This is a genomic window from Halomonas sp. OfavH-34-E (genome assembly GCF_024124525.1).
In the GTDB taxonomy this organism is placed as follows: domain Bacteria; phylum Pseudomonadota; class Gammaproteobacteria; order Pseudomonadales; family Halomonadaceae; genus Halomonas; species Halomonas litopenaei.
This window is the reverse complement of record NZ_JAMXRY010000004.1, coordinates 54,833-154,790: the sequence shown is the minus strand read 5'-3', so window position 1 is coordinate 154,790 and position 99,958 is coordinate 54,833. Positions and strand designations below refer to the sequence as shown.

Annotated in this window: 82 protein-coding genes, 2 tRNA genes and 2 rRNA genes (1 of these 86 only partly in view); 43 read left to right on the top strand and 43 right to left on the bottom strand. The window is 64.2% G+C overall.

Annotated elements, in window-relative coordinates:
- From NH448_RS03370 to rlmM, 5 genes are all read left to right on the top strand, one after another.
- Nucleotides 1-76: ribosomal RNA gene (locus NH448_RS03370) — 23S ribosomal RNA — on the top strand; the annotation flags it as partial.
- A gap of 95 nt (nt 77-171) precedes the next feature.
- Nucleotides 172-287, top strand: a 5S ribosomal RNA gene (gene rrf / locus NH448_RS03365).
- Between the two features lie 743 nt (nt 288-1,030).
- Complete coding sequence (locus NH448_RS03360) at nt 1,031-2,590, top strand: BCCT family transporter (RefSeq protein WP_045992980.1); 1,560 nt, start codon at nt 1,031-1,033, stop codon at nt 2,588-2,590.
- A gap of 310 nt (nt 2,591-2,900) precedes the next feature.
- Nucleotides 2,901-3,338 carry a DUF2721 domain-containing protein gene (locus tag NH448_RS03355; protein WP_045992979.1) on the top strand — a complete coding sequence of 146 codons (438 nt, stop codon included), beginning with the start codon at nt 2,901-2,903 and terminating at the stop codon, nt 3,336-3,338.
- On the top strand, nt 3,328-4,401 hold the full coding sequence (gene rlmM, locus NH448_RS03350; RefSeq protein WP_045992978.1) for a 23S rRNA (cytidine(2498)-2'-O)-methyltransferase RlmM: 1,074 nt from the start codon (nt 3,328-3,330) through the stop codon (nt 4,399-4,401). The genes NH448_RS03355 and rlmM overlap by 11 nt, the downstream gene beginning before the upstream one ends.
- A gap of 31 nt (nt 4,402-4,432) precedes the next feature.
- Here the strand turns inward: rlmM and NH448_RS03345 are convergent, their stop codons facing one another.
- Nucleotides 4,433-4,720 (bottom strand): antibiotic biosynthesis monooxygenase family protein, encoded by a 288-nt coding sequence (locus NH448_RS03345; RefSeq protein ID WP_045992977.1) that lies wholly within the window; start codon nt 4,718-4,720, stop codon nt 4,433-4,435.
- Nucleotides 4,721-4,746: 26 nt separating this feature from the next.
- Here NH448_RS03345 and tusA point away from each other — a divergent pair, with 26 nt between their 5' ends.
- Nucleotides 4,747-5,001, top strand: coding sequence for a sulfurtransferase TusA (gene tusA, locus NH448_RS03340; protein WP_045992976.1), 255 nt, complete (start codon nt 4,747-4,749; stop codon nt 4,999-5,001).
- Between the two features lie 87 nt (nt 5,002-5,088).
- Here the strand turns inward: tusA and NH448_RS03335 are convergent, their stop codons facing one another.
- The 3 genes from NH448_RS03335 to NH448_RS03325 all read right to left on the bottom strand — a co-directional run bounded on the left by NH448_RS03335 (nt 5,089) and on the right by NH448_RS03325 (nt 8,414).
- Nucleotides 5,089-5,802 (bottom strand): hypothetical protein, encoded by a 714-nt coding sequence (locus NH448_RS03335; RefSeq protein ID WP_045992975.1) that lies wholly within the window; start codon nt 5,800-5,802, stop codon nt 5,089-5,091.
- Between the two features lie 102 nt (nt 5,803-5,904).
- Nucleotides 5,905-6,972 carry a DUF3080 family protein gene (locus NH448_RS03330; RefSeq protein WP_045992974.1) on the bottom strand — a complete coding sequence of 356 codons (1,068 nt, stop codon included), beginning with the start codon at nt 6,970-6,972 and terminating at the stop codon, nt 5,905-5,907.
- A 2-nt stretch (nt 6,973-6,974) separates the two neighbouring features.
- Complete coding sequence (locus tag NH448_RS03325) at nt 6,975-8,414, bottom strand: MATE family efflux transporter (RefSeq protein ID WP_253028416.1); 1,440 nt, start codon at nt 8,412-8,414, stop codon at nt 6,975-6,977.
- Between the two features lie 449 nt (nt 8,415-8,863).
- Here NH448_RS03325 and NH448_RS03320 point away from each other — a divergent pair, with 449 nt between their 5' ends.
- The gene (locus tag NH448_RS03320) at nt 8,864-9,418 is read left to right on the top strand and encodes an elongation factor P hydroxylase (RefSeq protein ID WP_045992972.1); all 555 of its coding nucleotides are present in this window, start codon (nt 8,864-8,866) and stop codon (nt 9,416-9,418) included.
- Between the two features lie 9 nt (nt 9,419-9,427).
- Here the strand turns inward: NH448_RS03320 and NH448_RS03315 are convergent, their stop codons facing one another.
- The 3 genes from NH448_RS03315 to NH448_RS03305 form a co-directional block, all read right to left on the bottom strand.
- On the bottom strand, nt 9,428-10,438 hold the full coding sequence (locus NH448_RS03315; protein WP_253028415.1) for an MBL fold metallo-hydrolase: 1,011 nt from the start codon (nt 10,436-10,438) through the stop codon (nt 9,428-9,430).
- A 339-nt stretch (nt 10,439-10,777) separates the two neighbouring features.
- Entirely contained in the window at nt 10,778-11,257 is a 480-nt protein-coding gene (locus NH448_RS03310; RefSeq protein WP_045992971.1) for a hypothetical protein, read from the bottom strand.
- A 1-nt stretch (nt 11,258) separates the two neighbouring features.
- Entirely contained in the window at nt 11,259-12,128 is an 870-nt protein-coding gene (locus tag NH448_RS03305; protein ID WP_045992970.1) for a TatD family hydrolase, read from the bottom strand.
- A 200-nt stretch (nt 12,129-12,328) separates the two neighbouring features.
- On the opposite strand from NH448_RS03305, the gene NH448_RS03300 reads away from it, so the two are divergent.
- The gene (locus NH448_RS03300) at nt 12,329-14,272 is read left to right on the top strand and encodes an ATP-binding cassette domain-containing protein (RefSeq protein ID WP_045992969.1); all 1,944 of its coding nucleotides are present in this window, start codon (nt 12,329-12,331) and stop codon (nt 14,270-14,272) included.
- Nucleotides 14,273-14,477: 205 nt separating this feature from the next.
- Here the strand turns inward: NH448_RS03300 and NH448_RS03295 are convergent, their stop codons facing one another.
- The gene (locus NH448_RS03295) at nt 14,478-14,924 is read right to left on the bottom strand and encodes a universal stress protein (RefSeq protein ID WP_045992968.1); all 447 of its coding nucleotides are present in this window, start codon (nt 14,922-14,924) and stop codon (nt 14,478-14,480) included.
- Between the two features lie 111 nt (nt 14,925-15,035).
- On the opposite strand from NH448_RS03295, the gene NH448_RS03290 reads away from it, so the two are divergent.
- A complete protein-coding gene (locus NH448_RS03290; RefSeq protein ID WP_045992967.1) occupies nt 15,036-15,566 on the top strand; it encodes a hypothetical protein in 531 nt (176 codons plus the stop codon).
- Nucleotides 15,567-15,711: 145 nt separating this feature from the next.
- Here NH448_RS03290 and slyA read toward each other — a convergent pair whose 3' ends face one another.
- Together slyA and NH448_RS03280 are read right to left on the bottom strand one after the other, a co-directional pair.
- The gene (gene slyA, locus NH448_RS03285; RefSeq protein ID WP_045992966.1) at nt 15,712-16,158 is read right to left on the bottom strand and encodes a transcriptional regulator SlyA; all 447 of its coding nucleotides are present in this window, start codon (nt 16,156-16,158) and stop codon (nt 15,712-15,714) included.
- Nucleotides 16,159-16,306: 148 nt separating this feature from the next.
- Entirely contained in the window at nt 16,307-17,701 is a 1,395-nt protein-coding gene (locus NH448_RS03280; protein ID WP_083970420.1) for a DUF5924 family protein, read from the bottom strand.
- 232 nt (nt 17,702-17,933) lie between these two features.
- On the opposite strand from NH448_RS03280, the gene fadB reads away from it, so the two are divergent.
- Nucleotides 17,934-20,093 (top strand): fatty acid oxidation complex subunit alpha FadB, encoded by a 2,160-nt coding sequence (fadB, locus tag NH448_RS03275; RefSeq protein WP_045992965.1) that lies wholly within the window; start codon nt 17,934-17,936, stop codon nt 20,091-20,093.
- 23 nt (nt 20,094-20,116) lie between these two features.
- On the top strand, nt 20,117-21,295 hold the full coding sequence (fadA, locus tag NH448_RS03270; RefSeq protein ID WP_045992964.1) for an acetyl-CoA C-acyltransferase FadA: 1,179 nt from the start codon (nt 20,117-20,119) through the stop codon (nt 21,293-21,295).
- 97 nt (nt 21,296-21,392) lie between these two features.
- Here fadA and NH448_RS03265 read toward each other — a convergent pair whose 3' ends face one another.
- Both NH448_RS03265 and NH448_RS03260 read right to left on the bottom strand, forming a co-directional pair.
- On the bottom strand, nt 21,393-21,923 hold the full coding sequence (locus NH448_RS03265) for a hypothetical protein (RefSeq protein ID WP_045992963.1): 531 nt from the start codon (nt 21,921-21,923) through the stop codon (nt 21,393-21,395).
- A 474-nt stretch (nt 21,924-22,397) separates the two neighbouring features.
- On the bottom strand, nt 22,398-22,859 hold the full coding sequence (locus NH448_RS03260) for a flavodoxin (RefSeq protein ID WP_045992962.1): 462 nt from the start codon (nt 22,857-22,859) through the stop codon (nt 22,398-22,400).
- 257 nt (nt 22,860-23,116) lie between these two features.
- Here NH448_RS03260 and NH448_RS03255 point away from each other — a divergent pair, with 257 nt between their 5' ends.
- The 3 genes from NH448_RS03255 (at nt 23,117) to NH448_RS03245 (ending at nt 24,804) form a co-directional block, all read left to right on the top strand.
- Nucleotides 23,117-23,596, top strand: a complete 480-nt coding sequence (locus NH448_RS03255) for a YbhB/YbcL family Raf kinase inhibitor-like protein (protein ID WP_045992961.1) — start codon at nt 23,117-23,119, stop codon at nt 23,594-23,596.
- Nucleotides 23,597-23,671: 75 nt separating this feature from the next.
- Nucleotides 23,672-24,361, top strand: a complete 690-nt coding sequence (locus NH448_RS03250; RefSeq protein ID WP_045992960.1) for a hypothetical protein — start codon at nt 23,672-23,674, stop codon at nt 24,359-24,361.
- A 107-nt stretch (nt 24,362-24,468) separates the two neighbouring features.
- Nucleotides 24,469-24,804 carry a zinc ribbon domain-containing protein YjdM gene (locus NH448_RS03245; RefSeq protein ID WP_045992959.1) on the top strand — a complete coding sequence of 112 codons (336 nt, stop codon included), beginning with the start codon at nt 24,469-24,471 and terminating at the stop codon, nt 24,802-24,804.
- Nucleotides 24,805-24,907: 103 nt separating this feature from the next.
- Here the strand turns inward: NH448_RS03245 and NH448_RS03240 are convergent, their stop codons facing one another.
- The 3 genes from NH448_RS03240 to NH448_RS03230 all read right to left on the bottom strand — a co-directional run bounded on the left by NH448_RS03240 (nt 24,908) and on the right by NH448_RS03230 (nt 31,080).
- On the bottom strand, nt 24,908-26,392 hold the full coding sequence (locus tag NH448_RS03240) for a YfcC family protein (RefSeq protein ID WP_045992958.1): 1,485 nt from the start codon (nt 26,390-26,392) through the stop codon (nt 24,908-24,910).
- A gap of 485 nt (nt 26,393-26,877) precedes the next feature.
- A complete protein-coding gene (locus tag NH448_RS03235; RefSeq protein ID WP_253028414.1) occupies nt 26,878-28,638 on the bottom strand; it encodes a POTRA domain-containing protein in 1,761 nt (586 codons plus the stop codon).
- A gap of 153 nt (nt 28,639-28,791) precedes the next feature.
- The gene (locus NH448_RS03230) at nt 28,792-31,080 is read right to left on the bottom strand and encodes a collagen-like triple helix repeat-containing protein (protein ID WP_157033056.1); all 2,289 of its coding nucleotides are present in this window, start codon (nt 31,078-31,080) and stop codon (nt 28,792-28,794) included.
- A gap of 378 nt (nt 31,081-31,458) precedes the next feature.
- On the opposite strand from NH448_RS03230, the gene NH448_RS03225 reads away from it, so the two are divergent.
- Nucleotides 31,459-31,989 (top strand): hypothetical protein, encoded by a 531-nt coding sequence (locus NH448_RS03225; protein ID WP_157033055.1) that lies wholly within the window; start codon nt 31,459-31,461, stop codon nt 31,987-31,989.
- 703 nt (nt 31,990-32,692) lie between these two features.
- On the opposite strand, the gene NH448_RS03220 is transcribed toward NH448_RS03225, so the two are convergent.
- Nucleotides 32,693-33,283 (bottom strand): helix-turn-helix transcriptional regulator, encoded by a 591-nt coding sequence (locus NH448_RS03220; protein ID WP_052704361.1) that lies wholly within the window; start codon nt 33,281-33,283, stop codon nt 32,693-32,695.
- 103 nt (nt 33,284-33,386) lie between these two features.
- On the bottom strand, nt 33,387-34,139 hold the full coding sequence (locus NH448_RS03215; RefSeq protein WP_045992956.1) for an SDR family NAD(P)-dependent oxidoreductase: 753 nt from the start codon (nt 34,137-34,139) through the stop codon (nt 33,387-33,389).
- A 166-nt stretch (nt 34,140-34,305) separates the two neighbouring features.
- Between NH448_RS03215 and gltX the strand changes: the two genes are divergently transcribed.
- The 3 genes from gltX (at nt 34,306) to NH448_RS03200 (ending at nt 36,490) form a co-directional block, all read left to right on the top strand.
- On the top strand, nt 34,306-35,793 hold the full coding sequence (gltX, locus tag NH448_RS03210; RefSeq protein WP_045992955.1) for a glutamate--tRNA ligase: 1,488 nt from the start codon (nt 34,306-34,308) through the stop codon (nt 35,791-35,793).
- A 528-nt stretch (nt 35,794-36,321) separates the two neighbouring features.
- Nucleotides 36,322-36,397 (top strand) — tRNA-Ala (locus NH448_RS03205).
- 17 nt (nt 36,398-36,414) lie between these two features.
- Nucleotides 36,415-36,490 (top strand) — tRNA-Glu (locus NH448_RS03200).
- A 511-nt stretch (nt 36,491-37,001) separates the two neighbouring features.
- Here NH448_RS03200 and NH448_RS03195 read toward each other — a convergent pair.
- Nucleotides 37,002-37,898 (bottom strand): NAD(P)-dependent oxidoreductase, encoded by an 897-nt coding sequence (locus tag NH448_RS03195; protein WP_045992954.1) that lies wholly within the window; start codon nt 37,896-37,898, stop codon nt 37,002-37,004.
- A 215-nt stretch (nt 37,899-38,113) separates the two neighbouring features.
- Nucleotides 38,114-39,400 (bottom strand): citrate synthase, encoded by a 1,287-nt coding sequence (gene gltA, locus NH448_RS03190; RefSeq protein ID WP_045992953.1) that lies wholly within the window; start codon nt 39,398-39,400, stop codon nt 38,114-38,116.
- A 477-nt stretch (nt 39,401-39,877) separates the two neighbouring features.
- Between gltA and sdhC the strand changes: the two genes are divergently transcribed.
- From sdhC to sucD, 9 genes are all read left to right on the top strand, one after another.
- Entirely contained in the window at nt 39,878-40,255 is a 378-nt protein-coding gene (sdhC, locus tag NH448_RS03185) for a succinate dehydrogenase, cytochrome b556 subunit (RefSeq protein ID WP_045992952.1), read from the top strand.
- Nucleotides 40,249-40,596: a succinate dehydrogenase, hydrophobic membrane anchor protein gene (gene sdhD / locus NH448_RS03180; RefSeq protein ID WP_045992951.1), complete on the top strand. Its 348-nt coding sequence runs from the start codon at nt 40,249-40,251 to the stop codon at nt 40,594-40,596. The genes sdhC and sdhD overlap by 7 nt, the downstream gene beginning before the upstream one ends.
- Nucleotides 40,597-40,599: 3 nt before the next feature.
- Nucleotides 40,600-42,372, top strand: coding sequence for a succinate dehydrogenase flavoprotein subunit (gene sdhA / locus NH448_RS03175; RefSeq protein WP_045992950.1), 1,773 nt, complete (start codon nt 40,600-40,602; stop codon nt 42,370-42,372).
- 12 nt (nt 42,373-42,384) lie between these two features.
- Nucleotides 42,385-43,095 carry a succinate dehydrogenase iron-sulfur subunit gene (locus tag NH448_RS03170; RefSeq protein WP_045992949.1) on the top strand — a complete coding sequence of 237 codons (711 nt, stop codon included), beginning with the start codon at nt 42,385-42,387 and terminating at the stop codon, nt 43,093-43,095.
- 300 nt (nt 43,096-43,395) lie between these two features.
- On the top strand, nt 43,396-46,233 hold the full coding sequence (locus tag NH448_RS03165; RefSeq protein ID WP_045992948.1) for a 2-oxoglutarate dehydrogenase E1 component: 2,838 nt from the start codon (nt 43,396-43,398) through the stop codon (nt 46,231-46,233).
- 39 nt (nt 46,234-46,272) lie between these two features.
- Entirely contained in the window at nt 46,273-47,859 is a 1,587-nt protein-coding gene (gene odhB / locus NH448_RS03160) for a 2-oxoglutarate dehydrogenase complex dihydrolipoyllysine-residue succinyltransferase (RefSeq protein WP_045992947.1), read from the top strand.
- Between the two features lie 66 nt (nt 47,860-47,925).
- Nucleotides 47,926-49,362, top strand: a complete 1,437-nt coding sequence (lpdA, locus tag NH448_RS03155) for a dihydrolipoyl dehydrogenase (protein WP_045992946.1) — start codon at nt 47,926-47,928, stop codon at nt 49,360-49,362.
- A 185-nt stretch (nt 49,363-49,547) separates the two neighbouring features.
- Complete coding sequence (gene sucC / locus NH448_RS03150; RefSeq protein WP_045992945.1) at nt 49,548-50,714, top strand: ADP-forming succinate--CoA ligase subunit beta; 1,167 nt, start codon at nt 49,548-49,550, stop codon at nt 50,712-50,714.
- On the top strand, nt 50,714-51,586 hold the full coding sequence (gene sucD / locus NH448_RS03145; protein WP_045992944.1) for a succinate--CoA ligase subunit alpha: 873 nt from the start codon (nt 50,714-50,716) through the stop codon (nt 51,584-51,586). Before sucC ends, sucD begins: the two co-directional genes overlap by 1 nt.
- Before the next feature lie 121 nt (nt 51,587-51,707).
- Here sucD and NH448_RS03140 read toward each other — a convergent pair whose 3' ends face one another.
- From NH448_RS03140 to NH448_RS03130, 3 genes are all read right to left on the bottom strand, one after another.
- The gene (locus tag NH448_RS03140) at nt 51,708-52,730 is read right to left on the bottom strand and encodes a lysylphosphatidylglycerol synthase transmembrane domain-containing protein (protein ID WP_239452551.1); all 1,023 of its coding nucleotides are present in this window, start codon (nt 52,728-52,730) and stop codon (nt 51,708-51,710) included.
- Nucleotides 52,731-52,761: 31 nt separating this feature from the next.
- The gene (locus tag NH448_RS03135) at nt 52,762-53,877 is read right to left on the bottom strand and encodes a glycosyltransferase (RefSeq protein ID WP_045992943.1); all 1,116 of its coding nucleotides are present in this window, start codon (nt 53,875-53,877) and stop codon (nt 52,762-52,764) included.
- Between the two features lie 189 nt (nt 53,878-54,066).
- The gene (locus NH448_RS03130) at nt 54,067-56,007 is read right to left on the bottom strand and encodes an exoribonuclease II (RefSeq protein ID WP_045992942.1); all 1,941 of its coding nucleotides are present in this window, start codon (nt 56,005-56,007) and stop codon (nt 54,067-54,069) included.
- A 317-nt stretch (nt 56,008-56,324) separates the two neighbouring features.
- On the opposite strand from NH448_RS03130, the gene NH448_RS23500 reads away from it, so the two are divergent.
- The 7 genes from NH448_RS23500 to NH448_RS03090 all read left to right on the top strand — a co-directional run bounded on the left by NH448_RS23500 (nt 56,325) and on the right by NH448_RS03090 (nt 65,787).
- The gene (locus tag NH448_RS23500) at nt 56,325-57,059 is read left to right on the top strand and encodes a GntR family transcriptional regulator (RefSeq protein WP_045992941.1); all 735 of its coding nucleotides are present in this window, start codon (nt 56,325-56,327) and stop codon (nt 57,057-57,059) included.
- Between the two features lie 9 nt (nt 57,060-57,068).
- Entirely contained in the window at nt 57,069-58,205 is a 1,137-nt protein-coding gene (gene nagA, locus NH448_RS03115; protein ID WP_045992940.1) for an N-acetylglucosamine-6-phosphate deacetylase, read from the top strand.
- Complete coding sequence (locus NH448_RS03110) at nt 58,189-59,208, top strand: SIS domain-containing protein (protein WP_157033054.1); 1,020 nt, start codon at nt 58,189-58,191, stop codon at nt 59,206-59,208. The genes nagA and NH448_RS03110 overlap by 17 nt, the downstream gene beginning before the upstream one ends.
- Nucleotides 59,209-59,236: 28 nt before the next feature.
- Nucleotides 59,237-61,810: a phosphoenolpyruvate--protein phosphotransferase gene (ptsP, locus tag NH448_RS03105; RefSeq protein ID WP_253028413.1), complete on the top strand. Its 2,574-nt coding sequence runs from the start codon at nt 59,237-59,239 to the stop codon at nt 61,808-61,810.
- On the top strand, nt 61,807-63,519 hold the full coding sequence (gene nagE / locus NH448_RS03100; protein ID WP_045992938.1) for an N-acetylglucosamine-specific PTS transporter subunit IIBC: 1,713 nt from the start codon (nt 61,807-61,809) through the stop codon (nt 63,517-63,519). Before ptsP ends, nagE begins: the two co-directional genes overlap by 4 nt.
- Before the next feature lie 166 nt (nt 63,520-63,685).
- Entirely contained in the window at nt 63,686-64,489 is an 804-nt protein-coding gene (locus NH448_RS03095; protein ID WP_045992937.1) for a Cof-type HAD-IIB family hydrolase, read from the top strand.
- Between the two features lie 116 nt (nt 64,490-64,605).
- The gene (locus NH448_RS03090) at nt 64,606-65,787 is read left to right on the top strand and encodes an AGE family epimerase/isomerase (RefSeq protein ID WP_045992936.1); all 1,182 of its coding nucleotides are present in this window, start codon (nt 64,606-64,608) and stop codon (nt 65,785-65,787) included.
- Nucleotides 65,788-65,850: 63 nt separating this feature from the next.
- Here the strand turns inward: NH448_RS03090 and NH448_RS03085 are convergent, their stop codons facing one another.
- From NH448_RS03085 to NH448_RS03060, 6 genes are all read right to left on the bottom strand, one after another.
- A complete protein-coding gene (locus NH448_RS03085) occupies nt 65,851-66,921 on the bottom strand; it encodes a TIGR01620 family protein (RefSeq protein ID WP_052704360.1) in 1,071 nt (356 codons plus the stop codon).
- On the bottom strand, nt 66,918-68,309 hold the full coding sequence (locus tag NH448_RS03080; protein WP_045992935.1) for a YcjX family protein: 1,392 nt from the start codon (nt 68,307-68,309) through the stop codon (nt 66,918-66,920). Before NH448_RS03080 ends, NH448_RS03085 begins: the two co-directional genes overlap by 4 nt.
- 20 nt (nt 68,310-68,329) lie before the next feature.
- Nucleotides 68,330-69,532, bottom strand: a complete 1,203-nt coding sequence (locus NH448_RS03075; RefSeq protein WP_045992934.1) for an MFS transporter — start codon at nt 69,530-69,532, stop codon at nt 68,330-68,332.
- A gap of 52 nt (nt 69,533-69,584) precedes the next feature.
- Nucleotides 69,585-70,604 (bottom strand): helix-turn-helix domain-containing protein, encoded by a 1,020-nt coding sequence (locus tag NH448_RS03070; RefSeq protein ID WP_239452550.1) that lies wholly within the window; start codon nt 70,602-70,604, stop codon nt 69,585-69,587.
- 218 nt (nt 70,605-70,822) lie between these two features.
- Nucleotides 70,823-72,418, bottom strand: a complete 1,596-nt coding sequence (locus tag NH448_RS03065) for a solute:sodium symporter family transporter (protein ID WP_045992933.1) — start codon at nt 72,416-72,418, stop codon at nt 70,823-70,825.
- A 379-nt stretch (nt 72,419-72,797) separates the two neighbouring features.
- Nucleotides 72,798-73,016, bottom strand: coding sequence for a hypothetical protein (locus tag NH448_RS03060; RefSeq protein ID WP_045992932.1), 219 nt, complete (start codon nt 73,014-73,016; stop codon nt 72,798-72,800).
- Between the two features lie 102 nt (nt 73,017-73,118).
- On the opposite strand from NH448_RS03060, the gene NH448_RS03055 reads away from it, so the two are divergent.
- Nucleotides 73,119-73,673, top strand: a complete 555-nt coding sequence (locus NH448_RS03055; RefSeq protein ID WP_045992931.1) for a DUF924 family protein — start codon at nt 73,119-73,121, stop codon at nt 73,671-73,673.
- 244 nt (nt 73,674-73,917) lie between these two features.
- The gene (locus NH448_RS03050) at nt 73,918-74,157 is read left to right on the top strand and encodes a GlsB/YeaQ/YmgE family stress response membrane protein (RefSeq protein WP_045992930.1); all 240 of its coding nucleotides are present in this window, start codon (nt 73,918-73,920) and stop codon (nt 74,155-74,157) included.
- A gap of 112 nt (nt 74,158-74,269) precedes the next feature.
- Here the strand turns inward: NH448_RS03050 and NH448_RS03045 are convergent, their stop codons facing one another.
- From NH448_RS03045 to NH448_RS03035, 3 genes are all read right to left on the bottom strand, one after another.
- Complete coding sequence (locus NH448_RS03045; protein WP_253028412.1) at nt 74,270-75,688, bottom strand: amidase; 1,419 nt, start codon at nt 75,686-75,688, stop codon at nt 74,270-74,272.
- Nucleotides 75,689-75,828: 140 nt separating this feature from the next.
- Nucleotides 75,829-77,121 (bottom strand): 4-aminobutyrate--2-oxoglutarate transaminase, encoded by a 1,293-nt coding sequence (gabT, locus tag NH448_RS03040; RefSeq protein WP_045992928.1) that lies wholly within the window; start codon nt 77,119-77,121, stop codon nt 75,829-75,831.
- Nucleotides 77,122-77,210: 89 nt separating this feature from the next.
- Nucleotides 77,211-78,650, bottom strand: coding sequence for an NAD-dependent succinate-semialdehyde dehydrogenase (locus NH448_RS03035; RefSeq protein ID WP_045992927.1), 1,440 nt, complete (start codon nt 78,648-78,650; stop codon nt 77,211-77,213).
- A gap of 310 nt (nt 78,651-78,960) precedes the next feature.
- On the opposite strand from NH448_RS03035, the gene NH448_RS03030 reads away from it, so the two are divergent.
- Nucleotides 78,961-81,417: a DUF1266 domain-containing protein gene (locus NH448_RS03030; RefSeq protein WP_045992926.1), complete on the top strand. Its 2,457-nt coding sequence runs from the start codon at nt 78,961-78,963 to the stop codon at nt 81,415-81,417.
- A 240-nt stretch (nt 81,418-81,657) separates the two neighbouring features.
- Nucleotides 81,658-82,284 (top strand): NlpC/P60 family protein, encoded by a 627-nt coding sequence (locus NH448_RS03025; RefSeq protein ID WP_231498679.1) that lies wholly within the window; start codon nt 81,658-81,660, stop codon nt 82,282-82,284.
- A gap of 138 nt (nt 82,285-82,422) precedes the next feature.
- Here NH448_RS03025 and NH448_RS03020 read toward each other — a convergent pair whose 3' ends face one another.
- The gene (locus NH448_RS03020; RefSeq protein ID WP_045992925.1) at nt 82,423-83,310 is read right to left on the bottom strand and encodes a LysR substrate-binding domain-containing protein; all 888 of its coding nucleotides are present in this window, start codon (nt 83,308-83,310) and stop codon (nt 82,423-82,425) included.
- A gap of 88 nt (nt 83,311-83,398) precedes the next feature.
- Here NH448_RS03020 and NH448_RS03015 point away from each other — a divergent pair, with 88 nt between their 5' ends.
- Complete coding sequence (locus NH448_RS03015; RefSeq protein ID WP_045992994.1) at nt 83,399-84,619, top strand: MFS transporter; 1,221 nt, start codon at nt 83,399-83,401, stop codon at nt 84,617-84,619.
- Nucleotides 84,620-84,734: 115 nt separating this feature from the next.
- On the opposite strand, the gene msrA is transcribed toward NH448_RS03015, so the two are convergent.
- On the bottom strand, nt 84,735-85,376 hold the full coding sequence (gene msrA, locus NH448_RS03010) for a peptide-methionine (S)-S-oxide reductase MsrA (RefSeq protein WP_045992924.1): 642 nt from the start codon (nt 85,374-85,376) through the stop codon (nt 84,735-84,737).
- 330 nt (nt 85,377-85,706) lie between these two features.
- On the opposite strand from msrA, the gene NH448_RS03005 reads away from it, so the two are divergent.
- Nucleotides 85,707-87,965 carry a bifunctional TVP38/TMEM64 family protein/FAD-dependent oxidoreductase gene (locus NH448_RS03005; RefSeq protein ID WP_045992923.1) on the top strand — a complete coding sequence of 753 codons (2,259 nt, stop codon included), beginning with the start codon at nt 85,707-85,709 and terminating at the stop codon, nt 87,963-87,965.
- Nucleotides 87,966-88,075: 110 nt separating this feature from the next.
- Entirely contained in the window at nt 88,076-88,720 is a 645-nt protein-coding gene (locus NH448_RS03000) for a CDP-alcohol phosphatidyltransferase family protein (protein ID WP_045992922.1), read from the top strand.
- 195 nt (nt 88,721-88,915) lie between these two features.
- Here the strand turns inward: NH448_RS03000 and NH448_RS02995 are convergent, their stop codons facing one another.
- A complete protein-coding gene (locus NH448_RS02995) occupies nt 88,916-89,398 on the bottom strand; it encodes a peptidylprolyl isomerase (RefSeq protein WP_045992921.1) in 483 nt (160 codons plus the stop codon).
- A 220-nt stretch (nt 89,399-89,618) separates the two neighbouring features.
- On the opposite strand from NH448_RS02995, the gene NH448_RS02990 reads away from it, so the two are divergent.
- A complete protein-coding gene (locus NH448_RS02990) occupies nt 89,619-89,894 on the top strand; it encodes a hypothetical protein (RefSeq protein WP_045992920.1) in 276 nt (91 codons plus the stop codon).
- 170 nt (nt 89,895-90,064) lie between these two features.
- Here NH448_RS02990 and NH448_RS02985 read toward each other — a convergent pair whose 3' ends face one another.
- The 9 genes from NH448_RS02985 to NH448_RS02945 all read right to left on the bottom strand — a co-directional run bounded on the left by NH448_RS02985 (nt 90,065) and on the right by NH448_RS02945 (nt 99,141).
- On the bottom strand, nt 90,065-90,535 hold the full coding sequence (locus NH448_RS02985; protein WP_045992919.1) for a glycine zipper 2TM domain-containing protein: 471 nt from the start codon (nt 90,533-90,535) through the stop codon (nt 90,065-90,067).
- Nucleotides 90,536-91,083: 548 nt separating this feature from the next.
- The gene (locus tag NH448_RS02980; protein WP_045992918.1) at nt 91,084-92,679 is read right to left on the bottom strand and encodes an isocitrate lyase; all 1,596 of its coding nucleotides are present in this window, start codon (nt 92,677-92,679) and stop codon (nt 91,084-91,086) included.
- A gap of 460 nt (nt 92,680-93,139) precedes the next feature.
- On the bottom strand, nt 93,140-93,568 hold the full coding sequence (locus tag NH448_RS02975; protein ID WP_045992917.1) for a GNAT family N-acetyltransferase: 429 nt from the start codon (nt 93,566-93,568) through the stop codon (nt 93,140-93,142).
- Nucleotides 93,561-94,748 (bottom strand): cupin domain-containing protein, encoded by a 1,188-nt coding sequence (locus NH448_RS02970; RefSeq protein WP_253028411.1) that lies wholly within the window; start codon nt 94,746-94,748, stop codon nt 93,561-93,563. The genes NH448_RS02975 and NH448_RS02970 overlap by 8 nt, the downstream gene beginning before the upstream one ends.
- Nucleotides 94,749-94,874: 126 nt before the next feature.
- The gene (gene purB / locus NH448_RS02965; protein WP_045992915.1) at nt 94,875-96,248 is read right to left on the bottom strand and encodes an adenylosuccinate lyase; all 1,374 of its coding nucleotides are present in this window, start codon (nt 96,246-96,248) and stop codon (nt 94,875-94,877) included.
- Between the two features lie 40 nt (nt 96,249-96,288).
- A complete protein-coding gene (gene hflD, locus NH448_RS02960) occupies nt 96,289-96,927 on the bottom strand; it encodes a high frequency lysogenization protein HflD (RefSeq protein ID WP_045992914.1) in 639 nt (212 codons plus the stop codon).
- Complete coding sequence (gene mnmA, locus NH448_RS02955; protein ID WP_045992913.1) at nt 96,924-98,036, bottom strand: tRNA 2-thiouridine(34) synthase MnmA; 1,113 nt, start codon at nt 98,034-98,036, stop codon at nt 96,924-96,926. Before mnmA ends, hflD begins: the two co-directional genes overlap by 4 nt.
- Before the next feature lie 68 nt (nt 98,037-98,104).
- Complete coding sequence (locus NH448_RS02950; RefSeq protein WP_045992993.1) at nt 98,105-98,554, bottom strand: NUDIX hydrolase; 450 nt, start codon at nt 98,552-98,554, stop codon at nt 98,105-98,107.
- Nucleotides 98,551-99,141, bottom strand: coding sequence for a pseudouridine synthase (locus tag NH448_RS02945; protein WP_045992912.1), 591 nt, complete (start codon nt 99,139-99,141; stop codon nt 98,551-98,553). Before NH448_RS02945 ends, NH448_RS02950 begins: the two co-directional genes overlap by 4 nt.
- Before the next feature lie 145 nt (nt 99,142-99,286).
- Between NH448_RS02945 and icd the strand changes: the two genes are divergently transcribed.
- A protein-coding gene (gene icd, locus NH448_RS02940; protein WP_045992911.1) for an NADP-dependent isocitrate dehydrogenase crosses the window boundary here: on the top strand, nt 99,287-99,958 show its 5' portion. The gene runs 585 nt beyond the window's last position; only the first 672 of its 1,257 coding nucleotides appear in the window; its start codon is at nt 99,287-99,289; the stop codon falls past the right edge of the window.

Sequence of the window (99,958 nt, the reverse complement as noted above, 5' to 3'; positions counted from 1 at the left end):
TGGTTGATAGGCCGGGTGTGGAAGCGCTGCAAGGCGTTGAGCTAACCGGTACTAATGGTCCGTGAGGCTTGACCATATAACACCCAAAGGGTTTTGGTCGATGATGTCTCGAATCAATTGACGGATACGATGAAGCGTATCGTCAGCATGGTGTACGTTGTCTTTTTTCCGCCTGACGACCATAGCGAGTGGGAACCACCTGATCCCTTGCCGAACTCAGAAGTGAAACCGCTCAGCGCCGATGGTAGTGTGGGGTCTCCCCATGCGAGAGTAGGTCATCGTCAGGCATTTATTCAGAAGAAGCCCAATTCCGAGAGGAGTTGGGCTTTTTCGTACGCATGGGGAAGACCCCCCTCTTTATATGTGGGGCCGCGCCGATAACCCCCTCGGCGCGGTCCGGCCGCTCGCAAGCTCGCGTCGTTCGTCACCCCTTGCAGCTTCGCTGCAAAAGCTCGGGGTGACTCACCCCCATGCGAGAGATAAGCTGCCTTGTTTCTAGTACAACTCCGGATACCGGAATTTTCCACAAGGTTAAGCTCGCTTTCTATAAGCGGGCGCGGGACGATAACCCCCTCGACGCGGTCCGGCCTGGTTCTTCTCAGGGGAAGGCTCGCGTCGTTCGTCCCCCCTTGCAGCTTCGCTGCAGTTCTTTTGAAGAGCGTCGGGGTGACTCACCCTGATGCGAGGGCGCTGTTGTTTGTGTGACGCCCGGAGGTCGTATACCCCTCCAGTGGCATGCTGGCATGACCGGAAAAAGACTCAAGCGTTGAACCATCGCGCTGTTCAGGGGGTGGTCATGCGGCGTCGACATTGTCATGCTTTTTTTTACGACACGCCTGGAACGGGTTCCAGGCGCGTCGCCGGGTTCGATTCGCGCATGAGGCGCGGTGAACCCTTTCCCTTCAGCCACAGAGCTGTCATGAAATCGCGGAATCCTCCGTGCTTCCTTCATGCCCATCAGGGCGCCATTCATCTTTCCCAAAAGGAGAGTCCGACAGCCTGACCCTAGTCTGCTGTCGCTACCCACCACATGAGTCATACCACCGCTTCCTCCGACTCGCGGGCTTCTTCGGCCGGTTCTCGACTGGGTGATCCCATCGTGCTCATCTTGAGCATCGGCTTCATCATGGGCTTCGTCGCCCTGTCTGTGTACGACATCGAGATGGTTGCCAACGGCATCTCTGCAGGCTTCGCCTGGACCGCCAAGACCCTGGGCAGCTATTTCCAGCTGTTGTTGCTGGCGACCTTCTTCATCGCCATGGGCATCGCCGTGTCTCCCAGCGCCAAGGCGCGTATCGGCAATCTCGAGACGCCAGAGATCAGTACCTTCAAGTGGCTGTCGATGATCATGTGCACGCTGCTCGCGGGCGGCGGTGTGTTCTTCGCCGCCGGTGAGCCGGTCTATCACTTCGTGGTGACGCCGCCGGCCTTCGACAGCGAAGCCGGGACGGCCGAGGCCATTTCAGGGGCTCTGGCCCAGTCGTTCATGCACTGGGGGCTGCTGGCCTGGGCCGTGCTGGGTACGCTGGCGTCGGTGGTGCTGGCTCATGCCCACTACGTCAAGGGACAGCCGCTGCAGCCGCGGACCCTGCTGTATCCGGTGCTGGGCGAAAAGGTCATGAAGGGGCCCTTCGGTGGCCTGGTCGACGCTCTGTGCGTGATCGCCGTGGTGGCGGGTACTGTCGGCCCCATCGGTTTCCTGGCGACTCAGGTCAGCTTCGGTTTTCATGAGCTGTTCGGTGTCAGTGAAGGCTACAGCACCCAATTGATGGTGCTTGCTGCTCTGGGGGTGGTGTACGTGACCTCGGCGGTCACCGGAATCCACAAGGGGATCCAGATCCTCAGCCGCTTCAACGTGTTTCTGGCTCTAGCGATCGCTGCGACGATCTTTATCCTGGGACCGACGCTGTTTCTGACCGATGCCTTTACCCAGGGGGCGGGCGCCTATCTGAGCTCGTTCTTCGAGATGGCGACCATGACCACCCAGACCGCACCGGACTGGTGGATGCAGTGGTGGACAGTGTTCTTCTTTGCCTGGTTTATCGGTTACGGCCCGCTGATGGCGATCTTCGTCGCTCGGATTTCTCGTGGACGCTCCATCCGGCAGATGATTCTGGCGGTGGCGGTGATGGCGCCTGTGGCTACCATGATCTGGTTCACCCTGCTGGGGGGTTCCGGCATCTACTATCAACTGAGCGGTGCCATCGATCTGACCGAGGCGTTGAACAACTTCCAGTTTGATGTCGCGACCCTGACCGTGGCCCAGGCGCTGCCCGGCGGAAGCCTGATGGCCATGGCCATCCTGCTGTTGACCACCATCTTCGTGGCGACGACCGGTGACTCCATGAGCTACGCCATTTCCGTGGTCGGTGCCGGTCACGACGAGCCCAACGCACTGGTTCGTGCCTTCTGGGGCATCGCCATGGCGCTGATGGCTGCCATTCTGCTGAGAATGGGTGCAGGCCAGATCAGTGCCCTGCAGCAGTTTATCGTGATCACCGCTATCCCGGTGTCGCTGGTGCTGCTGCCGACATTGTGGACGGCCCCTCGGGCGGCTCGTCAGATGGCCAAGGAGCAGGGCATCCTGTAATCGGGACATCGCCTCTGTTTGCCGCGGCCTGATGGCTCTGAAGGTTGAGTCCTGATGGCGGCCTCCGCTCCATTGTCTGCCCCCGACGCTTGCGTCGGGGGCAGTTTCGTATATGGCACAGCCGTCCGGCAGTGGCTACCGGATCGGCAAGTTGTGCGTCTTTCCACGCGAGCTTGTCTCAGCGTACCGGGTGTGTCGCACCTGGTGCGTCAAGCTGACCTTCGAGGCAGGGGGAAGGGCCGCGCGACTCGTCGCCAGGCGCCGTGACTGCTACCATGATCGACTTTCGTCGATCCTCTGGAGTGCCCCCGTGAATCTAACCACGCCGGCCCTGCTGTTTCCCGCCATTTCATTGCTGTTGCTGGCCTATACCAACCGCTTCCTGACCCTGGCCGGACTGATCCGCAAGCTGGCGGAGCAGGTAAAGGAGGGGGAAGAGGATCACGTCACCCAGATCCGACTACTGCGCCGGCGCATCTCGCTGACCAAGCGAATGCAGATCGCCGGGGTCTTCAGCTTCCTGCTGTGTACCCTGTCGATGTTTGCGCTGTTCCTGTCATGGACGCCGCTGGGTATGCTGCTTTTCGGCATCAGCCTGGCATCGCTGTCGATATCCCTGGTGTTTTCGTTGTGGGAGGTGGTGATCTCCACCAACGCCCTGAATGTTCAGTTGAAGGATATCGAACTGACCGCCGAGGGACGCGCCGGACTCGACTGGAGAAAGAGAACCTTTACCCATGACGCCTGATCAAATCCTTCTATTCTGTCGCCCGGGGTTCGAGCCGGACCTGGCCGCCGAGCTTACCGACCGCCTGCACGCTGAGTTCCTGGCCGAAGGCGAGGGCGCCAGCGTCGAGCCCCTGATGGAGGAGGGGCTGGTCAGGGTCAGCATGGACGGCGAGCACCCGGCCAATGACTTGCATCGTCGCCTGCGTCTCGACGAGCTGGTATTTGCCCGTCAGTCGTTGCTGGCCCTGCCGGAGCTCTCGCTGTCCCGGGACGATCGACTCTCGCCCATCTTCGAGCAGCTCAAGGCCTGTGGCTGGAGCTTCGAGTCGATCTGGCAGGAGACCCCGGATACCAACGAGGCCAAGGCGCTGAGTAGCCTGTTGAAGGCGTTGGAACGCCCGCTCAACTCCCAGCTCAAGAAGCGTGGTGCCTTGCGGCGCAAGGCGGGAGGACGACGGCTGCACCTGGTCTGGCGTGACGGTGACCGGGTCCAGCTGGCGATGAGCTTTCCCGGCAATCGCAGTGAATTCCCCGGCGGCATTCGACGTCTGCGCTTCCCCCACGCTGCGCCAAGCCGATCGACCTTGAAGCTCGAGGAGGCCTGGCATGAATTCGTGCCGCGTGACGAGTGGGACGAGCGGCTCGGGGAGGGCATGCAGGCGGCGGATCTTGGTGCTGCCCCGGGGGGCTGGACCTGGCAGCTGGTGCAGCGGGGGATGCAGGTCTACGCCATCGACAATGGCCCCATGGACAAGGCCCTGATGGCCAGCGGCATGGTCGAGCATCTGCGTGAGGATGGCTTCGTGTGGGAGCCGCCGATGCGCCTGGACTGGCTGGTCTGCGACATCGTCGACAAGCCCTCGCGCGTCATCACCATGATGGAGCGTTGGCTGTTGCAGCGCTGGTGTCGCGAGGCGGTGTTCAACTTGAAGCTGCCGATGAAGAAGCGCTGGGAGGAGGTATCGCTGTGTCTTTCCGGCCTCGCGTCACGCTTGCAGGAGGCCGGGGTTCGGGCCGAAATACGCTGTCGTCACCTCTATCACGACAGGGAAGAGGTCACCGTGCACGTTCGCCTCGATTGAGGCGGCGACACGGGCAGCAGATGGGCGTGGGTCAGTAGGCCGGTTCGAAGATCCGGACGTTCTCTGCCTCGGTCAGCAGCGGCTGGACGTGCTGCATCACTCTTTCTCGGGCCTCGCTGTTGTACCATGCCTTCCAGGCGCGCAGATCGCGCCACTTGGTGATCATCAGACGGCGGTCGGAGCGTCCTTGTTCGACCAGGCTCTCGCCGCCGAAGAAGCCATCGGCGCCCAGCGACTGGCGCATGGCCTCTCGTGCGGCCTGCTCGTATTCTTCTTCCAGGCCCGGCATGATGCGGCGCTCGATGATGATCTTGATCATGCTTTCACTCCAACTCCGAGGTATTGATGGTGGATTCTTCCGATGCGCTGCCCGCAAGCGACAAGGAACTGGATACCAGCGGTCTGTTCTGCCCTGAACCGATCATGATGATGCACAACGCGGTGCGGGACATGAGTCCTGGCCAGGTGCTCAAGGTCACGGCGACAGATCCGGCGACCACCCGAGATGTGCCCAAGTTCTGCCAGTTTCTCGGGCACGAGCTGGTGGAGCATCGCAGTCTTGAAGATGGCTCGCACTTCTACTTTATCCGGCTGGGATAAGATTGCCGAGGGAGGGGACTCAACGCTTGAGCCCCCTCCCTGGTGATGACGCTGATCCTGACGCTCCTTCCGACGCTCCTTCTTACGTTATGGCGCGGCTTCCTCATCGTCGTCAGGCATGACCATCATGGCCAGAGCTTCCAGCGTCGCCGGGTCTTCCTGGCGAATACGATTGGCGATCTGGCGCTGGAAGAAGTACACCACCCGGTGTCGGCTGTGGCCCGGGTAGAGGCAGGCGTCGCCGGGCAGTACCGGGACGGTTTCGATCAGGTTCTCGTCGGCCAGCAGGGACTCGATGGTGCCATCGCTGTACAGGCGCCAGCCGAAGACCTGCTTGAGCTGCCAGGGCGCGCCTTCCTCGTCCATGCACAGGGCGTGGGTACCCTGATGATCCGGCAGGCTCTGGATCAGGGTGGTTTCGCGGGTATCCTCGTATTCGAAGTAGGCCGCCGCGTGGGCCAGTTCCATTTCCTTGTGTTCCGGGGGCTGGTCGAACAGCTCCTCGGTTTCCGGATCACGGTAGCCGACGAAGTGACCGTGGTCCGGATCGTCGAGCTGCTCGCATGGCGTCAGCGACTCCATCCACGGGACCAGCCCGACAATATCGCCGTTCTCACGCATCCCCCAGGCCAGTATCGGCATGCCGTACAGGGTATCCGGGTGCGCGTCGAGTCGGTACACCATCTCCAGTCCATCGAGCTCCGGGGCCAGGCGAACCAGGCGTCTGCGGGCCAGTTGGCGTTGGCGCATGCTCTCCAGGTCGATGACCCGAGCGGGGCGGGGTGACAGTGGAATGCCCATGATCTCCCTCCAGCGGCTGCTTGCTTACGGCATCGCATCTCGGCCCGGGGCCGGACGCTGCGCTCTACGTCCCTGTTCTCATCAATAGCACAGACTCATCAACTAGCGTAAGTCCTCGTGGGTATCACAGCGTTGACGCCATTGCTGACGCAACCACAGGTGATCGTCTCGTACGCGCACGAAACTTGCCAGTGGCGTGGTTTCGGCTTCGAGCTCGAGCCATTGCCGGCGGTAGTCCTGAAAGGCCTGGCTGCCCGCCACATGGGCGTCCAGCAGTCGGTCCATGCCTGCGAACCAGCGTAGCGCCTGCGTCTCGAGGCGCTCAAGTGACGCTAGGGTGTCGCCTTCCTCGGGCAGCGTCGTCGTCTGTGAACATGCCGCATCAGCGCCGGTCCGGTCGTTGTCTGAGCCATGGCGGGAGGCGAGGGCGCGCTCTAGCAGTCGACTGGCTTCCTCGAGGCGTTGGCTTGCCAGCATCAGGGCGCGCATCAGCTCGGCACTCAGTGGACGATCCCGCAGGGTGGCAAGCGCCTGTTCCAGTGGCCCGGACTCTGGCGTCCACTGGCGGTCGAACTGGTGGATGACCGCTTCGTTCAGATAGCCAAGCGCCGCAAGCTGCTCGTCGACCGCCGAGAGTTCGTCGAGAGGCAGGGGAGAGCTTGCCCGCGAGAAGCTGCCGGTCCACTCCTCGGAGGAGACCAGGGCGTTGTAGCTGGCCAGCGGTAGCTGGCGTGTCTTGATGTCGGTCAGGCGAGCCAGGCGCTGGCGGTCACCCTCGGCCAGGGCGTCGGCGGCCTCGGCGTTCCAGCAGGCGCTGAGGCGGCGCCACAGACGCAGCTCGTAGAGCCAGCGCTGGCTGGGGGCGGCGGTCTTGCCAAGCTGGTTGTTGCGCTCGGCGACCAGGTTGGCGATATGGCAGCCGCGCAGGGCAAAGACGTCGAGCATGCCTTCCCTGATCGGCGGGATCTCCAGCGTCAACTGACGGCGTTCGGGGAAGTCGCCGATGTTTGCCACCGGCGCGGGCTCCGGTGGTGGCTGGTCGAGTGCCTTGGCTAGCCGCTGTTGATAGGCCAGCAGATCACGTTCCAGCGCCGAGTCGCCACAGCCCACCAGCAGCGACAGGCAGGAGGTGAGCAGCAGCCGCCACCGGCCAGGACGAAAGCCGTTCATGCTCAGCCGTCCTCCGCGCGCCTGGCAACGCTTCGGGCCTTGCGCCGGAAGCGCTCACCGAGCAGCAGCGCGGCGACGGTCAGCCCCGCGATCAGCCCGATCCAGTAGCCGTGTACCCCCATCGGTTCGATCCAGTCGCCAACCCCGTAGCGTCCCAGCAGGTGGCCGCCGCCGAGGCCGACCAGCCAGTACGCCAGCAGGGTGATGAACATGATCACCCGGGTATCCTTGTAGCCGCGCAGGGCGCCGGCGAGGGCCACCTGCAGGGAATCCGATACCTGATAGAGCATCGCCAGCCCCACCAGCGACAGGGTCAGTGCCTGGACCTCGACGTTATGGGTGTAGAGCCCGACGATGGTCTCCGCCGTCAGCCACAGCAGCAGGCTGTTGAACAGCGCCACCAACAGCGCGATCAGGATGCCGTTCCAGGCCACCAGTCGCGCCAGCCGAGGGTCGCCACCGCCGAGGGTGTTGCCGACCCGCACCGTCAAGGCCATACCCAGTGACAGCGGCAGCATGAACAGTACCGAGGTGTAGTTGAGCGCCACCTGGTGAGCGGCCACCACGATCTCGCCGAGGCTTGCGATAAACAGCGCGATCAGGGTGAACAGGGTGACCTCGGCAAAGATCGCCACACCGATGGGAACGCCCACGTAGAGCAGTTCGGCGATCATCCGGGGATTCGGACGGGTGGGCGAGTGCCACAGTTCGATACTGCCATAGGCGCGGCTCTTCTGGGTGTAACGGACCATCGCCAGGGTCATCACCCACATGGCGATGGCGGTGGCGATGCCGCAGCCATAGGCGCCCAGTGCCGGCAGGTCGGCCAACCAGCCGGGGGTGGCGTCGCCCAGTAGGCGAGTAAAACCGTCGCCACCGTAGATCAGCACATAGTTGCTGGGAATATTCACGGCCAGCCCGATCAGGCTGATCCACAACGCCGGCCGGGTATGATTGACCCCGTCGGAGAACGCTCGCAGTGCCAGAAAGATAGCGACGCCGGGCATTCCGAAGGCCACTGCGCCAACATAGTCACGCGCGCGTTCTGCCACTTCCGGCGGCACTTCCATCCAGGCGAATACCGGCGCCACCGCCAGGCGCAGCAACAGCGCCGAGACCAGCCCCAGTACCAGGCCCACCCACAGCGCCTGGTGCACGTTGGGGCGAATGCCCGCCTGGCGCCCGCCCCCCAGCAGCTGGGCGACGATCGGCGTCAGCCCCATCAGGGTTCCGGTCATGAACAGCATCAAGGGCATCCACAGACTTGCACCGACGGAGACCGCGGCGAGGTCGGTGGCGCTCTGGCGGCCAGTCATCATGATATCGACGACGCTCATGCCGGCCTGGGCCAGTTGGGCACCACAGATGGGCAATGCCAGACGGATCAAGGGCCAGCTCTCGCGGCGGCTGGTGGCGCCGAGGCCGGTGGGGAAAGGACGCACGTTGGTGGGCTCCATGCAAAGAATACGGGCTTCTTGCCCTGGTGCCTTGAGTCAGCGGGCCGCTGTCGGGACAGACGGCCAAGAGGTGATCGCCGGGCAAGCGCCGACTCGGGACACGGGGTACCGTGAGAGTGTACCAGCGATGCACCATCTTGGCGCCGCAGGCCCTGGTGCCAGAGTGCGAAGGCCGAGCGCCGTCATCGGTGTCTGGTCAATCAAACCAGCGATGTCGCCAGAATCGAATGCTTCGAGAGTTTGGCTGTGCGCCAAGCCTTGGTATCCTTGCCGGCTCGCGCCAATCGGCATCGGCCACTGTTCTCGCCAGGCGGGTTCGGCAATCGTTGTCGGCAGGCGCCCTTGGCAAGCGCCCTCGCCAACATCGCTCGGTAGTGGCGCGCGGGAACAGCCTGCCGCCGCTTTTGACAAACGCCCGAACTGAAGGAGCCCTTGTGGAGCACCGCCTGGAAGACGTGATCGAACTGTTCGATGGGCTGTTTCTGGGCCCCTGCAATACCCGTCTGGTGCGTGGCGGTGATGAGCCCCTGTATCTGCCCGCCGACGAACAGGTGCCCTGGCATCGGGTGATCTTTGCGCGGGGCTTTTTTGCCAGCGTACTGCACGAGGTCAGCCACTGGTGTATCGCCGGGCCGCGTCGGCGACTACTGGAAGACTACGGCTACTGGTACGAGCCTGACGGTCGCAGCGAGATGCAGCAGCAGGCCTTCGAGAAGGTCGAGGTGGCGCCCCAGGCGCTGGAGCGCATCTTCAGCGAGGCGGCCGGGCTGACCTTTCACGTCAGCGTCGACAACCTCGGCGAGGTGGAGGTCGATCGTGAAGGCTTCGCCCGACGGGTGGCCGAGCGTGCCCGCCGTTACCGTGACGAAGGACTGCCGCGCCGTGCGGCAGCCTTCGAAGCGGCGCTGCGCGGCTTCTATCGGCAAGGGCTGGCGTTGAGCGAGGCGATCGAGCTTGGACGAGAGCAGCTCGAGCCTGCCATCGCCTGATGGCGTCGGTCACTCGATGACGTCAAGATCATCGGGTAGCAGCACCCTGCCATCATAGTCGGCTCGAACCTCGTCAAGCACGCTCTCCCGCGGGGCCGAGTAGTGCAGAACATGGGTCAGCACCAGGGTGCCGGGACGCGCTTCCCGGGCCAACTCTGCCAGTTCATCGCTCAGCGTGTGGGCGTATTGATGGTAGGCCTGCCACTGCGGTGACAGTTGTTCCCACCCCTGACGGCTGATCACCTCGTGGATCAGTACGTCTGCGCCGCTTGCCTGGCGACGCACTTCCTCGGAAAGCGACGTGTCACCCGAGATCACCAGGGTCAGGTCATCGGTGACGACCTTGTAGCCGTAGGCCTGCTCCCAGTCTCCATGAGTTACCCCGAAGGCGTGGATGCTGATGCCGGGTGACTCGTGGACCAGCCCCTCCTTCTCGATTTCGGTCACCAGGGCCCTGGCCGCCGCAGGATTGGTGACAGGACTCTTGTCGGCCAGGCGCGTATTGGTGTCCTCGGCCAGCATGGTGTAGACCCCTTGGCTCATGGCCTCGGTACCCACCGGGCCGACCACCGAGATGGGCTGCTCGCGGCGCCACCAGTAGGTGCCGAGCAGTTCCGGGTAATCCAGTACATGGTCGCTGTGGAGGTGGGTCAGAAACAGCCGCTCGATGTTCACCGGGGCGAGCGCTTCGATGCCCATTCGCTCCTGGGCCTGGCTGGCGCGCTCGACGACGCCGGGGCCAACATCGAAGAGATAGGCCTCGCCATCATGGATGACCGCGACCCCGGAACCGGCCCGCTCCCCGTCGGGTACCGGGGTGCCGGTGCCCAGCATCACGATACTGGTGTCGGCCTGGGCGGAGGTGGACAGGGTTGCGCTGAAAAGGGCTGCGCTGGCCAGCGCCAGAAAGGTGGCGATGGCGCGGGGGGCAGGTCGGGGTCCGGCAAGACGACGGGGCTGGGCAAAAGACGTGGCAATGGTCGTGGCAATGTTCGTGGCAATGTTCGTGGCAATGGGCATGGGCTCACTCTCTCGAAGCTTGTTGTTCGTATAGCGCACTTAAGTTCGATTTGTTGGGAAGAACAAGCCTGGCTCGAGAGGAGGGAGGAGACCAGTCGACCAAGGTATACCGTGACCACCAAGCGGGGGTGACGCCAGCCGCTGCTTTGCTTCGCGCCGGGAGGGGCGGTACTGCTTCGTGACCAAGCGATAGTTCGCGAGAACGCCTGAAGCCCTGGTAACAGGGTATGGAGCTATGGGAGGGCCGGTGGGAGGGCTGGCGGGAAGACTGACGGGAGGACTGGCGGGAGGGCTGACGGTCCGAGTCGCACCGTCAGCGGTCGCATTTCGTTTGCGGACTCAGTCGCTGTCGCTGAGTCGCTTGTGCAGATGCAACATTACCTCTACCTCCTGCTCCGGACGCATGGGCTCGAGGCCCAGTTCGGCAAACAGCTCGTTGCGGGCGCGCGCCCACTCGCCAGGATCCAGGTCGGGATAGAGGGATTCTGCCGGGGCCAGCTCGACGAACGGATCCAGGCCGTAGGTGTCGAACAGCCGTGAGATGGCCGCCTCGTCGTCGAATACGCCGGCGGTCAGCAGGGTGGCGTTGAAGTGATCGGTTTCCAGTTCACGGATCACGTCCAGCGGACTCACGCCGATGCTGGCCAGCTCCTCGCGGCTGTAGTCGCCGAGGGACACCGTCTCGGCATCGAGCCAGTCCTCGTCGGGCTGGATCAGGGTGTGCTTGATGCGGCCATCGTCGAGGCTCCAGGCGATGGCCAGGGGCAGATCGCCGTCGCCGCCGGTCTCCACGGCGATAAAGGCAGGCATGTCGTCCATGTCAGGACTCCTTGATATCGAAGAAGGCGCGGGCCGTCGCGGTGCTGCTGACGGCAAGCTCAGCTTCGCTTTCGCCGCGCCAGTGGGCGATCTCTCGCACGATCCAGGGCAGCAGCGCCGGCTCGTGGCGGCGCCCCTTGAGCTTGGCCGGCAGATTACGCGGCAACAGATAGGGACAGTCGGTCTCTACCATCAGTCGATTGGCGGCGATGTCGCCCACCAGATCACGTAGATGATGGCCCCTGCGCTCGTCGCAGATCCAGCCGGTCAGGCCGATGTGCAGGTCAAGATCCAGGTAGCCGTGGAGCGTCTCGCGATCCGCGGTGAAGCAATGTATCACCGCCCGTGAAATATCATCTCGCCAGGCGCCGAGGATGTCACGCATTCGGGCACCGGCGTCGCGCTCGTGCAGGAACAATGGCAGCCCCGACTCGGCAGCCAGGGCGAGTTGCGCCTCGAAGGCGCGTTCCTGTTCGGCCGGGGTCGAGAAGTTGCGATTGAAGTCGAGGCCACATTCTCCCACCGCGACCACTTGGGGCTTTTGGTGTAGCTCGGCCATGGCGGCTTCGAGCTCCGTACCCCATTCGCTGGCCTGGTGCGGGTGGATGCCGGCGGTGGCGTAAAGGCCTTCGTGGGCCTGGCACAGGGCCACCGCCTGTTCGGCATGCTCACGATCGGTACCGGTGAGAATCAGCGTCTCGACGCCGGCCGCGCGGGCACGGGCGAGGGTGGCATCGATATCGTGGGTAAAGCTCTCGTGGGTCAGGTTTGCGCCGATGTCGACCAGAGGGGCAGGCGAGTGAAAGCGCAGCGGCTCCGGCAGCGGGTTCGGCAGCGTCTCGTCTGGGGCTGGCTTGTCTGGGACGGACAACGCGGTCTCCTTGGGGCGGCTATATCGATGGAGGCGCATTGTACCTGTGTGTCGGCGGCACAACCACGTGGTGCGGTGCTCGAGGTGGCCATGTCGCTGATCGCGTGGTCTCTGATTTTGACTCTCAGGTGGGATCGGTCATGCCAGCAGGAGGGGGGCATGAGGTACACTGTCGCGATGATCAAGCGAAGAGGTGAAGCGTGACCCTGCTACGATTGGAGCAGTTGCAACTGGCCTATGGCCACCATGTGTTGCTCGACGGTGCCGACCTGGTGCTCGAGCGGGGAGAGCGGCTGGCGCTGGTGGGCCGCAATGGCACCGGCAAGTCCACGCTGCTGAGACTGGTGGCGGGCGAGAATCAGGCCGACAGCGGCACCATCTGGCGCGCCCCGGGGCTCAAGATCGGGGTGCTCGAGCAGGACCTGCCCGAGGCCAGCGGCGAGACCATCTTTGATGTGGTGGCCCAGGGCCTGCCCGAGGCCGGCGATCTGCTGTCCGAGTATCACCATCTGGTGCAGTCCGAGGATCCGGACATGAACCGCATGGCGACGCTGCAGACGCGGCTGGAGGCCATCGACGGCTGGTCGTTCCACCAGCGGATCGATGTGGTGCTGACCCGCCTGGGGCTGCCCGAAGACGCCGAGATGTCCTCGCTGTCGGGCGGCTGGCGCCGGCGGGTGGCGCTGGCTCGGGCGCTGGTCGCCGAACCTGATCTGCTGCTGCTCGATGAGCCGACCAACCACCTGGACCTGGACACCATCGCCTGGCTCGAGGAACAGCTTGCCGCCTTTGCCGGCGCGGTGCTGTTCATCACCCACGACCGCGCCTTTCTGTCGCGTCTGGCCACCGGGATCCTCGAGCTGGATCGTGGCAAGCTCGGGCGCTATCCCGGTGACTACGCCACCTACCAGGCTCAGAAGCAGCACGAGCTCGAGGTCGAGGCCCGGGAGAATGCCGAGTTCGACAAGAAACTGGCCCAGGAAGAAGCCTGGATTCGTCAGGGGATCAAGGCCCGGCGTACGCGCAACGAAGGACGGGTGAGGGCGCTCGAGCAGTTGCGCCGCGAACGTAGCCAGCGGCGCGAGCGCCAGGGCAATGCTTCGCTGACGGTAGATACCGGCGAACGCAGCGGCAAGCGGGTGGTGGAGCTGTCTCACGTCACCCAGCACTTCGAGGACGCGACGGTCATCCGTGACCTGAATATCGAGATTCAGCGTGGGGATCGTATCGGCCTGATCGGGCGCAATGGCGCCGGCAAGACCACCCTGTTGAAGATCCTGCTGGGCGAACTCGAGCCGAGCGAAGGCACGGTGCGACTGGGGACCAAGCTACAGGTCGCCTACTTCGACCAGCTCCGGGCCGGGCTCGAGCCTGAGCGCACCGTCTACGACAACGTGGCCCAGGGCAGTGATCGGGTCACGGTGGGTGGCAAGGACCGCCACGTGATGAGCTACCTGCAGGACTTTCTGTTCTCGCCGGAGCGTGCGCGTCAGCCGGTCAAGGCACTGTCCGGGGGCGAGTCCAACCGCCTGCTGCTGGCCAAGCTGTTCACCCAGCCGGCCAACGTGCTGGTGCTCGATGAGCCGACCAATGACCTGGACGTCGAGACCCTGGAGCTGCTCGAGGAATTGTTGCTCAACTTCGACGGCACCCTGTTGCTGGTATCACACGACCGCGCCTTCATGGACAACGTGGTGACCAGCGTGCTGGCCTTCGAAGGCAGGGGGCAGGTACGCGAGTACGTCGGTGGCTACAGCGACTGGGTCCGCCAGGGCGGCAAGTTGCCGCCGGCGCCCTGGGAGGGGGCAGCGCGCCAGCGGGTGGAGCCGACCGCGGATGACGCGGCACCGGCACCGGCATCCAGCAAGACGGATACGGTGGACACGGCCGCAGCGCCAGCCAAGGCCAAGCCGGTCAAGCTATCCTACAAGCTGCAGCGGGAGCTCGATGGCCTTCCGGCGGAGATCGAACGGCTGGAGTCTGAGGTTGCCGAGCTCGAGGCGGAGGCGGGCAAGCCCGACTTCTACCAGCAGCCATCCGGTGTGGTCACCGAGCGTCTGGCGTTGCTGCAGGAGACCCAGGAACGCCTCGACGCGGTCATGGAGCGCTGGATGGAACTCGAGGCCATGGCCGCCGGCGAGTAGACCCGGACGCGCTCTGGCCCCTTTGCGTGGTACCGAGGAGTCGCTCGAAAGGCGCCTCGCAAAAGGTGTCTTGCGAATGGTGTCTTGCGAAAAAAGCTCGCCCGTCCACCGCTTGGGTGGACGGGCGAGGGCAAGCTCCCGGGAATGAACGGGGCAGTGGGTGCGATCCGGTTGCCGCGAGGTGCGATCCGGTCAACCGCTGGGGTTACTCTTCGCTTTCCTTGCCGACGCGCACGGCCAGTACGTCGCACTGAGCACCATGGAGCACGCCGGTGGAGGTGGAGCCGAGCAGCAGCGCAAAGCCATGACGGCCGTGGGAGCCGACCACAATCAGGTCGACGTCGTGTTCATCGGCGAAGCGATGGATCTCGGTATCGGGCATGCCGACGACCACGTGCTGGTCGTCGCGCGCCACGTGGGCATCGGCGATCTCGGCCAGGCGCTGCTTGGCATGGTCGTCCAACTGGTCCTGGATGCTGGTCAGGTCCATGGGGATGTCGCCCCCGTAGGCAAAGCCGAGGGGCTCCAGCGTATGCATGATCGACAGCTTCGCGTGGTTGCGATCGGCGATCTGCAGGGCGCGTTCGAGGATCTTGTGGGAGTCCTTGGTGAGGTCCACGGCCACCAGCACATGACGATATTCATTGCTCACGGGACTACGCCTCCAGCGGCGGTCGGTTGAGAAAAGGTCTGTGCTTCCACTCTAGGCCGCCAGTCCCGTCAAAACAATGCTGATGATCAACGATTTTTCTGAGGAAACCGTATGTTGTGGCTGCTGATCCTGGGGGTGGTAGGAATGGTCTTTGCCCCGGCCATGTGGCTGCGGCCCACCGCCCGAGAGCGTCGTCAGGGGTCGCTGCGCCAGGTGGCGATCGAGGCGGGGGCCAGCGTCAAGCTGGAGACGCCACCGCTGCACGGCGAGACCGACAAGATGGCGGCCTATCGCTGGGTCTATCCGAGTCAGCGGCCTGGCCCACGTTTTGTGCTGGTACGCACAGAACGTGCCAGCGAGGCGCTCAAGTCGTTCGACTACGATAATGGCTGGCGCTGGCGGATTCAGCCGCTGGAGCCGTTGCCATCGGTGATCAATGCGCGACTGTCGCGTCTGCTGACCCAGCTGCCCGAGGACGCCTGCGTGGTCGAATCCAGCGACAAGGCCTTGACGCTGTGGTGGGAAGAGTCGCTGGAGGCCGACGCCTTCGGCAGCCTGGCGGCGCCTGCGACGGCGCTACGCGACGCCCTGCAGGGACGTCCGGATCGTCCCGCCGCCAATTTGCCGAACTCGCCGCCCTGATATTGGCGGCTCTAACTTGGACGATGGCGATCGACCACCCAGGATCGAACAGGGCTGCGTCAGGCTGGGTATCCGGCCCAGGTGTCAGGGTGGGCCCTGAAGGCGATCTCGGCGAGGCTCTTGCTGGGCTCGTCGTGCTCAGGTGTCAGCGCTGGCAATCGTCCGGCGTCAGCAAGGCCTGACCGTTGGCCTCGATGCGGCTGAGCATGTCGCTGAGTCTTTCCTGTTCCTGCTCGTCCAGCCCCTTGAGCATCTCTTCCCTGGCCTGTTGCACGATGGCATCGATCTTCTCGAGCAGAGGCGTCGCCTGCTTGGTCAGGTGCACGCGTTTGGTGCGGCGATCCTGGTCACAGGGACAGCGCTCGACCAGGCCCTGCTCGCAAAGCTGATCCAGCGTCCTGACCAGCGACGGCGCCTCGACGCCGATGGCCCGCGCCAGGTCGCACTGGGGCTGCCCGTCCGGCATGCGCCACAGGTGATAGAGCGTCACCCACCGCGTCTGGGTCAGTCCCAACGGTGCGAGGCGCTGATCGAGCACCGCACGCCAGATGCGTGGTGCCCGAGACAGTTGAAATCCGATGTTCTCGTTCATAGTGATCAAGATCGCAAGGCTGCAAATGATTTGATTGTCCGAACGCAGCGGCGGTAATGCAAGCCAACTCCCTCCTTTGCTTCGAAACTGCGCCTATTCTTCACTCTTCGGGGGTACAGCCGCTCCCTGGCTGTCGCTCGTTCGCGACTCACGACTCACGCCCTGTCTCACCGTTGTCGTGTTCCCCTTCATCGTCTGCTTGCGGCGCTTGCTCCTCCTTGCCCTCGCGATCACCTTTCTGTTCGGCCGGCTGCTCGCCTGCCGAATTGCTCTCCCTCGTCTCGCCGCTTTGTCCCGAGTCATCTTTCGGCTCACCCTCCGCATCCTCTTCAGCAGGGGCTGGCTCCTCGTGATTCGGCGGCTCTTGCTGGCGTGCCTTGTCGGATGCCATGTCCGGTGTCTCCTGCTGTCCCTCGGGGCGGGCGGTCAACCAGCGTAGCCTGAGGCCGGGAATGCCCGCCTGGGTATCGATGCTGGCGTCGGCGGTGGTCGCCGCCCCAGGGTCTTCGGCAACCTCGAAGCGCAGTACGCCGATACGTTGGCCGCCGGCGGTCATCACATCGATGCGCCAGCTGCCGCTGCTGGCCTTGGGGAAGTTCTGCTTGCGGGTCCAGGCGCGATAGCCCTCGGCACGTCCGCCGTAGATATTCAGCGCGATGCGGTCGACGAGTTCTCCCTCGTGGCGCCACTCGTGTACCACCTCTTCCTTCAAGCCGCGTGGTGCATGGATTGCGGTGTAGGCATAGAGCCCTCGGGACGACAGCGCCTCCGGTGTCAGCGCCATGGAGCCCTGCGGCGTGCGTGCGGCCTCGTCGAAGGCCGGCGACAGGGCGCTGCCGGACAACCACAGGGTCGCCGGCGGCACCCACACCCGGCCCAGCCAGGCGACCCCGGCCAATAGCGGCAGCAGCGCGAACATCGCCAGCCAGCGGGCAGGACTCATGGGGCGCAGCAGATGCAACAGACTCGGCAGGCTGAATACCACCATGGCCACGGCGGCCGCCAGCATGCTCTGACCGGTACTCAGGTGCAGGACCAACGGCAGGGTCACCAGCACCACCAGGAACACGCACTGGGCGTGGAACACGAAGTAGAGCCAGCGCTTGCGTTCGGCCAGTCGGTAGTAGAGCGGATCAACGATGGACAGCACCGCCATGCCAAGCATGAACAGGGTGAACAGCGCCTGACCGCTGCTCCACACCGTGGTGGCGACCAGAAAGGGCAGGGCGAAGAACAGCGTCTCCTGGTGGATCATCTGGGCGATGAAGGTGGTGACGCCACGGGGCAGGGCAGGATAGCCGCGCCGCACCATCAGGCGTCCGATCAGACTCTCCGACAGCAGCAGGGTCCAGGCCAGCAACATGCCCCCGGCCAGCAGTACGCCGAGCCATTGCTGGCGCTCGACCAGAAAGAAGCTGGCGACACCGGCAGCGAAGGCCAGCGGTGGCCACAGCCAGTGCCAGGGCCGCAGACGCGCTACCCAGGTCTCGATGAATCGCTGCGTCGCGTTGAGGGTGGTGCGCTGAGGGGGCGAGGAGGGCATGGCGTGGTCCGCGGCGGCTGGGAGGGGCATGCTATCAGTATGCTTAAACGCTGGTGAAGCGCCGCTGCATGCTTCAACGCCTCGCAAGCCCTCTAAGGTATTGGTAGGGGTTGACGGAAGTGAATCTTTGCACCAAGCTGGCGAAATCAAACGGGCGTATGAATGTCGCCTGGCCCATCGCTTGTCGGGCCCTTTCCGGATGACACGGCATGACTTCAGTGGAGATGCGTGGATGATCTATCAAGGCAATGCCATTTCGGTGGCTCGCAATGGCGACGATATCGCCACTCTGACCTTCGACTTGAAGGATGAATCGGTCAACAAGCTCTCTGGCGCGGTGATCAAGGAGCTGGGCGAAGCGCTGGACGCGGTACGCGGCGAGAGCGGCGTCAAGGGCCTGATGCTGAAAAGTGCCAAGGACGCCTTTATCGTCGGTGCCGACATCACCGAGTTTCACGCCATGTTCGGCAAGGACGAGGCGGAGATCCAGGGCATGCTCGAGCAGGTCCACGGTATCTTCAATGGCCTCGAGGACCTGCCCTTCCCGACGGTCAGCGCGATCAACGGCCTGGCCCTCGGTGGCGGCTGTGAGGTGGTGCTGTCCACCGACTTCCGCGTGATGACGCCTGACGCCAAGATCGGCCTGCCCGAGACCAAGCTCGGTATCGTCCCCGGCTGGGGCGGCTGCGTACGTCTGCCCAGGGTGATCGGCGCCGACAACGCTATCGAGTGGATCGCCGGCGGCACCGAGAACCGTGCCGACGCCTGCCTCAAGGTCGGCGCCGTGGATGCGGTGGTGTCCGCCGATGACCTCGAGGCAGCGGCGCTCGACATGCTGGCGCGAGCCAACGCCGGCGAACTCGACTTCAAGGCCCGGCGCGAGGAAAAGAACAGCGCGCTGAACCTCAATCCGGTCGAGCAGATGATGGTGTTCGAGACCTCCAAGGGATATGTCGCCGGCAAGGCCGGGCCGCACTATCCGGCGCCGGTGGAAGCGATCAAGGTGATCCAGAAGGGCGCCGGTGAAGGTCGTGCGCGGGCCCAGGCGATCGAGGCCAAGGCCTTCTGCAAGATGGCCAAGACCGACGTCTGCTACAACCTGGTCGGGCTGTTCCTCAACGACCAGGTGGTCAAGAAGAAGGGCGGCAAGTACGCCAGCAAGGCGCAACCGGTGCGCCAGGCGGCGGTGCTCGGTGCCGGCATCATGGGCGGCGGAATCGCCTACCAGAGCGCCTCCAAGGGCACCCCGATCCTGATGAAGGATATCAAGGAAGACGCCATCGAGCTGGGCCTCAAGGAGGCGCGCAAGCTGTTCGGCAAGCAGGCCTCCCGCGGCAAGCTGTCCGTCGAAGGTGTGGCCGAGAAGCTCGCCAACATTCGTCCGACGCTGTCCTACGGTGATTTCGACAATGTCGACCTGGTGGTCGAGGCGGTGGTCGAGAACCCCAAGGTCAAGGGTGCGGTGCTCAGCGAGGTCGAGCAGCAGGTGAGCGACAACACCATCCTGGCGTCCAACACCTCGACCATCTCGATCACCCGACTGGCCGAGAACCTGAAGCGTCCCGAGAACTTCTGCGGCATGCACTTCTTCAACCCGGTGCACCGCATGCCGCTGGTCGAGGTCATCCGTGGCGAGAAGACCAGCGACGCAGCCGTGGCCGCCACCGTGGCCTACGCCAAGGCCATGGGCAAGACGCCGATCGTGGTCAACGACTGCCCGGGCTTCCTGGTCAATCGCGTGCTGTTCCCCTATTTCGGTGGTTTCAGCCTGCTGGTCGAAAAGGGTGCCGACTACCAGCGCGTCGACAAGGTGATGGAGAAGTTCGGCTGGCCGATGGGCCCGGCCTATCTGCTCGACGTGGTCGGCATGGATACCGCGGTGCACGCCAACGAGGTGATGGCCGAAGGCTTCCCCGACCGCATGGCGCGTGACGCCAAGACCGCCATTCAGGTGATGTTCGACAACGATCGCCTGGGGCAGAAGAACGCCAAGGGCTTCTACGCCTACGAAGAGGATCGCAAGGGCAAGCCCAGAAAGGTCAGCGACGAGGCCGCCATCGAGCTGGTCAAGCAGGTGGTCAGCGAGAACCGCGAGTTCTCCGACGAAGAGATCATCGCGCGGATGATGGTGCCGCTGTGCATGGAGACCGTGCGCTGTCTCGAAGATGACATCGTCGGCACCCCGGCCGAGGCCGACATGGCGCTGATCTACGGCATTGGCTTCCCTCCCTTCCGAGGTGGTGCACTGCGCTATATCGATGCCATGGGTGTGGCCGAATTCGTCGCCCTGGCCGACAGCCTGGCCGAGGAGCTCGGGCCGCTTTATGCGCCCACCGATGGCCTGCGTGAGATGGCCAACAGTGGCAAGACCTTCTACGCCGACGCCAAGTGACCCCACCAGACAGGAGAAGACAGATGAGCTTGAACCCGAGAGATGTGGTGGTGGTCGATGGTGCCCGTACCGCCATGGCCAAGGCCAAGAACGGTGGCTTCCGCCACGTGCGTGCCGAGAACCTGTCGGCGGCGGTGATGAATGCGCTGCTCGAGCGCAACGCCGCCGTTGATCCCGGCGAGGTGGATGACGTTATCTGGGGCTGCGTCAACCAGACCCTGGAGCAGGGCTTCAACGTCGCACGCAACGCCCAGATCATGACCGCCATGCCGCGCAGCGTGCCGGCCCAGACGGTCAACCGCCTGTGCGGCTCGTCGATGAGCGCACTGCACATCGCCACCGCCAACATCAAGGCCGGCATGGGTGACGTCTATCTGGTCGGTGGCGTCGAGCATATGGAGCACATCCCGCTGACCCACGGCATCGACGTCAACCCCAGCGCCAGCAAGCACGCCGCCAAGGCGGCGATGATGATGGGCATGACCGCCGAATTGCTGGGCAAGCTGCACAGCATCTCCCGCGAGCAGCAGGACAGCTTCGGCGTACGCTCCCACCAGCGTGCCTACGAGGCCCAGCAGAGCGGCGCCTTTGACCGCGAGATCATCGGTGTGGAAGGCCATGACGCCGACGGTCGCCGGATTCTGGTCAAGCGTGACGAGGTGATTCGTCCCGAGGCCAGCCTGGACAGCATGGCGGGCCTCAAGCCGGTGTTCGATCCGCGTGGCGGCACCGTTACCGCCGGCACCTCCTCGGCACTGTCGGTGGGCGCCAGTGGGATGCTGGTGATGAGCTACGAACGCGCCCAGGCCCTTGGTCTTTCGCCGATTGCCCGGGTGCTGTCCACCGGAGTGTCCGGCTGCGACGCCTCGATCATGGGCTATGGCCCGGTACCGGCGTCCCAGAAGGCGCTCAAGGCGGCGGGACTGAGCATCGATGACATCGACACGGTGGAGCTCAACGAAGCCTTTGCCGCCCAGGCGCTGCCGGTGCTCAAGGACCTGGGGCTGCTCGACGTGATGGACGAGAAGGTCAACCTGCACGGCGGCGCCATCGCCCTGGGTCACCCGCTGGGCTGCTCCGGCACCCGTATCAGCAACAGCCTGCTGAACGTGATGCGGCGCCAGGACACCCGCCTGGGTCTCGCCACCATGTGTATCGGCATGGGGCAGGGCGTGGCGACCGTGTTCGAACGCCTCGACTGAACTCTTGCCGCCTTCGGGCGGAGCAGAGCGGAAAACGCCGGCACTGTCTGACAGTGCCGGCGTTGTTGCGAGAGTGCAGTGTACACGCGCAAGTCATTCAACCGCTGGATACTGCCGTGGGTATCATCTGATCCTGGCAGAGGCGCACCATGGCGCCTCCTCGTCCCAGTGGCACGATCTGACCGACGTTGTCCGGCGGGTTCTGCTGGTCCGATGGTTCGACCACTTCCTCGAGTTCCACCCTGTAGCGATGTCCGGTGAGGTGGGTCAACACGAACCGATGACCCTCGGGCATCTCGGCGGAGGCCGGGAGGAGCCGGCGTACACGATCCAAGACCTCCTCTGACAATACCTCATCCTGCTTTTTGACCAACATCCAGCCAAGCTGCGTCACGATCCCCGCGACGGTAGCGATGGGGCCCGGGTAGAGCTGCCAGAACTGGGTGAAGGTGGGGCCGCGGGCGATCGATACGCTGACGTACTCGGGGCCGAAAATGATGATGAGAACGGCGATGATCAAGACAATCAGCGACACCGCAATGACCAGATAGCCAAAGACAGTATCACCGGTGTAGGAGGGACCTTCGAATTCGATCGGTAGGGCCTCCAGCGTCTGCTGTGCATCCATGCGCATCTCCTGTGGCTCCGTTGGCCGGAGCCGTTGTACTTCCCTGTAGACCCCGACCTCGCCGTGATTTACGGCATCCCTTGAACGGACGAGTATCGAGCGAGTGACGCACAGTCCGGGCGACATCAGGCATCTTGCCAAAGGCCCATCTGTACGTTGGTGAGAGTGTCTCCACAGGGATCTTGGCCTGGCAATGCCGAGGCTTTATGCGACCTATCTAATACGCCATTGGCGATGTGATGGTGCATAGTTACGAGGTCTTGGCGACATTTCCGTTCGCCGCGGCAAGCAAGGGGACGGCGAGTCGATCGCGACGTCAGGTCTATTCGAACGTCTTCTCCGGCAGAGCATGGCGCCAAGGCGCTGACCAGACGGCGGCTCGGTAGCGGGGCTTCTCGGCTCTGGAGGGTGATACACGCTACCTGAACTAGCGCTGCTTCTGGAGATGGAAGCTTCATGCTTCCCGCCCCCGGATTACACGATCCCCGCATCAAGCCCCGCCGCCAGGGTCATGGCGAGTTCCTCCACTTGGTCGGTGAAGTCGTCCTGCCATTCACCCCTTAATACCAGTGGCGCCTGGACCCATTTCCAGCGCAGACCGGTGACGATGCCTTCCACCGCCCGCTGCGTGCCGGTGCCGTCGTGACCCGCGCGGATGTACAGCACGCAGGGCAACCCCTGGGTGTGTTCCAGCCCGGGGTAGTAGCTACGATCGAAGAAGTCCTTGAGGGCACCGCTCATGTAGCCGAGGTTCTCGGTGGTGCCAAGCAGGATGGCGTCGGCTTTCCTGACATCCTCGGGGCCAGCATCGAGCGGCGCCAGTACCTGAACGTCCACGCTGTCAATGTCCGGATGGCGGGCGCCACGCTCGGCCGCTTCCCTTAGTGCCAGGGTGTTGGGCGAGGGTGCATGGGCGACGATCAGCAGACGTTTCATGCAGGGCTCCGGCAAGGCTGGTGCGAGGATGGTGGCTAGAGCGGCGAGCGACGGTTCGGTGAGTCGATCTTCGGGCTGCCCCCTTGAAGCCATGGGGGATCATCATCATGTCAAAGACATGCGGGTTTGACAGCCCGGGGCGACTCGTCAAGGCTGGACATGGCTGCCGCGGTGAAATATTGCCTAGCGGTTGCATGAAAATCACGCAGACGCCCTTTGCAGATTGTGAACCATTTCGATCCAGGGAGGATATCACCATGCCCTTTGCGCTTTCTTCGCTAAGAGTGACCAGCACCGCCTTCGACAATGATGGCGCCATCCCCGCACGGCACTCCCAGGAGGCAGAAGACCTGTCTCCGGCGCTGGCCTGGGACGGCCTGCCCGAGGGTACCAAGTCGGTGGCGGTCATCTGTCATGACCCCGACGCGCCGCTGGTCCAGAAGGGATGCTACGGCTTTGTTCACTGGGTGCTCTACAACCTGCCGGCGTCTCTCTCCTCGCTGGAGGAGGCCACCGAGGAAGGCACCCGAGGAACCAACGACGCCGGCAACCTCGGTTTCAATGGTCCGATGCCGCCGGAAGGGCATGGCGTGCACCGCTACTACTTCTGGGTACTGGCGCTGGACACCGAGACGAACCTGCCGGAGGGCCTCGGCATGAATGAACTGCTGTCCGAGGTCGAGCCGCACCTGCTCGGCATGAATCGGCTGGTGGGGAGCTATCAGCGCGACGCCTGAGGCGCCTCGGCCTCCATCAGAACATGACGTACTGAAGCCCGTTTTTAACGGGCTTCTCGTTCAAGGATGACGCCCATGTACGAATGGATTTCTGCCCACAAGGACGTATTGCAGACGCTGGCCAGCGTCGGCTCGTTCATGATCTGGCTGATCTACGCGCAGCTTCTGTACTTTGGCTTTCGCCGCCAGCGTCGACCCCGTTTGATCATCAATCGCGGCAAGCGAAAGAATCTGGATGCGCTGTGCGTGATCAGCAACATGAGCGCCGAACCCATCTACTTGCAACATATCATGATGACGCTGGAGACCTCGGAAGGGGACTGGACGCTGGATGTCAGTGACCACGAGGCGGATCTTGATGATGATGAAGACCAGCAGGAAGCGGGCCACAACGCCAGTCATTGTACCCACCAGGGACCGCTGGACAGCGGTGGCTTCGTTCATATCGGTTCGTTCAATGCCTTGAAGGAACGTATCACCACCATCGCCGACATCGACGAGTCGCGGGATGGGCTGGTATTCAAGGCCGTCTGTGTACGGGTGATCGGCACCTACTGTTCGGAGAACCTGCCGATCGGTGCCGAGCGGCGTTTCGTGTTTCACCAGAGTAAGGATTCCTGCACCCTGGTGCCCGAGACCTGGGATACTCTGCAGTTCAGTACTCGCCGCCAGCGGCGGGCCCTGAAGGCCGATATCAAGCGTATCCATGAGCGCCAGGCCCAAGGCGAGGGCGAAAAGGCGGAAAAGGAAGATAAGGAGGAATAGGGAGCAATAGGAAGACAGCGCCTGACAAGGCTCTCCTTCCATTGGACGACTGGCAATCCGGCGGGGGGCGGAGTACCGTCTTCGCTTTTCCCACCTGCGAGAGTGTCATGAGCGACCTGCCCCCCTGTCCCGCCTGTGAGTCCCCATACGGCTACGAGGATGGCCATTCCCTGATCTGTCCCGAGTGCGGCCACGAATGGTCGTTGAACGCCGAGCCCGATGAGAGCGGTGACCAGGTGCGTGACGCCCACGGCAATGTGCTGAGCGACGGCGACAGCGTCACCGTGATCAAGGATCTGAAGGTCAAGGGGTCTTCTTCGGTGGTCAAGGTTGGCACCAAGGTGAAGAACATCCGCCTGGTCGATGGTGACCACGACATCGACTGCAAGATCGATGGCATCGGTGCCATGAAGCTCAAGTCGATGTACGTCAAGAAGGCCTGAATGCGGCCCTTGAGGCGTCATGCAAGGGCAAACGCCAGCGCTTGGAAAGCGCTGGCGTTTTTTTATGCTCGACTTGCGTTGGTTGCCCTGACGCGACCTGTGCTCAGGTGAGGCTGGCGCCCACGAACAATGTCACGGTGGTGACTCCCAGGGTCATCAGGATATAAGGCAGCGCCCACTTGACGAAGCGCTCGTAGGGTATCTTGGCAAGCGCCAGTCCGGCGACCAGATGGGCGGCGGTGGGGGCGAACATGTTGATCCAGCCGCTGGCGGACTGGAAGGCGGTGACCACCAGTTCGCGATCCACGCCCGAGAAGTCGGCCAGTGGCGCCATCAGCGGCATGGACACCGTGGCCAGCCCCGAGGTCGATGGGATGAAGAAGCTCAGCACGATGTGGACCACGTAGGCCACCACCACGAACAGTCCCGAGGACAGGCCGGCTACCGCGCCTTCGGCCCAATTGAGGATGGTGTCGATGATCACGCCGTTGTCCATCACCACATAGATGCCGCGTGCCACGGCCACCACCAGGGCCACGCCGATCAGGTCCTTGGCACCATTGAGGAAGGTCTCGATGAAGTCGGATTCGGACTGTCGATTGATCAGGGCGATCAGGATGGCAGCGCTCAGGAACAGGGTGGAGAGTTCATCGAACCACCACCACAGGGTCGGAAAAGCCGTGATGCCCATGTCTTCCCAGGGCACGACGCCGTAGACCATGATCCCGAAGGTCATGAAAAACACCGTCATGGTCAGCTTGTGGCGCAGGGTGAACGCCTGGGTCGAGGCGGCCTCCTTGGCCTGAGGGGCGGCCGCCAGCTGCAGGTCCGCCAGCACCGAGCGCTGCGGGTCGCGCTTGATCCGCGCGGCGTAGCGCATCACGAACCAGATAGCCAGCGACACCAGGATCACGAACTGCACCAGCCGGAGGGTGATACCGGCGCCGATCGGCAGGCCGGCGAAGCCCGAGGCGATGCCGGTGGCGAAGGGGTTGACGGTGGAGGCCAGCACACCGGTGCCGGAGCCGAGCAGGATGATGCCTGCGGCCACCATGCGGTCGTAGCCGGCGGCGGTGATCACCGGCAGGATGATGGCCCAGAAGGCGACCGTTTCCTCGGCCATGCCGTAGGTGGACCCGCCGAGGGCAAACAGCACCATCAGTACGGGAATCAGGTACTGCTCGCGCCCGCCAAAGCGCTCGACCACCGCGCCGATCCCGGCATCCAGGGCGCCCGAGCGCATCGTCACTGCCAGAAAGCCGCCGATAACCAGCACGAACAGGGCAACGTCCACGGCCTTGTGGAATCCCTGGATCGGGGCCACCAGCACATCCAAAGGCCCCTGGGGGGAGCTTTCCAGCACCTGGTAGGTGCCGGGAATCGGCAACAGGCGGCCGTCACCCTGATAGTCGAGCACGTCGCTGGCAGCAATGACCTGATCGCTGCCTTCCACATGGTAGTCGTACTTGCCGGCGGGCATGACCCAGGTCAGCACCGCCACTAGCGCGGTGATCACAAAGAGCAGGGTATAGACCGTGGGCATGCGCAGGCCGGAGCGCCGTTTGGAGGAGGTCGCTTGCGTTTCCATCTCGGTTTCCTCGTTTCAGAAGGTCATGGTGTAGGCTCTTTTGTTGTCGGTGTGATCAGGGACAGACGGCCCTTGTGTGACCGCCTGTCTTCGAGTCTACGGGCCTCGACAGTCTGTCGGGACTTGGGTCGGCACAATGCTTGATCCGCTGCAAGGACGGCGACGATGCGGCGAGATGAGAGATAAATTTGCTGGCCTGGCTCAAGAAATGAGGCGACGCCAATGTTTCACCACACGCGGTCTCGCTGCACGACGAGACACGCGCAGGGTTGTCGTGTGCAGGGCAATAGGAAGTGGCGCTGGGGGCGGCTGACAGGGCGGCTGAAAGGGCGGCTGAAAGGGCGGCTGAAAGGGCGGCTGAAAGGGCGGCCGGGAGGCCGACTGAGCGAGCGGCCGGCCCTGCCGCAAATGAGGGCCTTGGGTCAGGTGATATGGCCAGGGGCCCGGTGTGGCGGCCCCTGGCGAGTTCATCCATAGCCCAGAGATCAGCCTTCGAAGTTCCAGGTCAGGCGGGCGTTGATGCGACCCTCGCGGCTATCGGTCTCGAGGTCACGATCGCCGATGGGCTCAGCGTATTCCAGGGTGAGGCCGTACAGACGTCCTTTGCCCAGGCTGACGCCGGCCGCCGCCGAAGCCAGGTGGCTATCCGCGTCGCGCTCCTGAAACTCGGTGCGGGCGCCATCCAGCACCAGGTAGGGCTCGACGCGCGAAAGCCAGGCGCTATTCACAGGCTGCAGATAGCGTAGTTCCAGCGCCCCGGCGAAACCGTAGTCGCCCTCCGCCTGGCCGGCGTCATAGCCGCGCCCGAAGCGTTGGCCACCGTAGTTGCCGCGCTCGGGTTCCGGCAGCGCATCGTCGGAGTAGAAACCGTTGGCGCTGGCGGTAAGGCGCCAGTGATCGCCATACAGGCGTCTGTACTGGGCGTCCAGCTGCCAGCGGGTGAAGTGCAGATCTCCGTTGTCGGCAAGCGGTGTACCGTTGAGCCGACGCTGCTGCTCGTTGGCCCCCAGATCCATGCCCTGGCGCAGGGCCAGCGAGGCCAGCCAGAACTGCCGTCCACGCTGGGTGCGATAGTTCAGGTCCAGATCGGCGGCCGAATACTCGGACTCCTCGACCAGTTGGTTGAGGGTCTGTTCCTCGAAGCTGAGTGATGTGGTCTTGGTCTCGTCGTGATGACGCAAGGCACCGCCCAGGGTCAGGCTCGAGGAACGTGACAGCAGCAAGGGGTAGGACAGCCCCAGGCGATAGCGTCTGCGGTCGGTATCCTGATCCTGGCGCAGATCGAAGCGCTGTCCGTCGAGCAGGTAGATCAGATTCTCCTCGTCCTCACCGTCATAGCTGTCGGCGGAGGCGGTCAGGGTCAGGCCGTCGTTGCCGATATCGGTACGATAGTCCAACGCGTAGAGCTCGTTGTCGTTGTCGATGGGCCACAGCCAGGAGAAGCCCAGGCTGTCGCCCCAGGTAGTCAGGCTCTGGGTCGAGACCCTGTTGATGAAGACGGCGTCCTGCTCATCGCCGCCGCTGAGGTTGCCCGAATAGTCAAAATGATCGATACGACGTTCTTCGACACGCAGGGTAGTGGCGCCGCTGGGGGTGCGCGGCACCGGTGCCTTCAAGGTCAGGCTGGCACCGGGAATTCGCTCGATCAGCCCGCTGACACGCTCAAAGGTGCTGCGCGTCAGAGGGCGTTCTTCCAGCAATGGCTGGACCAGTTTCTCCACCCGGCCCGCCACGGGGTCATCGTCCACCACGATCTCGGTACGGGCGATATGCCCCTCCACCAGTACGATGCGCACGTTGCCGTCACGAAAGTTGTTGGTTGGCAGGTAGGCGAAGGACAGCGGATAGCCGCCATCCTGGTAGGCGTCGGTGATCGCCTGGACTTCGGCCTCGATGGCCTCTCGGCTCACACTCTGCCCGATCATGGCCTGAAGTCCCTGACTCAGTTCGGCCAGATCCAGCACGCTGTCGCCGATGAAGCGCACGTGACGCACGGTGACGCGGGCAGGGATGCCGGCGCTGGCGTCGCTGGGCAGGTCAACCTCGGTTTCCACGCTGCGCTGTTGTGGCGCCAGCCGGCGATTTTCGATGATGTCGTCGACGGTCTCCAGCGTCTGCTGGGCCTGGAGGGGGGGCACGGCCAGCAGGCTGCCGGCGGCCATCACTAGTGGAAGGGGACTGTATCGCGAACGTGGCGGGGTAGGCGGCTTGGTGTAGGGCGTTGGTTGCGGCGTAGTGCTTGGCATAGGCTTCCTTGTCGATCCCTGGTAGAGGCCCCTCAAGGGGGCTCGAATATTGTTATGAACAGCGTCTGGACTGGTGTTGGGTTTGACCTCAAGAAAAGGCCCGATACCCGCGGGGGTATCGGGCCTGCGTCTGGCATGGCTGGTCAGGCGAGATCAGTTTCTGCCCAGCAGTCCTCCCAGAACGTTGCTGACCAGGCCGTCATTGCTGCTGGCGTCGTTACTGCTGCCGTCCTGGCTGCTACCCATGTCACCGGTAAGCTTCTCGGTCACGCCACCGACGGCGTCCAGGGTGCCGCCGACCAGGCCACCGCCGCTGTCGCTGTCGCCACCGCCGAGGGTGCTGGTCAGGGTGTCGGAGACGCCGGAGACCAGGCCGCCGCCACTGTCGCCACCGCCGAGGGTGCTGGTCAGGGTATCGGAGACGCCAGAGACCAGGCCGCCGCCACTGTCGCCACCGAGGGTGTCGCCAAGCCCTGCGGTCAAGCCGCTGCCGCCGCCCAGCGTATCGTTGAGTCCGGCGATGAGGTTGCTGTCACCACCAAGCTGGTCGCCAAGCCCTGCCTCGAGTCCGCCCCCGAGGCCGCCTTGCTGGCTTCCTCCGAGGTCCGAGAGCAGAGCCCCTTGGCCCAGCAGTCCGGCAGATTCCAGTTGACTGAGTCCCTGACCATCGAGGCGTGAAAGCAGTCGAGCCTCATCACCGCCCAGCAGTCTGCCGGTGTTGGCGGCGATGCCTCCGACACCACTGACAGCACCACCCACGCCAGCGGCGAGGTCATTGCCCTGGCCCAGGCGGCCACCCAGTCCATCTACCGCTACGCCGGCCTGGATCAGCACGTTGCCTACCTCGGGGCCGACCACCAGGGCCTGGCTGAGCTGGGTAACGCCGCTATCCGTCTGGATGACAACGGGGCGCAATACCGCCGACACTTCGCGGGTCAGGCCACCAAGGTGCGAGCCATCGTCGTTGAAGTTCAGGGTCAGCACGTTACCGGCCTGGGTCACGCCGCCACCAAGGGCCGCGACGCTGCTGCCGAGCTGGGTGATGGCGCCGCTGCGGTTGTCGAGCTGCATGACCAGGGGGAGCTGGTTCAGGTTGCCGACGGTGGCGCCGAGGCTGGATACCACCTCTCCGGTTTCGGAGACCGCTACACCGCCGCCGGCCAAGGTGGTTCCCACAGCGTTGGGGTTATTCGAGAAGTTGCCCAGACCATTGTCGAGTCCGTTGCTGAGCCCGGATACGGCTTGGCCGCCATTGCTGATGACATTGCCCAGCCCGTCGGTGACGAACTCTCCACGTCCTCCCAGACTTTGTTGCGAAATGCCATCGCCCAGGGCGGTGACCGCGTCTCCAGCACCGGCGCCGGTCTGTCCTGCGCTGGCGACGGTGCGCTCCAAGTCGGTGCGGCCGTCGTCAGGTGCACTGGCATCGCCATCGAGCAGTCCGCCGAGGCCGCCGCCTGAGCCATTGTCGCCTTCACCGCCGCCGAGCAGCTCGCCGGTCGCGATGACGATATTACCGCTGCCGGTCACGCTATCGCCGGCGCCGCCAAGCAGAGAGTAGCGTTCACCGATGCGCTGACCGAGGTCGGCCAGGGTGCCACCGGTGCGTAGCAGCAGGTTGCCGGCCTGGGCCGGCAACACCAGCGCTTGACCGACGCGTGTGACCTTGCCGTCGGTGCCCAGCAGCACAGGACGAAGGGCAACACCAAGCTTGGTAGTGGTGGCCCCGAGCACCTCGCTGGAATCCTCGAAATTGACGCTGAGTGCGTCGCCTGCGCGCTCCACCTTGCCGCCGAGCCCATTGACGGTGGTACCGAGCTTGGTCACCAGGCCTGTTCGGGCGTCGAGTTCCATCACTACGGGCAGTTCGCCCAGGCCGGCAACGGTGTCTCCTGTCGCCGAAACTGCCTGTCCAAGCTCGCCGACACCGTTGGTCACGCCTGCGGCGGTGGTGCCCAGATAGTTGTCATTGGTACTGAGACTGCCGACACCATCGCGTATGCCGCTCGAGATGTCGCCGACCGCATCGCCCGTTTCGGAGACGATCGTACCTGCAGGTTCGGTGACGCTGGCCAATTGAGGGACGGCGCTCTGCTGGGAGATGCCGTTCCCGATGTCAGTAAGCGTGGTGTCTACACCGTCGCTGGTATCGGCGGTCGCCAGGAAGACACCTTCCAGCGATGAGCGGGCAATGCCATCGCCGCCATCACCACCGTCGGATCCATCACCACCGGAGCCATCACCACCGGAGCCATCGCCACCGGAGCCGCCATCGCCACCTGAGCCGCCATCGCCACCGGAGCCATCGTCGCCACCGCTGGTAATCGGGTCCTGGCTGTTACTGGCCAGGGTGCGAGAGTTGCTGGAATCACCAGAGCAGGCGGTCAGGGTCGCCATCGCGCTGGCGAGAGCAATAACGAGCAGTTTTCGTTGCAAAGTCATCGGTTTATACCTCACCTAGTCCGGATGTAATGGTTGTCTTGGTGGAAAGGCAATGAAGCCTGTATGGGCTTTCTAAAACTCTTGTCGTTGAATATTTAGCGTAGATGCATCTTTACGCATAATTCCTTTTTATTAGCTTTTTATGGGTTTTAATTGGTGTTTAAGTGTTATCAAACGTAATGAAAGGTGTTATGAAGTGATTGTGCTGAAGATTGTTTTGAAAAGGGCGGGGCGCTCGGGCGTACACTGAACTAGCACCGTGCTAGGCTCATGTAGCAGCAAGGAGAGGTGATGATGAGCCCTTGGCGTTTTGTAGTAATGTTGGTCGCAGGAGCCATGGTTGCCGGGGTACTGGCGGCCTGTGATGGAGATTCAACAGTGAGTCAGCCTTCGGAGACGAGCGGTGAGCGAGACATCGCGTCCGGTCCTGTCGAAAGGGTGACGTCCCGAGTTGATGAACCTGAACCGATGACGGTAGCGGCGCTGAACGAGCCGGTGACGGTTTCGCTGGATATCCGGCTGGCGTCGGATCGGCGAATGCATGTGGCGGCCACGACCAACTTGCCGGAAGGCACCAGAGTCCAGCTGCGGGTGGTGCGCGAGGCCAGCAATGTGCGTTGGCAGTCACGCACCGAGGTGCGTGAGGGCAGTGTGGCAGCTGGGCCCTACGGTCCCGGTAGCGGGTTGCCCGATGGCTACTATCGTATCGAACTGGTCACCGCTCCTGCTGACGTGCAGCCCGCCGAGGTCAAGGCGCGGATCGGGCCGAGCGGCGAGTACCTTGATGGGCCACTGGTTGCCACGTCGGAGCATGGACTGGGCAAGATCATCAAGGCTAGCCAGCGGTTTCTGGTAGGACAGGAAGTGCGACGAACGCTGGACGATGTCGAAGTGCAGCAAAGCCCCTGAATCAACCCTTGAAAGCAGCCCTTGATAAGTGTCCCTAAGACGCGAACGCAGCAGGAAGTTGTTACAGGCCGCCCGTGGAAGTCGCTTTTGGAAATCGTTTTTGGAAATCGTTCCGGAAGCGTGTTCTTGAGAAGTGTTCCTGGCAAAGTTCTTGCGAAAAGTTGTTGAGAAGATGTATCTGAAAAGGCTTTGAGAAGTGTTCTCGGAAAACATGCTTGAGAAAAGTTCTTGGGAAGAGTTCTCGGGGCAACGTTCTTGAGAAGAGTTCTTGGGAAGGGTTCTCGGGGCAACGTTCTTGAGAAGAGTTCTTGGAAAAGACTGAGAACAGTTCTGGAGAAGTGTTCCAGAAAAGCGTCCTGGAAGATGGCTGGAAGCGGACGTCATGTGTCGAACACGCCTGGACGCCATCGCCGACTTATAAGTAAGAGGGATAAACGGCGCCAGGGGTAAGAAGCTCAAGAGATAAGAAACGCAAGTGATAAGAAGCGCAGGGGATAAGAAGGGCAAGGCACTGAGAGCGGTGGCGACAAGACAGCCGGGCAGGGCTGAGGCGGCAAGGGACAGTAAGGCCGGATTGACCGACCTGACCCGTCGGGCTCGCTCCCGGGGGTTGGGCGCCTGGTTGGATGATCTGGGTAGGCGAGAGATGAAACGTCAGGCCCGGCCGACTGCTTTTGGTTTCATCTCTGCTTTTCGTCTCACCTCAGGTCGCTGACTCGCTACGCCATAGCGCTACCACCTTGGCCTTGAGTCGCATGCCGCTGTGATAAGGCATGGTGGTGGTCTGGCCCTGGCGCTGAAAGGTCAGTTGCCCGTTGTTGTCCTGTGCGACTCGGCGCAGGTACAGGGTGTCTTCCTCCGCCACAAGATAGAGTCCCGGCTGCCGGAATATCTCGGTCGGAGCCACGGCGGCCAGATCCAGCGGTCCCAGAAAATCGAAGTGCTCATCCGGCGCTGGCGTCACCAGGTGGCAGTCACCGTCCCAACGCTGCTCCGGGATCAGCTCCAGTGGCAGATCGATCCCCTTGTGGGCGACTTCCTGCCAGGGCAGCGGCAGGGTCGATCTCAGGTAGAGGGGAGATGGTCGGTTCGGTTCTCCTTCCAGCAGGTGTGCCAGGGGGCAGTTAAGGGCCTGTGACAGCGCCACCAGGCGTTCATGCCCGATCTGCTTGATGGTGCCGGACTCCCAGTAGGAAATGGTGACGTCAGAGACCCCGACCTGGCGAGCCAGCGCCGCCTTGTTCAAGCCGGCTGCCAACCTCAAAGATTTGATGCGCGGACCCAGCGCGTCCATGGAACCTTCCTGTCGACACATAAAGAGAATTTAGAATACTCATTCATAAGCACCTCTTGTGCAATATCAGGCGTCAACGATATTCGACGGTTCCTATGCCGCACTACCAGGTGATCGGCTCGTTGGCCCAGTCGAAGAAGCCGCCGCTGTCGTCGGGGCCACGCTGCTGCACCATGGTCATCAGTCGGTCGGCGACAAAGTCGGCGGTGAACAGCTTGTGCTCAGGGACTCGGGCCTGAAAGGGGCGTGACAGCAAGCTGTCGGTGGTACCCGGGTGGAAGCTCAGCACGCAGGACCGGGGGTTCAATCGCTTGAGTTCGATGGCAGCGGTTTTCATCAGCATGTTGTGGGCGGCCTTGCTGGCGCGGTAGGCGTACCAGCCGCCCAGGCCGTTATCGCCGATCGAGCCGACCCGTGCCGACAGGCTGACCACGGTGGTGGGATGGGAGCCCTTGAGGTGGGGAAGCAGCGTCTGGAGCATCAAGGCCGGCGTGGCGGCGTTGACCTGAAAAAGGGTCGTCAGGGCGGCTTCGTCGAGGTCCTCCAGGCGTTTCTCGGGCTGAATGTTGCTTGCTTCGTCGTGCAACAGGCCAATGGCGTTGACCACAAGGTGAAGAGGAACGGCTTGGCCAGCAGGGCCGTGAAGGGCTCGACCCAGGTCAGCCCGGCCCTGTGCAGTGGTGACATCGCCTTCGATCGCTTCCAGGCGAGAAGAGGAGGCCTGAAAGGAGGTTCGGCTGACGACGGTCGCCTGCCCCAGCCGTGGGTCGGCGAGCAGTCGATCGACGACGGCGCGACCTATGCCTCCATTGCCGCCGATGACGAGGGCGCGATAGCCGTCGGGAAGTCTGTCCATGTCGCTCTCCTGGCCTGGGTGGGGTGGCAACCTGTTCGAGTCCCGCACGGGGTGACGATTTCAGAGTTTCGCGAATCCCGCCGGGTCCTGCGCAATTGCTTCGTCGGTGCGTATAATGCGCCCACGCCGCCAGCTTGGCTTCAACGACTTCAGGATGCAGGACGTTATGACTGTTCGCACGCGTATCGCCCCGTCGCCCACCGGGGACCCCCACGTAGGAACCGCCTACATTGCCTTGTTCAACCTGTGCTTTGCTCGACAGCATGGGGGAGAGTTCATCCTTCGCATCGAGGACACCGATCGTGTTCGTTCCACCGCCGAGTCGGAGCAGATGATCCTCGATTCGTTGCGCTGGTTGGGGCTCGAATGGGACGAAGGACCCGATGTAGGCGGCCCGCATGGTCCCTATCGTCAGAGCGAGCGAGGAGACATCTATGCCGAGCACGCCCAGCGATTGATCGATGCCGGCCATGCCTTCAAGTGTTACCGCACCAGCGAGGAGCTCGACGAGCTGCGTGAGGCGCGCAAGGCCCAGGGGCTGCACCTGGCGCTGAAGCCGGCCGATCTGGCGCTTGATCCCGATGAACAGGCCCGTCGCGAGCAAGAGGGCATGCCCTATGTGGTGCGCATGCAGGTGCCGGAAAGCGGCCCCTGCGTCGTTCAGGACATGCTGCGTGGCGCCATCGAGGTGGACTGGGCCCAGGTGGATGCGCAGATCCTGCTCAAGTCCGACGGCATGCCGACCTATCACCTGGCCAATGTGGTGGATGATCACCTGATGGGGATCACCCACGTGCTGCGTGGCGAGGAGTGGATCAATTCGGCGCCCAAGCACCAGTTGCTGTATGAGTACTTTGGCTGGGACATGCCTGAGCTGTGCCATATGCCGCTGCTGCGCAATCCCGACAAGTCCAAGCTGTCCAAGCGCAAGAACCCTACCTCGATCAACTATTATCGGCGTATGGGATTCCTGCCCCAGGCGGTAACCAACTATCTCGGACGCATGGGCTGGTCCATGCCGGACGAACGAGAGAAGTTCTCCCTCGCCGAGATGATGGAAAACTTCGACATTCAGCGGGTATCGCTGGGTGGCCCGGTGTTCGATCTCGAGAAGCTGACCTGGCTCAACGGTGTCTACCTGCGCGAGGACCTGGACGACCGCGCCTTTCTCCAGGCCTTGATGACCTGGGCCTTCAATGAAGACTATGTGGCGCAGATCCTGCCCCAGGTGCGCACGCGGGTCGATACCTTGTCCGACGTGGCGCCTCTGGCGGGGCACTTCTTCTCCGGGCTGCCCGCCATCAGCGAAGCAAGCTTCGACGGGATCAACCTGGAGCGTGAAGATCTCGTCAAGCTGCTGCAGTTCCTGGTCTGGCGGCTCGAAGGTGTGTCCAGCTGGAACAAGGACGCGCTGCTGGCCGAGATCAAGCTGTTGGGCAGCCACTTCGATCTGAAGATGAAGGTACTGCTGGCACCGGTCTTTATCGCCATCACCGGCTCGTCATCGAGCACCTCGGTGATGGACGCCATGGCGATTCTTGGCTCCGACATGACCCGCGCCCGCCTGCGTCACGCCATCGGCGTGCTGGGTGGCGTCTCCAAGAAGCAGGCCAAGCGCTTCGAGAAGGAATATCGCGAGTTGCCGGCGGAATAGTGACAAGTGATGGCGGTGGGGGAGAGGCGTTATTGCGAGCCCCCATCGCCATGGCGCTTGATACGTTTAGCTCCCCCGCGCCCGCCTGCGTCACGCCATCGGCGTGCTGGGTGGCGTCTCCAGGAGGCAGGCCAAGCGCTTCGAGAAGGCGCGCCGCGAGCTTTCCGGAGAAAAAGCGCGAGTTGCCGGCGGAATAGTGACAAGTGATGGCGGTGGGGGAGAGGCTTTATCGCGAGCCCCCATCGCCATGGCGCTTGATACGTTCAGCTCCCCCGCGCCCGCCTGCGTCACGCCATCGGCGTGCTGGGTGGCGTCTCCAGGAAGCAGGCCAAGCGCTTCGAGAAGGCGCGCCGCGAGCTTTCCGGAGAAAAAGCTCGAGTTGCCGGCGGCATGATGAAAAAGATGGGGAGGCCTGCTGGCACCCCATCACCTTGGCATCGCCATGGCCGGGACACCGAAAAATTTTGGCGCTTCCGGGGTTGACCAAATCTTATGATATCCGTAAGATACGTCTCGTCTTCACGAGATGGGGCCTTAGCTCAGCTGGGAGAGCGCGACACTGGCAGTGTCGAGGTCAGCGGTTCGATCCCGCTAGGCTCCACCAATCTCGTTTCAGGCTGCGTCCCATTCGTCTAGTGGTCCAGGACACCGCCCTTTCACGGCGGGAACAGGGGTTCGAACCCCCTATGGGACGCCACTTCCTGTGCGTAGCGTCTGCTCCGTATGGATTCATGCTTTCGCATGAATCGTTGTGAACTCCGTGGTCTCTCCTCTTGTTATCACCATTCGCTTTGTGAGCTCTTCGTGATTTGCACGAAGCCTCAGTTTGCTTGTGGATGGTTTGCAAAAACTGTCTTGTACGGCTTGACAGAACCTTCCTCTTGTCCACCAGTGACGCATTTTTCCCCCGGTCAGCCTCTGCTACGGGGATAACGCCCGTGGTTGCGCGATTTATATTTTTTCCTTTCAAAATCAATGTGTTGCGACAGGTTAAAAATTAACCAATCTAAGTCCAATGCCCAGTTCATGGCGATTCGAGGGCGGTTTCGATAGGTTGTGAACAGGGTTATCCACAGAAAGTGTGGAAAACGCTGGGCGGGGTGAAAAGGGCTTGGGGAGAGAGGGGGATGTTGGCCCATGAGCGCATGCCGGCGCCGCGAGAAGGTCGGGCCAGCAGGAGGGCGCTGGCCCGGCAGGTATGGAAAATGTCAGTCCTTGCGGTCAGACCTTTCGCGCAGGCGTCGCAGCAATGAGGACGTGTCCCAGCGCCCACCCCCCATTGCCTGCACGTCGGCGTAGAACTGGTCCACCAGGGCGGTCACCGGCAGGCGAGCCTCCAGCTGACGCGCCTGGTTCAGACAGATATCCAGATCCTTGCGCATCCAGTTGACGGCGAAGCCATGCTCGTATTCGTCACGGATCATGGTCGCGTGACGGTTCTCCATCTGCCACGATCCGGCGGCTCCCTGGCTGATGACCTCGACCACCCGCTCCTGATCGAGACCCGCTTGCTCGGCGAAATGAAGGCCTTCAGCGAGGCCCTGGACAAGGCCCGCGATGCAGATCTGGTTGACCATCTTGGTCAGCTGTCCGGCGCCGACGCCGCCCATCAAGGTTACGGCTCTGCCATAGTGCTCGAGTACCGGCCTTGCCCTGGAGAAGTGCTCCTCCTGGCCGCCGCACATGATGGTCAGGGCGCCGTTCTCTGCTCCTTGCTGGCCGCCAGAGACCGGCGCATCGATGAAGCCCACATCCTGCTTCTGGCAGGCCTGGTCGAGCTCCTCGGCGAGGCTCGAGGAGGCGGTGGTATGGTCCACCAGGATGGCGCCCTGGGAGAGCGTCGACAGTACCCCGTCGGGCCCGGTGGTGACCTCGCGAACGTCGTCGTCATTGCCCACGCACACCAGTACCAGATCGGCGCCGCTGGCGGCCTCTGCGGGTGTCGGGTGGTGGCTTCCTTCGTAGCGTTCGCACCACTGCTCGGCCTTGCTTTGCGTGCGATTGTAGACGCGCACTGTCAGCCCGGCTTCGGCGAGATGTCCTGCCATGGGAAAACCCATCACGCCAAGGCCGATAAAGGCGACGGTGGAGATGTCTTGACTCATGAAAGCGCTCCTTTGTTATTTGCTTCGAAGGGGTCAGCATAGCGCCGGTAGGCGTGTCCGTTCATCCGTTGGGCAAAAAAGTTGAACAAAAAAAGGGCCGCCCCGGAGGGCGGCCCTTTTCATGGCAATGCGACGCGGGATGTTGCGTCTTCTGGCGTGACGGCGATTCCCTTGCCTTGGGCAGCGGGCGCCACGCGAATTACCTGGTCGGCGAATTACTTGGACGGGTAGTCGCGCTTGGGATGCCCGGTGTAGAGCTGGCGCGGACGACCGATCTTGTAGCTTTCGCTGATCATCTCGTTCCAGTGCGAGATCCAGCCGATGGTACGGGATACCGCGAAGATGACCGTGAACATGTTGGTCGGGATGCCCATCGCCTTGAGGATGATGCCGGAATAGAAGTCGACATTCGGGTAGAGCTTGCGCTCGACGAAGTACTCGTCTTCCAGGGCGATCTGCTCCAGGCGCTTGGCGATCTTGAGTTGCGGATCGTCGGCCTTGCCCAGTTCTTCCAGGACCTCGTCGCAGGTCTCTTTCATGACCTTGGCGCGCGGGTCGAAGTTGCGATAGACGCGGTGACCGAAGCCCATCAGCTTGAACGGGTCATCCTTGTCCTTGGCCTTGTCGATGAAGCGCTGGATGTTCTCTTCGGAGTCGTCGCCGATCTCGTCGAGCATGTTGAGCACTGCTTCGTTGGCGCCACCGTGGGCAGGACCCCACAGGGCCGCGATGCCGGCGCTGATGCAGGCAAACGGGTTGGCGCCGGTGGAGCCTGCCAGACGCACCGTGGAGGTGGAGGCGTTCTGCTCGTGGTCCGCGTGCAGCATGAAGATGCGGTCCATGGCCTTGGCGTAGACCGGGTTGATCTCGTAGGGCTCGCACGGATTGCTGAACATCATGTAGAGGAAGTTCTCTGCATAGTTCAGGTCGTTGCGCGGGTAGTTGAAAGGCTGTCCGATGTTGTACTTGTAGGACATGGCCGCGATGGTCGGCATCTTGGCGATCAGGCGAATGGCGCTGATCTCGCGGTCCTTGGCCTGGGTAATGTCCAGGTGGTCATGATAGAACGCCGCCAGGCCGCCAATCACGCCGCACATGATCGACATGGGGTGGGCGTCGCGACGGAACCCCTTGAAGAAGTTGGCGATCTGCTCGTGGACCATGGTGTGGTTGCGCACCCGGTGCTCGAAGTCCTTGTACTGCTCTTCGTCCGGCAGTTCACCGAACAGCAGGGTGTAGCAGAGCTCGACGAAGTTGGAATGCTTGGCCAGCTGCTCGATCGGGTAGCCGCGGTGCAGTAGCACGCCGTTGGCGCCATCGATGTAGGTGATGCCGGATTCGCAGGAAGAGGTGGCCAGGAAGCCGGGGTCGAAGGTAAAGAGGCCTTCCGCTCCGAGTCCGCGCACGTCAACGACGTCGGGGCCGAGGGTGCCTGAATGGACGGGAAGTTCGACAGGTTTCTCCAGACCATCCACCGTCAGGGTCGCTTTTCTCTCAGCCATGTCAGGCCTCCTTCGTGTTCGATATGGAGCGATACGTTGTCATTTCTCACTAACGTGCCGACGAATAGGGGGTCGCCCGGCAAAAAAGGTTCGCCCACTATAGAAGCGTTCAGGATATTGTCAATTCTCCCATTGAACGCTTGCTGTTGTACTATGCTCATTTAGCAGTATAGGTGTTGTATAGGTTATGGTGCTTTGCACCATAGGCTGTCCTTTTGCGGTGCAGCAACTTGACGAAGTCGCATTTTTATGCAGCTTTGCCGCATTTTCCGACGAAGCGTTCGCCAAATTGCATGGTCATGCCATTTGTCATGGTGGGGGCATGTCCCTATAATTCAGGCCGCGACTGGCAGGAACAGGAGGTCGTGTCCAACTTGTCGCAGGTTGGGTCACGACAGCGCCCTTCCCAAAACCACCGCCCGCTCGGGCCTCTGGCCCGTATGTCGTAGAGTGGGCCAAGAGAGTGTGTAGAGAGCCGTGAATAGCAAACGACCCGTAAATCTGGATCTATCCACGATCCACTTCCCCCTTCCCGCCTTGACGTCGATTACCCACCGGGTCACTGGCGTCATTCTCTTCGTCGGTCTGATCTTCGGCTTCTGGGCGTTGGACGCCTCGTTGTCCTCGCCGGCCGGTTTCGATGCCGTACGCGATGCGCTGGCGCACAACTTCTTCGCCAAGCTGGTGGCCTGGGGACTGTTGTCCGCTCTGGCCTTCCACTTCGTCGCCGGCTGCAAGCACTTCATTATGGACGCCAACATCGGCGTGTCATTGGAAGGTGCGGTGAAAAAGGCGCAGATCACCATCGTGGCGAGCGTTGTCCTGATCATTCTGGCGGGAGTCTGGGTATGGTAACCAACATCACGAGCTTCAGCCGCAGCGGCCTGTCCGACTGGATCATCCAGCGCGCCAGTGCGGTTGTCATGGCGCTCTACACGGTCTTTCTGGTGGTCTATCTGCTGGCTCATCCGCAGCTCGACTATGCCACCTGGAGCGGTCTGTTCGAGCAGACCTGGATGCGAATCTTCTCGTTGCTGGCCTTCGTCTCGCTGGCCGCCCATGCCTGGGTGGGCCTGTGGACCGTGACCACCGACTACATCAAGCCGACCGCCATTCGTGTCGGCACCCAGTCCGTCATCATCATTGCCATCTTCGTGTTCCTGGTCTGGGGCATCCAAGTGCTGTGGGGAGCCTGATACATGTCAACCATGCGTAGTTTGACCTTTGACGCCATCATCATCGGTGGCGGTGGTGCCGGCCTTCGTGCGGCGCTGGAGCTGGCCAAGTCCGGCAAGAAGACCGCGGTGCTGTCCAAGGTCTTCCCGACGCGTTCGCACACCGTGTCCGCCCAGGGCGGCATTACCTGTGCCATCGCTTCCTCCGACCCCAACGACGACTGGCGCTGGCACATGTACGACACCGTCAAGGGCGGTGACTACATCACCGACCAGGACGCTGCGGAATACATGTGTTCCGAGGGGCCGAAGGCGGTGTTCGAACTCGAGCACATGGGCCTGCCGTTTTCCCGTTTCGACAATGGGCGGATCTATCAGCGCCCGTTCGGCGGTCAGTCCAAGAACTTTGGCGAAGGCGGCCAGGCGGCCCGTACCTGCGCCGCGGCCGACCGTACCGGACACGCTCTGCTGCACACGCTGTACCAGAACAATCTGAAAAATAACACCACCTTTCTCAATGAATGGTACGCCGTCGACCTGGTGAAGAACGCCAACGGTGACGTGGTCGGCTGTATCGCCATGGATATCGAGACCGGTGAAGTGGTGCACGTAAAGTCCAAGGCTACCGTGCTGGCCACCGGCGGTTCCGGTCGCATCTATGCCTCCACCACCAATGCCCTGATCAACACCGGTGACGGTATCGGCATGGCGCTGCGTGCCGGTGTGCCGATGCAGGACATGGAAATGTGGCAGTTCCACCCGACCGGTATCCACGGTGCCGGTGTGCTGGTGACAGAAGGTTGTCGCGGCGAAGGCGGCTATCTGGTCAACAAGGACGGCGAGCGCTTCATGGAGCGTTATGCGCCGAACGCCAAGGACCTGGCCGGCCGCGATGTGGTTGCGCGTTCCATGGTCATGGAAATCCTCGAAGGCCGTGGTTGCGGCGAAGACGGCGATCACGTCTTCCTAAAGCTCGACCACCTGGGCGAAGAGGTGCTGTCCAAGCGTCTGCCGGGTATCGTCGAGCTGGCCAAGACCTTCGCCCACGTGGATCCGGCCAAGGAGCCGATCCCGGTGGTGCCGACCTGCCACTACATGATGGGTGGTATTGCCACCAACGTGCATGGTCAGGCGATTGCCCAGGATGCCGACGGCAACGACCAGATCATCAATGGTCTCTACGCCTGTGGCGAGGCAGCTTGTGTCTCCGTGCACGGTGCCAACCGCCTGGGCGGCAACTCGCTGCTGGATCTGGTGGTGTTCGGGCGTGCCGCCGGCATGTACATCGAGAGCGCGCTCAATGAAGGCATCGAGTACCTGGATGCCCGCGAGTCCGACATCGAGACCGCGATGAAGCGCATCACTCGCTGGAACGAGTCCGAAGGCGGCGAGAGCGTGCCTGAGCTCAAGCGCGAGCTGCAGAGCATCATGCAGAACTCCTTCGGCGTGTTCCGCGAAGAGAAGAACATGGTCGAGGGCGTCGAGAAGCTGGCCGAACTGCGTGGACGGATCGCCAACGCCCATCTGGCCGACAAGTCCCATGCGTTCAACACTGCCCGGGTCGAGGCGCTCGAGCTCGACAACCTGATGGAAGTGGCCGAGGCCACCGCCATCGCGGCACTGGAGCGCAAGGAGAGTCGCGGTGCGCACTCCCGCTACGACTATCCGGATCGTGACGACGCCAACTGGCTGAAGCACTCCATGTTCTTCCCCGGCGAGAAGCGGGTCGGCCAGCGCGATGTCAATTTCGCGCCGAAGACCGTCGACAAGTTCGAGCCGAAAATCCGTACCTATTAAGGGGGAGTCAACATGTCCAAGCTTCAGGTATCCCTGTACCGCTACAACCCGGAAACCGACTCCGCGCCTTATATGCAGGAGTTCGAGGTCGATACCCAGGGTCGCGACCTGATGGTGCTGAACCTGCTTGAGATGATCAAGGAGGACGACAGTTCCGTGGCCTTCCGTCGCAGCTGCCGTGAAGGCGTCTGTGGTAGTGACGGCATGAACATGAACGGCAAGAACGGCCTGGCTTGTATCACCCCGCTGTCCGAGGTGGTCAAGAACAACAAGCTGGTGCTGCGTCCCTTGCCCGGTCTGCCGGTCATTCGTGATCTGGTGGTCGACATGGCGCTGTTCTACAAGCAGTACGAAAAGATCCAGCCGTACCTGCAGAATGACACGCCGGCGCCGGCCATCGAGCGCCTGCAGTCTCCGGAAGAGCGCGACAAGCTCGACGGTCTGTATGAGTGCATCCTGTGCGCTTGCTGTTCGACCTCGTGCCCGTCGTTCTGGTGGAATCCGGAGAAGTTCGTCGGTCCCGCCGGCCTGCTGCAGTCCTATCGCTTCCTCGCGGATTCCCGCGATACGGCGACCCAGGAGCGTCTGTCGGAGCTGGAGGATCCGTTCTCCGTATTCCGTTGCCGCGGCATCATGAACTGTGTGGCGGTCTGCCCCAAGGGGCTTAACCCGACTCGGGCGATCGGCAAGATCCGTGAGATGTTGCTGGCGAATGCCACTTAAATCGTGGCGCCGGGCTTGTTATCATGGGCTCGGTCCGGGGCGCGGCATCCTGTCGCGCCCCCGGATGATAGCGTCAGGAGCCGGTGCCATGGGCACCGGCTTTTGAGCATGATGCAAGACCGCTAGGCAGATCGACCGCGGCCCCGATGACCGCGGCAGAACCACCAGGGCGCTCGATGATGGTCAGTGCCAAGGGTGACGATGGGCAGGACACCTTCCACTGAGGGGCCTGCGCCACGCCCGCGGTAGATCACGAGCATCGAGCCCACTACCACCCCATCAGTGCAGGGTGACCGAGAGATGCAACAAGGCATAATGGAGTTGATGTGGCGCTCCTCTCACGTGACGGGCAGCAACGTCCACTACGTGGAAGCGCTCTATGAGCAGTACCTCGACGACCCTAGCGCCGTCTCCGATGAATGGCGCGATTACTTCGACGAGTTGTCACGCCAGGAAGGCGCCCCGTCCGACGAGACCCCCCTCTCACCGATCCGTGATCAGTTCTATCAGCTTGGCCGCGAACGTCGCACCGCCGTTGCCGGCGCCGCGACCGTCGACAGCGAAGAGAGCCGCAAGCAGGTCAAGGTCCTGCAGCTGATCAACGCCTATCGCTTCCGGGGCCACCAGAAGGCCGACATCGACCCGCTGGGGCTGCGTGATCCGAAGCCGGTGCCTGACCTGGATCTGGCGTTCCACCAGCTGTCCAAGGCCGACCTCGATACCGAGTTCCAGACCGGTTCCTTCTTCCTGGGTAAGGACCAGGCGCCGCTCAAGGAAATCGTCGATGCGCTGGATCGCACCTATTGCCGTTCGATCGGTTGCGAGTTCATGCATATCGTCGACACCGAAGAGAAGCGCTGGCTGCAACAGCGTTTCGAGTCGGTGCGCTCGGCTCCGGACCATGGTGATGATCGCCGCAAGCAGCTGTTCGAGCGGCTGTCCGCGGCCGAAGGGCTGGAAAGCTACCTGGCCTCCAAGTACCCGGGCACCAAGCGCTTCGGCCTTGAGGGTGGCGAGACCTTCATTCCGATGATGGACGAGCTGATCCAGCGCGCGGGCAGCTACGGCACCAAGGAAGTGGTCATCGGCATGGCCCACCGCGGTCGCCTCAACGTGCTGGTCAACATCCTCGGCAAGAACCCCGGCGAGCTGATCGACGAGTTCGACGGCAAGAAGCTGATCGAGCGCGGTTCCGGTGACGTCAAGTATCACCAGGGCTTCAGCTCCAACGTGATGACGCCGGGCGGTGAGGTTCACCTGGCGATGTCCTTCAACCCCTCGCACCTCGAAATCGTGGCGCCGGTGGTGGAAGGCTCGGTGCGCGCTCGCCAGGATCGCCGCGACGATGTCGATGGCGGCAAGGTGCTGCCGATCAACGTCCATGGCGATGCCGCCTTCGCTGGTCAGGGCGTGGTCATGGAGACGTTCCAGATGTCCCAGACCCGTGCCTACAAGACCGGTGGCACGGTGCACATCGTCATCAACAACCAGGTCGGCTTCACCACGTCGCATCCCGAGGACGCGCGTTCCACCGAGTACTGCACCGACATCGCCAAGATGGTGCAGGCGCCGATCCTGCACGTGAACGGTGACGATCCCGACGCGGTGCTCCACGTGACCCAGGTGGCCCTGGACTATCGTCAGCAGTTCAAGAAGGACGTGGTCATCGATCTGGTGTGCTACCGCCGCCGCGGCCACAACGAGGCCGACGAGCCCTCCGGCACCCAGCCGATGATGTACCGCAAGATCAAGGACCATCCGTCCTCTCGTGCGATCTACGCCGAGCGCCTGGTCAAGCAGGGCGTGCTCAGCGAAGACGAAGCCAAGGCGGTGGTCGAGAAGTATCGCGATGATCTGGTCGCCGGCAATCACGTGGCCAATGCCCTGGTGCAGGAACCCAACACCTCACTGTTCGTCGACTGGAAGCCGTACCTCGGTCACGAGTGGACCGGGCATGCCGATACCACCTTCGACATGAAGCGGCTCAAGCAGCTCGCCGCCAAGATGTGCGAGATCCCTGACGGGGTGAAGGTGCAGCGTCAGGTCGCCAAGATCTATGATGATCGCCGCAAGATGCAGGGCGGTGGGCTGGCGATGAACTGGGGCTTCGCCGAAACCCTGGCCTACGCCACCTTGCTCGAGCAGGGGCACCCGATTCGCCTGACCGGTCAGGATGTCGGACGCGGTACCTTCTCGCACCGCCATGCGGTGATCCACAACCAGGCCGACGGTTCCACCTACGTGCCGCTTCAGCACATGGCGGACGGTCAGCCGCGCTTCACCATCCATGACTCCTTCCTCTCCGAGGAGGCGGTGCTGGCGTTCGAGTACGGCTACTCGACTACCATGCCCAACGCGCTGGTGATCTGGGAAGCGCAGTTCGGTGACTTCTTCAACGGCGCCCAGGTGGTGGTGGACCAGTTCATCTCCTCCGGCGAGACCAAGTGGGGCCGTCTGTGTGGCCTGACCATGCTGCTGCCCCACGGTTTCGAAGGGCAGGGCCCCGAGCACTCCTCGGCGCGTCTCGAGCGCTTCCTGCAGCTGTGCGCCGAGCACAACATGCAGGTGTGCGTGCCGACCACCCCGGCGCAGATCTATCACCTGCTGCGCCGTCAGGTGATTCGCCCGCTGCGCAAGCCGCTGGTGGTGATGTCGCCGAAGAGCCTGCTGCGCCACAAGGAAGCCACCTCGAGCCTCGAGGACCTCGCCAACGGCAGCTTCAACATGGTGCTGCCCGACCAGGGACAGCGTGATGCGTCCAAGGTCGAGCGGATCATCATGTGCTCGGGCAAGGTCTACTACGATCTGGCCAACTGGCGCGAGGAGAACCTGCGTGACGATGTAGCGATCGTGCGCGTCGAACAGCTCTATCCGTTCCCCAAGGAAGAGCTGATCGAGACGCTCAAGGACTACAGCGGCGTCACCGACATCGTCTGGTGTCAGGAAGAGCCCCTGAACCAGGGCGCCTGGTATTCCATGCAGCACAATCTGCGCATCGTCGCCGATTCGCTCAAGGACGGCCTGGGCGGTCAGCTGAAGTTTGCCGGACGTCCGGCATCGGCGGCTCCCGCGGCGGGCTACATGTCCGTTCACACCGAACAGCAGCGCCAACTGGTGGAAGACGCCTTCAATCTCTAAGGCGACCATCGGGAAGAGAGAGAACACTAAGGATACGACATGGCTACCGAGATCAAGGCACCATCCTTTCCGGAATCCGTTGCCGAAGGCACCGTAGGTACCTGGCACAAGAAGCCGGGTGACAGCGTCGAGCGTGACGAACTGATCGTCGAGATCGAGACCGACAAGGTCGTGCTCGAGGTGGTGGCGGTGGAAGCCGGCACCCTGTCAGAGGTGCTGGTGGAAGAAGGCGACACCGTGGAGTCCGAGCAGGTCCTGGGCCGCATCGGTGAAGGCGGCGGCGAGTCCAAGGAAGCGTCCGAGGAGTCGTCCGAGAAAGACGAGGACGACGCCAAGGAAGACGCTTCCGAAGCGTCCGACGACAAGGCCGAGAAGAAGTCGGCCGAAGCGCCCAAGGGCGGCGGCGAGAAGCGCGACGTCAAGGCGCCGAGCTTCCCCGAGTCGGTGCAGGAAGGGACCGTCGCCAGCTGGACCAAGAAGGTCGGCGAAGCGGTCAAGCGTGACGAAGTGCTGGCCGAGATCGAGACCGACAAGGTCGTGCTCGAGGTGGTCGCACCGGAAGATGGCGCCCTGGCCGAGATCAAGATCGAGGAAGGCGACACCGTGGAGTCCGAGGCCGTGCTGGCGGTGTTCGAGGTGGGTGCAGGCGGTGGCTCTGCCGATACCGCCGATCAGGAAGCGCCCAAGGCCAGCGCCGACGATGGCGACAGCGACGAGCAGGTCGGTGACAAGATCGTGGCGCCTGCCGCGCGCAAGCTGATCGCCGAGCACGACCTCGACGTCAGTGCCATCAAGGGCACCGGCAAGGACGGTCGCGTCCTCAAGGAAGACGTGCTCAAGGCGGTCAAGGACGGCGGCGCCAAGAAGTCCGCGCCGGCCAAGAAGGCCAGCTCCGGCGCCACCGCAGCCCCGGCCGTGGAAGGCGAGCGCCCCGAGAAGCGCGTGCCGATGACCCGTCTGCGCAAGACCATCGCCAAGCGTCTGGTCCAGGCTCAGCAGACCGCTGCCATGCTGACCACCTACAATGAGGTGGACATGGGTGCGGTGATGGAGCTGCGCTCCCAGTACAAGGACACCTTCCTGAAGGCACACGATGTCAAGCTCGGCTTCATGGGCTTCTTCGTCAAGGCGGCCTCCGAGGCGCTCAAGCGCTTCCCTGACGTCAACGCCTCCATCGACGGTGACGACATCGTCTACCACGGTTATCAGGACATCGGTGTGGCCGTATCCACCGACCGTGGCCTGGTAGTGCCGGTGCTGCGCGATACCGACAGCATGAAGATCGCCGACGTCGAGAAGGGCATCGTCGACTTCGGCAAGCGCGGACGCGAAGGCAAGCTGGGCATCGAGGACATGCAGGGTGGTACCTTCACCATCACCAACGGCGGCATCTTCGGCTCGCTGATGTCGACCCCGATCCTGAATCCGCCGCAGACCGCGATCCTCGGCATGCACAAGATCCAGGAGCGTCCGATGGCGGTCAACGGCAAGGTCGAGATTCGCCCGATGATGTATCTGGCAGTGTCCTATGACCACCGCATGATCGATGGCAAGGATGCGGTACAGTTCCTGGTCACCATCAAGGAGCTGCTCGAGGATCCGGCGCGTCTGCTGCTGGAAATCTGAGCCAGACCGTGGCAGCGACAGGGATTTACTGCAGAGCCTCTGCACACAGAACGAACAGGAGCCAACATGGCCGACAAGTATGATGTGATCGTCATTGGCGCGGGCCCGGGTGGCTACGTGGCCGCCATCCGTGCTGCTCAGCTGGGTCTGAAGACCGCCTGCGTCGAGAAGTGGATCGGCAAGGAAGGCAAGGTGGTGCACGGCGGTACCTGCCTGAACGTGGGCTGTATCCCGTCCAAGGCACTGCTCGAGGCCTCCCACAAGTTCGTCGAGGCGCAGCACGACTTCGACGACATGGGCATCCAGGCCGGCGACGTCAGCATGGACGTGTCCAAGATGATGGCGCGCAAGGACAAGATCGTTAAGCAGCTGACCGGCGGCATCTCCGGGCTGTTCAAGGCCAATGGCGTCACCGCCATCGAAGGTACCGGCAAGGTCGTGGCCAAGAACAAGGTCGAGGTCACCGACAAGGACGGCGAGTCCAGCACCGTCGAGGCGGACAACATCGTCATCGCCGCCGGCTCGGTGCCGGTGGAGATCCCGCCGACCCCGCTGACCGAGGGTCTGATCGTCGATTCCACCGGCGCCCTCGAGTTCCAGGAGACGCCCAAGCGTCTGGGCGTCATCGGCGCCGGCGTCATCGGCCTTGAGCTCGGCAGCGTGTGGAGCCGCCTCGGCAGCGAAGTGACCGTGCTCGAGGCGATGGACAGCTTCCTGCCGATGGTCGACTCGGCCATCGCCAAGGAGACCCAGAAGCTGCTCAAGAAGCAGGGTCTGGACATCAAGCTCAACGCCCGCGTGACCGGTTCCGAGGTCAAGGGTGAGGAAGTCGTCGTCAAGTACGAGGACAACGAGGGCGAGAAGGAACTGACCTTCGACAAGCTGATCGTCTGTGTCGGCCGTCGTCCCTACACCAAGGGCGTGGTAGCCGACGGCCTGGGCGTCGAGCTGGATCAGCGCGGCTTCATCCACGTCGATGACCAGTGCCGCACCAGCGTGCCGGGCGTCTACGCCATCGGTGACTGCGTGCGTGGCCCCATGCTGGCCCACAAGGCCTCCGAAGAGGGCGTGATGGTGGCCGACATCATCGCAGGCCACAAGGCGCAGATGAACTATGACGCCATTCCCAGCGTGATCTACACCCACCCCGAGGTGGCCTGGGTCGGCATGAACGAGCAGGACGCCAAGTCCGCCGGTATCAAGGTCAAGACCGGTAGCTTCCCGTTCGCCGCCAGTGGCCGTGCCATGGCCAACAACGCCACCGAAGGCCAGGCCAAGATCATCGCCGACGCCGAGACCGATCGCATCCTGGGGATGCACATCGTCGGTCAGCACGCCGGTGAGCTGATCGCCCAGGGTGTCATCGCCATGGAATTCGGCTCCAGCGCCGAAGATCTGGCGCTGACCTGCTACGCGCACCCGAGCCTGTCCGAGGCGGTGCACGAGGCGGCGCTGGCGGTGGAAGGTCACGCCATCCACGTGGCCAACCGCAAGAAGCGCTAGCAAGACAACAAGCGCCCGGTAATCCTAGGCAAGCCTGTGCAGTTTTGGCAGGCTTGCCGGTGTTTTCCGCGAGCGCATCGCCGCCGACCATGTATCGGTGGCGGTCGGTGGCGACCCGATGACTTTCGTCCCTCGGGGCAGGGTGGGTCGCCGTTCGAGTCACATGCAACCAATGGCATGAATCGATGAACCTTCACGAGTATCAAGGCAAGCAGCTGTTTGCCGACTATGGTCTGCCCGTTTCCAAGGGCTTCGCCTGCGACACCCCCGAAGAAGCCTATGAGGCTTGCAAGAAGATCGGCGGCGACATGTGGGTCGTCAAGGCCCAAGTCCACGCCGGTGGCCGCGGCAAGGCCGGTGGTGTCAAGCTGATCAAGAGCCCGGACGAAGCCAAGGCCTTCGCCGAGCAGTGGCTGGGCAAGAACCTGGTGACCTTCCAGACCGACGAGAACGGTCAGCCGGTCGCCAAGATTCTGGTCGAGAACTGCACCGACATCGCCAATGAGCTGTACCTTGGCGCGGTGGTCGACCGTGGCACCCAGCGTGTGGTCTTCATGGCCTCCACCGAAGGTGGTGTCGAGATCGAGAAGGTCGCCGAAGAGACGCCCGAGAAGATCCTCAAGGCCGAGATCGACCCGCTGGTCGGCGCTCAGCCCTACCAGGCGCGTGAGCTGGCCTTCGCCCTCGGCCTCGAAGGCGCGCAGGTGAAGCAGTTCACCAAGATCTTCCTGGGTCTGTCCAAGATGTTCCACGACAAGGATCTGGCGCTGCTGGAGATCAACCCGCTGGTGATCACCGACGAAGGCAATCTCCACTGCCTCGACGCCAAGATCAACCTGGACGGCAACGCCCTGTACCGTCACCCGGATCTGCAGGAAATGCGTGACCCGTCCCAGGAAGACGAGCGTGAAGCCAACGCTGCCCAGTGGGACCTGAACTACGTCGCCCTGGAAGGCAACATCGGCTGCATGGTCAACGGCGCTGGCCTGGCCATGGGCACCATGGACATCATCAAGCTCCACGGTGGCCAGCCGGCCAACTTCCTTGACGTCGGCGGCGGCGCCACCAAGGAGCGCGTGGCTGAGGCGTTCAAGATCATCCTGTCCGACGACAGCGTGCAGGCCGTGCTGGTCAACATCTTCGGCGGCATCGTGCGTTGCGACATGATCGCCGAAGGCATCATCGGTGCCGTCGAGCAGGTCGGCGTCAATGTGCCGGTCGTGGTGCGTCTGGAAGGTAACAACGCCGAGCTGGGTGCCGAGAAACTGGCCTCCAGCGGTCTGAACATCATCGCTGCCAAGAGCCTCACCGATGCGGCTCAGCAGGTCGTCAAGGCAGCGGAGGGCAAGTAATGAGCATCCTGATCGACAAGAACACCAAGGTCATCTGCCAGGGCTTCACTGGCGGACAGGGGACCTTCCACTCCGAACAGGCCATCGAGTACGGCACCCAGATGGTCGGCGGCGTGACCCCGGGCAAGGGCGGCCAGGAGCACCTGGGCCTGCCGGTGTTCAACACCGTCAAGGAAGCCGTCGAGCAGACCGGCGCCGAGGCCAGCGTGATCTACGTGCCTGCCCCGTTCTGCAAGGATTCCATCCTGGAAGCCGCCAACGCCGGCATCAAGCTGATCGTGTGCATCACCGAAGGCATCCCGACCCTCGACATGCTGGACGTCAAGGTCAAGTGCGATGAGCTGGGCGTGCGTCTGATCGGTCCGAACTGCCCCGGTGTCATCACCCCGGGCGAGACCAAGATCGGCATCATGCCGGGTCACATCCACAAGCCGGGCAAGGTCGGTATCGTGTCGCGCTCCGGCACCCTGACCTACGAAGCGGTCAAGCAGACCACCGACCACGGCTTCGGCCAGTCCACCTGTGTGGGCATCGGCGGCGACCCGATCCCGGGCTCCAACTTCATCGACATCCTCGAGATGTTCGAGAAGGACCCGGCGACCGAGGCCATCGTCATGATCGGTGAGATCGGCGGTACCGCCGAGGAAGAGGCTGCTGCCTACATCAAGGAGCACGTCTCCAAGCCGGTGGTGTCCTACATCGCCGGTGTCACCGCTCCTCCCGGCAAGCGCATGGGCCACGCCGGCGCCATCATCGCCGGTGGCAAGGGCACCGCGGACGAGAAGTTCGCCGCCCTGGAAGCCGCGGGCGTCAAGACCGTGCGCTCCCTGGCCGAGATCGGCGACGCCCTGAAGGAAGCGACCGGCTGGTAAGCGGTCCTACCGTCAGAATAAGCGTCAGAATAAAGGCCACCTCCGGGTGGCCTTTTTTGTGGCTGGAACTCCACCAGATGCGACGAAGGGGCGGGTCGAAGGGGGAAGTACGCGGAAGGCGTTAGGGACGAGGCGACGATTGATTGGCCCGCGTGCGCCACCAGCCGACCACCTGTGCCACGAACACCGGCGCGCCCGCCACCAGATAGAGGTGGTAGCTGACCAGGCGCCAGACGATCACCGCCGCCGCGGCCTGCTCTCGGGCCATCAGCGGCAGCAGCAGGGCGCCTACGCTGACCTCCGCGGCGCCGGCGCCGCCCGGCAGCACGCTCAACTGGCTGGCGGCCATGGCCAGCATCTGCACCAGAAAGGTCCAGGCCCAGTCGGCGCCGCCGCCCACCCCCAGCACCGCCAGATACAGGAGGCTATAGCGCGCAAGCCAGTGCAGGCAGCACAGCGCGAAGATCGCCATCAGCACGCCCTTGGGCAGCGCAAGCGTACTCGCCAGGGTCCGGCGACAGCGCAGCAGGCGTCGGGTCATCCAGCGCCTGGGCCCCGAGCCGACAAAGGGAGGGGGAGGGACATGGCGCAGCAGCCAGGGTAGCCACACGATCACCACCGCAAACACCACAAGCGCCAGCAGCAGCGCCGCCAGGGAGGCCTCGACCAGGGCCTGGTGAGGCCAGCTGGCCAGTCCGCTCATCGACAGCGACACCAGTACGCCCAGCATCAGGCTGAAGAACAGCATGTCGGCCAGTTGATCGACCAGAAAGATGGCCGAGGCCTGGGCCGGCGGATAGCCGCGTCGTGCCAGCAGCCACAGCAGGGTGGCGACGCCTCCGCTTCCAGCGGGGGTGGCACACAGCGCGAACTTCGACGACATCTCGATCGCCAGGGCACCGCCCTGACCGAGGCGGCCGGCTCGTCCGTCGAGCATCAGGCGCAGGCGCGCCGCGTTGAGGTTCCAGCAGATCACCGCCAGGGCTACCATCAGCGCCAGCAGGGGCAGCGGGAAGGCAATGACCGCAGTGAAGGTGCCGGCGCCCCCTAGCCACCACGGCAGCAGCAGGGTGATGGCCAGGGTCAGGATCAGCAGGGCGGCCTTCCACCACAGGCGCGATCGTATCCCGGCAGGGGCACGCACGCGCCTGTCCAGCGATGGTGTTGGCCCAAACCTAGCCATGGCGCCGATCGCGCGGGCAGACCGGATCGATGACGGCTTCGTAATGGTTGAGCAGCGAAATCATCACCTTGTCCCAGTCGAACTGGCGCTCGACGAAGCGCCGAGCGTGGCGCCCGGCCGAGCGCGGATCATTGGCGAACAGCGCCTCGGTGGCCTCGGCCATGGCGGCTGCCGAATGTGGCTGACATAGCACGCCGCCGCCCAATGGCACGTTCTCGATCAGCGCACCGGCCCTGGCGCCGATCACCGGGATGCCGCTGGCCATGGCTTCCTGGGCGATCAGCCCGAAGGTCTCGCGGGTGCCCGCGTGCAGCAGGGCATCACTGGAGGCGAGCGCACGGGCGACCTCATGCACGCCGACGCAGCGATTGATGACGCTGACGTTGGCGGGCACCTCGGTGGGCATGCCGGGGCCCATCAACAGCAGGTGGTAGGGAGGCCCAAGGCGCCTGGCGGTGTCCAGCAGCACCTCGATGTTCTTTTCTCGTGAGTAGCGCCCGACGAACACCAATAGACGGCTGTCATTGTCCAGGCCCAGCTTGCGCCTGAGCTCGGGATCGCGCCTGTCCGGGTGAAAGGTCGCCAGATCGACGCCAAGGGGCTGCACCCGCACCCGTTTGACGCCCCAGGATGTCAGACGGTCGGCCATCGCCTGGCAGGGCGCCAGTACGCTGTCGAAGCGGCGGTAAAGGTCGACCACGTAGCGCTCCAGCCGTCGCTGCACCATCGGCCCGAAGCGATCCCCCATCAACCGAGGAAGGTCCGAGTGGTAGAAGCCCACCACCGGCACGCCGAGACGCTGGCCGGCGTCCAGTGCCGCCCAGGCGGTGACGTAGGGGTCGCCGGCTTCGATCAGATCCGGCGATAGCTCCACCAGGGCGTCGCGCCAGGGCCGGCGGCGCAGCGGAAAGCGGTAGCTCTGGCCCAGCGGGATGCGCAGTGCAGGCAACTGGTGATGGTCGCCGAGGCTGTCTCGCTCGGCCCCCGGCACCAGCAGACTGGTGCGCAACTGCGGGAAGCGCGAAAACACCCGGTGCTTGGCTTGAAGGTAGGTGCGTACGCCGCCGCTGGCGGGGGCGTGAAACATGGTGACGTCGGCGAGATGCAAAAGGGGCCTCCATGGCGAGCGCGTCATTGCCATGAGCCTACGAGGGAAATAAGTCAGTTCAGCGACAGGGAAAGGTGCCTGGAAGAATCGCCCGGGCGGAGAACGAATAACGGCGACCCGAAGGTCGCCGTTTTCTGTACTTCCAGGTCGATAGCGGTGTTACCGCCGCGACCGAGCAGGAAGGATCGCTCAGGCGGCGGGCTGGGCCACCAGTGAGCGGGTCTCTTCCTTGGCTTCGGTCAGGGCGACGCGTACCGCGTCGCCGAGCTTGAAGCGCTCCTCGCCCTCGATCTGGATGCGGCCTTCCTTGTCGTCGACCACCACCTTGTCGCGATCTGCGTGCATCAGCGGTGCCGGCACGAAGGCGGTGGCGCCGTTGGCGGTCAGGCGTACCCGCATGCCGCCGCGGTTGATGGCGATGATCTCGGCATCGAACACGTCCTGCTGCTTGGCCGCCGGGGTCAGGTAGCGCACGTAGAGCCAGTCCTTGACGTCGCGCTCGGCCAGGCGGTTGAGGCGACGACGCTCGGTGAGCTGCTCGGTCAGCTCGACGCTGGCCTCCTTCGGCGCCTGCTCGCCCTTGAGCACGCGCTTGATCAGGCGGTGGTTGACCATGTCGCCGTACTTGCGGATCGGCGAGGTCCAGGTGGCGTAGGCGGCCAGTCCCAGGCCAAAGTGCGGGCCCGGCTGGGCGGACATGGCGGTAAAGCCCTGGAACTTGCGCAGGCGGGCGTCGAGCCAGGCATCGTCGCGGCTTTCCAGCGCACGCTTGAGCTCCTTGTAGCGCGACAGGTCGGTCAGCGCCTCACGCTCGACGGCGATGTCCTGGGTCGCCAGGAAGCTCTGGGCGGCCTCGGCCTTGTCGTCCTCGAAGGCACGATGGACGTTGAAGATGCCGTGACCGACCTTGTCGGCTAGCAACGCCGCACAGCAGGCATTGGCGGCGATCATCGACTCTTCGATCATGCGGTTGGCGATGCGCCGCTCTTCGGTGCGGATCGCCAGCACGTTGCCGGCCTCGTCCAGGTCGAAGACATAGTCGGGACGGTCCTTGAACACCAGGGCGTGCTCCTGACGCCAGGCGGTGCGTGCCTCGGTCAGATCGCGGAGGGCCTTGAGCTGTTCACCGATGGTGTCGTCGGGTGCCCAGTCGCCCTGGCCCTCGAGCCAGTCAGAGACGTTGTCGTAGACCAGGCGAGCCTGTGAACGCGCGGTGGCAGCGAAGAACTGATAGTCACCGAGGCTGCCATCGGCGTTGACGTTCAGGCGACAGGCCAGCACCGGGCGCTCCTGGCCCTCGTGCAGCGAGCACAGATCGTCGGCCAGCTGCTCGGGCAGCATGGTGACGTTCTGGCCCGGCAGGTAGACGGTGAAGGCGCGGGTGCGGGCCTCGAGGTCGGCGGCGTGGCCTTCCTCGACGTAGGCGGTGGGGTCGGCGATGGCCACCGACAGGCGCCAGCCGCCGTCCTCGCGGACCTCGACGCGCAAGGCGTCGTCCATGTCCCGGGTCTTCTCGCCATCGATGGTGAAGAAGGGCTCGGCGGTCAGGTCCTCTCGCTCCAGGCCTTCGTCGCGCAGCGGCCAGTCGTTGCCGGCGTCGGGGCATTCCTGCTCGAGGGCGTGGCGGGCCAGGGTGACGCGCCAGGGCACTGCGGGATCATCGGTCTTGGCCACCAGCTCGTCGATCTGGGTAAAGAAGGCGCGATCGTCGGGCTTGAGCGGGTGGCGCACCAGACGTGCCACTACCCAGTCGCCGTCACCGATGGCGTCTTCCTCGAGGCTGCGCTTGATGCGTGCCTTCATGGCGGTCTTGATCGACGGGTGATCAGGCACCACCGCCAGGCGTCCATCGCGCTTCTGCACCCGGGCAACGAAGCGCTGCATGTTGCTCTCGATCAGGGTGTCGGGTTCCACCGACTTGCGCTCGCCTTCCTCGTGCAGCACTGCCTCGACGCGGTCGCCGTGCAGCACCTTCTTCATGGCGGGGGGCGGCACGAAATAGGACGCACCGTCCTCGCACTCGAGGAAGCCGAAGCCCTTTTCGGTGGCTTTGATGACACCCGTGACGCGGGGGGTGTTATCGCGGATCTGTTGCTTGAGCTGAGCCAGCAAGGCGTTGTTCTGCAGCATGGTCACGATCGAGTGGCGGGAATAAGGGGGCCACTATACGGATTGTTGCAGCCCCGGCCAAACCCCGTGGAGCCCGAGGCCACAAATCAAGGGGTTGGAAACGGTATCCGGCAAAATTTCACCGATTCCTGCGCGGCATCCTTGCTACGCCTCCTTTCGCTCCCGTGGGAATACCTCGGTAGAGGAGTTGAGGGGGCGTGTGGGTCGCCGTGAAATGCACAGTCAGGGTTCGACCAATGTGGTATTAGATTGGTATTCAATTGGTCTCTAGGTGGAGCTATAGTGGTTATCACCAAGCTCCCAGGGACCACGCCGCCATGGATTCACGATTCGAGCACCTGCACCTCGACGCCTCGCTTGCCACGCCGCTGTACCGCCAGCTGGCCAACGGCCTGGAGGCGGCCATCCGCAGTGGCAGCTGGCGCGCTGGAGAGGCGCTGCCGTCGGAACGCAACCTCGCCGAGGCGTTGGCGGTGTCACGCATCACGGCGCGCAAGGCCCTCGACCAGCTGGAGGAAAGCGGCCTGATCCGACGCGACCGCGGCTCCGGCACCTTTATTCGCCCCAGCATGGATCAGCCGCTGACCCGGCTGGCGAGTTTCAGCGACATGCTGATCCAGCGGGGGTTTTCGCCGCGCTCCGAGTGGCTGCGACGCGAGCGCTGCCAGCCGAGCTCCGAGGAGAATCTACGCCTGGGATTGTCGAGCAATGCCCAGGTGTCGCGACTCAAGCGCCTGCGTCTGGCCGATGACGTGGTGATGGCGGTGGAGGAGAGCTGCCTGCCGGTCACGGTGCTGCCGGACCCCATGGCGGTCGACGTCTCGCTGTATCAATGGCTCGAGCAGGCTGGTCGCCCCATCGTGCGTGCCCGTCAGCAGGTCACCGCGGTCAATGCCGACGCCGAACTCGCCGGGCTTGCCCAGGTGGCCGAAGGCCAGGCTCTGCTCAAGGTGACGCGGCTGGGCTACCTGGCCGACGACACCCCGGCGGAGCTGACCACCACCTACTGCCGTACCGACTACTACGACTTCACCGTCGAACTCGCCCGCTAGGAGACCGCCATGAGTACCGCTCCCACCCGCCTTGCCGGCAACGTGCTGACCCCCGAGGGCTGGCGCCTGGGTGAGATTCGGCTGGAACAGGGCCGGATCGCCGCCATCGAGGGCTCGCCCGTGGACCCCTCTACCAATGATGCCCCTCGGCTGATCCCTGGCTTCGTCGACCTGCACGTGCATGGTGGTGGCGGAGCCGACGCCATGGAGGGGCGCGAGGCCGTCTCGACGCTCGCCCGCACTCACCTGCGCTTTGGCACCACCAGCCTGCTGGCGACCACCATGACCGCGCGCCCGGAAGAGGTGCGTGCGGTGCTGGGCGAGATCTCAGGCTATATGGAAGCCCCGGACCCCGCGGCTTCCCGGGTGCTCGGCGTACACCTCGAAGGGCCCTTCATCAATCCTGGCAAGCTCGGCGCCCAGCCGGCCCACGCCCAGGTCGCCAGCGTCGCCGAAATGGATGAACTGATGGCGTTGGCGCCCATCCTGCTGATCACCCTGGCACCGGAAATCAGCGGGCATGGCGAGGTGATCCGTCACCTCACCGACAAGGGCGTGCGCGTCCAGCTGGGCCATACCCTGGGCAGCTACGAAGAAGGTGTCGAGGCGCTGTCCCACGGCGCCTGCGGCTTTACCCACCTGTTCAACGCCATGACCGCGCTGCACCACCGCAAGCCGGGCATGGTCGGGGCGGCGCTGGCCCACGCCGAGTACGCCGAGATCATTCCCGATCTGCTGCATGTACATCCCGGCGCCATTCGCACCGCGCTGCGCTGTATTCCGCGGCTCTATGCGGTGACCGATTCCACCGCGGCGGCTGGCATGCCCGACGGCGACTACCGCCTGGGCGAGCAGAAGGTGACCAAGTGCCTGGGCGGCGTGCGTCTGGCCGACGGCACCCTGGCCGGCAGCACCCTGACCATGGATCAGGCGCTGCGCAACTTCGTCAGTGTCGGGCTCAGCCTGGCCGAGGCCTCGGATCGGCTGTCGCGCTTTCCCGCGGACTTCCTCGGGCGCCGTGACATCGGTCGCCTGGAGGCCGGGGCCCGCGCCGACATCGTGACCCTCGACCCCGAACTCACCCTTACCTCTGTCCATCTGGACGGTCGTCTTGTCTCTGGAGAACCCCATGTCACTCATGCTTGAAGAGGCGCTGAACGCGCCGGAACGCCTGCGCGGTCAGTTGACGCGTAACCAGACAGTGCTGCGGGAACTGGGTGATCGCCTGCGTGCCGAGCCGCCGACAGGCGCCGTCACCGTGGCCAGGGGCAGCTCTGATCACGCCGCCAGCTATCTCGCCTACCTGTGCATGCAGACTCGCGGCATTCCGGTGGCCTCGCTGCCGCCGTCACTGTCGACCCTGTCGCGTACGCCCTGGCGATTGGCCGGCCAGCTGTCCATCGCCATCTCCCAGTCGGGCCAGAGTCCCGACCTGGTGGCGAGCCAGGAGGCGCTGAAGCAGGGTGGCGCCACCACCATCGCACTGGTCAATACGCCGGAGTCACCACTGGGCCGGGCGAGCGATCTGGAAGTGCCGCTGTTTGCCGGTGAAGAGAAGAGTGTGGCGGCCACCAAGAGCTTCCTGGCGACCCTGTCCGCCGGTGCCCAGCTGATGGCCCACTGGAACGAGAGCGCCATGCTGCTGGGGGCGCTCAATGAGCTGCCCGACCGCCTCACCGACGCCGCCGCCCAGGACTGGAGCCCGGCGGTAGAGGCGCTCAAGGACGCCGATCGGCTGATGGTCATCGGCCGGGGTACCGGGCTTGGCATCGCCCAGGAGGCGGCGCTCAAGTTCAAGGAAACCTGCGCCATTCAGGCAGAGCCCTTCAGTGGCGCCGAGGTCAAGCACGGCCCCATGGCGCTGATCGAGCCAGGCTACCCGGTACTGGTGTTCGCCCCCCCCGGCGCCGAACAGCAGGGCTTGCTGGAGCTGGCCGAGTGGCTCGAGAGCGTGGGTGCCAAGGTGCTGCTGGCCGCCGACGACCGTGTGCCCAAGCGCCATCTGACATTGACCTCGGCGGGTCACGAGGCGCTGGAGCCGCTGTCGGTGATCCAGAGCTTCTATCCGATGGTGGCCCGCCTGGCCGAGGCTCGCGGTATCGATCCAGATCAACCGAGGCACCTGCGCAAGGTGACCTGCACGCTCTAATCACTACGACAATCATACGGAGCCGATCATGACTTCCAGCAATGTCACTCTGGTGGCGCCGGTCAAGGGGGTGGTAGTCCCCCTGGCCGACGTGCCGGACCCGGTCTTTGCCGAGGGTACCCTCGGCCAGGGCATCGCCCTGGATCCCCTGGGCGGTTGCCTGCACGCGCCCTGCGCCGGCGAGGTGATTCAGTGTGCCCGTACCCATCACGCCTTCACCATCAAGAGCGACGAGGGCGTCGAGGTACTGGTTCATCTTGGCCTCGACACCGTCGCCCTCGAAGGCAAGGGCATCGAGCCCTGCGTCAGCCTGGGCCAGCGCATCGAGGCGGGCGAGCCGCTGTGCTACTTCGATGTGGATCAACTGGTATGCGAGGCGGTATCGCTGGTGACACCACTGGTGGTGCTGGATGCCGGAGGTCGTGAGTGGGTGTCGCTGGACCTGCGTGCCGGCGATATCGTCCAGCGCGGTGATCCGCTGGTGGTGTTGGGCCCCGAAAGGCTTGCCGATGATGTCACCGATGAAGAAGGCGGCGATGGCCAGGCGCTGGAGCGCTCCCTGGTACTGGCGATCGAGTCAGGGTTGCACGCCCGGCCGGCGGCACGCCTGCGTGCCATCGCGCGTGATCACCAGGTGAGCCTGAGCCTGCTGCGAGACGCTCGCACGGCCAGTTCGGATAGTGTCAGCGCTCTGATGAACCTGGGCCTCGAGTGCGGCGACGAGGTGGTCATCAGAGTAAAGGGGCGTCAGGCCGACGCGGCCCTGGCGGCAGCGATGGCGCTGTTGACCACCCCGGAAGGGCATGGCCCAGGGCAGGCGGAGGCCGCCACATCATCGGCAGCGCCCAGCGTCGATCTGCCCGCCGGACAGCTCGCAGGTCTTGTCGCCAGCGCCGGGATCGCGACCGGTCCGCTGGCGACACTGTCGGTCAAGTTACCCGAGGTACCGCTGGAAGGGCTGGGGCGCAAGCTGGAAAGTCCGCGTCTGAAAGAGGCGCTCGAGCGCGTCGGGCGTCAACTGGAGGCTGCCCGAGAGCGCGCCGAGCGCAGCGGCCAGACCGCTGAGGCGGAGGTGTTCGAGGCGCACCAGGCGTGGCTTGAAGACCCTGATCTGGTGGCCTCGTCGATCAGCCGCCTGGAAGAGGGACTAAGCCCTGGCCAGGCCTGGCGCGAGGCGCTGGACGCCGAGGCCGATCGGCTGCGGGCCACTGGTAACCCCATCTTGATCGGGCGGATCGCCGACCTGCGTGATCTGCAACGCCAGGTGATGCTGGAATTCAGCGAAGGCGAGGGCAGTGGGTTCGGTGATATCACCCCCGGCGCCATCGTCGTCGCAGAAGATCTGACACCGTCCACCTTTGTCGATCTCTGTGCGCTCAAGCCGGCAGGGATATGCCTGGCCGCTGGTGGCACCACCTCCCACGTGGCCATCATGGCCAGGGCCAGGGGATTGCCGTGCCTGGTCGCCATGGGCGGCGGCCTGATGGAAGCGACCGAGTCGTGTCTGGATCGGGCGGTGGTGCTGGATGCCGACAACGGCCGGCTGGAACTCGAGCCCGACCAGGCGCGTCGCGATCAGGTGGTGGCGGACATCGCCGCCCGCCAGGCGCGCGCCGAGGAAGAACGCGCCGAGGCTCACCTGGAGGTGGTCACCCGGGACAACCGCATGGTCGAGGTGGCGGCCAATATCGGCAGCGCCGAGGAAGCCCGCCAGGCCAGCGACTGTGGCGCCGATGGTGTCGGCCTGATGCGCTCGGAATTTCTGTTTCTGGGGCGTGACGCCGCGCCCGAAGAAGATGACCAGCGCCAGGAGTACCAGGCCAGCGTCGATGCGCTGGGGTCCAGGCCGGTGATCATCCGTACTCTGGATATCGGCGCCGACAAGCAGCTGCCGTACCTCACCCTGCCCGCCGTCCCCAATCCGGCGCTGGGCGTGCGCGGCATGCGCCTGTGGCAGACCCAACCGGCCCTGCTGGACACCCAGTTGAGGGCCTTGCTTGGGGTCAAGCCCTTGCGTCATCTGCGCATCATGGTGCCGATGGTCAGCGACGCCAGCGAACTCGAGTGGGTACGCGAACGCATGGAGGCGCTGGCCGCCGAGATGCGGCTGACCGAACTGCCGCTGCTCGGCGCCATGATCGAGGTGCCCAGCGCAGCGCTGTGCTCCGCCGCCATGGCCAAGGTCGCGGACTTCCTGTCGATCGGCACCAATGACCTGACCCAGTATGGCCTGGCCATGGACCGCGAGGATTCTCAGCTGGCGGCCCAGGCCGACGTGCTGCATCCCGGAGTGCTGCGGCTGATCCAGGCCACCCTGTCGGGCACCGCCAACCGCTGCCCGGTGGGGGTGTGTGGCGCCGCGGCGGGAGACGACCTGGCCGGCCCGCTGCTGGTCGCCATGGGCGTGTCGGAATTGTCGGTGGAGCCGTCGCGTATCGCTTCGGTCAAGGCCCGCCTGCGCAGGCTTGATGCCGCCGTGATCGCGCGTGAAATCGACACCCTGCTGGCGATGCCCGATGCGGCCTCGGTGCGCAAGGCTCTGGCACCGCTGGTGGACGCCGCCCTCGACGTCGAACCCACACCCGAGAGGATCCTGACATGACCACCTCCTTTGGTTCACGCCTGATGGCGGCGCTTCAGCTGCTCGGGCGCTCCTTGATGCTGCCGATCGCGGTGCTGCCGGTGGCCGGCCTGCTGCTGCGCCTGGGCCAGCCGGACCTGCTGGACATCGCCTTCGTCGCCAGCGCCGGTCAGGCGATCTTCGCCAACCTGGCGTTGATCTTCGCCATCGGCCTCGCCGTCGGCTTTGCCGACGACAGCAACGGCGCGGCGGGGCTCGCCGGGGTGATCGGCTATCTGGTGCTGGACGCGGTGCTGCAAAGCCTCAACCCCGAGATCGACATGGGGGTGCTGGCCGGCATCATCATGGGTACCGTGGCCGGGCTTCTGTACAACCGCTTCAAGGCGATAAAACTGCCCGACTATCTGGCCTTCTTCGGCGGACGGCGCTTCGTGCCCATCGCCACCGGCCTTGCCGGGGTGGTGCTGGGGATCGCCTTCGGCTGGGGCTGGCCGCCGATCCAGCACGCCATCGACACCCTGGGACACTGGCTGATCGACGCCGGCGCCTTTGGCAAGTTCGTCTATGGTGCGCTCAATCGACTGCTGATCGTCACCGGCCTGCACCACGTGCTCAACAGCTTTGTGTGGTTCGTGTTCGGCAGCTTCGGTGACGCCACCGGTGACCTCAATCGCTTCTTCGCCGGTGACCCGGCGGCGGGTGGTTTCATGGCCGGCTTCTTCCCGGTGATGATGTTCGGTCTGCCGGCGGCGGCACTGGCCATGTACCACACCGCAGACAAGGGCCGTCGCGCCCAGGTCGGCGGGCTCTTGATGTCGCTGGCGCTGACCGCCTTCCTGACCGGGGTGACCGAACCGATCGAGTTCACCTTCATGTTCCTGGCGCCGCTGTTGTACGCCTTCCACGCGCTGATGACCGGGCTGAGCATGGCGATCATGCAGTGGCTCGACGTCAAGCTTGGCTTCACTTTCTCGGCCGGCGCCTTCGACTACGCCCTGTCCTACGGTCTGTCCACCAACGGCTGGCTGATGCTGCCGGTGGGGCTGGCGATCGGTAGCGTCTACTACGTGCTGTTCCGTTGGGCGATCGTGCGCTTCGATCTGCCGACGCCAGGGCGTGAGCCGATGGACGAGGGCGCCAAGGTACAAGCCGAGGACCTGGGCGAGCGGGGGCCGGCCTTCGTCACGGCACTCGGCGGTGCCGCCAACCTCGAGGCCGTCGGTGCCTGCACCACACGCCTGCGGCTGGTGCTCAAGGAGCCGGAGCAGATCGACGAGCCGGCACTCAAGGCGCTGGGCTCGCGTGGCATCATGCGCCTCGGCGGAGGTGGCATCCAGGTCATCCTGGGCCCCATCGCCGACAGCGTGTCCGATGAGATTCGCGCCGCCATGGCCGCCGAGGGCCGGACCCCGCCGGTGGGCGCCGACCCCGCACCTATCGCCACCGGCGTCCCCAAGGTGGTGAGCGCCAAGAGTCTCAATGACGAGCAGATAGACGCCTGGACCCGAGCGCTGGGTGGCTCGGACAACGTTCGCGCGCTGGAAGCCCGGGCGGCGACCCGTCTGCGCCTGGAGGTCGGCAGCGACGGTGCGCTGGACGAGCAGGCGCTGGCGCAGCTGGGTTGTCACGGCGTGATGCGAGTAGCCGATGGCGTGTGGCACCTGGTGGTGGGCAAGGACGCCGAGGCCCTGGCCGGTGGTCTGCACCAGGCAGGGCTGGCAGCCCGCTGAGTGGTAGCCCGCTGGGTGGCAGGTGGCGAGTGTGATGCGCCCGCCACCTGCGGTCATCTCGCCTTACCGCCAGCGGCGGCACACTTCAGGGTGTGCCGCCGCTGGCGTTCTACGCCTGGCCATCTGGTGTAGACTTCCCCGTTCCCCCTGAAGACCCGGAGTCGCCATGCTGCCTCACCTGATCGTGTCCGACCTCGACGGTACCCTGCTGGGTGCCAACCATGACCTGGCCGAGCTGACCGTCGAGACGCTGCGTCGACTGGCCACCGATGGCCACTGTATCGCCCTGGCCTCTGGCCGTCATCATCGCGACATGATCGGTTTTCGCGATCGCCTGGGGGTGGACGCCCATATCATCTCCAGCAACGGCGCCTGGACACTGGACCCGAACGACCGCTGCGTGCGGTCGGCGCACCTCGCCCCGGAGCTGGTCGAGGCGCTGATCCAGCTGCCGCGTCATCCCGACGTACGCCTCAACATGTACCGCGACGAGGCCTGGGTGATCGATGATCACGCCCCGGGCCTGCTGTCGCTGCACGAGGCCACCGGCTTTGGCTACCGGGTAGAGGGACCGGGAGAGATGGACGTCCAGGGGGTCGGCAAGGTGCTCTATATCGGTGACCCCAGTCTGCTCGCCGACATCGAAGCCGGCGCCCGGGAAGCGGCAGGGGAGGCGCTTCACATCACCTACTCGATGAGTCATTCGCTGGAGATCATGGCCGCCGGGGTCAACAAGGGCACCGCCGTCTCGGCACTGCTTGACGACCTCGGCATCCCCGCCACCCGTTGCCTGGCCTTCGGCGACAACCTCAATGATCTGGAGATGCTGGCGCTGGCCGGCGAGGCCCAGGTGATGGCCAACGCCCATCCCAGGCTGGCCGAGGACCTGCCCGAGGCCCGCGTGATCGGTCACCACGCCGAGGCAGCGGTGGCTCAGCACCTGCGGCAGCGGTTTGGGCTGGACGGTTGACGGGCGGCCGAGGCAAAGGCAGCGCGCTACACTGAGGCCACACTTGGGGCAGTGGTGGGGCGGCGGGCTAGCGCCGTCATACCGAGGTCTTGCATCCCCTGTAACAGGAGGCAGTGATGAACGGATTTGACCCGATGTTTCTCGATCGCCATGTGCGCGACACCATGGCGTTCTATCATCCGCGGGCGATCGATCCGCACGGCGGTTTCTTCCAGTATTTTCGTGACGATGGCCACATCGTCGACGCCGGACATCGGCATCTGGTCTCCAGTACACGTTTCGTGGTGACCTATGCACGCTTTGCTCGCCAGACCGGCAATCCCGAGTATCTACACTGGGCCCGCCATGGTCTGGCCTATCTCGAAAAGGCCCACTTCCAGACGCGCCATCAGGGCTACGCCTGGACCCTGCGCGATGGAAAGGTCGAAGACCCCACCCATCACTGTTACGGCCTGGCCTTCGTGTTGCTGGCCTACGCCGAGGCCTATCGCGCCAGCATCGATGAAGCCTACGAGGGTATCGGTCGGGTACACGCCATGCTCGACAAGCGCTTCTGGGAACCCCAGTGGCAGCGCTTCGCCGATGAAGCAGATGAGCACTGGAATCTCAGCGACTATCGCGGCCAGAACGCCAACATGCATGGTTGTGAGTCGCTGATCGCCGCCTTCGAGGCCACCGGCGAGATCCCCTATCTGGACCAGGCCATGGCCATCGCCCGCGCGATCACCAAGGCCAGCGATGACCATCCCCATGGCTGGATCTGGGAGCACTACAACCGCCAATGGCAGCGCGACTTCGACTACAACCGCGACGATCCCAAGCATCTGTTCCGTCCCTGGGGCTATCAGGTGGGCCACCAGACCGAATGGGCCAAGCTGCTGGTGCTGCTGGCACGCTATCGCGATGATGCCTGGTTGATCCCCACCGCCGAGCGGTTGTTCTCGAGCGCCTGCGAAGCGGGCTGGGACAGGACCCATGGCGGCCTGGTCTATGGCCTGGATCTTGACGGGCAGGTATGTGACGGCGACAAGTACTTCTGGGTCCAGGCGGAGAGCTTCGCCGCGGCCGCCGTGCTCTGGGAGGTCACTGGCAAGGCCAGCTATCGACGCTGGTACCAGCGGCTGTGGGACTACAGTTGGCAGCACATGATCGACCACCACCATGGCGCCTGGGTGCGTATCCTGACGCCGGACAATCGTCGTTACGACAACCTGAAGAGCCCTGCCGGCAAGGTCGACTACCACACCATGGGCGCCTGTCAGGAAGTCATGGAAGTGCTCGAGCGGCTGGATCGCTAGGCATCTGTCTTCGGCGCCGGCCGATGCCATGTCACGGCCGGCGCTCCACACCATCCTGGGCCGTCAGGCGTCCTTCTTCGGTGCCTCCATGCGCCTGAGCTGGCGCCACAGATCGCGGCGCAGGTCCGCCACTCGGGGGCGCTCGTCAGGGTCGAAGGCCAGCGGGCGCACCAGACGCTGGGTGCGCAGTCCCAGACGTGCCCCCAGCAGCCCCACGCCGAGGCCCTGGGCGGCGCGGGTGGACAGCCGCCCGGCCAGGTCCAGCGACAGCATCTGCATGCTGGCGTCGGCGGCAAGCTCGGTGGCGCCGGCGAAGGCCATCTGATAGAGCACGCTGCGCAGCAGGCGTACCCGGGCGGCGTAGCCCAGCTCCAATCCGTAGAGTCGGCACAGGCGATCGATCATCGCCAGGTGGCGCCAGGCCACCAGTGCCATGTCGACCAGGGTCAGCGGGCTGACCGCCACCATCACGGCGGTTTCTCCGCTCATGCGCGAGATCAGCCGGCGCGCTTCCCGGTCACGGGGGGCGAGCAGATGGTGGGCCACCAGCGCCTGCAGGTCACGGCCGTCGTGGTGGTCTTCACGGGCCGCCTCGAAGGCCAGCCAATGGGGATCGTCGTCGCCGAGGGCCAGCTGATGCTTGAGCCGTCTGACCATCGACAGTGCGTCCCTGGGGGAGCGCGACGGCAATTCGGCCAGGGATTCACGCAACTGGTCGTGGCGCTTGAGGCGCCTGAGGCGAAACAGCTCCCGACTCAGGGCGAGCCCGCCAAGGCCGATGGTGGCAAGTCCCAGCAGTTGCCAGCCGGTGGCGATCAGGTCACCGCCTGCCAGGGTAGCGGGGACCCCGGTCACCAGCTCGGCGCCGCCTAGCCCCACCGCCGCTCCCAGCACTGCTATCAGGCCCCAGCGGCGCTTGCGTGGGCGTCCCAGAGAGCCCTCGAGGTCGACCTTGGTATCGGTTTCCGGCGCCTCGGCCGGGGTCAGCGCTCGGCTATCCAGGTGATCGTCGAAGCGCAGGCCCGGACGCGGGTCACTGAAGGTGGTGTTGTCGACGCCGGCAGCGGAGGGCGCATCGTCGTCATCGGCGAAGCGTACCGCAGGGCGCGGGTCGTCACGGCTATCTCGAGTCATGCGAGCTTGTCTCCAATCAGCCAGTCAAGCGCCAGGTCCATGCGAATATGGGGCAGCGCACCGGTGGTCGAGGGCTGAGGGCGGAAGGCGGTGAAATCGAACCCCTGGCGATCCCAGAAGGCCGGGTCAGGCAGGCGGCTGGGCACCTCGCCGGGGAAGGCCAGCAAGGGCTCGCCTTCCAGGGTGACGCCCTTGAGCGCGGGGGATTTCCTGCCCTGGTGGGTGACTTCGCGGGCCTCGGTGGCGCGAATGGCCGCCAGCGACATGGCCTTGACCGGAATATTGGCGTACTTGAGGTTCTTCAGTGGTTCGGCCAGCAACGCCTCGAGCAGCCCGACCAGGCGGGCATGCTGTTCCGGGGTCACATGGTCGGCCTTGGTGGCGGCGATGGCGAGGCGGTCGATGCGTGGCGTGAACAGCCGCGAGAACAGGCTGCGCTGGCCGTAGTTGAAGCTCTGCATCAGACGATGGAGCGCCTTGGACAGATCCTCGAAGCGCTCCGGCCCGGCGTTCAGTGCCCCCAGCACGTCCACCAGCACGATCTGGCGATCGAAGCGCCGGAAGTGCTCGCGGTAGAACGGCTTGACGATATGTTGCTGGTAGTAGCTGAAACGTCGGGCCAGGGTACGGTAGACGCTGGTCTCGGGCAGCCGTTCGAGGTCGTCGGACGATGCCTGCTCCAGCCCCGGCAGGGGGAAGAACTGCAGCACCGGGGCGCCGGACAGCTCCCCCGGCAGCAGAAAGCGGCCGGGCTGAAGGTCGGAGAAGCCGGCCTCCCTGGCGGCGCGCAGGCCTTCTGCGTAGCGCTCGCTGATCTCCGCCAGGCGGGCCTCGTCGGCCTCGTCGTCGAGCCGAAGTTCACGCACCGCGCTTTCCCAGTCGGCCAGCATGGCGCGCCTTGCTGGCCCCGCCGCGTCCCACTGGGCGAGGCTCCAGCTCAGGAAGTCGTGGTCCAGCAGCGGCAGGTCGAGCAGCCACTCGCCAGGATAGTCGAACAGGTCCAGGGTCAGCTCGGCGGTATCGGGTCGCAACCACTGCTGGCGACCGGGGCGATAGCGAATCTTCAGGCGCAACTCGCTGATGCCACGGGTGGGCTGGGGCCACTCGGGAGGCGTGCTCTCGAGGCTGGCGCGGGCTCGGTCGAAGGGAAACCTGGGGACCGCGAGATCCTGCTGGGAAACCCGCTGGGCGCCCAGCAGGCGCCCCTCGCGGCTGGCCGAGAGCAGGTCGAGCCGCGCCTCGAGCCCGGCGTGACGCAACTGGTCCACCAGGGAGGTCAAGAATGCCGTCTTGCCGGCCCGAGATAGCCCGGTCACCGCCAGACGCAACTGGCGGTCTCGGCCGCGCTCGATCAGGTCCATCAGATCACGGGTCAGGTCCGTTGGCATTGCCACTCCGTCGGTGAAAGTTATTCCTTAATCTGGGGGCGACCGGCGTCAAAGGCAAGACGCTGCGCCGCGATCAGTATCAGCGGCAGGGCAGCCATCGGCAACAGCCACAGATTGAGCGTCTGCCAGCCAAGCCACTGGATCAGCGGGCCGGCCGCCAGGGCGGTGATCGCCGCAGTGGAGAACACCAGGAACTCATTGGCGGCCTGAACACGGGCCTTTTCTGCGGGCAGGTGACACTCGGTCAGAAGGCCAGTGGCCGGCAGAAAGGTAAAGTTCCAGCCCAGTCCCAGCAGGATCAAAGTGACATTGAAGCCCGCCAGGCTGGAGGGTGCCAGGGCGCTGAGGGCACTGGCGCAAAGCAGCACACAACCCAGCGCGATCATGCGTGTCGTGCCGAACCGCTGGGTCAGTTGGCCGGTGAAGAACGAGGGCGCGAACATCGCCAGCACATGCCACTGAATCGTCATCGAGACGTGGTGAAAGGCGTGGCCATCGGAGGCCATGGCCAGGGGGGTAGCGGTCATGGCCAGGTTCATCACGCCGTAGCCGATCATGGCGGCGAGTACCGCAAGCCAAAGCTTGGGCTGTGCCAGCAGCTCCCCGAGCGGACGTCTCTTGCCATGACGGGTGCTCGGGTCCAGCGGGGGCAAAGGTACCACCAGCAACAGGGCCAGGGCGATGAGGTAGAGCGCTCCCAGGCCGACAAAGCTTCCGAGAAAGGGCGTCGTGACAGCATCCTGACTGATACGCGCAAGCCAGGGGCCGAAGAAGGCGGCCAGCACACCACCGCCCATGACCAGACCGATGGCCCTGTCCCTGGCGCCGCTCGGGGCCAGCTCGATCGCCGCGAAGCGATAGAGCTGACCGAAGCCGATGCCCACGCCAATTGCCATGGTCGCCACGGCGAAGGCGGCGAAGTGATTGGCCAGCAGCGCCAGGTAGGCGGCTACCGTGCCGGCGAAGCCGATCAGGTTGCCGATCACGAAGCCTCGCTTGCGCCCCAATCGGCCCATGATCAAGGAGGCCGGCAGGGTGGCGAGCATCAACCCCAGCCACTGAGTCGCCACCGGCAGGGTGGACAGCCAGGGCGAGGGCGCCAGGCTCTGGCCGATCAGCGGCGAGACGGCGATCAACAGAATGTTGCCGCTCACCAGCAGCGCCTGACACAGCGACAGCAGAAGCACACCGCCGGGGAGGCGGGATGAAGTCACAGGGGGCATGGCGGAGTCTCCGGTAATGAAGGTCGTGGATAAAAAAGACTGAGGCGGTAGCTCAGCGATGGTTCGCTGAATCGGCGCCGAAGCGCGCACGGTAGACCGATGGCGAAACGCCATAGTGGCGATGGAACTGGCGTCTCAGTTGTTCGCTGGTGCCCAGGTGCCAACGTGAAGCGAGGCGTTCCAGCGAGGTTTCGCCACGCACCAGTTCGCGCCGAGCCGCCTCCAGGCGCAGTCCGGTGAGGTACTCGCCGGGACTGGTGTCCAGGTGGTGGCGAAACAGCCGGGTCAGGTGGCGTGGGGTGATCTTCAGGCTGTCGGCCATGCTCTCCAGATCGAAGGAGCCGCCGGGGTCGGCGTGCAGCCGATCGATCAAGGGGCGCAGACGGGGGCCGCAACGATGCTGGCGCGACAGCAGTTCGCTGAACTGGGACTGGCCGCCGGGGCGATGGAGGAACATCACCAGTTCGCGGGCCACCGCTGCGGCGGCTTCTGCGCCCAGATCACTCTCGACCAGCGACAGCGCCAGGTCGATGCCGGCGGTGACCCCGGCGCTGGTGTAGCGCCCGCCGTCATGGACGTAGAGCGCATCGGCCTGGACTCTTACCTGCGGAAAGTCGTCGGCAAGCCGTCGACAGTGGCGCCAGTGGGTGGTGGCGCTGCGTCCGTCGAGCAGGCCAGCATCGGCCAGCAGGAAGGCGCCGGTGCAGACGGCGCCCAGGCGCCCGAGGTGCGGCGCCACCCGCGTCAGTCGTTCGCGCCAGCGCTGTTGCTGGCACTGGACGAAGACGCCGTGGCCCCCGGCGATGAGCAGGGTGGTCAGGTCGCGGCCGTTGCCGCCAGCATCGGGGGCCTCGTCGAGTTCGCTCTCCCACCCTTCCCAGTCAAGATCCGGCAGCAGTCGCAGACCGCCGTTGGTGACCAGTTCGCTCGCACTTCGGCCGATTAGACGTAGCCGGTAGGCAGTCTTGCCCAGCACGTAGTTGGCGCTGGCGAAGACCTGCCAGGGGCCGCTGACGTCGAGCATCTGACAGTCGGGGTAGGCCAGCAGGGCGACGTTTCGAGTCGTGGTCACGATGGGGGCTCCAGAGAAGGGGGGACGCACCTGACAACGGCGCGACAGCGAGTCTCTGGAGTCTGGGGGAGGTCAGGAATGTCGGCAAGGACCATTACCCCACCGATATGGACATATGGTGTCCACAACGACGACGCCCCGCCTTGACAGGGCGGGGCGTCGTGGTCAGAGCAGACCGTGGTGACCGTCAGGTTCTGGTCCGTCGGAGATCGGGAGCATCAGCCGGCAAAGGCCAGGTAGATGGCGATGACCAGGATCACCAACACGATGCCCGCCGGCACGGCGCCCTTCCAGGGCGTCAGGTCGACGGCGCCCACGTCCTCCTGCTTCCAGGCCTCGGCGCGCGGGCGCAGCTTGCCGATCACCAGCATCAATGCCACCAGCAGCACGAACACCAGGGCGACGAAGTGGAACTCGTGCATGATCACCGGCAGCTTGTTGAAGGGCGGGATGAAGTAGCCACAGAAGATGGCCAGGCAGCCACCCACCAGGGCGATCTTGGCCGCCATGGGGGGAACCCGACGGGTCAGCAGGCCGACCACCACCACCGCCAGGATGGGGATGAAGTAGATGGCGTTCATCTTCTGCAGGTAGCCGAACAGGCTCTCCTGACCGGCCAGCAGAGGCGCGATGATCATCGCGGAGATGGCCATGATCCAGCCGAACACCTGGCTCGACTTGACCACCTGAGCCTCGGTGGCGTCCTTCTTCAGGACCGCCTTGTAGAGGCCCAGACTGAACAGGGTGGTGGTGGAGTTCAGCGCCGAGTTGAAGGAAGACAGGATGGCGCCGACCATCACCGCGGCGAAGAAGCCGGTGAGCGGCGCCGGCAGCACGTTGAACACCAGGTGGCCGTAGGCCGCGTCAGCCTTGACGCCCTGATCGGCGTACAGGTGGTAGGCGATGATGCCCGGCAGGACCAGGTACAGGGGCCCCAGCAGCTTGAAGAAGCCGGTCAGCAGCACGCCCTTCTGGCCCTCGGCCAGGTTCTTGGCGGCGAAGGTCCGCTGGATGATCTGCTGGTTGGTGGTCCAGTAGAAGACGTTGATCAGGAAGACGCCGGTGAACAGGGTGAAGAAGGGGACGCTCTGCTCGCTGCCACCGATGGAGTTCATCTTGTCGGGGTTGGATTCCTTGAGGATCTCCCAGCCGGCGAGCACACCGCCGCTGTCGCTGACCGCCTGAAGGCCGAAGTAGACGATCACGAAGCCACCGATCAACAGGCCGACGCCATTGAGGGTATCCGACACGGCAACGGTGCGCAGGCCCCCGAACAGGGCATAGATGGAGCCGATGATGCCGACGATCCACACCGTCAGCCACAGCAGGGTGGTGCTGGATTCGATGCCGGTGAGCCCGGACAGGTCGAGCATGCCCTGCAGGCCGATGGCGCCGGAGTAGAGGATGATCGGCAGCAGTACCACCGCGTAGGCGATCAGAAAGATCACGTTGGTGATCAGCTGGGTGCCCTTGTCGAAGCGAATCTCCAGCAACTGGGGCAGGGTGGCGATGCCGCTTTTCAGAAAGCGCGGCAGGAAGAACAGCGCCAGCGCCACCAGCGCCATGACCGCCACCACCTCCCAGGCCATCACGCTGAGGCCATCGGTGAAGGCGGAGCCGTTGAGGCCGACCATCTGCTCGGTGGACAGGTTGGTCATCAACAGCGAGCCGGCGATCAGCGGGAAGGTCAGGCTGCGGCCCGCCAGGAAGAAGCCGCTGGTGCTTGAATGGTCGTCACGGCGGGTGATGCGCCAGGTGATGAAGGCGACCAGTCCTGTAAAGAACAGGAAGGACGCGAAGGTGAGTAGGGGCATGGTGTCATCCTTGCGGTCGTTGTCCGGTGCGGCGTGGTCGTGAGCCACCTCCCACAGGGGGCATGGCGATTACCGCACTTGGGTCGATGTCCGTGCCGAGCGCCAGCTGGCAGACCAGTGGCGCCGACACCCAGGAAGTATCTTTGCAGCGCTTGCGTCATCCTGCCTGCTGCAGTGCATCTTTTGGCGCTGAAGCAGCGCGGGTTCGCGCAGTGTCGCATTGACGTCAAGTCGGTGGAAATTCCGAAAGTCTTCGTCTTTTTCCAGAAAGACGTCGAACTTAAAGGATTAAGTTAACCGACGGTTGCGTATTCCAACTACGTGATCGCAAGTCTAATCGGCTCGCCGTGGCGAGCCATACGTCTTTTGTCGCAGCGGGTCAGTTTGGCGGAGCTGCTGAAATCGGCACAGGCTCGATGATGCCGAACAGTTGCAGCAGTGTCGGCGTTGCCGCGATGATAAAGCCGCACAGGGCCAGTGCACGACCGGGCCATCGGCGCTGCGGGTGGCGTGCCAGGTGAAGGCCGAGCAGGCAGACCAGCAAGCCCGTGAGATGAAACACCACGGCGAGCGATCGAAGCAGTTCAAACGAGGTCATGGGCTGTCCCTGGGCATCCTGTGGCAGAGAGGCGACGTGGCGGAACCCGCGAGCGAAAGGGCGCGGCCGCCTGGGTCACAAGCGAGCGAAGGGGAGTCTGCCATGACCGACAGGGTGGTGCGAGCCGACGAAGTGATCGAGTTCTGGTTTCAGACGCTGACACCAAAACAGTGGTTTGCCAAGGATGATGCGCTGGATGGCCGTATCCGCCATGACTTCGGTGCGACCGTGGCGGCGGCGGCCGCCGGCGAGACCTGGCAGTGGCGTACCTCGGCCCGCGGGCGGCTGGCGGAAATCCTGGTGCTCGATCAGTTCTCTCGCAACATCTACCGCGGCGAGCCGCGAGCCTTCGCCTGTGACGGTCAGGCCCTGGTACTGGCCCAGGAGGCGGTGTCCCAGCGCGCAGATCGGGTGCTCGATCCTCCCTGGCGAGCCTTCCTGTACATGCCCTATATGCACAGCGAGTCGTTGCGTGTGCACGACGAGGCGCTGCGCCTGTTCGACCAACCGGGACTCGAGCACAACCTGCACCACGAGCATCGCCACCGCGAGGTGCTGGTGCGTTTTGGTCGCTATCCTCAGCGCAATGAGGCGCTGGGACGAGCGTCCACCGCCGAGGAACTGGCCTTTCTTGCCCAGCCCGGCAACCGATTCTAGCCGCGACGAAGGGCCTGTCATCGGCGCTGACCCAGCGTCACCGGACGGTATTCGTGCTGTCGCGTCTCACATTACGTGACATATCCCTACTTTCGTATGCATTGATGTAATGGTATAGCTGTGAACGGTGAAGATCGTCCCCGGGCGATCGACGCGGCACCTCGCGCCCTGGTCAAGGGATTTGGTCGAAGGAGCGAGGGTGAATGATTCGCAAGTTTCCATTCAGTGACGAAAGGAGAACGCAATGAGCTTTATCGCGTGGTTGATCATCGGTGGTCTGGCGGGCTGGATCGCGGGCAACATCATGCGTGGCGGCGGCTTCGGCCTGCTCGGCAACATCGGCGTCGGCGTGGTGGGTGCCCTGATTGGCGGCCTGCTGTTCAGCCTGGTGGGGCTGTCCAGCGGCGGCTTTATCGGTTCACTGGTCACAGCGGTGGTGGGTGCCGTGGTGCTGCTGTGGGGTGTGGGCAAGCTACGCGGTTAGCGCGCTCTGATCAGCGACCGAATGGCGGCGACTCGCCGTCATCGCAAGGGGCCCGGTGCACTGCACCGGGCCCTTGTCGTAGCTGGCCCCTGCCAGGGGCCTGATGCACCGCTCAGCCGGCGCGCTGGGCCGGGTCCGGCAGGGTCGGGAAGCGCGGGGGATGTGCCTCGAGAAAGGCGTGGCAGGCGCGCAGTACCCGGGCGTCGTCGAACTTGCCGCCGGCCAGCTGGAAACCCACCGGCAGGCCACGGTCGGTGAAACCGCAGGGTACCGAGGCGGCCGGCTGCTGGCTCAGGTTGAAGGGGTAGGAGAACGGCGCCCACTCCTCCCAGTCGCGCATCTGGCTACCCGGCGGCACCTGGTGGTTGATCTCGAAGGGGCTGATCGGCACCGAGGGCGTCATCAGCAGGTGGTAGTCCTGGTTGAACTGCTCAAGACGCATGGTCAGCTCGGCTCGGGCCGCCTGGGCGCGAAACAGCTCCACGGCCTTCCACTCTTCTGCGCGCAGGGCGTTCTCGTAGAGGCCGGGGTCCAGCTTGGCGCGTTCGCTGTCGCTGAGCTGCGAGACCATCTCCAGCGAGGCGGTGAACCACAGCCGCTGAAAGATCCATAGCGGCGAGGGCAGCTCTGGATCCACCTCGCAGATCTCCGCGTCCAGATCCCGCATGCGATCCGCCGCTTCTCTGACCCGTGTAGCGACCTGAGGGTCCACCTCGGCGAAGCCCAGATCGGTGGAAAAGGCGATGCGCAGTCCCTCGAGCCCCTTGCCGATATCCTGGCCCCAGTCCTCCGGCTGGCCCCGGGTGGCGTAGGGATCGACATAGTCGTAGCGGCCAATGACATTGAGCATCGCCACGGCGTCGTCGACGCTGCGGGCGATGGGCCCGATATGGGACAGCGTCGGTTCTTCCGCCGGCGGCCACTGGGGCGTCCAGCCGAAGGTCGGCTTGAAGCCGAACACCCCGCAGAAGGCGGCAGGAATGCGGATCGAGCCGCCGGAGTCGCCGCCCTGGTGCAACACCCCCATGTTTAGGGCCGCTGCGGCGGCAGCACCGCCGGACGAGCCTCCCGCGGTCAGGCGGGTATCCCAGGGGTTGCAGGTGGCGCCGAACACCCGATTGTCGGTGACCGCCTTCCAGCCGTCTTCCGGGGTGTTGGTCTTGCCCAGCAGGATGGCGCCGGCCTCTCTCAGGCGTTTCGCCGGTGGCGCGTCGGCATCGCAGGGCTCGCTTGAACCCAGCAGCGAGCCGTTGGACGTCGGCATGCCGGCCACGTTGGTCAGATCCTTGAGCGAGACCGGAACACCGTCGATCGGACTCAGCGGCTTGCCCTGGCCCCAGCGACGTGCCGACGCCTTGGCCGCCTTTTCGGCACCCTCGGCGTCGACGTAGGTGTAGGCATTGACGGCGTCGTTGAAGCGCTCGATGCGCGCAAGCGCCGCCCGGGTGGCTTCCAGGGGGGAGGCGTCGCCACTGCGATAGTGCTCCGTCAGCGCGGCAACGCCCAGAATGCCCAGTTCGTCCTCTTGCATGGTCGGGTCCCTCGCGTCCATGGATGGACCCTTACCCTAGCTTGATTCGGCATAGTGTTGCCAACCCCCACAAACGACGACGCCACCGGCGGGGCCGGTGGCGTCATCGGCTGACGGCTCAGGCCGTCAAGGCTTCACGATCAGGCGGTGGCGGCGGCTTCGCTGCCGACCAGGGCCTTGAGGTTCTGCTCGACGATGTCCAGGCCTTCCTCGAGTACCTTGTCCTCGATGGTGACCGGCATCAAGAAGCGGATGGTGTTGCCGAACATGCCGCAGGACAGCAGGATCAGGCCCTGCTCCCGGGCACGCTTGCACAGGGCGGCGGCGAGATCCGGAGCCGGCTGACCGTCCTTGCCGTTGAGTTCAAAGGCGGCCATGGAACCCAGGTTGCGCGGGTGGACCACGGCGTCGAAGTCGCTCGCCCACTGGGCAAAACGCTTGGCCAGCTTGTCGCCCAGCGCCTGGCTCTTGGCCAGGATGTCCTCTTCCTCGAACACCTCCATCACCGCCAGGGTCGCGGCGCAGGACACCGGGCTGCCGGAGTAGGTGCCGCCCAGCGAGTTGCCGCCGGAGGCGTCCATGTGCTCGGCGGTGCCGACCACGGCGGAGATCGGCATGCCTGCGGCCATGCTCTTGGCCATGGTCATCAGGTCCGGCTTCACGCCGCTGTGCTCGATGGCGAACATCTTGCCGGTACGACCGAAGCCGCTCTGGACCTCGTCGACGATCATCAGGATGCCGTGTTCGTCACAGATCTCGCGGATCTTCTCGAGGAAGCTCTGCGGCGCGGGGTAGAAGCCGCCTTCACCCAGTACCGGCTCGAGCACGATGGCGGCGGTATCCTTGGGGTTGGCGTCGGTCTTCAGCACCATCTTGAGGCGACGCACCGCCTCTTCCTCGCTGATGCCGTGCTCGGCCACCGGGTAGCCGGCGCGGAACACGCAGCCCGGCATGGTGCCGAAGTCGCTGGCGTAGGGGGCAACCTTGCCGTTCATCGCCATGGTCATGAAGGTACGGCCATGGTAGCCGCCGTCGAAGCAGATGACGTTGTTGCGGCCGGTGGCGGCGCGGGCGATCTTGACCGCGTTTTCCAGCGCCTCGGCGCCGGAGTTGGCCAGCATCACCTTGGCCTCACCGCGCACCGGGGTGATCTCTGCGAGCTTTTCGGCGACCTTCACGTAGCCCTCGTAGGGCATCACGGTCTGGCAGGTGTGCATCACCTTGTCGAGCTGGTCCTTGACCGCCTGCACCACCTTGGGGTGGCAGTGACCGATGTTGAGCACGCCGATACCGCCGGCGAAGTCGATGAAGCGGTTGCCATCGGCATCCCACAGTTCGGCGTTCTTGGCGCGGTCGGCGAAGGCGGTGGCGGGGCTGGCCGCGCCCTTGGCGACGTACTTGTCCTTGAGTTCGTTCAGCTGAGCGTTATTCATGTCGTGACTCCTTTGAGGGCACTGAATGTATAGGGTAGACGCTAGGTCCGGGACACGCAGGGCGTGCCCCGGGGAGACGGGGCTGGCCCTTAGAGGCCGCCGACACAGGCGTACTTCAGCTCTGTGTACTCATCGAGGCCATGGCGTGAACCTTCGCGACCGAGACCCGATTCCTTGACGCCGCCGAAGGGGGCGAGCTCGGTAGAGAGGATGCCCTCATTGATGGCGACCATGCCGTACTCGAGTTGTTCCATGGTGCGCCAGATACGGCGATAGTCGGTGGCATAGAAGTAGGCGGCCAGACCGAATTCGGTGTCGTTGGCCATGGCGATGGCTTCGTCGTCGCTGGAGAAGCGGAACACCGGGGCCAGCGGCCCGAAGGTCTCTTCCCGGGCGACACGCATGTCGGTGGTCACGTCGGCCAGTACCGTGGGCTGGAAGAAGGTGCCCTCCAGGGCCTCACCGCCGGCGACCAGGCGGGCACCGTTGTCGAGGGCGTCAGCGATGTGCGACTGCACCTTGTCCACCGCTGCCGAGTTGATCAGGGGACCCTGAACCACACCGTCCTCGAGGCCGTTGCCGACCTTCAGCTCGCCCACGCGCTTGGCCAGCTTCTCGACAAAGGCATCGTAGACGCCGTCCTGAACCAGGAAGCGGTTGGTGCATACGCAGGTCTGGCCGGAGTTGCGGTACTTGGAGGCGATGGCACCCTCGACGGCGGCGTCCAGGTCGGCGTCATCGAAGACGATAAAGGGCGCGTTGCCGCCAAGCTCCATGGAGGCCTTCTTCACGGTGTCGGCGCACTGGGCCAGCAGGATCTTGCCCACCGGGGTGGAGCCGGTGAAGGACACCTTGCGCACTCGGGCATCGCCGGTCAGTACCGGGCCGACTTCGCGCGGGGAGCTCGAGGTCACCACGTTGAGCACGCCGGCGGGGATGCCCACGTCTTCAGCGAGCTTGGCCAGCGCCAGGGCGGTCAGCGGGGTGGCCTCGGCCGGCTTGACCACCACGGTGCAGCCGGCGGCCATGGCCGGAGCGCACTTGCGGGTGATCATCGCCAGCGGGAAGTTCCAGGGGGTAATGGCGGCGACCACACCGACCGGCTCGCGGAACACCAGGATACGCTTGTCGGGTCCGTGGCCCGGCAGGGTCTCGCCAGCCACACGCTTGGCTTCCTCGGCGTAGAACTCGACGAAGGCAGCGCCGTAGGCGACCTCGCCACGGGACTCGGCCAGCGGCTTGCCCTGTTCACGGGTCATCAGTTCGGCCAGGGCTTCCTGGTGGTCCATGATGCTGTTGAACCAGGCGCGCAGCAGGGCCGAGCGTTCCTTGGCGGTCTTGCGCTTCCAGCCGGCCCAGGCCGCATCGGCGGCACCGATGGCTTCGCGGACTTCCTCGGCGTTCAAGTCCGGCACCTCGGCCAGGGTCTCGCCGGTGGCGGGATTGGTGACGCTGAAGTGGCGATCGGCGTCACGCCACTGGCCGCCGATGTACGCCTTGTCGATGATCAGGTCCTGAACGTGGGACATGCGGGAGCTCCGGAAAGGGTCAGAGAAGAGGGGTGTTATGTCATGATTGACGAGTGTGCATTATTTGAAACATCTCGCCAAGGGCTGTGATCGGAATTTTTTACGCCCGTTCGAAGAATGCATCGATGAGGCTTGCCGGGCCCTCGAGACCCAGGTCTGGAAGATCTATCGGCAACAATCGCCATCGGCGTGGCGAACAGTTTCCGGTACACTGTGTCGCCGACTTCTAGCTGCCCGAAGCGATGGTCCTTGGCGCCTTGTGTCAGGCCGGACCGGGCTGGCCTGACTCCGTGTTTCTGCGAGGTGAGACTTGGTTGATCCGCTCAATGCCTGGTGGGCTCAGCAACTGGTGCTGTGCGACTGGGCCTTTATGCCTGACCCCTTGATGCTGCCTGAAGAGGCGGCACGTGAGCGATTGGCCGCCCTCGAGATCCCCGACCGGGGCGAACTGGGGTGGCGCCTGCTCGAGCTCAATGCTGCGAACACGGTGCCTGCCTCCCACCTGTTGGGAGCGCTTGAGCTGGTGGCCCTGGCAGGGGCGTCGGGATGGATGTCGGCCGAGGTGAGTCGTGGCTGGGCAGCACGCCTGTGCAGCGACATCCACCATCGTCACGCAAGCCTGGATGAATGGCTGGAGGCACTCTGCACCTCCCGCAGCGGCGAAGGCTGGCTTCGCGGCGATGAGGGCTTGCTCGATACCTGCCGGGCGCTGTCGAAGCTGGAAGGCGAGGGCGCCGGCATCACCTGGCCGTTGCTCGGCACTGCGCTGAGTCGCGAGCCTGCCGCCGCTCTCTGGCCCGACAGCCCGGAAGATCGTGTCTGGCGATTGCGGGCGGCCTTCTCGCCGGTACTGATGACGCCGGCCAGCATCGATGACTGGGACGGGGTCGAGGCCTGGCTGGGGGAAGTCTGGCAGATTCATGGCGCCGAGGATCTCAAGCGCGCCTTGCTGTGGCTGACCAGTCAGGGCGATCGCCAGGGCTGGGATATCGACGCCGCGCGGTTGATGGCCGTCAGTGCCGGCGAACGCCAGGCCTGGTGTGAGGGGCTGGCGCCTCAGGAGCGCCCATACGGCCGCCTTCTGTGCCGCTACGTGGATCAGGGGGAGCCGCTGGAGTGGGCCGCCTGGGACTGGCTGAGGGCGGTGGATCTGGCCTGGGCCGGTAGCTGCATCGGCTGGCTGACACCCCAGGAAGCGTCGCTGCTGGCGCATCACGCAGGCGATCTGGTCCAGCGTCGCTACAGTGACTGGAGCGCCCTGGCGCGCTCCTATCAGCGCGGCCGTGGTCTGTTCGAAGGTCAGGACCGACTGCCGACCCTGGCAGCCGACTGGCAGTTGCTGATGGGATCGCCGGTGAGCCCTTGGCATGGCTCGTTGCAGGAGTTGCTCGACCAGGAGCAGGTCGAGGCATCACGCCAGGCGGCCAGGCAGTGGCGCGCCTCGCCTCGCCACTGGGTGCTGGCGCTGGCCTCGGTGCGTGAACCCGAGCTGGCGGCACGTCAGGGGCCGACTCCGCCGCTGCCCCAGGCGCGTCGTGACGAGGCGCGCAAGTACCTGGCGGAGACCCTCGATCTGCACCCCGACGAGGGCGCCCGCTCACTGGTGCGCTACTGGCTGCCGGCCCAGGCCCATCATCTCAATCAGCTGGCGGCTGACGCGGCGCATCGAGCGCTGCCATCGGCCAGAACCCCCTTTGGTGATGCGCCCCAGGCGGATCTGGCAGGTCGTGATGGCCTGGCCAGGGCGACCCGCCATTCGGCGACCATCCATATGGCCGAGAAGTATGCCTTCTACTTGCTGATGAGCATGGACAGTGAGCAGTTCGACGAGGACAGCCTGACCGATATGGCGGCGTCCCTGCGCGATGTGCTGTGTCGGTTCTACAGCACCCCCAAGCGCCTGCTCGAGGCCTGGGCGACCTGGGATGCGCTGTTGCCGGAACCGGATCAGCCTTCCTTGACCTACGAGATTCGCTGGCACCTGGACGATCCGGGTAGCCTGTTCCACTGGCTCGAGTGGCGCAGCGGCGATTGGCGCGAGCCTGGCGAGCGTCCGAGCCTGATGCACTTTACCGCGCTGTCGCTGGTGGGACCCTTGAACACCGCCGCCTGGAGCCTGCCGCAGCCGGAAAGCGACCGGGAAGGGGCTTCGATCCTGGAGTGGATCGATGGACACTACGGCCTGCACTCCGCCACCGAGCTGATCGATTTCGTGCGCTTTCTGCTGGACGCCGGTGATCGCCAGGAATATCAGATCAACTACGCGCCCTACACCCTCAACAGCGCGCGCCTGAATTCCGAGATTGCGACCCTGGAGTCCGGTGAGTGCAACGAGGAAGAGCGCAATCATCTGGAGCGCCTGCTGCGGGTACGTGACAACGCCGACCAGTGCAATGACGTCGACATGTGTGCCTGGGACCTGGCCCAGGCGGTCGACCTGGCGATCGCCGGGCGCCAGCTGGGCTGGCTGGCTCAGCAGGACTTCCTGGCACTGCTGGAGCGTGCGCACCAGTTGGCGTCGGAGCACTACGCCGGTTGGCAGGAGTATGCCCGGGGTCTCTATGCAGGATTTTCGTTCTTCATGGGGGAAACCCCTGAGCGCGAAGCGTTTCTGGCCAGCTTCCGCCAGGCGCTGGTGGCCTGGCTGTCGGGCGCTCCGCCCCTCGCCGGCACCTGGGCTAGCCTGGATTTCCCGGGTGCGCGTCCCCGCCATTGGGCACCGCTTCACATCGATACCTTGCCGGGAGATGGACGAACCCTGCACTGATCGTCGCGAAACAGCAGAAAAAAACGCCAAAAAATTGTCCTGATCTATCGTCAGATCGGATAATTTTGGCTAGTATCGTGTTGATCTTTCGTCAGGCCTCCCATCAAGAAGGAGGCCGAATTGTCAAACTTGCAGCTGAGGGGCGTTATGGTAGTGACACGAATGCGTCACTTCCACAGCGGCTCTTGGGCGCCGGCAGGCCGTCAGCCAGGCCGGTTCAGGGAATGAGGTGTGTGTCGCATGAGCGTCGCCCAGACAAGCCGCGTGACAGCGGCGATGGTGTTGCTTGGCCTGCTGTCAGGCTGTGCGGCATCGAACTACCAGAATACTGCCGATAACGACTACTTTTCCCGCGATATGCCGAGCCTGGCCGAACGCGCCGCCTCGCGCATGTCCCCGCTGGAGGACCCAGCGGCAGGGGGAAGCTTCCTTGAAGATCCCGCCGCTGCCATCCGCGAGGCGCTGATGGCGGAGCACGATCGCTGGGCGGGTACGCCCTATCGTTTTGGCGGCACCGGCATGAGCGGCATCGACTGCTCGGCGCTGGTGCAGAACATCTTCAGCGACGCCTTCCAGGTGCAGCTGCCGCGCACCACCGGCAGTCAGGTCCATACCGGCGAACCGATCACACGTGATCAGCTGTCTCCCGGCGACCTGGTGTTCTTTCGTCCTCCGGGCAACCGCCACGTCGGCATCTACGTCGGCCAGGGTCGCTTTCTGCACGCCTCATCGTCGCGCGGTGTGATGATCTCCAAGCTGGACAACAGCTACTGGCGCCGCTACTACTGGCAGGCGCGTCGACCGCTGGAACCCACCCGGTTGAGCATGCGCCAGTTCGCCTACAGCCCGGCGGGCATGGGCGGCTGAAGCGTCCTCGGCGCCATCGACGTCGCCACCAGAACGGGGCGAGCCTTTCACTGGGCTCGCCCCGTTTGCGTTGGGTAGCCTTGGGCTTGGTTGGCGAGGCTTCGGCCAGTCCTTGGCGAGCCTTCGGCGCCTCCAGGGCTACAACGAGTCTCGTTGCGACAGGGCGTAGTCGATAAAGGCGCGCTCGGCGCGTGACAGGTAGCCCTGGGGCTGCCAGGCCAGCGACAGGGTCAGCCAGGCGGCGGGGTCAAAGGGCACCGCCGACAGGTCATCTTCCTCGATCACCCGGCGCAGAAAGGTGGTGATGCCAAAGCCCTGGCGGACGATGGCCTTGGTCAGCGGGATCAGATTCGACTGGAACGTCAGGCGGGGCTGGATATCCAGCCGTCGGGCCATGGCGTCGACAAACTCGCGGTGAAAATAGCCGTCCTGAAACAGCACCAGCGGCTCGCTCAGAAAGGCTTCCGGAGTCACGCTGTGGCGTGCCGTGAAGGGATGGTCCCGGGGCGTGCAGACCACCATCTCGGCACGTAGCAGGGCCTCGGTTTCCAGTTCGCAGGTACTGCCATCCTCGACCACGATTCCCAGGTCCAGCTCGCGGGCCTTGATCATTGCCTGCAGTCGGCGGGCGCCCGCCTCGATCACCGTCATGCGGATGCCAGGGTGGCGTGCGGCAAAGCCCATCAGCAGCGGCGGCAGATAGTAGGAGCCCAGCATCGAGGGGATGCCGATGCGCACTTCGCCCTTTACCAGGCCGTTGAGTTCCTTCAGCGCCAGTTCGGTGGCACTGGCGTCGGCGAGTAGCCGTCGGGCATGTTCCAGTAGCACCTCACCTTCTGGTGTCAGTCGAACACGCCGATCATGGCGTTCGAACAGACGAGTGTCGAGGCGTCGCTCCAGGCCTGCGATGGTCTGGCTGACGGCGGACTGGGCGATGTGACGGGCGCGGGCGGCGGCGCTGAAGCCGCCGTGGTCCACCACCGCGACAAACAGCGACAGCGAGCGCAGGTCAAAGGGTAGCGACATAAGGGAATGTGATGGATAGCATCATGTTCTTCTGTTGGTGTGATGGTAGTGAAGCATGGAAGATGGGCGAGGCCAACCGGAGACCGCCATGATTCACGCCAATACCCCTGCCTGGCGCAGGGCGACCCTCGCTCTGTGTCTGGGCTCGATGCTGGTATTCATCAACCTCTACGCCCCCCAGCCATTGCTGCCGCTGCTGCGCGATACCCATGAGGCTTCGACCCTGAAGGTGGGCCTGGTGATGTCGCTTGCCACCCTGACCCTGGCGCTCTCGTTGCTGGTCTATGGGCCCTTGTCCGACGCCATCGGGCGGGGCGGTATCATGCGTGCGAGCCTGTCGGTGGCAGCTGTCGCGACACTGTTGGCGGCATTTGCGCCTGGGCTCGACTGGCTGCTGGTCGCTCGCGTGCTGCAGGGGGTCGCCCTGGGAGGGCTGCCGGCGGTGGCGATCGCCTGGATGGGCGACGAGTTCTCGCCGGAGGCGATGAGTCGAGCCGTGGGGCTCTATATCGCGGCCAATACCCTGGGCGGTATCGGTGGTCGCGTGCTGGGAGGCGTCATCGGTGAATGGTATGGCGTCCAGGCGAGTTTCGTGGCGATTGGCGGTTTGACCCTGGTGGGCGTGGCGGTGTTCTGGTGGCTGCTGCCGGCGGCCCGTGCCTTTGCGCCTCAACCCTTTCGAGTGGGGCACGCCTGCCGCCAGATGCGTGGCCACCTGGCCAACCCATGGCTGCTGTCGGCCTATCTGATCGGTGGTCTCAACTTCCTGGTGTTCATCAACCAGTACAGCTACATGACCTTTCGTCTGGCCGAGGCACCCTTTGCTCTCGGGCCCCGCTGGCTGGGCCTGCTGTTTCTGACCTACCTGGGCGGCACTCTGGGCTCGACGCTATCTGCCAGGGTCGTCGCCAGAGCGGGAGCGCCCGCCACCATGGGGTTGGGCGTTGTCATCATGATGCTGGCGCTGGGTCTGTCCCTGATACCGATGCTCGCCGTCATCATTGCCGCCTTGACCCTCAGCGCCTTCGGCTTCTTTCTGTGCCACGCCACCGCCTCGGGCTGGGTCGGTCGCCAGGCCCGCGAAGGACGAGGCGGCGCATCGGCGCTCTATCTGGTGTTCTACTACCTGGGGGCGAGTCTCGGGCCGCTGTGGCTCGAGCCGTTCTGGCTGTGGCGGGGCTGGCCTGGGGTGGTGGCGGCCAGCTGGCTGGTGCTGGCGACCACGGGCTGGCTGTCCTGGCGGCTAGGAAAGCGGCTGCAGCGTGCACAACACCAGTGCGTCGTCGAGCGTCGACTCGAACACGTATGAGTCCGCTACTGCGACGCGGTTGCCGATAGGTTGCAGATGCGTTGCAGAGACCGATCGACCTTGGCTCGCACCAGGGTCGATCGGTGTGGCATGACGTTGCTGTCAGCGCCGCGCCCTAGGACGCTGCGGACTGCTCTGGCGCCTCGTGGGGCATGGCTTCGTCTCCCCAGATTTCCTTTAGCCGGTCAGGGCGGCCGCAGGAGTTCTTGTAGAAGGTGTAGCGCACCTTGTTCTTCTGGTAGTAGTCCTGGTGTTCATCCTTGGTGGCATAGAAGGTGCCAGGATCTTCGATGGTGGTCTCGATCGGCTGGTCGAAGCGCTCGGCGATGTCCGCCTTGCTGGCCTCGGCCAGTTCACGCTGCTCGTCGTTCAAGGGCAGCAGGGCAGAGCGATAGGAATCTCCCACATCGCAGAATTGGCGGTTGGCGACGAAGGGATCGATATTGCGCCAGAAGACGTAGAGCAGATCCTGGTAGCTCACTTTGTCGCTGTCGTAGGTAATCTCGACGGCTTCGGCGTGCCCGGTTCCACCGGCGCCCACCTGTTCATAGGTCGGGTTTTCCGTGTTACCTGCTGCAAAGCCGGATATGGTGGCCTCGACACCATCGATCTTGTCGAAGGCTTCCTCGACACACCAGTAGCAGCCGCCAGCGAAGATGGCCTTCTCTTCGGCGGCGAGGGCGGGGGTCGTGGAAAGCACGGCACCAGTCAGCAGGCCGGCCAGCAGGAAGGTACGCTGATTGAAGGGATATCGCATTCGTAGGCTCCGTCAGGATGGCGTCATTGTAAGGTTCGAGTAGGGCAGTTCCCGGTTGGTTCAGTCATTGTGGCAGGCGCATCCTTACATGCGCTGTCGATAAGGGGATGATTTTTTGCATTTTCGGTCGTAAGGCTCGGTCGCCTGTGCGCGACTCAGGCAGACTGCTAATCTCGATTGCATCCCGATAGCCGGCCGCACAGCTCCTGGTAACGTCATCGTCTCGTCGCAGGACGGGCGCAGGACAACGGGTGCCGCTGCTGCTGGCCACGGCTACCTATCGATCATCGACCCGATCATCGACACCAGTTGACCTAGAAGGAGACGCGGGTGACCCGTAACAAATGGATCTTGCTGGCACTGATTGCCGTCGCAGTGGTGGCGTTCTTTGTCACCGGCGCCAACGAGGCCTTTACGCTGGACGCGATCAAGGCCCAGCAGGCGCAATTTCAACAGTGGTTCCACGAGGACCCCTGGACCGTGGCCGGTGGCTTCTTCGCGGTCTATATCGTGATGGCGGCGCTGTCGCTGCCTGGGGCGGGGTTGCTGACGCTGCTGGCGGGGGCCTTGTTCGGCTTCTGGATCGGTCTGGTGCTGGTGTCCTTTGCCAGTTCGCTGGGCGCGACCCTTGCCGCGGTGATCGCCCGGACCCTGCTGCGTGAGACGCTGGAGACGCGTTTTTCGCGCCAGCTGGCGCGAATCAACGGCGGCATCGAGCGCGAAGGCGCCTTCTACCTGTTCACGCTGCGGCTGATTCCGATCTTCCCCTTCTTCGTGATCAACCTGGTGGTCGGCCTGACCCGCATGCGTCTGTCCACCTTCTATTGGGTCAGCCAGCTCGGCATGCTGCCGGGTACCATGGTGTTCGTGAATGCTGGCCGGGAACTGGGTGAACTCGAGTCGCTGGCGGGCATCCTGTCGCCAGGGCTGATCCTGTCCTTTGTGTTGATCGGCTTGTTTCCCTGGATCGCCAAGGCCGTGGTGGCGGTGCTCAAGCGTCGCCGGCTCGCCGCCGAATACCAGTGCCCGTCGCGTTTTGACCGGGATATCGTCGTGATCGGTGCGGGCTCGGCGGGCCTGGTGGCAAGCTATATTGCTGCGGCGGTGAAGGCTAAGGTAACCCTGGTGGAGCGCCACCGCATGGGCGGCGACTGCCTCAATACCGGCTGTGTGCCGTCCAAGGCATTGATTCGCGCCGCTCGCGCCGCCGAGGACATTCGTCGGGCGCCGTCCTATGGTGTCAGCGCCGGTGAGCCAAGCGTCGACTTCGCCGCTGTGATGGGCCACGTCCATGGCGCCATCGCCGAGGTCGAGCCCCATGATAGTCCGGAACGTTATCGGGGCTTGGGCGTCGATGTGGTCGAAGGAGATGCCAGGCTGCTCGATCCCTGGCGGGTGCAGGTTGGCGAACAGGTGCTGACCACCCGTCACGTGATCATCGCCAGCGGTGCCCGCCCCAGAGTCCCGCCGTTGCCGGGGATCGAGGATATCGAGGTGCTGACCTCCGACAACCTGTGGGAGCTAAAGGCATTGCCGAAGCGCCTGGTGGTGCTTGGTGGTGGTCCGATCGGCAGTGAACTGGGCCAGAGCTTCGCCCGGCTGGGTAGCCAGGTCACCCTGGTGGAGATGGGCCCGCAACTCTTGCCACGCGAAGACGAGGACGTCGCCAGGGAGGCGGCTCAGGGGCTCGAGGCCAGCGGCGTGACGCTGTGCCTGTCGACCCGGGCGCTCAAGGTGGTGGCCGGTGACGGTGATCTCCATCGACTCGAGATCGAGGTCAACGAGGCAGGCGAGACACGTATCGAGCAACTGGAGTTCGATCAGTTGCTGGTGGCGGTGGGTCGACAGGCCAACGTCGAGGGGCTCGGGCTTGAAGAACTGGGCGTGGGCACTCGAGACAACGGCACCCTGGACGTGGATGGCGGGCTGCAGTCAGTGCTGCCGAATGTCTGGGCCTGTGGCGATGTGGTCGGGCCCTTCCAGCTGACCCATGCCAGCGCCCACCAGGCCTGGCACGCCACCGTCAATGCCCTGTTTGGCGAGTTCAAGCGCTTCAATGTGAGCTATCGGGCGCTGCCGGCGGTCACCTTCTGTGACCCGGAGGTGGCGCGAGTGGGGCTCAACGAGCGCGAGGCCGAGGAGCAAAAGGTGCCCTTCGAGGTCACCCGCTATTCCTTGTCCGAGCTCGACCGGGCCATCGCCGAGGGCGATACCACCGGATTCGTCAAGGTGCTGACCGTACCAGGCAAGGATCGCATTCTCGGTGCCACCATTGTCGGTGCTGGCGCTGGCGAGATGCTGGCGGAGTTCACCCTGGCAATGACCCGCGGTATCGGACTGAACAAGCTGTTGGGGACCATCCACCCGTACCCGACCCATTCGGAAGCCGTAAAGGCCGCCGCCGGGGTGTGGAAGAACGCGAACAAGCCCGAGCGGGTCCTGGGGTATCTGGAGCGTTACTTCAATTGGCGGCGAGGCGGGGGAGGCGACGCCGATTCCTCAAGCCAGCCGGTGACGGGAGACAGAGCCGGTGCGAGCCCCGAGCGACACGAAGCATCGTCGCTGTCCTCTGCCCAGTCCAACGACTGAGCGAACCGCCCAGGCAGTAGCCTGGACCTGAAGACACAAGCGGTGGGCCCTGGCCCGCCGCTTGTGCTTTCCTTCTACCGAATCGACGTTTTACTGCTGACGAGACTTTTATGCTGGATCGCTGGACCATGCCCAGAACCCAGGCGCCCCTGGCGCCTCTGGTCAAGATGCTGGAGCGCTGCAAGGTGACGCCTGATCAGGTCACTCTGGTGGGTTTTCTTGTCGGCTTGCTGGCACTGCCGCTGCTGGCCGTTCAGGCCTATGGATGGGCGCTGGCGGCGATCCTCCTCAATCGACTCGCCGATGGCCTGGACGGGGCGCTGGCGCGTCGTCGGGGTACGCCCAGCGATGCCGGGGGATTTCTCGATATCGGGCTGGACTTCGTCTTCTACGCCGCGGTGGTGCTCGGCTTTGCCCTGGCCGACAGCGAGCGCAATGCCTTGCCGGCAGCGCTGCTGCTGTTTGCCTTTACCGGCACCGGGACGTCCTTTCTGGCCTTCGCCATCATGGCGGCGCGCCATGATCTCGAGCGCCCACGCTTCCAGCGCAAGGCCTTCTACTATCTGCACGGCCTGACCGAAGGTACCGAGACCGTGCTGGCGCTGGTGGCCTTTTGTCTGTGGCCGGCGCACTTTCCTGTGCTGGCTGGGCTGTTTGCCGCGGCCTGTCTGCTGACCACCGCCACTCGGCTATGGGGCGGCTATCATACCCTCAGGGCTATCGAGCGAGGCGCTGGCGCCGAGGACAGAAGCTGATCCCCGGTCGTGGCTCGCGAGGCGAGGGGTCTTTTATCAGACGTGATACTCAGACACGCGAAAGGGCAGCCTGGGCTGCCCTTTCTCTTGACCATGCCGGCTCTTGATCCTGCTGGCGCTCGATCCTGCTGGCACCTGATCTTGCCGGCACTTGATCATGCATGCTCGTGGTGCTTCCGACGAGCGTAGCGCTGATCAGTGCTCGTGGCCGCCTTCGCCGTGCACGTGGCCGTGCTCGATTTCTTCCTGGCTGGCTTCACGGACTTCGGCGATCTCGACGTCGAAGTTCAGGTTCTGGCCGGCCAGCGGGTGGTTGCCGTCGACGGTGACGGTGTCGCCTTCGACCTGGGTCACGGTGACCATCAGCGGACCGCCCTGGGTCTGCGCCTGGAACTGCATGCCCGGCTCGATGCTCTCGACACCCTGGAAGGCGTCACGCGGCACTTCCTGGACCAGCTGCTCCTGTACTTCGCCGTAACCTTCGGCGGGGGCAACCTTGGCGTTGACCTTGTCGCCGGCGGCCTTGCCTTCGAGTTCCTTTTCCAGACCCGGAATGATGTTGCCGGCGCCGTGGAGGTAGGTCAGCGGCTCGCGGCCTTCCGAGCTGTCCAGCACTTCACCTGCATCATTGGTCAGGGTGTAGTGGAACGCGACAACGGAATTTTGCGCAATTTGCATTGATGAACCTTTGGTGAGTGCGTGTGAGGACGCATGGTAACGCGTGGGTGCTGGGGCTGTCAGGGGCGTGGGACATTTTTCACCTTGTGTGGTCATATCCTGAACGGTATTCACGCGCGCCCTCTGCCACCTTCGGGTTGTTGCGCAGTATCGGTGGTGGGGATACCCTCTTGTGAGATTTTTCGATTCTGCCTTTCACGCTTTTCTTGCGGAGCTGAACATGACGCTATTTGTGATCTGGGTGCTGGCCTTTGCGGTACTGCTGGCGGTGATGATCAAGGCCTGGGACAAGGGCCTGAGCTGTGCCCTGGGCAGCCTGCTGCCGGCGGTACTGCGCAGTGACGATGACCAGTGGATCTGGTGCCCCGCCCTTGCCGTGCTGGGGGCCACCTTCATCGTCTTCCCCATCGATATGCTGATGACACTGCTGGTGATCGGCATCATCGCCCTGGTGGGCTGCAAGCTGGGCTGCTGGGTGATGGGCAAGGTCCACTAGTTCGGTGACGACGTGAATCACCTGGCCTTCTGCAGGTGATCACCGAAAGGGCCCTGAGGCGGATACGCCTCAGGGCCCTTTGTATGTAACGCAGAGATGTTTGCGGGGGAGCGAAGTGCTGTTGTCGCTTACAAGGACAAGCCCCTTTCGCGAGCGCCTTCGTCAAGCCCTCAGTAGGGGGCAACACTCTGACGTGAACCGCTGCCGATCAGGCGAACACGCTGCCCCACCTGGAAGGCCTGGTCTGCCTTCTGCACGACGACCACGGTCTGGCCGCTGTCCTTGCGAATCTCCATCTCCCAGGCGTCGGTGCGGTTGACGCCTTTCTCGATCTGGTTGCCGGCTACGGCGCCACCGATGGCACCTGCGGCGGTGGCGATGGTGCGACCGGAACCGCCGCCGACCTGGTTGCCGAGCAGGCCACCGATCACCGCGCCACCACCGGTGCCGAGGATGCCGCCGGCGGAGCTTTCACCCTGGATCTGGACGCGACGCAGGGCGGTGATGGTGCCGAACTGCACGTTCTGGGCGGTCTGTGCCTGGTTGCCAGAATAGACGTTACCTGAGTACTGGTTGGTGGCGGTGCAGCCGCCAAGCACCACGACGCTCAGCGCCAGGACAGGAAGGATGGATGTTTTCATGGCGATTCTCCTTGAATGTCTTCTGCGCCGCATTCTGAACGCATCGGTTCGGGTCACATTTGCTTTTAGTAGTACCGCACCAAAGTTCGCAAACGCTGTTCGAAAATAGTGTAACGCCTGTTTGGAGGCTTTGACAGGGCGATGGTTCCCCGGATCCAACGATGATCGGTCTCGTCCGTCCCATGGTGGCCGTCCGCCGTCCGCCTGCCGCCCTTGTCGCCCCGCGACTGCCACTGAGTCGCGCCGACAGCGCTTTCCTGACATTCATCATATGCCGAACCGGACCTGCCAGGCCAATGGGCATCGGAGGGAGTCGCATTGCTGCAGTTGTCGGACTCGCTGGAGCCAGACGTGTTAGTTCGAGAGTAGGCCCTTGCCAGGGAAGAAGGAAAGGCTGGCTTGGCAGGGCAAGGTCACGGACAGCAAAAAGGGAGGCCGACGGCCTCCCTTTCTCACAGTGACGGAGCTCAGTCACAGGGTCTGTCACAGGGTCTGTCACAGGGCTCAGTGTCTGGGCTCAGTGACTGGGCGCCACTGGCCCGCGATCCTCAGCCGAACTGGTTCATGGTGTTGTCCTTGCCGCCGGCCTTGAGCGCCGCGTCGCCGTGGAAGAACTCCTTGTGGTCGTCACCGATATTGGAGCCGGCCATGTCCTGGTGGCGAACGGTGGCGATACCCTCGCGGATCTCGCGGCGCTGCACACCCGCCACGTAGGCCAGCATGCCCTCGTCGCCGAAGTAGCCCTTGGCCAGGTTGTCGGTAGACAGGGCGGCCGTGTGGTAGGTCGGCAGGGTGATCAGGTGGTGGAAGATGCCTGCCTCGCGGGCGGCGTCACGCTGGAAGTTGCGCGTCCACTCGTCGGCCAGTTGGCCAAGCTCAGTGTCGTCGTAGCGTGCGTTCATCAGGTCGGCACGCTCGTAGGCGGAGACGTCCTTGCCTTCGGCTTCCCAGGCGTCGAACACCTGCTGGCGGAAGTTCAGCGTCCAGTTGAACGACGGCGAGTTGTTGTAGACCAGCTTGGCGCTGGGCACCGCCTCGCGGATGCGGTTGACCATGCCGGCGATCTGGCCGACGTGGGGCTTTTCGGTCTCGATCCACAAAAGATCGGCACCGTTCTGCAGGCTGGTGATGCAGTCCAGCACCACCCGGTCTTCGCCGGTGCCAGGCTTGAACTGATAGAGGCCGGAGGCGAGACGCTTGACCTTGACCAGCTTGCCGTTCTGCTTGATCACCACGTCGCCGTTGTCGATATCGGAGGCCGAGGAAATCTCTTCACCGTCGAGGAAGCTGTTGTACTGATCGCCCAGGTCGCCTGGCTCGTTGGTGACCGCGATCTTCTGGGTCAGGCCGGCACCCAGGGAGTCGGTACGGGCCACGATCACCCCATCATCCACGCCCAGTTCAAGGAAGGCGTAACGTACGGCGTTGATCTTGGCGATGAAGTCCTCGTGGGGCACGGTGACCTTGCCGTCCTGGTGGCCGCACTGCTTCTCGTCGGACACCTGGTTCTCGAGCTGGATACAGCAGGCACCGGCCTCGATCATCTTCTTGGCCAGCAGGTAGGTGGCCTCGGCGTTGCCGAAACCGGCGTCGATGTCGGCGATGATCGGCACGATGTGCGTTTCGTGGTTGTCGATCTGGTTGGTCAGATCGTCGACCTTGGCGCTGTCACCGGCTTCCTTGGCTTCTTCTCGGGCACGGAACAGGTGGTTGAGCTCCCAGGTGTCGGCCTGGCGCAGGAAGGTGTAGAGCTCCTCGATCAGCGATGCCACGCTGGTCTTCTCGTGCATGGACTGGTCGGGCAGCGGACCGAACTCGCTGCGCAGGGCGGCGACCATCCAGCCGGACAGGTAGAGGTAGCGGCGCTTGGTGTTGCCAAAGTGCTTCTTGATGGAAATCAGCTTCTGCTGACCGATGAAGCCGTGCCAGCAGCCCAGTGACTGGGTGTAGTTGGTGGTGTCGGCGTCGTAGGCGGCCATGTCCTCGCGCATGATGGCGGCGGTGTAGCGAGCGATGTCGAGACCGGTGCGGAAACGGTTCTGCACGCGCATGCGGGCGGCGCTTTCCGGATCGATGTTGTCCCACTTGCCGCGCTGGGCTTCACGAAGCTGGGTCAGGGTCTTCAGTTCTTCACGAAAGGTCATGATCGGGCCGTCCTGATGTTGAATCGACTGTTTGGTTCGACGTTCTGATACGACTTGCCTGGCATCCATGGTGAGGGGCGGTGTCGGGGCGGTCGCTTTCGACCGGCCTTTGGCTCCAGTGGCTTGCAGGCTCTTGCGGTTGGCGTCATTGCAAGAGGATCGACTGCTGGCCATGCCATGCTGCACCTGCGAAGTGTAGTCAGGTTCCTGCACCTTGGCCGAGAAGTCTTTACGGCCTTGGTCGAATCTTGGCGGAACGGTAGAGGTCGACTACAAAGTGAGCGATCTGACTCGCCATCGAGGTCTGTCCGCTGCGCCATGGTTGTGACTATGGCCCACAGCGGTGGGGGTTCGCCATTGGTACTTGGGGGGACAAGGCGTTGTAGTCCGACTACAGGAAAGCGCCGCAGAGGCACATTCCTGTAGTCGAGTTTCCTGAACGGAGGAGCTGACGGAGAGGTCAGTCGTTCAGGGAGAGGGTCATATTGCGATGCGGAATACCGGCGTCGAGGAAGATATCTCCCTCGGCGCGGAAGCCCAGGGCTTCGTAGAAACCGAGCGCATGGGTCTGGGCGGCGAGCTCGACGCTCGAGTGACCACGCTGTCGCGCAGCCTTGATGGTGGCGCGCATCAGCGCCACGCCGACGCCGAGTCCCCGGGCTTCGGCAAGCACCGCCACGCGACCGATATGGCCATCGGGCAGCAGTCTCGCCGTACCCAGTACACGCTCGTCCTGGCTCGCCAGGAAATGCAGGCAGTCAGGATCGAGGCCGTCCCACTCTTCCTCGATCGGCACCTGTTGTTCGATGACGAAGACGCGATAGCGAATGTCACCGGCCGCTTCGCCAAGTTGTTCCCAGCTTCCCTGTTCGATCACCACCTCAGGCATCGTCGTCCTCCATGTCGTCGACCGGCCAGCCAAGGCTGCCGGCGTCGAACAGCCGTGTCAGCACCTCGGCGGCGCCGGGGTAGTCGAGCAGCGAGGCGTCGAACTCGCCGCGGTTGGCGATCTCGCGGGCCAGCGCCAGATCGCAGTCGATGCCGTCGCCGTCGGCAAACAGGGTGGCCCGGTCGTCCGCCAGGGCGTGCCAGGCGAAGCGAGAGCCCGGCGCGGCCACCAGCACCTCGCCTTCCTGTAGTGCAGCGACAAGCTCGTCTGGCGCCGTCGGTGTCTCGCTGGGCTCGAGCTGGTCCACGTACTTGGGCTGGGTCATCACCCGGCCGAACCACTGGGCCATCTGGGCTGGATCGTTCAGGGTCTCGAGGATCAACTGGCGCATGCGTGACAGCGCCGCCTGATCGAGTTCGCCCGGGTCCTCGGCCGGGGTCATGCCGGCATCGCCGTAGCGGCGAGAGGGGGGTTGCTGCTCACCCAGGTAGTCGGCGAAGGAGGTGATCGCCTCGTCCGCCGAGGGGGCGCGAAAGCCCACCGAGTAGGTCATGCAGTCATCGCTCTGGCTGACCCCGTGGTGCGCCCAGCCGGGGGGCAGGTAGAGCATGTCGCCGGGCTCCAGCACCCAGTCCTGATCGGCGTTGACCTCGAAGGTCTCGAGGATGTGCAGGTCGATGCCGCGCAGGATCGGGGCGTCATCGGCCACCTTGCCGCCAAGCTGCCAGCGGCGCTGACCACTGCCCTGGAGCAGGAAGACATCGTACTGGTCCAGGTGCGGGCCGACGCTGCCGCCTGGCGGCGCGTAGCTGACCATGATGTCATCCAGGCGCCAGCGCGGCAGAAAGGTGAAGTCCTCCAGCAGGGCGGCGACCTCCGGCACATAGTGATCCACCGCCTGTACCAGCAGGGTCCAGTCGCGCTCCGGCAGGCGGGCGAAGGTGGCCTCGTCGAAGGGGCCGTGGCTGACCTGCCAGGGTCCGTCGGGGCCCTGTTCCTCGACCAGGCGTGCCTCGATATTGTCCTCGCAGGCGAGCCCGGCCAGTTCGTCTGGCGTCAGCGGGTTGTCGAAGTCTGGGAAGGCGCCACGGATCAGCAGCGGTTGCTGTTGCCAGACATCGCGCAGGAACTCTGCCGATGTCAGGCCGCCCAGCAGGGTGAGGGGGGTATCAGTTGACATGAGGAATCCTGATGGTGATTGGGAGTAGCGGGCTAGGTATCGGCCCCGGCCCCGAAGAGAGGGCTCCAGAAACGCCTCACCCCACCGATTGGCGGGGTGAAGCGGGGTTCTGTCAGCGGCTCCGGCTCAGTGCTGCGGCAGGGCGCGAGCCTGCTCGACGGCATTGCCGATGTAGTTGCCGGGGGTCAGCTGCTTGAGCTCTGCCTTGACCTCGTCGGGCAGTTCCAGACCATCGATGAAGGCGGCAAAACCGGCCTGGTCGATGCGTTTGCCGCGGGTCAGCTCCTTCAACTTTTCGTAGGGCTTCTCGATGCCGTAGCGACGCATCACCGTCTGGATCGGCTCGGCCAGCACTTCCCAGCTGGTGTCCAGGTCCTCGGCCAGACGCTGGGGGTTGGCCTCGAGCTTGCCGATGCCTTTCAGCGAGGCCTGGTAGGCGATCAGGCCGTAGGCCAGACCGACGCCCAGGTTGCGCAGCACGGTGGAGTCGGTCAGGTCACGCTGCCAGCGGGAGATCGGCAGCTTCTGGGCCAGGTGGGCGAGGATGGCATTGGCCAGGCCCAGATTACCCTCGGAGTTCTCGAAGTCGATCGGGTTGACCTTGTGCGGCATGGTCGAGGAGCCGATCTCGCCGGCCACGGTGCGCTGCTTGAAGTAACCCAGCGAGATGTAGCCCCAGACGTCACGATCGAAGTCGATCAGGATGGTGTTGAAGCGACACACAGCGTCGAACAGCTCGGCGATATAGTCGTGGGGTTCGATCTGGGTGGTATAGGGGTTGAAGGTCAGGCCCAGGCCTTCGACGAAGGTGCGAGCGTTGGCCTCCCAGTCGATGTCCGGGTAGGTGGCCAGGTGGGCGTTGTAGTTGCCCACGGCGCCGTTGATCTTGCCCAGCACCTCGGCGCTTTCGATCTGCTTGAGCTGGCGGCGCAGACGGTAGGCCACGTTGGCCATTTCCTTGCCCAGGGTGGTGGGGCTGGCGGTCTGACCATGGGTGCGCGACAGCATTGGCACGGCAGCGTGTTCTTCGGCCAGACGGGCGATCTCGTCGGCCACCTGGCGCATGGTCGGCAGCAGGCTGTCGAGGCCATCGCGCAGCATCACGCCGTAGGACAGGTTGTTGATGTCCTCGCTGGTGCAGGCGAAGTGCACGAACTCGGTGACGGCATGCAGCTCTGCATTGTCGGCAATGGCTTCCTTGATCCAGTACTCGACCGCCTTGACGTCGTGGTTGGTGGTGCGCTCGATGTCCTTGATGCGCGCCGCGTCGGCTTCGCTGAAGTTCTTGACCAGGCCATCCAGGAAGGCTGTGGCGGTGGCCGACAGCTCCGGCACCTCGGTGATCTGCGGGTGCGCGGCCAGGCGCTCCAGCCAGCGGATCTCGACGATGACGCGGGCGCGGATCAGGCCAAATTCGCTGAAGTGTTCGCGCAGTGATTCGGCCTTGCTGCCGTAGCGACCGTCGACGGGAGAGAGGGCGGTGAGAGCGGAGAGTTGCATGGCGGTTTTCCGGTACGGGTAGGAAAGGAAGATCGAGCGATCAGAGGGTGTCCAGGGCGCGCTTGAGGCTGCCCCGCTGGAAGATCAGCTTCCAGCGACGTCCGCCCTGCTGGTGCCACAGCAGGCCGAAGCGAATGCCGGAGAGCAGGCAGGCGCGGACCCGCTCCGGCATCATCCGGCTTTGCAGCAGCGAAGGGTCGCCCTGGACCACGATTCGGTTCTTGAAGGTGGAAAGCGTCTGCTGGTAGGCCTCGCCGAGGCTCGCCACGACGTTCTCGTGGGTCGGACCGAAGTGTTCGGCCTGGCCCTGGATACGGGTCAGGTGGGTGCCGAGCGCGTCCATCATGTCGGGCTGGGTGCGCAGCTTGTTCATCAGCAGCATCAGGCTGAAGCCGTAGCGCATCACCACCGGGTTGGCCTGGCGTCGGCCGAGCACTGCCTCCAGGGTCTCGAGCCCCAGGCGCAGATTGTTGGGATGCCCGCCATAGATGGATTCGAAGGTTGGCGGGTTGGTTTCCAGGGTGGCGGTGATCTGGGTGTCCCAGGCGCGGCTGTCGACCTGGCCGGTGCGCGCCAGCTCGTCGACCAGATGGGCGGCCTGAAATACGCCGGCCAGGGCGATCGCCTGGCGAGCCGCCGGGGACTCGGGGGCGCGGTGGATAGGTACCGAATCGGTCATGCCGCTCGCTCCTCGGCGTTCCAGGTGGACCGGATGACGCCGCCGCCGAGGCAGACGTCACCGTCGTAGATGACCAGCGATTGGCCCGGTGTCACGGCTCGCTGTGGGTCGTCGAAGTGTACCGCGACGCCGCCATCGGCCCGGGTCGTCAGCGTGCATGGCACGTCGTCCTGACGATAGCGGGTCTTGGCGCTGAAGCGCCCCTCGGCGCAAGGCGGCTCACCGGCGACCCAATCCATCGCCTCGGTGGCCAGGCTGTCGGTGTACAACAGAGGGTGATGCTTGCCTTGAACCGCGATCAGCACGTTGCGCTCGAGGTCCTTGCCGGCCACGTACCAGGGGTCTTCCGAATAGTTGGCGAGACCGCCGATGCCGAGGCCCTGGCGCTGGCCCAGGGTGTAGTACATCAGGCCCATGTGATCGCCGATGACGTCGCCGTCCGGTGTCTCGATGGTCCCCGGCTGGGCCGGCAGGTACTGCTTGAGAAAGTCGCTGAAGCGGCGCTCGCCGATGAAGCAGATACCGGTGGAGTCCTTCTTCTTTGCGGTAACCAGATCGTGCTGTTCGGCGATGGCGCGAACCTCGGGCTTTTCGATCTCGCCCACCGGGAACAGGGTGCGCGCGATGGCGGCTTCCGGCACGGCGTGCAGGAAGTAGCTCTGGTCCTTGTTGCCGTCGAGTCCCTTGAGCAGTCGCGGGCGGCCGTCGCGCTCGCCGCGGCGAACATAGTGACCGGTGGCGATCATCTCGGCGCCGAGCATCTCGGCGTAGTCGAGGAACACCTTGAACTTGATTTCGCGGTTGCAAAGGATATCGGGATTCGGTGTGCGTCCGGCCTTGTACTCGGCGAGGAAGTGCTCGAACACGTTGTCCCAGTACTCGGCGGCAAAGTTGGCCGTGTGCAGGGGAATGTCGAGCTTCTTGCACACCGCTTCGGCGTCCGCCAGGTCTTCCATGGCGGTGCAGTATTCGGTGCCGTCGTCCTCATCCCAGTTCTTCATGAACAGCCCTTCCACCTGATAGCCCTGTTGGATCAGGCGGAGGGCGGAAACGGAGGAATCGACGCCGCCGGACATGCCGACGATGACTTTGCCGGTGGACGCTGACATAACGACTCTCGGAGTGGTGGGGCAAATGGGCGGTGATTATACACGAATTGCACCCGTCAACCGAAGCCTCAGCGTTCGTGCAGCACCTCCATCGGGAAGGTCTTGCCGGCCAGGGCGTCGCGGATGCGCTTGATCACCAGTGGGCTGCGCAGGCGGCCCTCGCGCTCCAGCGCCTCGACGTCCTCCAGGGTCAGCCAATGGATGGCCATGATATCCCGGTCCAGTTCGGTGCCCAGGTGGGCCAGCGCCATGCCAAAGAAGGCGTGGCTGTGGAAGGTCTTGCCGTCCGGGGCCTCGTACACGTACATGCCCAGGTAGTCGGTGATGCCGACCCGCCAGGCGGTCTCTTCGGCGACCTCGCGCAGGGCGCCGTCGCGGATGCGCTCACCGGGTTCCAGGTGGCCAGCGGGCTGGTTGAACAGGGTATGGGGGCCGCCACGGTCTTCTTCCACCAGCAGGAAACGACCGGCTCGTTCGACCACCGTGGCCACGGTCACGTAGGGGGTCCAGCGCATTATCGGCGTCTCCTTGTTGTAGGGGCTGAGCCCCGGGGGCGCTTTGGCGCGTGCAGCGTCTGGCGCTGCCATTGTCCCGGGGCCAGGCCGTCGAGCCGCCAGGGGCCGATGGCGACGCGTACCAGCCTCAGCGTCGGGTGGCCCACATGGGCGGTCATCCTGCGCACCTGGCGATTGCGCCCCTCGCTGATGGTCAGCTCCAGCCAGCAGGTAACGGGATGGCGCTTCGGGTCCAGCGGTGGCGTGCGCTCGGGCAGCCCGCTGGTCGTCAATCGCCGGACCTTGGCCGGCCGGGTGGGTCCATCGTTGAGAGTGACCCCTTCGGCGAGCGCCTTCAAGGCCCGATCGTCCGGCTGTCCCTCGACGAGCACTCGATACGTCTTCGGCTGCTTGTGGCGCGGGTGGCTGATACGATGAATCAACTCGCCATCGTCACTGAGCAACAACAGGCCTTCGGAATCGTAGTCGAGGCGGCCGGCCGGATAGATGTCCGGCACGTCGATCAGCGAGGCCAGGGTATTGCGTCCCTGGTCATCGGTGAACTGGGACAGCACCCGATAGGGCTTGTGCAGCAGATAAAGTTGACTCATGGGCGGGCTCGATGATCTGGCTCGGAAGGCGTGGCGGCGGGCCGTTTAGGCCTTTTCCAAAGATTGTCGACAAAGCCTACTCCGGGCGCGGGGGGTAATGCTATACTCCGCGCTCCACTGAATAGACCTGACAGGGGAGTTCTCAATGGGTTTCCAGAAAATTGTCGTCCCTGAGGGCGGCGAAAAGATCACCGCCAACGCCGACAACAGCCTGAACGTACCGAATAATCCGATCATTCCCTTCATCGAGGGTGACGGTATCGGTGTCGACGTGACCCCGGCGATGAAGATCGCCATCGACGCCGCTGTGCAGAAGGCTTACAACGGCGAGCGCAAGATCCACTGGATGGAAGTCTACGCCGGCGAGAAGGCCACCCACGTCTATGACGCGGACACCTGGCTGCCGGAAGAGACCCTGGAAGCGGTCAAGGACTACATCGTTTCCATCAAGGGCCCGCTGACCACGCCGGTCGGTGGCGGCATCCGTTCACTGAACGTGGCGCTGCGCCAGAAGCTGGATCTGTACGTCTGTCAGCGCCCGGTGCGCTGGTTCGAAGGCGTGCCGAGCCCGGTCAAGAAGCCTGCCGACGTCGACATGGTCATCTTCCGCGAGAACTCCGAAGATATCTACGCCGGCATCGAATGGAAGGCCGGTACCGCGGAAGCCGACAAGGTCATCAAGTTCCTGCGTGAAGAGATGGGTGTCACCAACATCCGCTTCCCCGAGAACTGTGGCATCGGCGTCAAGCCGGTCTCCATCGAAGGCACCAAGCGTCTGGTCCGTCAGGCCCTGCAGTACACCATCGACAACGACCGC

What these genes read in the sequence shown, in the direction of transcription:
- NH448_RS03360 (WP_045992980.1), top strand. Translation starts at nt 1,031, where the DNA reads ATGAGTCATACCACCGCTTCCTCCGACTCGCGGGCTTCTTCGGCCGGT.
- rlmM (WP_045992978.1), top strand. Translation starts at nt 3,328, where the DNA reads ATGACGCCTGATCAAATCCTTCTATTCTGTCGCCCGGGGTTCGAGCCG.
- NH448_RS03345 (WP_045992977.1), bottom strand. Translation starts at nt 4,720, where the DNA reads ATGATCAAGATCATCATCGAGCGCCGCATCATGCCGGGCCTGGAAGAA.
- tusA (WP_045992976.1), top strand. Translation starts at nt 4,747, where the DNA reads ATGGTGGATTCTTCCGATGCGCTGCCCGCAAGCGACAAGGAACTGGAT.
- NH448_RS03335 (WP_045992975.1), bottom strand. Translation starts at nt 5,802, where the DNA reads ATGGGCATTCCACTGTCACCCCGCCCCGCTCGGGTCATCGACCTGGAG.
- NH448_RS03330 (WP_045992974.1), bottom strand. Translation starts at nt 6,972, where the DNA reads ATGAACGGCTTTCGTCCTGGCCGGTGGCGGCTGCTGCTCACCTCCTGC.
- NH448_RS03315 (WP_253028415.1), bottom strand. Translation starts at nt 10,438, where the DNA reads ATGCCCATTGCCACGAACATTGCCACGAACATTGCCACGACCATTGCC.
- NH448_RS03310 (WP_045992971.1), bottom strand. Translation starts at nt 11,257, where the DNA reads ATGGACGACATGCCTGCCTTTATCGCCGTGGAGACCGGCGGCGACGGC.
- NH448_RS03290 (WP_045992967.1), top strand. Translation starts at nt 15,036, where the DNA reads ATGTTGTGGCTGCTGATCCTGGGGGTGGTAGGAATGGTCTTTGCCCCG.
- slyA (WP_045992966.1), bottom strand. Translation starts at nt 16,158, where the DNA reads ATGAACGAGAACATCGGATTTCAACTGTCTCGGGCACCACGCATCTGG.
- NH448_RS03280 (WP_083970420.1), bottom strand. Translation starts at nt 17,701, where the DNA reads ATGCCCTCCTCGCCCCCTCAGCGCACCACCCTCAACGCGACGCAGCGA.
- fadB (WP_045992965.1), top strand. Translation starts at nt 17,934, where the DNA reads ATGATCTATCAAGGCAATGCCATTTCGGTGGCTCGCAATGGCGACGAT.
- fadA (WP_045992964.1), top strand. Translation starts at nt 20,117, where the DNA reads ATGAGCTTGAACCCGAGAGATGTGGTGGTGGTCGATGGTGCCCGTACC.
- NH448_RS03265 (WP_045992963.1), bottom strand. Translation starts at nt 21,923, where the DNA reads ATGGATGCACAGCAGACGCTGGAGGCCCTACCGATCGAATTCGAAGGT.
- NH448_RS03260 (WP_045992962.1), bottom strand. Translation starts at nt 22,859, where the DNA reads ATGAAACGTCTGCTGATCGTCGCCCATGCACCCTCGCCCAACACCCTG.
- NH448_RS03255 (WP_045992961.1), top strand. Translation starts at nt 23,117, where the DNA reads ATGCCCTTTGCGCTTTCTTCGCTAAGAGTGACCAGCACCGCCTTCGAC.
- NH448_RS03250 (WP_045992960.1), top strand. Translation starts at nt 23,672, where the DNA reads ATGTACGAATGGATTTCTGCCCACAAGGACGTATTGCAGACGCTGGCC.
- NH448_RS03245 (WP_045992959.1), top strand. Translation starts at nt 24,469, where the DNA reads ATGAGCGACCTGCCCCCCTGTCCCGCCTGTGAGTCCCCATACGGCTAC.
- NH448_RS03240 (WP_045992958.1), bottom strand. Translation starts at nt 26,392, where the DNA reads ATGGAAACGCAAGCGACCTCCTCCAAACGGCGCTCCGGCCTGCGCATG.
- NH448_RS03235 (WP_253028414.1), bottom strand. Translation starts at nt 28,638, where the DNA reads ATGCCAAGCACTACGCCGCAACCAACGCCCTACACCAAGCCGCCTACC.
- NH448_RS03230 (WP_157033056.1), bottom strand. Translation starts at nt 31,080, where the DNA reads ATGACTTTGCAACGAAAACTGCTCGTTATTGCTCTCGCCAGCGCGATG.
- NH448_RS03220 (WP_052704361.1), bottom strand. Translation starts at nt 33,283, where the DNA reads ATGGACGCGCTGGGTCCGCGCATCAAATCTTTGAGGTTGGCAGCCGGC.
- NH448_RS03215 (WP_045992956.1), bottom strand. Translation starts at nt 34,139, where the DNA reads ATGGACAGACTTCCCGACGGCTATCGCGCCCTCGTCATCGGCGGCAAT.
- gltX (WP_045992955.1), top strand. Translation starts at nt 34,306, where the DNA reads ATGACTGTTCGCACGCGTATCGCCCCGTCGCCCACCGGGGACCCCCAC.
- NH448_RS03195 (WP_045992954.1), bottom strand. Translation starts at nt 37,898, where the DNA reads ATGAGTCAAGACATCTCCACCGTCGCCTTTATCGGCCTTGGCGTGATG.
- gltA (WP_045992953.1), bottom strand. Translation starts at nt 39,400, where the DNA reads ATGGCTGAGAGAAAAGCGACCCTGACGGTGGATGGTCTGGAGAAACCT.
- sdhD (WP_045992951.1), top strand. Translation starts at nt 40,249, where the DNA reads ATGGTAACCAACATCACGAGCTTCAGCCGCAGCGGCCTGTCCGACTGG.
- sdhA (WP_045992950.1), top strand. Translation starts at nt 40,600, where the DNA reads ATGTCAACCATGCGTAGTTTGACCTTTGACGCCATCATCATCGGTGGC.
- NH448_RS03170 (WP_045992949.1), top strand. Translation starts at nt 42,385, where the DNA reads ATGTCCAAGCTTCAGGTATCCCTGTACCGCTACAACCCGGAAACCGAC.
- NH448_RS03165 (WP_045992948.1), top strand. Translation starts at nt 43,396, where the DNA reads ATGCAACAAGGCATAATGGAGTTGATGTGGCGCTCCTCTCACGTGACG.
- odhB (WP_045992947.1), top strand. Translation starts at nt 46,273, where the DNA reads ATGGCTACCGAGATCAAGGCACCATCCTTTCCGGAATCCGTTGCCGAA.
- lpdA (WP_045992946.1), top strand. Translation starts at nt 47,926, where the DNA reads ATGGCCGACAAGTATGATGTGATCGTCATTGGCGCGGGCCCGGGTGGC.
- sucC (WP_045992945.1), top strand. Translation starts at nt 49,548, where the DNA reads ATGAACCTTCACGAGTATCAAGGCAAGCAGCTGTTTGCCGACTATGGT.
- sucD (WP_045992944.1), top strand. Translation starts at nt 50,714, where the DNA reads ATGAGCATCCTGATCGACAAGAACACCAAGGTCATCTGCCAGGGCTTC.
- NH448_RS03130 (WP_045992942.1), bottom strand. Translation starts at nt 56,007, where the DNA reads ATGCTGCAGAACAACGCCTTGCTGGCTCAGCTCAAGCAACAGATCCGC.
- NH448_RS23500 (WP_045992941.1), top strand. Translation starts at nt 56,325, where the DNA reads ATGGATTCACGATTCGAGCACCTGCACCTCGACGCCTCGCTTGCCACG.
- nagA (WP_045992940.1), top strand. Translation starts at nt 57,069, where the DNA reads ATGAGTACCGCTCCCACCCGCCTTGCCGGCAACGTGCTGACCCCCGAG.
- NH448_RS03110 (WP_157033054.1), top strand. Translation starts at nt 58,189, where the DNA reads ATGTCACTCATGCTTGAAGAGGCGCTGAACGCGCCGGAACGCCTGCGC.
- ptsP (WP_253028413.1), top strand. Translation starts at nt 59,237, where the DNA reads ATGACTTCCAGCAATGTCACTCTGGTGGCGCCGGTCAAGGGGGTGGTA.
- nagE (WP_045992938.1), top strand. Translation starts at nt 61,807, where the DNA reads ATGACCACCTCCTTTGGTTCACGCCTGATGGCGGCGCTTCAGCTGCTC.
- NH448_RS03095 (WP_045992937.1), top strand. Translation starts at nt 63,686, where the DNA reads ATGCTGCCTCACCTGATCGTGTCCGACCTCGACGGTACCCTGCTGGGT.
- NH448_RS03090 (WP_045992936.1), top strand. Translation starts at nt 64,606, where the DNA reads ATGAACGGATTTGACCCGATGTTTCTCGATCGCCATGTGCGCGACACC.
- NH448_RS03085 (WP_052704360.1), bottom strand. Translation starts at nt 66,921, where the DNA reads ATGACTCGAGATAGCCGTGACGACCCGCGCCCTGCGGTACGCTTCGCC.
- NH448_RS03080 (WP_045992935.1), bottom strand. Translation starts at nt 68,309, where the DNA reads ATGCCAACGGACCTGACCCGTGATCTGATGGACCTGATCGAGCGCGGC.
- NH448_RS03075 (WP_045992934.1), bottom strand. Translation starts at nt 69,532, where the DNA reads ATGCCCCCTGTGACTTCATCCCGCCTCCCCGGCGGTGTGCTTCTGCTG.
- NH448_RS03065 (WP_045992933.1), bottom strand. Translation starts at nt 72,418, where the DNA reads ATGCCCCTACTCACCTTCGCGTCCTTCCTGTTCTTTACAGGACTGGTC.
- NH448_RS03060 (WP_045992932.1), bottom strand. Translation starts at nt 73,016, where the DNA reads ATGACCTCGTTTGAACTGCTTCGATCGCTCGCCGTGGTGTTTCATCTC.
- NH448_RS03055 (WP_045992931.1), top strand. Translation starts at nt 73,119, where the DNA reads ATGACCGACAGGGTGGTGCGAGCCGACGAAGTGATCGAGTTCTGGTTT.
- NH448_RS03050 (WP_045992930.1), top strand. Translation starts at nt 73,918, where the DNA reads ATGAGCTTTATCGCGTGGTTGATCATCGGTGGTCTGGCGGGCTGGATC.
- NH448_RS03045 (WP_253028412.1), bottom strand. Translation starts at nt 75,688, where the DNA reads ATGCAAGAGGACGAACTGGGCATTCTGGGCGTTGCCGCGCTGACGGAG.
- gabT (WP_045992928.1), bottom strand. Translation starts at nt 77,121, where the DNA reads ATGAATAACGCTCAGCTGAACGAACTCAAGGACAAGTACGTCGCCAAG.
- NH448_RS03035 (WP_045992927.1), bottom strand. Translation starts at nt 78,650, where the DNA reads ATGTCCCACGTTCAGGACCTGATCATCGACAAGGCGTACATCGGCGGC.
- NH448_RS03025 (WP_231498679.1), top strand. Translation starts at nt 81,658, where the DNA reads ATGAGCGTCGCCCAGACAAGCCGCGTGACAGCGGCGATGGTGTTGCTT.
- NH448_RS03020 (WP_045992925.1), bottom strand. Translation starts at nt 83,310, where the DNA reads ATGTCGCTACCCTTTGACCTGCGCTCGCTGTCGCTGTTTGTCGCGGTG.
- NH448_RS03015 (WP_045992994.1), top strand. Translation starts at nt 83,399, where the DNA reads ATGATTCACGCCAATACCCCTGCCTGGCGCAGGGCGACCCTCGCTCTG.
- msrA (WP_045992924.1), bottom strand. Translation starts at nt 85,376, where the DNA reads ATGCGATATCCCTTCAATCAGCGTACCTTCCTGCTGGCCGGCCTGCTG.
- NH448_RS03000 (WP_045992922.1), top strand. Translation starts at nt 88,076, where the DNA reads ATGCTGGATCGCTGGACCATGCCCAGAACCCAGGCGCCCCTGGCGCCT.
- NH448_RS02995 (WP_045992921.1), bottom strand. Translation starts at nt 89,398, where the DNA reads ATGCAAATTGCGCAAAATTCCGTTGTCGCGTTCCACTACACCCTGACC.
- NH448_RS02990 (WP_045992920.1), top strand. Translation starts at nt 89,619, where the DNA reads ATGACGCTATTTGTGATCTGGGTGCTGGCCTTTGCGGTACTGCTGGCG.
- NH448_RS02985 (WP_045992919.1), bottom strand. Translation starts at nt 90,535, where the DNA reads ATGAAAACATCCATCCTTCCTGTCCTGGCGCTGAGCGTCGTGGTGCTT.
- NH448_RS02980 (WP_045992918.1), bottom strand. Translation starts at nt 92,679, where the DNA reads ATGACCTTTCGTGAAGAACTGAAGACCCTGACCCAGCTTCGTGAAGCC.
- NH448_RS02975 (WP_045992917.1), bottom strand. Translation starts at nt 93,568, where the DNA reads ATGCCTGAGGTGGTGATCGAACAGGGAAGCTGGGAACAACTTGGCGAA.
- NH448_RS02970 (WP_253028411.1), bottom strand. Translation starts at nt 94,748, where the DNA reads ATGTCAACTGATACCCCCCTCACCCTGCTGGGCGGCCTGACATCGGCA.
- purB (WP_045992915.1), bottom strand. Translation starts at nt 96,248, where the DNA reads ATGCAACTCTCCGCTCTCACCGCCCTCTCTCCCGTCGACGGTCGCTAC.
- hflD (WP_045992914.1), bottom strand. Translation starts at nt 96,927, where the DNA reads ATGACCGATTCGGTACCTATCCACCGCGCCCCCGAGTCCCCGGCGGCT.
- mnmA (WP_045992913.1), bottom strand. Translation starts at nt 98,036, where the DNA reads ATGTCAGCGTCCACCGGCAAAGTCATCGTCGGCATGTCCGGCGGCGTC.
- NH448_RS02945 (WP_045992912.1), bottom strand. Translation starts at nt 99,141, where the DNA reads ATGAGTCAACTTTATCTGCTGCACAAGCCCTATCGGGTGCTGTCCCAG.